At 61.9% G+C, this 115321-nt stretch carries 100 protein-coding genes and 2 pseudogenes; 61 read left to right on the top strand and 41 right to left on the bottom strand.

Annotation, left to right across the window (positions count from 1 at the left end; genetic code table 11):
* From HAV21_RS22170 to HAV21_RS05680, 3 genes and pseudogenes are all read right to left on the bottom strand, one after another.
* Positions 1-935 (bottom strand): annotated as a pseudogene (locus HAV21_RS22170) (HNH endonuclease); the annotation flags it as partial.
* Between the two features lie 128 nt (positions 936-1063).
* Positions 1064-2743 (bottom strand): DapH/DapD/GlmU-related protein, encoded by a 1680-nt coding sequence (locus tag HAV21_RS05685; RefSeq protein ID WP_166840837.1) that lies wholly within the window; start codon positions 2741-2743, stop codon positions 1064-1066.
* A 144-nt stretch (positions 2744-2887) separates the two neighbouring features.
* Complete coding sequence (locus tag HAV21_RS05680) at positions 2888-3778, bottom strand: helix-turn-helix transcriptional regulator (protein WP_166840835.1); 891 nt, start codon at positions 3776-3778, stop codon at positions 2888-2890.
* Positions 3779-3907: 129 nt separating this feature from the next.
* Between HAV21_RS05680 and HAV21_RS05675 the strand changes: the two genes are divergently transcribed.
* Complete coding sequence (locus HAV21_RS05675) at positions 3908-4951, top strand: NAD(P)-dependent alcohol dehydrogenase (RefSeq protein ID WP_166840833.1); 1044 nt, start codon at positions 3908-3910, stop codon at positions 4949-4951.
* Between the two features lie 110 nt (positions 4952-5061).
* The gene (gene hrpB / locus HAV21_RS05670; RefSeq protein WP_347877608.1) at positions 5062-7785 is read left to right on the top strand and encodes an ATP-dependent helicase HrpB; all 2724 of its coding nucleotides are present in this window, start codon (positions 5062-5064) and stop codon (positions 7783-7785) included.
* Positions 7786-7843: 58 nt separating this feature from the next.
* Here hrpB and HAV21_RS05665 read toward each other — a convergent pair whose 3' ends face one another.
* Both HAV21_RS05665 and HAV21_RS05660 read right to left on the bottom strand, forming a co-directional pair.
* Positions 7844-9478, bottom strand: coding sequence for an amidohydrolase (locus HAV21_RS05665; RefSeq protein ID WP_166840831.1), 1635 nt, complete (start codon positions 9476-9478; stop codon positions 7844-7846).
* Positions 9468-10925 carry an APC family permease gene (locus HAV21_RS05660; protein ID WP_166840829.1) on the bottom strand — a complete coding sequence of 486 codons (1458 nt, stop codon included), beginning with the start codon at positions 10923-10925 and terminating at the stop codon, positions 9468-9470. The genes HAV21_RS05665 and HAV21_RS05660 overlap by 11 nt, the downstream gene beginning before the upstream one ends.
* A 159-nt stretch (positions 10926-11084) precedes the next feature.
* Here HAV21_RS05660 and HAV21_RS05655 point away from each other — a divergent pair, with 159 nt between their 5' ends.
* From HAV21_RS05655 to HAV21_RS05645, 3 genes are all read left to right on the top strand, one after another.
* Entirely contained in the window at positions 11085-11702 is a 618-nt protein-coding gene (locus tag HAV21_RS05655) for a TetR/AcrR family transcriptional regulator C-terminal domain-containing protein (RefSeq protein WP_166840827.1), read from the top strand.
* Positions 11703-12437, top strand: a complete 735-nt coding sequence (locus HAV21_RS05650) for a M50 family metallopeptidase (protein ID WP_166840825.1) — start codon at positions 11703-11705, stop codon at positions 12435-12437.
* A 155-nt stretch (positions 12438-12592) separates the two neighbouring features.
* A complete protein-coding gene (locus HAV21_RS05645) occupies positions 12593-14716 on the top strand; it encodes an elongation factor G-like protein EF-G2 (protein WP_166840823.1) in 2124 nt (707 codons plus the stop codon).
* On the opposite strand, the gene HAV21_RS05640 is transcribed toward HAV21_RS05645, so the two are convergent.
* The gene (locus HAV21_RS05640) at positions 14713-15378 is read right to left on the bottom strand and encodes an alpha/beta family hydrolase (protein WP_142939286.1); all 666 of its coding nucleotides are present in this window, start codon (positions 15376-15378) and stop codon (positions 14713-14715) included. The genes HAV21_RS05645 and HAV21_RS05640 overlap by 4 nt on opposite strands.
* A gap of 76 nt (positions 15379-15454) precedes the next feature.
* Between HAV21_RS05640 and ligD the strand changes: the two genes are divergently transcribed.
* Both ligD and HAV21_RS05630 read left to right on the top strand, forming a co-directional pair.
* Positions 15455-16480, top strand: a complete 1026-nt coding sequence (gene ligD / locus HAV21_RS05635; RefSeq protein ID WP_142939285.1) for a non-homologous end-joining DNA ligase — start codon at positions 15455-15457, stop codon at positions 16478-16480.
* A gap of 297 nt (positions 16481-16777) precedes the next feature.
* A complete protein-coding gene (locus HAV21_RS05630) occupies positions 16778-17776 on the top strand; it encodes a serine hydrolase domain-containing protein (RefSeq protein ID WP_347877607.1) in 999 nt (332 codons plus the stop codon).
* 42 nt (positions 17777-17818) lie between these two features.
* Here HAV21_RS05630 and HAV21_RS05625 read toward each other — a convergent pair whose 3' ends face one another.
* The 5 genes and pseudogenes from HAV21_RS05625 to HAV21_RS05605 form a co-directional block, all read right to left on the bottom strand.
* Positions 17819-18439, bottom strand: a complete 621-nt coding sequence (locus HAV21_RS05625) for an L-threonylcarbamoyladenylate synthase (RefSeq protein ID WP_062069781.1) — start codon at positions 18437-18439, stop codon at positions 17819-17821.
* Positions 18440-18459: 20 nt separating this feature from the next.
* Positions 18460-19273 (bottom strand): annotated as a pseudogene (locus HAV21_RS05620) (ABC transporter permease).
* 40 nt (positions 19274-19313) lie between these two features.
* Complete coding sequence (locus HAV21_RS05615) at positions 19314-20330, bottom strand: ABC transporter ATP-binding protein (RefSeq protein WP_166840819.1); 1017 nt, start codon at positions 20328-20330, stop codon at positions 19314-19316.
* Complete coding sequence (locus HAV21_RS05610; protein ID WP_166840817.1) at positions 20327-21460, bottom strand: DUF2092 domain-containing protein; 1134 nt, start codon at positions 21458-21460, stop codon at positions 20327-20329. Before HAV21_RS05610 ends, HAV21_RS05615 begins: the two co-directional genes overlap by 4 nt.
* Positions 21461-21547: 87 nt before the next feature.
* Complete coding sequence (locus HAV21_RS05605) at positions 21548-22456, bottom strand: BadF/BadG/BcrA/BcrD ATPase family protein (RefSeq protein ID WP_142939280.1); 909 nt, start codon at positions 22454-22456, stop codon at positions 21548-21550.
* 257 nt (positions 22457-22713) lie between these two features.
* Between HAV21_RS05605 and HAV21_RS05600 the strand changes: the two genes are divergently transcribed.
* The 6 genes from HAV21_RS05600 to HAV21_RS05575 all read left to right on the top strand — a co-directional run bounded on the left by HAV21_RS05600 (position 22714) and on the right by HAV21_RS05575 (position 28653).
* Positions 22714-23436, top strand: coding sequence for a GntR family transcriptional regulator (locus HAV21_RS05600; RefSeq protein ID WP_166840815.1), 723 nt, complete (start codon positions 22714-22716; stop codon positions 23434-23436).
* A gap of 1 nt (position 23437) precedes the next feature.
* Positions 23438-24232 carry an IclR family transcriptional regulator gene (locus tag HAV21_RS05595; protein WP_166840813.1) on the top strand — a complete coding sequence of 265 codons (795 nt, stop codon included), beginning with the start codon at positions 23438-23440 and terminating at the stop codon, positions 24230-24232.
* A gap of 173 nt (positions 24233-24405) precedes the next feature.
* The gene (locus HAV21_RS05590) at positions 24406-25191 is read left to right on the top strand and encodes an SDR family oxidoreductase (protein ID WP_166840811.1); all 786 of its coding nucleotides are present in this window, start codon (positions 24406-24408) and stop codon (positions 25189-25191) included.
* A 104-nt stretch (positions 25192-25295) separates the two neighbouring features.
* Entirely contained in the window at positions 25296-26981 is a 1686-nt protein-coding gene (locus HAV21_RS05585; protein ID WP_166840809.1) for an FAD-dependent oxidoreductase, read from the top strand.
* The gene (locus tag HAV21_RS05580; protein WP_142939275.1) at positions 26978-27268 is read left to right on the top strand and encodes a Dabb family protein; all 291 of its coding nucleotides are present in this window, start codon (positions 26978-26980) and stop codon (positions 27266-27268) included. The genes HAV21_RS05585 and HAV21_RS05580 overlap by 4 nt, the downstream gene beginning before the upstream one ends.
* Positions 27269-27309: 41 nt before the next feature.
* Positions 27310-28653, top strand: coding sequence for an MFS transporter (locus HAV21_RS05575; protein ID WP_166840807.1), 1344 nt, complete (start codon positions 27310-27312; stop codon positions 28651-28653).
* Positions 28654-28671: 18 nt separating this feature from the next.
* Here the strand turns inward: HAV21_RS05575 and HAV21_RS05570 are convergent, their stop codons facing one another.
* From HAV21_RS05570 to kynA, 3 genes are read right to left on the bottom strand one after another with little or no spacing between them, the layout of a single operon-like run.
* Positions 28672-29535, bottom strand: a complete 864-nt coding sequence (locus HAV21_RS05570) for a PaaX family transcriptional regulator C-terminal domain-containing protein (protein ID WP_208095900.1) — start codon at positions 29533-29535, stop codon at positions 28672-28674.
* 7 nt (positions 29536-29542) lie between these two features.
* Positions 29543-30781, bottom strand: a complete 1239-nt coding sequence (gene kynU, locus HAV21_RS05565) for a kynureninase (protein ID WP_166840803.1) — start codon at positions 30779-30781, stop codon at positions 29543-29545.
* Between the two features lie 45 nt (positions 30782-30826).
* Positions 30827-31696, bottom strand: coding sequence for a tryptophan 2,3-dioxygenase (kynA, locus tag HAV21_RS05560; protein ID WP_166840801.1), 870 nt, complete (start codon positions 31694-31696; stop codon positions 30827-30829).
* A 123-nt stretch (positions 31697-31819) separates the two neighbouring features.
* On the opposite strand from kynA, the gene HAV21_RS05555 reads away from it, so the two are divergent.
* The 5 genes from HAV21_RS05555 to HAV21_RS05535 all read left to right on the top strand — a co-directional run bounded on the left by HAV21_RS05555 (position 31820) and on the right by HAV21_RS05535 (position 35868).
* On the top strand, positions 31820-32338 hold the full coding sequence (locus HAV21_RS05555; RefSeq protein WP_166840799.1) for an HAD domain-containing protein: 519 nt from the start codon (positions 31820-31822) through the stop codon (positions 32336-32338).
* Between the two features lie 181 nt (positions 32339-32519).
* A complete protein-coding gene (locus tag HAV21_RS05550) occupies positions 32520-33725 on the top strand; it encodes an inorganic phosphate transporter (protein WP_142939269.1) in 1206 nt (401 codons plus the stop codon).
* The gene (locus tag HAV21_RS05545; RefSeq protein ID WP_142939268.1) at positions 33722-33943 is read left to right on the top strand and encodes a hypothetical protein; all 222 of its coding nucleotides are present in this window, start codon (positions 33722-33724) and stop codon (positions 33941-33943) included. The genes HAV21_RS05550 and HAV21_RS05545 overlap by 4 nt, the downstream gene beginning before the upstream one ends.
* A 98-nt stretch (positions 33944-34041) precedes the next feature.
* Positions 34042-35139: a hypothetical protein gene (locus HAV21_RS05540; RefSeq protein ID WP_166840797.1), complete on the top strand. Its 1098-nt coding sequence runs from the start codon at positions 34042-34044 to the stop codon at positions 35137-35139.
* 189 nt (positions 35140-35328) lie between these two features.
* Complete coding sequence (locus tag HAV21_RS05535) at positions 35329-35868, top strand: dihydrofolate reductase family protein (RefSeq protein WP_166840795.1); 540 nt, start codon at positions 35329-35331, stop codon at positions 35866-35868.
* Here HAV21_RS05535 and HAV21_RS05530 read toward each other — a convergent pair.
* The gene (locus HAV21_RS05530) at positions 35862-36326 is read right to left on the bottom strand and encodes a hotdog fold thioesterase (protein ID WP_142939265.1); all 465 of its coding nucleotides are present in this window, start codon (positions 36324-36326) and stop codon (positions 35862-35864) included. The genes HAV21_RS05535 and HAV21_RS05530 overlap by 7 nt on opposite strands.
* A 160-nt stretch (positions 36327-36486) precedes the next feature.
* Between HAV21_RS05530 and polA the strand changes: the two genes are divergently transcribed.
* The 4 genes from polA to rpsA all read left to right on the top strand — a co-directional run bounded on the left by polA (position 36487) and on the right by rpsA (position 43253).
* The gene (gene polA, locus HAV21_RS05525) at positions 36487-39129 is read left to right on the top strand and encodes a DNA polymerase I (protein WP_243753142.1); all 2643 of its coding nucleotides are present in this window, start codon (positions 36487-36489) and stop codon (positions 39127-39129) included.
* 105 nt (positions 39130-39234) lie between these two features.
* Positions 39235-40548: a GNAT family N-acetyltransferase gene (locus tag HAV21_RS05520; RefSeq protein WP_166840793.1), complete on the top strand. Its 1314-nt coding sequence runs from the start codon at positions 39235-39237 to the stop codon at positions 40546-40548.
* Between the two features lie 76 nt (positions 40549-40624).
* Positions 40625-41587, top strand: coding sequence for a polysaccharide deacetylase family protein (locus HAV21_RS05515; RefSeq protein WP_142939262.1), 963 nt, complete (start codon positions 40625-40627; stop codon positions 41585-41587).
* A gap of 184 nt (positions 41588-41771) precedes the next feature.
* The gene (rpsA, locus tag HAV21_RS05510) at positions 41772-43253 is read left to right on the top strand and encodes a 30S ribosomal protein S1 (protein ID WP_026540604.1); all 1482 of its coding nucleotides are present in this window, start codon (positions 41772-41774) and stop codon (positions 43251-43253) included.
* A 214-nt stretch (positions 43254-43467) separates the two neighbouring features.
* Here the strand turns inward: rpsA and HAV21_RS05505 are convergent, their stop codons facing one another.
* Positions 43468-44157, bottom strand: a complete 690-nt coding sequence (locus HAV21_RS05505; RefSeq protein WP_166840791.1) for a YigZ family protein — start codon at positions 44155-44157, stop codon at positions 43468-43470.
* A 22-nt stretch (positions 44158-44179) separates the two neighbouring features.
* On the opposite strand from HAV21_RS05505, the gene coaE reads away from it, so the two are divergent.
* From coaE to HAV21_RS05485, 4 genes are all read left to right on the top strand, one after another.
* Entirely contained in the window at positions 44180-45418 is a 1239-nt protein-coding gene (coaE, locus tag HAV21_RS05500) for a dephospho-CoA kinase (RefSeq protein ID WP_166840789.1), read from the top strand.
* Positions 45419-45448: 30 nt separating this feature from the next.
* On the top strand, positions 45449-47545 hold the full coding sequence (uvrB, locus tag HAV21_RS05495; RefSeq protein ID WP_142939259.1) for an excinuclease ABC subunit UvrB: 2097 nt from the start codon (positions 45449-45451) through the stop codon (positions 47543-47545).
* Between the two features lie 168 nt (positions 47546-47713).
* Positions 47714-48742: a TerC family protein gene (locus HAV21_RS05490; protein WP_142939258.1), complete on the top strand. Its 1029-nt coding sequence runs from the start codon at positions 47714-47716 to the stop codon at positions 48740-48742.
* Between the two features lie 29 nt (positions 48743-48771).
* On the top strand, positions 48772-50124 hold the full coding sequence (locus tag HAV21_RS05485; RefSeq protein WP_166840787.1) for an MFS transporter: 1353 nt from the start codon (positions 48772-48774) through the stop codon (positions 50122-50124).
* On the opposite strand, the gene HAV21_RS05480 is transcribed toward HAV21_RS05485, so the two are convergent.
* From HAV21_RS05480 to HAV21_RS05465, 4 genes are read right to left on the bottom strand one after another with little or no spacing between them, the layout of a single operon-like run.
* On the bottom strand, positions 50121-51464 hold the full coding sequence (locus HAV21_RS05480) for an alpha/beta fold hydrolase (protein ID WP_142939256.1): 1344 nt from the start codon (positions 51462-51464) through the stop codon (positions 50121-50123). The genes HAV21_RS05485 and HAV21_RS05480 overlap by 4 nt on opposite strands.
* Positions 51457-51969, bottom strand: coding sequence for a GNAT family N-acetyltransferase (locus HAV21_RS05475; protein WP_142939255.1), 513 nt, complete (start codon positions 51967-51969; stop codon positions 51457-51459). Before HAV21_RS05475 ends, HAV21_RS05480 begins: the two co-directional genes overlap by 8 nt.
* Positions 51970-52001: 32 nt before the next feature.
* Positions 52002-53375: a CoA transferase gene (locus HAV21_RS05470; RefSeq protein WP_223940300.1), complete on the bottom strand. Its 1374-nt coding sequence runs from the start codon at positions 53373-53375 to the stop codon at positions 52002-52004.
* Between the two features lie 26 nt (positions 53376-53401).
* Positions 53402-55936, bottom strand: a complete 2535-nt coding sequence (locus HAV21_RS05465) for a DEAD/DEAH box helicase (RefSeq protein WP_166840783.1) — start codon at positions 55934-55936, stop codon at positions 53402-53404.
* 71 nt (positions 55937-56007) lie between these two features.
* Here HAV21_RS05465 and HAV21_RS05460 point away from each other — a divergent pair, with 71 nt between their 5' ends.
* From HAV21_RS05460 to HAV21_RS05390, 15 genes are all read left to right on the top strand, one after another.
* Positions 56008-56817 (top strand): trans-aconitate 2-methyltransferase, encoded by an 810-nt coding sequence (locus HAV21_RS05460; protein ID WP_166840781.1) that lies wholly within the window; start codon positions 56008-56010, stop codon positions 56815-56817.
* Positions 56818-56971: 154 nt separating this feature from the next.
* Entirely contained in the window at positions 56972-57352 is a 381-nt protein-coding gene (locus HAV21_RS05455) for a GntR family transcriptional regulator (protein WP_142939244.1), read from the top strand.
* Between the two features lie 65 nt (positions 57353-57417).
* Positions 57418-60342, top strand: a complete 2925-nt coding sequence (uvrA, locus tag HAV21_RS05450; RefSeq protein ID WP_166840780.1) for an excinuclease ABC subunit UvrA — start codon at positions 57418-57420, stop codon at positions 60340-60342.
* Between the two features lie 114 nt (positions 60343-60456).
* A complete protein-coding gene (locus HAV21_RS05445; protein WP_166840778.1) occupies positions 60457-61173 on the top strand; it encodes an HAD hydrolase-like protein in 717 nt (238 codons plus the stop codon).
* Positions 61160-61828, top strand: coding sequence for a lysophospholipid acyltransferase family protein (locus tag HAV21_RS05440; RefSeq protein WP_142939241.1), 669 nt, complete (start codon positions 61160-61162; stop codon positions 61826-61828). Before HAV21_RS05445 ends, HAV21_RS05440 begins: the two co-directional genes overlap by 14 nt.
* A gap of 58 nt (positions 61829-61886) precedes the next feature.
* Positions 61887-63902 carry an excinuclease ABC subunit UvrC gene (gene uvrC, locus HAV21_RS05435; protein WP_166840776.1) on the top strand — a complete coding sequence of 672 codons (2016 nt, stop codon included), beginning with the start codon at positions 61887-61889 and terminating at the stop codon, positions 63900-63902.
* Between the two features lie 132 nt (positions 63903-64034).
* Positions 64035-64958, top strand: coding sequence for an RNase adapter RapZ (gene rapZ / locus HAV21_RS05430; RefSeq protein WP_142939239.1), 924 nt, complete (start codon positions 64035-64037; stop codon positions 64956-64958).
* Complete coding sequence (yvcK, locus tag HAV21_RS05425) at positions 64958-65974, top strand: uridine diphosphate-N-acetylglucosamine-binding protein YvcK (RefSeq protein ID WP_142939238.1); 1017 nt, start codon at positions 64958-64960, stop codon at positions 65972-65974. Before rapZ ends, yvcK begins: the two co-directional genes overlap by 1 nt.
* 9 nt (positions 65975-65983) lie before the next feature.
* The gene (gene whiA / locus HAV21_RS05420; protein WP_062069705.1) at positions 65984-66964 is read left to right on the top strand and encodes a DNA-binding protein WhiA; all 981 of its coding nucleotides are present in this window, start codon (positions 65984-65986) and stop codon (positions 66962-66964) included.
* Positions 66965-67137: 173 nt separating this feature from the next.
* Positions 67138-67761, top strand: coding sequence for a superoxide dismutase (locus tag HAV21_RS05415; protein ID WP_091467344.1), 624 nt, complete (start codon positions 67138-67140; stop codon positions 67759-67761).
* Between the two features lie 271 nt (positions 67762-68032).
* Positions 68033-69043: a type I glyceraldehyde-3-phosphate dehydrogenase gene (gene gap, locus HAV21_RS05410; RefSeq protein ID WP_089595055.1), complete on the top strand. Its 1011-nt coding sequence runs from the start codon at positions 68033-68035 to the stop codon at positions 69041-69043.
* A 9-nt stretch (positions 69044-69052) separates the two neighbouring features.
* On the top strand, positions 69053-70279 hold the full coding sequence (locus HAV21_RS05405) for a phosphoglycerate kinase (protein ID WP_166840773.1): 1227 nt from the start codon (positions 69053-69055) through the stop codon (positions 70277-70279).
* A gap of 75 nt (positions 70280-70354) precedes the next feature.
* A complete protein-coding gene (tpiA, locus tag HAV21_RS05400; protein ID WP_166840771.1) occupies positions 70355-71170 on the top strand; it encodes a triose-phosphate isomerase in 816 nt (271 codons plus the stop codon).
* 36 nt (positions 71171-71206) lie between these two features.
* Positions 71207-71464 (top strand): preprotein translocase subunit SecG, encoded by a 258-nt coding sequence (gene secG, locus HAV21_RS05395; protein ID WP_017198454.1) that lies wholly within the window; start codon positions 71207-71209, stop codon positions 71462-71464.
* Between the two features lie 143 nt (positions 71465-71607).
* A complete protein-coding gene (locus HAV21_RS05390; protein WP_142939235.1) occupies positions 71608-72003 on the top strand; it encodes an RNA polymerase-binding protein RbpA in 396 nt (131 codons plus the stop codon).
* On the opposite strand, the gene pgl is transcribed toward HAV21_RS05390, so the two are convergent.
* The 6 genes from pgl to tkt are packed head-to-tail and all read right to left on the bottom strand — an operon-like array spanning position 71956 to position 80178.
* Complete coding sequence (gene pgl, locus HAV21_RS05385) at positions 71956-72774, bottom strand: 6-phosphogluconolactonase (RefSeq protein WP_142939234.1); 819 nt, start codon at positions 72772-72774, stop codon at positions 71956-71958. The two genes, HAV21_RS05390 and pgl, sit on opposite strands and share 48 nt — an antisense overlap.
* Positions 72764-73705, bottom strand: coding sequence for a glucose-6-phosphate dehydrogenase assembly protein OpcA (locus HAV21_RS05380; protein WP_142939233.1), 942 nt, complete (start codon positions 73703-73705; stop codon positions 72764-72766). The genes pgl and HAV21_RS05380 overlap by 11 nt, the downstream gene beginning before the upstream one ends.
* Positions 73702-75246, bottom strand: a complete 1545-nt coding sequence (gene zwf, locus HAV21_RS05375) for a glucose-6-phosphate dehydrogenase (RefSeq protein ID WP_142939232.1) — start codon at positions 75244-75246, stop codon at positions 73702-73704. The genes HAV21_RS05380 and zwf overlap by 4 nt, the downstream gene beginning before the upstream one ends.
* A gap of 15 nt (positions 75247-75261) precedes the next feature.
* Positions 75262-76893, bottom strand: coding sequence for a glucose-6-phosphate isomerase (locus HAV21_RS05370; protein WP_166840769.1), 1632 nt, complete (start codon positions 76891-76893; stop codon positions 75262-75264).
* A 6-nt stretch (positions 76894-76899) separates the two neighbouring features.
* Positions 76900-78018 (bottom strand): transaldolase, encoded by a 1119-nt coding sequence (tal, locus tag HAV21_RS05365; protein ID WP_142939230.1) that lies wholly within the window; start codon positions 78016-78018, stop codon positions 76900-76902.
* A gap of 33 nt (positions 78019-78051) precedes the next feature.
* Positions 78052-80178, bottom strand: coding sequence for a transketolase (gene tkt / locus HAV21_RS05360; RefSeq protein WP_223940309.1), 2127 nt, complete (start codon positions 80176-80178; stop codon positions 78052-78054).
* Positions 80179-80606: 428 nt separating this feature from the next.
* On the opposite strand from tkt, the gene HAV21_RS05355 reads away from it, so the two are divergent.
* Both HAV21_RS05355 and HAV21_RS05350 read left to right on the top strand, forming a co-directional pair.
* The gene (locus tag HAV21_RS05355; RefSeq protein WP_142939229.1) at positions 80607-81569 is read left to right on the top strand and encodes a heme o synthase; all 963 of its coding nucleotides are present in this window, start codon (positions 80607-80609) and stop codon (positions 81567-81569) included.
* A gap of 186 nt (positions 81570-81755) precedes the next feature.
* Positions 81756-82571, top strand: coding sequence for an FtsX-like permease family protein (locus tag HAV21_RS05350; RefSeq protein ID WP_166840768.1), 816 nt, complete (start codon positions 81756-81758; stop codon positions 82569-82571).
* Here HAV21_RS05350 and HAV21_RS05345 read toward each other — a convergent pair.
* Genes HAV21_RS05345 through HAV21_RS05335 form a run of 3 tightly spaced genes read right to left on the bottom strand, consistent with a single transcriptional unit; the run spans position 82568 to position 85287 of the window.
* Entirely contained in the window at positions 82568-83512 is a 945-nt protein-coding gene (locus HAV21_RS05345; protein WP_166840766.1) for a COX15/CtaA family protein, read from the bottom strand. The two genes, HAV21_RS05350 and HAV21_RS05345, sit on opposite strands and share 4 nt — an antisense overlap.
* Before the next feature lie 48 nt (positions 83513-83560).
* Entirely contained in the window at positions 83561-84325 is a 765-nt protein-coding gene (locus HAV21_RS05340; RefSeq protein ID WP_166840764.1) for an ABC transporter permease, read from the bottom strand.
* The gene (locus HAV21_RS05335) at positions 84322-85287 is read right to left on the bottom strand and encodes an ABC transporter ATP-binding protein (protein ID WP_142939225.1); all 966 of its coding nucleotides are present in this window, start codon (positions 85285-85287) and stop codon (positions 84322-84324) included. The genes HAV21_RS05340 and HAV21_RS05335 overlap by 4 nt, the downstream gene beginning before the upstream one ends.
* A 109-nt stretch (positions 85288-85396) precedes the next feature.
* Between HAV21_RS05335 and HAV21_RS05330 the strand changes: the two genes are divergently transcribed.
* From HAV21_RS05330 to HAV21_RS05305, 6 genes are read left to right on the top strand one after another with little or no spacing between them, the layout of a single operon-like run.
* Positions 85397-86218: a helix-turn-helix domain-containing protein gene (locus HAV21_RS05330; protein ID WP_142939224.1), complete on the top strand. Its 822-nt coding sequence runs from the start codon at positions 85397-85399 to the stop codon at positions 86216-86218.
* Positions 86218-87681 (top strand): Fe-S cluster assembly protein SufB, encoded by a 1464-nt coding sequence (sufB, locus tag HAV21_RS05325; protein WP_011774792.1) that lies wholly within the window; start codon positions 86218-86220, stop codon positions 87679-87681. The genes HAV21_RS05330 and sufB overlap by 1 nt, the downstream gene beginning before the upstream one ends.
* A 2-nt stretch (positions 87682-87683) precedes the next feature.
* Positions 87684-88997 carry a Fe-S cluster assembly protein SufD gene (gene sufD, locus HAV21_RS05320; protein ID WP_166840762.1) on the top strand — a complete coding sequence of 438 codons (1314 nt, stop codon included), beginning with the start codon at positions 87684-87686 and terminating at the stop codon, positions 88995-88997.
* 22 nt (positions 88998-89019) lie between these two features.
* Complete coding sequence (locus HAV21_RS05315; RefSeq protein WP_166840760.1) at positions 89020-89376, top strand: non-heme iron oxygenase ferredoxin subunit; 357 nt, start codon at positions 89020-89022, stop codon at positions 89374-89376.
* Positions 89377-89419: 43 nt separating this feature from the next.
* Positions 89420-90205: a Fe-S cluster assembly ATPase SufC gene (gene sufC / locus HAV21_RS05310; RefSeq protein WP_142939221.1), complete on the top strand. Its 786-nt coding sequence runs from the start codon at positions 89420-89422 to the stop codon at positions 90203-90205.
* A gap of 13 nt (positions 90206-90218) precedes the next feature.
* The gene (locus HAV21_RS05305) at positions 90219-90551 is read left to right on the top strand and encodes a metal-sulfur cluster assembly factor (protein ID WP_166840758.1); all 333 of its coding nucleotides are present in this window, start codon (positions 90219-90221) and stop codon (positions 90549-90551) included.
* An 81-nt stretch (positions 90552-90632) separates the two neighbouring features.
* Here the strand turns inward: HAV21_RS05305 and HAV21_RS05300 are convergent, their stop codons facing one another.
* On the bottom strand, positions 90633-91538 hold the full coding sequence (locus HAV21_RS05300) for a neutral zinc metallopeptidase (RefSeq protein WP_142939220.1): 906 nt from the start codon (positions 91536-91538) through the stop codon (positions 90633-90635).
* Positions 91539-91599: 61 nt separating this feature from the next.
* On the opposite strand from HAV21_RS05300, the gene HAV21_RS05295 reads away from it, so the two are divergent.
* Together HAV21_RS05295 and HAV21_RS05290 are read left to right on the top strand one after the other, a co-directional pair.
* Positions 91600-92991, top strand: coding sequence for an AMP-binding protein (locus tag HAV21_RS05295; RefSeq protein WP_166840756.1), 1392 nt, complete (start codon positions 91600-91602; stop codon positions 92989-92991).
* Positions 92963-94186, top strand: coding sequence for a thiolase family protein (locus HAV21_RS05290; RefSeq protein WP_166840754.1), 1224 nt, complete (start codon positions 92963-92965; stop codon positions 94184-94186). Before HAV21_RS05295 ends, HAV21_RS05290 begins: the two co-directional genes overlap by 29 nt.
* 13 nt (positions 94187-94199) lie before the next feature.
* Here HAV21_RS05290 and HAV21_RS05285 read toward each other — a convergent pair whose 3' ends face one another.
* Genes HAV21_RS05285 through HAV21_RS05275 form a run of 3 tightly spaced genes read right to left on the bottom strand, consistent with a single transcriptional unit; the run spans position 94200 to position 96207 of the window.
* On the bottom strand, positions 94200-94826 hold the full coding sequence (locus HAV21_RS05285) for an energy-coupling factor transporter transmembrane component T (protein WP_142939217.1): 627 nt from the start codon (positions 94824-94826) through the stop codon (positions 94200-94202).
* Positions 94823-95560: an ABC transporter ATP-binding protein gene (locus HAV21_RS05280; protein ID WP_142939216.1), complete on the bottom strand. Its 738-nt coding sequence runs from the start codon at positions 95558-95560 to the stop codon at positions 94823-94825. Before HAV21_RS05280 ends, HAV21_RS05285 begins: the two co-directional genes overlap by 4 nt.
* Before the next feature lie 17 nt (positions 95561-95577).
* Entirely contained in the window at positions 95578-96207 is a 630-nt protein-coding gene (locus HAV21_RS05275) for a biotin transporter BioY (RefSeq protein WP_166840752.1), read from the bottom strand.
* A 275-nt stretch (positions 96208-96482) separates the two neighbouring features.
* Here HAV21_RS05275 and HAV21_RS05270 point away from each other — a divergent pair, with 275 nt between their 5' ends.
* Positions 96483-98081: an ABC-F family ATP-binding cassette domain-containing protein gene (locus HAV21_RS05270; RefSeq protein ID WP_062068715.1), complete on the top strand. Its 1599-nt coding sequence runs from the start codon at positions 96483-96485 to the stop codon at positions 98079-98081.
* 177 nt (positions 98082-98258) lie between these two features.
* Here the strand turns inward: HAV21_RS05270 and HAV21_RS05265 are convergent, their stop codons facing one another.
* The 4 genes from HAV21_RS05265 to HAV21_RS05250 are packed head-to-tail and all read right to left on the bottom strand — an operon-like array spanning position 98259 to position 100364.
* Positions 98259-98744 carry a YbaK/EbsC family protein gene (locus tag HAV21_RS05265; protein WP_166840750.1) on the bottom strand — a complete coding sequence of 162 codons (486 nt, stop codon included), beginning with the start codon at positions 98742-98744 and terminating at the stop codon, positions 98259-98261.
* On the bottom strand, positions 98728-99594 hold the full coding sequence (locus HAV21_RS05260; RefSeq protein ID WP_166840748.1) for an SURF1 family protein: 867 nt from the start codon (positions 99592-99594) through the stop codon (positions 98728-98730). Before HAV21_RS05260 ends, HAV21_RS05265 begins: the two co-directional genes overlap by 17 nt.
* Positions 99595-99870, bottom strand: coding sequence for a hypothetical protein (locus HAV21_RS05255; protein WP_142939212.1), 276 nt, complete (start codon positions 99868-99870; stop codon positions 99595-99597).
* Entirely contained in the window at positions 99867-100364 is a 498-nt protein-coding gene (locus tag HAV21_RS05250) for a DUF3099 domain-containing protein (protein ID WP_166840747.1), read from the bottom strand. Before HAV21_RS05250 ends, HAV21_RS05255 begins: the two co-directional genes overlap by 4 nt.
* 154 nt (positions 100365-100518) lie before the next feature.
* On the opposite strand from HAV21_RS05250, the gene HAV21_RS05245 reads away from it, so the two are divergent.
* From HAV21_RS05245 to HAV21_RS05235, 3 genes are all read left to right on the top strand, one after another.
* Positions 100519-101244: a beta-ketoacyl-ACP reductase gene (locus HAV21_RS05245; RefSeq protein ID WP_142939210.1), complete on the top strand. Its 726-nt coding sequence runs from the start codon at positions 100519-100521 to the stop codon at positions 101242-101244.
* Between the two features lie 116 nt (positions 101245-101360).
* Positions 101361-102113 (top strand): SDR family oxidoreductase, encoded by a 753-nt coding sequence (locus HAV21_RS05240; protein WP_142939209.1) that lies wholly within the window; start codon positions 101361-101363, stop codon positions 102111-102113.
* Positions 102114-102438: 325 nt separating this feature from the next.
* Positions 102439-103941, top strand: coding sequence for a sugar ABC transporter ATP-binding protein (locus HAV21_RS05235; RefSeq protein WP_166840745.1), 1503 nt, complete (start codon positions 102439-102441; stop codon positions 103939-103941).
* Positions 103942-104018: 77 nt separating this feature from the next.
* On the opposite strand, the gene HAV21_RS05230 is transcribed toward HAV21_RS05235, so the two are convergent.
* Both HAV21_RS05230 and serB read right to left on the bottom strand, forming a co-directional pair.
* Positions 104019-104489, bottom strand: coding sequence for a hypothetical protein (locus tag HAV21_RS05230; RefSeq protein WP_243753096.1), 471 nt, complete (start codon positions 104487-104489; stop codon positions 104019-104021).
* A 427-nt stretch (positions 104490-104916) separates the two neighbouring features.
* Entirely contained in the window at positions 104917-105810 is an 894-nt protein-coding gene (gene serB / locus HAV21_RS05225; RefSeq protein WP_166840743.1) for a phosphoserine phosphatase SerB, read from the bottom strand.
* 111 nt (positions 105811-105921) lie between these two features.
* Here serB and HAV21_RS05220 point away from each other — a divergent pair, with 111 nt between their 5' ends.
* From HAV21_RS05220 to HAV21_RS05200, 5 genes are all read left to right on the top strand, one after another.
* Positions 105922-106707: an ABC transporter ATP-binding protein gene (locus tag HAV21_RS05220; RefSeq protein ID WP_062068735.1), complete on the top strand. Its 786-nt coding sequence runs from the start codon at positions 105922-105924 to the stop codon at positions 106705-106707.
* Between the two features lie 19 nt (positions 106708-106726).
* Entirely contained in the window at positions 106727-107512 is a 786-nt protein-coding gene (locus tag HAV21_RS05215; RefSeq protein WP_142939206.1) for a sulfite exporter TauE/SafE family protein, read from the top strand.
* 7 nt (positions 107513-107519) lie between these two features.
* Positions 107520-108329: an RNA methyltransferase gene (locus HAV21_RS05210; RefSeq protein WP_166840742.1), complete on the top strand. Its 810-nt coding sequence runs from the start codon at positions 107520-107522 to the stop codon at positions 108327-108329.
* A 141-nt stretch (positions 108330-108470) separates the two neighbouring features.
* Entirely contained in the window at positions 108471-108728 is a 258-nt protein-coding gene (locus tag HAV21_RS05205) for a type B 50S ribosomal protein L31 (RefSeq protein WP_142939204.1), read from the top strand.
* A gap of 85 nt (positions 108729-108813) precedes the next feature.
* Positions 108814-109914 (top strand): biotin/lipoate A/B protein ligase family protein, encoded by a 1101-nt coding sequence (locus HAV21_RS05200; RefSeq protein WP_208095880.1) that lies wholly within the window; start codon positions 108814-108816, stop codon positions 109912-109914.
* Positions 109915-109969: 55 nt separating this feature from the next.
* Here HAV21_RS05200 and pepN read toward each other — a convergent pair whose 3' ends face one another.
* Together pepN and HAV21_RS05190 are read right to left on the bottom strand one after the other, a co-directional pair.
* Entirely contained in the window at positions 109970-112573 is a 2604-nt protein-coding gene (pepN, locus tag HAV21_RS05195) for an aminopeptidase N (protein WP_166840737.1), read from the bottom strand.
* 4 nt (positions 112574-112577) lie between these two features.
* Positions 112578-113627, bottom strand: coding sequence for a putative sulfate exporter family transporter (locus tag HAV21_RS05190; RefSeq protein WP_166840735.1), 1050 nt, complete (start codon positions 113625-113627; stop codon positions 112578-112580).
* A gap of 110 nt (positions 113628-113737) precedes the next feature.
* On the opposite strand from HAV21_RS05190, the gene HAV21_RS05185 reads away from it, so the two are divergent.
* Positions 113738-115294 (top strand): circularly permuted type 2 ATP-grasp protein, encoded by a 1557-nt coding sequence (locus tag HAV21_RS05185; protein ID WP_142939200.1) that lies wholly within the window; start codon positions 113738-113740, stop codon positions 115292-115294.
* Positions 115295-115321: the final 27 nt, after the last annotated feature.

Genomic DNA, 115321 nt, shown 5'->3' with positions numbered 1-115321 from the left:
CGGGTGAGCATTTCTTCATCGGCGAGGTGCCGGACTTTGTCCAGGGCGGTGCTGATGATCGACGCCGAGCGTGAGGGCAGCTCTCCGGAGGCGAGGGCGTCGGCGAGGGCTTCGCGGCGGGCCGGGACGTCCTGGCCGGTCATCCCGGTGTGGGGGAGGACCTCGGTAGCGAGGGCGAGCCTGCGCCGGGCTTCAGCGATACCGATCCGCAACCGTGCCCGAAGGAACTCCGCCGTGTTCCGGTACCCATCATCCACGACGCTGGCAGGAGCTGTGACCTTCGAATCCGGGACGTGTTCGGTCCAGCCGGTCCGCCATTCCGGTGCGGCCGCTGACGCCCCCGGCCGAGCTTGCAGTGCTTGCTTCCGGGACCGTTCCACCGCCTGCGCAGCAACAACTTGCAAGTACTCCACGTTTCGGGAGATCTCCTCGACCCTGCCCGCGAAATCAGCCGCCTCAACAAACCCCAACAACCGCACCTCATCGGCCGCTATTGATCGCAGCGCATCAGTTGCGGCAGCACCCTCAAGGAGCACGGCCTCCAGGACCGCCGCACCGGCCGCCGCGGACTCCGCGGACAACCCGGCCGCTGGTTCTTCTGTCAGGGTGGATTCCCCGCGCCCGGACGAATGCTCGTGCAGCACACCAGGCACCGGTTCTTCTGTCGGGGTGGATTCCCCGCGCCCGGACGGCTGCTTGTGCAACAACCCGGGCACTTCTTCCGGCCCCGGTTCCCCAAGCCCATGCAACGATTCGAATCCAAGAAGCAGCCCAGCGTTCCAAGAGGGATCAGCGGCGGGTCCTGCCGCCGTCGGGGGCTTGCGCACCGATGGGCGGGAAGGCATGTCCGAGGAAACGGGGGAGACAATTCCGGGCACCTCACTGGCGCCGGGGGAACCTTCCCGCCGCGCCACGACCTGCCCAATGCCTTCCATAACCCAACCCTGTCACGAAGGCTTCACCACCATCAGACCCAATCGATGCTATGTGGAAAACCCCACCGCCGCTCACACCAGAGGTCCTCGTTTGGTAGCCGATCGCGGAAAACATGGTGATCAGATGCCTATAGGGTCGGCAGCGAAAGGGCAGGTTCAGGTCGATGGACGCCCCGGGGCCGATATCCGAGCGCTGCAGCGCAGCCAAGAAGGTCGGCCAGGTACCAGATGATTGCCAGCCACATCTCCGTGCCCTGCAGCGTTGGGACGTTTCTGTCACCGGTTGAGGGTTCAGCGCTGAAGGCCATCCCCTCGCCGGGCACCCACCGTTCAAGTGCCTGGCTGAGCTGAGTTCGTGCCCAATTCCTGGCATCCTCCCGGCGGTGCGTGGTCTGCTTGAACGCCAGCCACAGTGGGTGCACCACGTCCAGGACGTTGCAGGCGTTCTGCCGGCCGGGGGAGAAGTATCGTGGGTCCGCGGCGTGCTCCAGAACAGTGTCTACCAGCCGCTCAACGTGAGGAATCGGTACGCCGAATTGGGCGAAGGTGCCGCGCGTCAGTCGGTAGTAACCGTTGACTACCTCCAATCGATTGTCGTCCGTTGGGGTGACCCATGTTCCCGAGGCGGAACTGACCCTCGTCAGCAACCAACCGAAGAGAGCCTCGAGGGAACCCGTGGCATTGGGATGGGATTGCGCGAGGTTCCAATACGCAGCCGTCCCCCATGCGTCCACCCAAGCACCGGATCCCCATGCTTCGTTACGCCACGGGAGAGTATCCAGGGAAGACCTTACCGCTGCCGGATCCATGTCAGCTATGGCGTGGATCGGATGCTCGAAGCGACTTCCGATGAGGTCCAGGGCATAACCGACAGAAAGCACATGGTAGGTGGCAGGACCGGCGCCGAAGGTGATTGTTGAATCCCCGTAGACGTCGGACCCGAACTCTGGAACCAGGCCCGTGACGGGATCTTGGAGCTTCCGGAGCCGCGCCATGTGTTCGTCCCGTGACAGTTGCGGAGGGACAGAACCCAGCAGCAAGTCCGCGATTTCAATCGCGTCGCAATGGGCCCTGACGGTCGGCTCAGCACCTGGCTGGTCGCGGTAAGCGCCGCCTGCTTCAGAGGTCCAACTCCGCCCAAGAAGGGCTGATGCATCGGCGCGTGCAGCGTTGGCGAAGGCAGCCAGCTCAGCCATCAAGGCGTCGTCGGACCGCGCCTCAACAGCCGTAGCCGGGATTGTTGCCTCTCGCCGGTCCCTGATCCGGCGCGCGGGGTTTCCACCCACGATCAACCATTCCGGCACATCCTTGGTTACCACCGCTCCGGCGGCCAGCACTGCGTGCGAGCCCACAGTAACGCCGTCAAGAACCACAACATTCGAACCGATCCAGACATCGTCCCCTATGGTGATGCCCTGACTCGTGAGCGGCTGCTTAAACACAGGCTCGGAAGCATCCATGGAGTGGTTGAAACCGAGGATGGACGTGTGGGCACCGATCCGCACGCCATCGCCCATGGTGACGTTGCCTCTGACTACGCTGAAAGCATTGACGGTGCAATCATCGCCCAGGGTGATGGCGCCTGTGATGTAAGCGTAGGCCGCGATGAAAGAATCAGCACCGATGGAGAACGTGTCGGGATCCACGTTCGCCAAGGGAGACAGGAAGGCCCGCTCGCCAATTTTGACTCCAGCACGTTCAACCAAGATCTTGTGGTGGGCGTCCTGCGCCTGGCGTTCAGCCTCCGAAGCAGAACTCCAGAAGGACCACGGTGAGTAGTCATGGTTGAGGCCGTGCTGAGGATTCACGTTGATGTCTCCATGGTGGGGCGAAGATGGACAGCGCTTCCCCCATTATTCGCGGCTACAGGAGGGCGGTCAATGCGGCGTCGGTAAACGATCAGCCTCGATCCCTCCGGATGTCCACACTTCTTGTCAGTGACCCATTCACTTCTAGTGAATGTCCCGGACAAGCCCCGAGTTGTCAGTGCCAGTGAGAGCCGTCGCTGCCCAGCTTGCCAGCAATTTCAAAGCGTCGTCCGTGCCGGTGCCGGGCTCGGCGTTGTAAACCGTCAAGGTCAAACCAGCATCGGCAGACAGGTCGAGGGCTTCGTAGAGCAAGTGAAGGTCGCCCACTATCCGGTGGCGGAAATGCTTCTTCCCTGTGTAGTGCTGGCGGACATTGTGCGCTGCCCAGCGGACCCGGAACTCCTCGCTGCGGGTGGAAAGCTCGCCCACCAGGTCGCTGAGGCCGCGGTCGTAGGGATCCTTGCCGGCTTCGGTCCGCATAATTGCCACGGTGTCGTTTGCGGCACGTTCCCAATCCGTGTAGAAATCGTGGCTGCGAGGGTCCAGGAACAGGAATCGTGCATGGTTTGGTGGTCCGGAGGGGCTGTCGTAAATGTCGGCATACAAAGCCCGGCCGAGGGCGTTCGTTGCCAAGAGGTCCAAGCGACCGTTGCGGATGAAAGCGGGCGAGCCGCTAATCGCATCCAAGGTGAGTTGTACGCCCGGCCGGATGGCCTGCTTCCGGACCGGTCGACGGCGGGACTTGCCGCCGTCGCTCGCCGCCCGGGCGAGATCGTAGAGGTGGGCTCGTTCGGCGTCGTCGAGTTGGAGTGCGTTCGCCAGGGATTCCAGCACGCTCTCCGAGACCCCCGCGAGGTTTCCCCGCTCAAGTCGGGTGTAGTACTCCACGCTTACGCCGGCCAGCATGGCCACCTCGCCGCGACGTAGGCCCGGTACACGGCGGTTGCCGCCATAGACGGTCAGACCCGCTTGCTCGGGCGCGATCTTCGCCCTCCGGGTGGAGAGGAAGTCGCGCGTCTCGGTCCGATTGTCCATGCTTCAACGGTAAATCCTTTGGCCCGCTGAGGGAGTCCCTGTCATTACCCCTAACAGCAGTGACTCCTTCCTCTCAGGGAATCAGGGTTAGATAGAGATATCCAACAAAGTGAACCACGCAGGAGAAACATGCCTACCGCTAACGCTTACGCTGCCCCCTCGGCCACGGGCGACCTGACCCTGACCACCATTGAACGTCGCGAGGTCGGCCCCAACGACGTCCACATCGACATCAAGTTTGCGGGTATCTGCCACTCTGACATCCACACGGTCCGCGGTGACTGGGGCCCGCAGCAGTACCCTCTGGCCCCTGGTCACGAAATCGCCGGAATTGTCACCGCGGTCGGCTCGGACGTCACCAAGCACAAGGTGGGCGACCGTGTTGGCGTCGGCTGCATGGTGAACTCCTGCAAGGAGTGCAAGAACTGCCTGGCCGGAGAGGAACAGTATTGCCTCAAGGGCAATGTGGGCACCTACGGTGCTGTTGACCGTGACGGCACCATCACCCAGGGCGGCTACTCCAGCAACGTCGTGGTGAATGAAGACTTCGTGGTCACCATTCCGGAAGGTCTGGACCTTGACGTCGCCGCTCCGCTGTTGTGCGCCGGCATCACCACCTACTCGCCCCTGCACCACTGGGGTGCCGGCCCCGGTAAGAAGGTTGCCGTGGTGGGTCTAGGTGGACTCGGCCACATGGCAGTGAAGATTGCCGACGCCATGGGTGCTGAGGTCACCGTGCTGTCGCAGTCGCTGAAGAAGATGGAAGACGGCTTGAAGCTCGGCGCCGACCACTACTACGCCACCAGCGATCCCTCCACGTTCGAGGAACTTGCGGGCACCTTCGACCTCATCATCAACACCGTGAGCGCCTCCATCGACATCAGCGCGTACCTGCAGTTGCTGACTCTCGACGGCACGTTGGTCAACGTTGGCGCACCGGCCGAACCCCTGCCCGTCAACGTTTTCTCGCTGATCACGGGTCGTCGACGCTTTGCCGGTTCCGCAATCGGTGGTATCCGCGAAACTCAGGAAATGTTGAACTTCTGCGCGGAGCACGGCCTCGGCGCAGAGATCGAGGTCATCCCGGCCAGTAAGATCAACGACGCTTACGAGCGCGTCCTTGCCTCGGACGTCCGCTACCGCTTTGTCATTGACGCCTCCACTATCGGCTAGAGTCGCTGCACCATAAAGGTGCCGCACCATAGAGGCGCCGCACCATGAGAAAGGCCATGCCCCTTGACGGGCATGGCCTTTCCGGTTCCCGCAGCAGGGACAATGGTCTGGTGACTTTCAGACTGGACACCATCGGCACGGGGCTGGCTTTTGCTAAGTCCCTCGCTGACCTCACGGCGGCCCTGACAATCCAGGCCGACGCCGGCGCTCTCCGTGGGCGAAAGGCGGCGTTTGGGGGAGCGGTAATGGTTGGAGGCATCGCCGTGGTTCAGGCACCTCCGGGCACAGGTAAAACCACCCTGGTCCCGCCGTTGCTCGCCAATCTCGTGTCCGAACAGAACCCTGGCCAGCCACGCGTTGTCGTGACCCAACCGCGCCGTGTGGCAGCCCGCTCAGCCGCACGCCGCCTGGCCTCGTTGGACGGAAGCCGCCTCGGTGACAGAGTGGGCTATACAGTCCGGGGTGAAAGCAAGGTCAGCAAAGACACCGTGGTGGAATTCGTCACGCCGGGCATTCTCCTGCGGCGGCTTCTGGCTGACCCCGGACTTGAGGACGTGCACGCCGTGGTCCTGGACGAAGTCCACGAACGCGGCCTGGAAACGGACCTCCTGGTAGGTATGCTCGCGGAGGTCCGGGAGCTGCGCGGTGACCTGACCCTGGTGGCGATGTCGGCAACTCTCGACGCACCGCGCTTTGCAGCACTATTGGGAGCGGGCGGGGACCCCGACGGCGGTGTGCCGGCTCCGGTGGTCGACTGCCCTTCAGCGCTGTACCCGATGGAAGTCCAGTGGGTTCCGGCCCGGGAGCATCGTTTGGATACCAGGGGAGTGTCCCGGAGTTTCCTCGATCATGTGGCCAACACAGCAGCGGCTGCCTACTCGGCTGCCCTGAGCCGGAATCCCGCGGCGGACGCCCTGGTTTTCCTTCCGGGAGCCCGGGAAGTTTCCGACGTCGCCACCCGTCTTCGCAGGCAGCTGCCCCACAACGTGGAAGTTCTCGAGTTGCATGGCCAGATCGGTCCGGAAGCCCAGGACCGGGCGGTATCTGGCCGAGGACCCGGCGGATCACCGCGGATCATCGTGTCTACATCCTTGGCGGAATCCTCCCTCACGGTGCCCGGCGTGCGTTTGGTCATTGACTCGGGGCTTTCACGGGAACCGCGCCGGGATGCCGGCCGCGGCATGTCCGGACTCGTGACCGTTTCCTGTTCCCGTGCCTCGGCCGATCAGCGGGCCGGCCGTGCAGCGCGACAGGGCCCAGGAACGGTGGTTCGCTGCTACGACCAACAGGCCTATGGCGCAGCTCCGGCACATCAGACCCCTGAAATCTCTGTTGCAGACCTCACCGGCGCGGCTCTGATTCTTGCGTGCTGGGGTGCGCCGGGCGGTTCGGGGTTGAAGCTCCCGGACGCGGCGCCTGCCGTCGCCATGACCGACGCCGTGGAGGTTCTGCGTGAACTAGGCGCCGTAGGACAGGACGGAACGGTCACCGCCATGGGTAAGACTTTGGCCCGCATCCCTGCGGACCCCCGGCTTGCCCGCGCCTTGTTGGACGGGGCCGCGGTGGTGGGGCGCCGCACGGCCGCTGAGACGGTGGCACTCGTGGCAGGTGACCACAGAGCACCCGCTGCCGACCTAACAAAGCTGCTTACTGCGCTGCGTTCGGGATCAGACCCCGGCTCCCGTCGTTTCGCCGAGGACGTCAGGCGGATGCAGTCGTTGGCAGAGAAGGAAATGCGGTCAGGGGACGGGGCTGCCGGGGTCGGGTCTCCCCAACCGGCCGCCGATGTCACGGCAAGGGAAGCACCCGGCTTTGTGGTGGCGCTGGCTTTCCCGGACCGCATAGCCAGGCGCGTACCCGGTGATGGGTCCACCACGTACTTGCTGTCGTCCGGGACGCGGGCCGGGCTTCCCTCGGGGAGTTCACTGTCCGGGCATGATTGGCTTGCTGTGGCCGAGGTGTCACGCGCCCAGGGGCGTGATGCCGCCGGAACCGGCGCCGTGGTCCGTTTTGCCGCGCCGTTGTCATCCGAACTGGCCGTAGAAGCTGCACCGGGCCTTCTTACGGAGAAAGTGCAGGCAAAGTTCGATCAAGGCCGGGTGATGGCCAGGCTGGAACGCAGTCTGGGTGCCATCGTGTTGTCCTCCACACCCGTTCGCCCCAGCGCGGAATCGGGGCGGCACGCAGTGTCCAGAGCGTTGGAAAAGTCGGGATTGTCCGTGATCGGCTGGTCAACGGCAGCTGATTCCCTACGCCGGCGCCTTGCCATGGTGCACCGTGAAATCGGGAGTCCGTGGCCTGACGTCCGTGAGGCTGCCCTGCTATCCACGCTTGATGAGTGGCTGGGCCCTGAGATGGAATCGATGGCAACCGGGACACCCGTCAGCGCCATAAACCTTGTTGACCCCCTCAGGCGCCTGCTCCCATGGCCGGAGGCCGCTCGGCTCGACGACCTCGTCCCGGAGCGTCTGATGGTGCCAAGTGGTTCGCGTATCCGGATCGACTATCCCGAAGTTCCGGACAGTACGCCTCGCGGCGGAGCGAATCACGTTGGTGCGGATCACGACGGCGGCCGTCCGGTGGTGGCGGTCAAGCTTCAGGAATGTTTCGGTTGGGACAGCACGCCGCGCCTCGTGGACGGCAGAGTTCCAGTCTTGTTTCACCTGCTATCCCCGGCAGGAAGGCCGTTGGCCGTCACGGACGATCTCGCGTCGTTCTGGTCCGGTCCTTACTCCCAGGTTCGGGCCGAGATGCGTGGGCGCTACCCCAGGCATCCCTGGCCCGAAGACCCGTGGACTGCGCCGGCTACGGCTAAGACGAAGAACAGGATGTAGCCCAACGCGTGCTCCGGGAGCCTCCGTCGGGGGCCTCCGGAGCACGCTCCAGGAAACGCTAAGCGAGCCGCTCCAGCATGAACTGAATCTCGCCGTCCACGAACGTTCCCAGAACGCTGCTTGCCGCAAATTCATCCGGGGCAGTGGTCAGTGGATCGAGTTCAAAGGCGGTGAAGTCTGCCCGCTTGCCCACCGTAATGGATCCCGATACGTCCCACAGCCCTGCAGCTTTGGCCGCGTGGGAGGTGTATCCCTCCAACGCCTGAATTGCGGTGAGGGCTTGGGATGGTGCGATGGGTTGCTGGTCCGGTTGTCCCGATCGCCGGCGCAGTTGGGCGTCCGCGATGATCGGGAGCGGCTCGAAGGGTGCGATCGGCCAGTCAGAGCCGATGCCCAGCGTCACCCCGGCATCACGAAGGTCCCTGCAGCGCCAGGCCCTGCCCGCCCGCTCAGTGCCAAGGCGGGTTGACCAGTTGTCGCTGTGATCGGCCATGGAGTAATGGGTGCAATGGGTCGGCTGCATGCTCGCCACTACTCCTGCACCACGGAAACGCTCCACCAGCTCATCCGGCACAGTTTCTATGTGCTCAATCCTGTGAACAGTTCTGCGCAGAACATCACCAGGGACCACATGGCACAGGGATTCGAGGGCCTCCAACACGTGATCAACCCCGGCGTCTCCGATTGCGTGCGTCGCAGTCGGGATGCCCCGGGAGGCAAAATAGCGGACGGCAGCGGAGTATTCTTCGGGACGCGGCCAGAACGGCGCTGTGGACTGTCCTTGAACATCAGGTTCATAGAGCCAGGCCGTCCCGTTGTCCACGGTCCCATCGACGAACAGCTTTATGGCTTCAACGGACCACCGGCGTCCGCCTGTACCGATACTGCGGGCCAGTTCCTTCCAAGTTGCTTCGCCGCTGCCGGGCATGCACCAGGGCGCGGACCGGAGCCGCAAAGGAAGCTCGCCTTCGGCCTCCAAGGCCTGGAAGAGTGCGGCGGATTCCTCGCTGTGGTCCATGATGTGACCGCCGGTCAGTCCCGATCGGGCAAAGTCTCTCAAGAGCTCACCGAGGCGGGCTTTGCGCTGGGCAAACGACTCCTGCGGGATGTGGCGCTGGACCAACTCCATCGCAGCGGCTTCGAGCAATAATCCGGTGGGCACACCGTCTGCGTCGCAGACCACCTCAGAGGCCTGGTCGAAGTCATAGCTGCCATGGATTCCGGCCAGTTCCAGGGCTCGGCTGTTTGCCAGCGCTGAATGTCCGTCGAACAAGCGGATGAACGCGGGCTGCTCGCCTGAAACCCTGTCCAGCACACTTCGGTGCAGCTGAACTGAGCCGAAAGCGTTCGGGTTCAGTCCCCATCCACGCAACCAGCCGCCGTCGTGTCCTGCTTCTGCCCGCAATACGGTGAGGACGTCTTTTAGGGTCGCGGCACCGTTGAGGTCAGCGCCTACCGTCAGGTCCAAGCCGAACACCGGGTGAATATGGCAATCCACCAATCCCGGCGTGAGTGTCGCGTTGCCAAGGTCCACCACTTGGGTGTCCGTTTGCTGCCACTGGCCGGCATCCTGGCGACTACCGACGGCGGCAATCAACCCGTCGCTGATGGCAACGGCCTGGACTGGCTGGCCAGGGTGTAGCTCGTCCATGGTGTGAATGGTGTCGGCAAGGATGATGAGGTCAGGAGTCATGGGTTTCGAAGCTTCCGATCCGGGCGAAGACGTGGGGGCGGGTGGTGCGCAGTCTGCGGGCAATCAGCAGGCCTGCAAGGAAAACAGCGGGGGCGACCATCAGCAGGATGGTGTTGGTCAGGGCGTCGGCGAAGGTGAGGAGCTCGATGTTGATGGCTATCAACGCCACAACACCGAACAGTAGGACGGCCGAGGCCACGCTCAAAGGAATGAGTATGCGGTTGGTGGCTGCGGCCGGGTTGCGCCGAAGGTAGATGATCGCTGCTACAGCGACCAGTCCCTGCAGAGCCACAGTCCCGAAGATACCCGGCGTGTTGACCCAGATCAGCAGTTGCTTGTACGGGTCGGCACCGGCGATGGCGCAGACGATAATGACGACGGCGGCCAGGATGGTCTGCATCTGACCGGCACGGTGCGGGGACTTGTACTTGGGGTGGGTCCTGCCGAGGAACGCGGGGAGCACGCCGTCATTGGCGAGCATGTACACGTAGCGGTTGATGGCGTTGTGGAACGCAAGCTGGGAGGCATAAACGCTGGTCACAATCAGCACATGCATGACTACTTCGGCCCAAGGACCCACGTACTGGTTGATGGTGGCAAAGAACATGCCGTCGGCTAGCTCGCCGGCAGCAACAACCACGTTTCCATCGCCGTAGGCCTGGATAACGGTCCACACAATGAAGGCGTAGAACACGGACATAAAACCCACCGCGATGTAGGTTGCCCTGGGTACGGACTTGTCCGGATTCCGGGCCTCGCGCCGGTACAGCACGGTGGACTCGAAGCCCATGAAGGCAGCAAAGCAGATGGCCAGGATGGCAAGAACACCTGGAGTGAAGGCGTTTTCAGGGGAGAAGGAGGAGAAACTGATGCCTTGGGCGCCGCCGCGTGCCAGGATTCCGAAGCCCATGATGGCCAGGATCGCGGTTTCGGCGATGAGCAGGACGCCGAGTACCTTGGCGCCGACGTCGATCCCGCGGTAGCCGAGGAACCAGACCGCCGCGATGGCCGCCAGTGCAACTACGGGCCAGGGAACATCCAGGCCGAAGAGGGCGCGAAGCATGCCTTGGGTTTGGACGGCGAACAATCCGTACACGCCGATTTGTAGGCAGTTGTAGGAAACGATCGCCAGGATGGCTGAGGCCAGCCCTACCGTCTTGCCCATGGCCAAGGTGATGTAGGTGTAGAAACCACCGGCTGCTTTGACGTGCTTGGTCATGGCCATGAAGGAGATCGCGAAAACCAGCAGGACTGCTCCGGCAATGATGTAGCCCATGGGGGCGCCTATGCCCCCGACGCCAATGGCGAGAGGGGCAACGCCGGCCATCACTGTCAGGGGAGCCGCTGCGGAGATCACCAGGAAGGCAATACCGCCGGTGCCTATGGCATTTCTTTTGAGCCCGTTGCCGGCATCTGCTGCCGGAGGTCGGGTTTCGAGGTCGGACATGGGGATCCTCTGGGTGTTTGGGGAGGGAAGATTCAAAGGTGAGCCAGACATAAAGCGAAAGGCTTTCGTTTATGGTAGGTCTTTGTGACCGGCGGCACAATACTTCGACGCAAAGTTCTGGCTAGAGTCGTAACAACAACCTTGAATGGAGACACACGTATGGCACGCCCGCTGGTCCCGCTGATATCCATCGACGCCCTCGTCACCGCTGCCTTGGAGCTGGTGGATGAGGCAGGGGACTTCAGCCTGCCGAAACTGGCCAAACGGATCGGGGTCAGCCAGTCCTCCATCTACAACCACGTCAGCGGCCGGGAGGAGATCCTTGAGCTCATGCGGGGCCGGATCATCGCGGAAAGCCCGTACGTCCTGGAGGATGAGCAGGATTGGGAGGCTTCGCTTCGCGCCATCGTCCGGAGCTATCGTGATGCCTTCGCCCGCCATCCAAAACTCGCGCCGCTGCTGGTACTCCAGACGGTGCAAGATGCCCAGGTCATGGCCCTCTACGAGAACCTGGCTGTGGCCCTCGAAGCCGCAGGGTTCCGGGGCCGGGACGTGATGTCCGCAATTTCCACCATTGACAGCTTCGCCCTGGGCTTCGCTTTGGACTTGGCGGCACCGGACGTCGTCTGGGCACCACCCGCACAGGGGTACCCCGCCCTCACCAATGCCTTGGCCCAAGCCGGACCTGCGGACGAGCGAGGCGAGGCCGCCTTCGAGTTCGGCCTGGAGATCCTCATCGCCGGACTGCATTCCCGTCTTCAGTCGACGGTGCTGTGAGTGAACCTCCTTCAAACCTGGTGGGACGCCGTGGTCCGCGGCTTCACCGACACCCACACCACAGCGGTGCCCTTGCCAGCCCTGCTGGTCATACTCGCGTGCGCCGTCGTTCTGAGCATCCCGCGCGTCACCTGGCGCTGGTTCGGACTCTACGTCACCTTTGTCCACGAGCTGGGCCATGCCTACGCCGCGCTCATGACGGGCCGCTTTGTCCATGGGCTCCGGATCGGACTGGACCATTCGGGCCGCCTTGTCAGCAGCGGCCGGAGCGCTTTCGGGGCAGCGTGGTCCGGATTCTGGGGCTACCCTGCACCCGCCGTGGTTGGTTTGTGCCTGATTGCCGCCTTCGCCGCCGGCCGCTCCGGAGCCGCCATGTCCATCGGGGCCTTGATCCTGCTGGTCTCGCTGATCTTCCTGAGGAACCTCACCGGGATCCTCGTAGCGGTGTTGAGCGCCGCGATTGCCCAACTCATGATCCTGTTCGCCACACCCACAACCGTCAACTACGTTGTACTGGCTCTCGGCATTGCCCTTTCCGTAGGCGGCGTCAGGGACCTGTTCAAACTTGCCGGTGTGCACACCCGTCGCCGCGACCGACTGGCGGCATCTGACGCCTTCATCCTGGGCCGCAGCACTGGAGTCCCGGCGTTCGTCTGGTTGACCGGGTTCGCGGTGGTGATCACCGGATGCTCCCTCGCGTCCGCCTGGTTGCTGTGGGGGATGCTCACCGTTTAGCCGGTGGTTGACCGTAGTGGGAAGCCGACGGCGGTTGTTCGGCTTTGGTTGCTGGCAGGCCTTGCCCTGTGGGCGCTTAGGGTGTCCAATCCTCTATAAGGTTCGAACTGGAGGTGTTCGGACTCCGTGCCGGGATTCAACACCAGGAGGTGCCCATGTCCGCGAAGGGCACGCGCGAAACAACCAAGGGTCCCGGAGCCGGCACCCCGGATACCAGGCGAGGCGACAACGGCACTGTCTTGGCGGCGAGTGATCCAGCGAAAGTCCGGAACGTGGCCCTTGTGGGGCATTCGGGTGCGGGCAAGACGACACTGGTGGAGGCGTTGCTGGCGGCAACTGGAGCCATCACCAGGATGGGCTCCATCAGCGAAGGAACCACCGTCAGTGACTCCGACCCCTCAGCGATTCATCAGCAACGGTCAGTCACGTTATCCGTAGCCCCGATTATGGTCGACGACATCAAGGTCAATCTGGTCGACACACCCGGCTACACCGACTTCACCGGCGAACTTCGCGCAGGTTTGAGGGCCGCCGACGCGGCCCTTTTTGTTGTTTCGGCTGTTGATGGCATTGACGGTGCCACTGTGGCGTTGTGGGGCGAGTGCGAGAAGATCCGGATGCCGCGTGCGGTGGTAGTCAGCAAACTGGACCATCCGCGCGCCGACTTCAGTGCCGCCGTCGTGCGTTGCCAGGAAGCGTTCGGTGAGTCGGTCCTCCCGCTGTATCTCCCGACTGCGGGCCACGCCGGACTCATCGGAGTCCTCCACGGCACTCTTCACGGCACTGGGGGCCAGGATCTGATGCCCACCGCGAACGTGGAAGCAGCCAGGGGACCTTTGATCGAAGGAATCATCGCTGAGAGCGAAGACGAAACCCTCATGGACCGGTACCTTGGCGGCGAAGAACTGCCGCTCGTGGACCTGATCGCCGACCTTGAAACGGCTGTCGCGCGGGGCAGTTTCTTTCCCGTCATGCCGACGTCGGCCGAAACCGGTCTTGGCCTCCCGGAACTCATGGCCCTGTTGACCGATGCTTTGCCATCGCCCTTGGAGCGCATCACCCCCGCGGTGATGAAACTCGACGGTTCTTCGTTGAAGCCTCTGGAATGCAACCCCGCCGGGCGCCTCGCCGCTGAAGTAGTAAGGACCACTGTAGATCCGTTCCTCGGCCGGGTGTGTTTGGTCAGGGTCTTTTCGGGGACTCTGAGGGAGGATTCGTCAATCCACATCGGCGGACGGGGCCTGGCAGACAGGGGCCATGAGGACCACGACGCCGACGAACGCATCACGCATCTCTACTCGCCTGTGGGTTCGAGCCTCCAAGCGGTTCCACAGTGCATTGCCGGCGACATCTGCGCCATCAGCAAGCTGGCCAGCGCCGAAACAGGGGACACTGTCTCCAGCCGTGAGGCACCGCTGCTAATCGAGACCTGGAACATGCCCGAGCCTTTGATGCCTGTAGCTATTGAAGGGGCCTCACGCAGTGATGAGGACGCGCTTGCCAAAAGCATCGGGAAGGTGGCGGCCGCCGATCCGACGCTGCGATTGGAACGCAACCAGGACACGCACCAGCTGATCCTGTGGTGCATGGGGGAGGCCCACGCAGAGGTGGTCCTGGACAGGCTGCGTGGTCAAGGCGTTAAACTCCAGACCGTGGACGTGATCACTCCACTCAGGGAAACCTTTGCCAGCAAGGCCGCCGGACACGGGCGGCATGTAAAGCAATCAGGTGGCCACGGGCAGTTCGCCATTTGCGACATCGAGGTGGAGCCCCTGGCCCGCGGCGGGGGCTTTGAATTCGCTGACAAAATCGTTGGCGGTGCAATCCCCGCTACGTTTGTCGCGTCAGTGGAAAAGGGCGTCCGCTCGCAAATGCTTAAGGGTGTGTCAGCGGGATTCCCCGTGGTGGACATCAAGGTGACGCTGGTGGGCGGAAAAACGCACAGCGTTGACTCGTCCGACGCAGCTTTCCAGGCTGCCGGTGCGCTGGCGCTACGGGAAGCTGCGGCAGCTGCCAAAATCCAGTTGCTGGAACCCGTATCCTCCGTTGTCATCAGCGTTCCGGATGACTACGTGGGTGCGGTGATGAGTGATCTGTCCGGACGCCGGGGCAGGGTCACCGGCACCACCGCCGCAGACGGAGAGGGAACCGAAATCAGCGCCGAGGTCCCGGACCAGGAGCTCCTGCGATACGCCATTGAACTCCGCGCCCTCACAGCAGGAACGGGGCGTTTCCGCCGGTCCTTCCTTCGCCACGAGCCCCTTCCGAAGCAGGTTTAAGCGTTTGTCCGCAGGAAGGCAGCAACTGCCGGCGCCAAGGACGCCCCCACCTCGGCCGCGCCACGCTTCATACCCTTGACCGCAAACGAATGGTCGCCGCCGTCGACCCACTGAAGTGTCGCCGTCGGGCCGATTTTTTCTACTACCTGCTCCAGTAGTTCCGGCGTCGCGAACGTATCGCGGGTGCCTTGGAGGAAAAGCATCGGCACCGTGACGCCGTAGAGGTGTTCGTCCCTAAGCTTTTCAGGCTTTCCGGGGGCGTGGAGAGGGTAGCCGAGGTACACCAGACCCCCTGCGGGCATCCCGTCAGCCACAGCCATGGATGCCATGCGTCCACCGAACGATTTACCGGCCGCCCAGAGGGGCTGTCCTTGGCCGAGCTCAGCCGCTTTGTCCATCACAGCCCGCCATGTAGCGATGGCTAGAGGAGGGCGATCCGGAAAACGCCGGCCGGCCTCACGGTAGGGAAAGTTGAAGCGCAACGTCGCCACCCCTTCCTCGCCCATCGCCTCAGCGAAACCCTGCAGGAACGGATGTTCCATTCCTGCTCCCGCGCCGTGCGCCACTACCAGGGTGGCGAACGCCTGCGTGGGCCGGATGTGAAGGGCAGAGACTTCGGTTTCTCCCACAGCGACGCTCAAGGATGTTTCAGTATTTGGCATGCAACCATCATGTCCCATCCCGACAAAACGCACTCAGGTGCAGACGCGCAGGGCACAAACGGGGTAGCTTGTGGCCATGGCGAGCGAAGCAACCACCGTTACTGTCCCTGGTCCCGAGGGCCCGCGCGAGGTCAGGATCTCCAGTCCAAGCAGGGTGATGTGGCCTGAGGCCGGTCTGACCAAACTGGACCTTGCCACATACCTCATCGACGTCGGCGAGGCTTTCGTCTTGGCTAACGGGAACCGGCCCATCAGCCTCCAGCGTTACTCGGGCAACATCGAGGGCGATATGTTCTTTTCCAAGAATCCCCCCAAGGGTGCCCCGGAGTATGTCCGTTCCGTGACGGTGACGTACCCCAGCGCGCGTTCGCATCCCCAGTTGGTGATCGACGAGCCGGCGGCTGCAGTGTGGGCCGCGCAAATGAATACTGTGGTGTTCCACCCCTGGGCGTCCCGGGCCAACGATCCTGACAATCCGGATCAGCTCAGGATCGATCTGGATCCCCAACCCGGCACGGACTTCGACGACGCTATCCCGGCGGCTCTGGAACTACGCACCGTTCTGGAAGAAGCCGGACTGACGGCTTTCATCAAGACCTCCGGAAACCGTGGTCTGCACGTGTACGCGCCCATCCATCCGAAGCATGAATTCCTGGATGTCCGCCATGCCGTGATCGCTGCTGGACGTGAGTTGGAGCGCCGCATGCCGGAGAAGGTCACCACTGCCTGGTGGAAAGAGGAGCGCGGTACGAGGATTTTCGTGGACTTCAACCAGGCCAACAGGGATCGCACCATTGCCGGGGCGTACAGCCCACGTGCCGTCCCCACGGCCCAGGTGTCCTGCCCGTTGACCTGGGACGAACTGGAGAATGCCGATCCCGCGAAGTACACCATTAAGACGGTCCCGGACCGCCTGGCGAAGGTGGGCGACCCCTGGGCGTCCATGCACGATCACCCCGGTGACATCGATGTTCTACTGAAGTGGTGGGAGCGCGACGTCAAAAACGGTCAGGGGGAAATGCCCTTCCCGCCGGAATTCCCCAAGATGCCTGGCGAGCCCATGCGCGTACAGCCAAGCCGGGCACGCAAGCCGGAAGAGTAGGCCGGAAAAATTGCACCGGGAGAGCGTGTGCCGAGACGACCAGGCATAAGTATCCCTGCCACTGCCCGAGCGTGCAGCTTGTCCCTCAGTAGCTTGTCCCTCAGTAGCTTGTCCCTGAGCAGTTCGTCCCTGAGCCGTCCATTTCCGAGCGGCTTGCTCTTGAGCTTGTTTGTGGGCTGTATGTTTCTTGGCGGGTGCACCGAAGGCTCTGAGCCACGTCCGCTCCCGCCCTCCACCGCTGCAGCACTCCCGTCAACGCCGACGCCAACAACGCCGAATCCAACAACGCAACCGGCAGTGTCAGGCTCTCCTTCCGTTCCTACCCTCGAGCCTGCGCCGGCGCCCACGAACAGCGTCGCAGTCACCCCGGCGTTCCAAGAGCTTCGCGCCACCCTTGAACTGTTCTCGCGGGAGAAGCTGGATGAAGGGGCGTCAGCTGTCCTCATCAAGGCACGGGTCGGCCAGCAAGAGTGGACTCACGCTGAAGGATTCCTCAGCCGGGAGGGGCGGGCTGCTGTCCAGCCGGGTCACCGTTTCCCTGTGGGCGAGCAGTTCCGGACCCTGGTGGCTTTGTCAGTCATGAAGCTTGTGGAGGAGGGCCGGCTCGGATTAGAGGTCCCCGTTTCGACGTATCTTCCCGGATCCCTCGCTGTGGATGGTCCGGTGACAATCCGGCAGCTCCTCGGAGACACCGGCGACGTTCCGGCTGCGACAGGTCCGGATGCATACGCCGTGCTCGGTCAGGTGGTGGAGCGGCTCAGAGGCGCGCCGCTGAGTGGCGTGCTCCGCACGGATGTCCTGGCGCCCTTGAACCTTCTTTCCACGGAGCTGCTGGATGCTGATGCAGCAATCCCCGGTGACCTCATCCATGGATACGTCCAGTTGGAGGGAGAAACCGTGGACGTTACCGGCATTGGAATCCCAGACGGGATCGCCAACGGCGGCCTGGTGTCCACCGTTGAGGACATGTCCACGTTCTACGCCGCCCTACTGAGGGGCCAGTTACTATCCCCGGCAGGCCTTATCGCCATGAAGGGGACGGTGTTTGACGACTATGGCCTTGGCCTGGATCACTGGGATGACCGTTGCACCAACGGCTCCTACTACGGCCACGCCGGCGACGTTCCGGGGTATGGAAGCATTGCCATGAGCAGCGCGGACGGCAACCGCCAACTGTTCATTTTCGTGGCCTACCCACCCCAGGAGTTGTCCACACAGCCCTCAGCCTTGGCACTGGAAATGACCGGCGTCGCCCAGGTGGCCTTGAATGCGGGATGCCGCTTCCAGTTCCGGTGAACGGCCAACTCCGGTGAACGGCGAACAGGAATCCAGTGACCTCTATTCGAAGCGCGAGGGATCGCCCGTCCCGTAGCGGACAACCTCGGCCACGCCGCTGGAGAAGTCGATCACGGTGGTGGGTTCCGAGCCGGTGTCACCGGCATCAATGACGCCATCCACCTGATTGTCCAGGCGTTCCTTAATCTCCCAGCCCTGCGTCAACGGTTCTTCCTCGTCCGGCAGCAGAAGGGTGCTGGAGAGCAATGGTTCGCCCAGCTCGGCCAAGAGTGCCTGGACCACCCGGTGATCAGGGATGCGCACACCCACGGTCTTCTTCTTGGGGTGCAGGAGGCGTTTGGGAACTTCGCGGGTGGCGGGGAGGATAAACGTATAGCTGCCGGGGGTGACAGCCTTGATGCTCCTGAAGATGTCGTTGTCCAACATCACGAACTGCCCCATCTGTGCAAAGTCCTTGCACACCAGGGTGAAGTGGTGTTTATCATCCAGATGCCTGATGGATCTGATGCGGTCCAGGGCTTCCCTGTTGCCGATCTGTGCGCCAAGCGCATAACAGGAGTCGGTAGGGTAGGCGATCAGGCCGCCACCTTGGAGCATGTTCACCACTTGGCCGATGGCGCGTGGTTGGGGATCTTCCGGGTGCACATCAAAGAATCTGGCCATGTGAAGAGCCTACGACAAAGCTACGACAAGACGTCCTTGTTGGAGAATTTTGCGTAAGCCAGCGCGCCGCACACCGCGATGTACCCGGTTTGGAGGAGGGCGTTCTCACCGAACGATGTCCAGGAGATCGGCTGGCGCAGAAGATCTGCGAAACCAAGCCAGTGGTGGCTGAACAGCCACGGATGCAGCCACTCGAGCTGTGGCAGGTTATCCAGCACCTGGGACACCACGGAGAGCACAATGGTGGCAGCCATGGCCCACTGGCACGTCCGTGAAGGTTGAGATCAATAGGCCTATAGCTGAGAGTCCCAGCAGGGAAACCGTGATGTAGGCGGCGATCAGCAAAGATCTCGACGCCGACTCGCCAACGCTGATGGTATCCCCGGACAGCAAAGTCACCGGACCCACAGGAAAAAGCACGACGCCGGCCAGGGCGCCGGCCGCAGCTACGGTGGCGTTAGCGGCGCAACAGAAAGCGACGGCCCCGGCATACTTCACCAGCAAGAGTCGTATCCGCCCTGCGGGAGCGATCAGCAGGTACCGCAGGGTTCCAAGGTTCGCCTCCCCGGCGATGGTATCCCCGGCTACCACCCCAACCGTGAGCGGCAGGAACAGAGGGACACACACTACCAACGCCGTGACGGCGACGAAGAGGCCGTTCTGGGTGATGCGGTCCAGGAAGAGCGGCCCGCGGCCAGGAGCGGTGGGCTGCGACGATAACTTGACGGCCACGGCGATCAAGATGGGCACGGCAGCGAGGGCGATCAACATGGCCCATGTGCGGAGCCGACGGAAGAGCACGGACAACTCCGAGCCCAGGAGCGCCCATCCCATTCCCGGACGTACGCCACCACCGCGGGACAGGCCAGTGGTTTCAGCCGACAACGTCGAACCCCTCTCCGGTCAGGGACACGAACCGCTCTTCCAAACTCGCGTTCTCCACTGCAAAGCCACGGATGCGGACGCCGTCGGCAACCAACGCTGACACTACCGCCTCGGGTTCACGGCCATTGATCCCGGTCGCATACACCGCAGTGGTTCCCCGGCTACCCACAACTCCCGGGGCTTCGCCGGGAACCAGGCCAAGGCGTGCCAACACCCGGGACGCGACGTCGACGTCGGGCGTCTGCACCACAACGCGGGCCTGTCCGGCGGACCGGAGCTCCTCAATCCGCCCCTGGGCCACAAGGCGACCGGCACTCATCACACCCACATGGGTACACATATGCTCCACCTCGGCGAGCAGGTGGCTGGAAACGAACACGGTGGTCCCGCCAGCAGCGAGGGAGCGAACCAGATTGCGGACTTCACGGGTGCCCTGGGGGTCCAGGCCGTTGGTTGGTTCGTCCAGAACCAGGAGCTCCCGCGGCCTGAGCATCGCGTTGGCCAAACCAAGGCGCTGCTTCATGCCCAGCGAGTAGGCGCGGACCTTTTTTCCCGCCGCATGGCTGAGTCCAACCCGGTCAAGGGCATCCTTGACGCGCCGACTTCTGGTCGATGACGACGCATGGGGGTCGGCGGCATCCAGACGCGTCAGATTCCCCGTACCCGAAAGGAAAGGGTAGAAGCCCGGCCCCTCCACCAAAGCGCCAACGCCCGGGAGTACAGAAGCCAAACCTTGGGGCATCTCCTTGCCAAGAACGCGGATGTCCCCGCTGGTTGCCGAAGCAAGGCCGAGCAGCATCCTGATAGTGGTGGTCTTCCCCGAACCATTGGGCCCAAGAAAGCCGAACACCGATCCACGAGGTACAGCAAGGTCAATTCCGTCGACGGCAGACCGGCGCCCGAAGCGCTTCACTAAGGCGTGCGTTTCGATAACAAGATCAGATGAGCGGACGGGATTCGCATGCCCACTTCCATCAACATTGGCGGCTTCACTGGGTTCGTTCACTGGGCGGCAGCGGCCGTCTGGAGCCGTTCCAAAGGCACCATGCCGGCAAAGACACGGCCGTCGTCGAGAACCAACACGCTCACCAGCGACGTCGTTAACGCCCGGCCACCGTCAACAGGAAGCAGCGCTTGGGACAATTGGGGATTGGACGTGAACTCAGCAGGAGCAGAACCCGCGGGCAAGGCGATCACGGAATCCCAGCCTTGACCCATGACCTGCTCCCGATGAGCCGGTGCCTTCAACGAAAGGTCGTGTAGCGGCTCTGACGGAAGGGTCATGGTGGGCACGGGCCTGGCCGGAAGTACCTTCTCAGTGATTGTCGCTCCCTGCGGCGGGGTGAAGTCAAACAACGCGGCATCCGGCGTGGACAGGTCCAGTTGGGTGTATGCCAGTGAATAGGCAGGTTCGGCCTGGCCCTTGGCCCGCACCTCGACACCCAGGGGCAGGCCGGTTTCGGAGTCGACGTCGATGCTCACCGAATCAACCAGTGTTTCGGAACTGCGCGGGTTGAGGACCAAGGAATATACGCTTCGACCAGCAACCGATGCCGCCTCACCAACGGTGACCTCAGTGCTGGCATCAAGGGAAGCAAGGAAACGTCCGGCCATGGCCTCGGGGGTCGGAATCTCCTGCGCGGGCATCTCCTGCGCGGGCCTGTTTGGAGTGGGCCTAGCGGGCAGAGTGTCCTTCAGTTCAGCAAGGGACGGTGCCGGCACTGTCAGATGTGTGGCGCTGTTGTCCTTCGAGTTGTAGAACCAGAGCTCGCGGCCATTGAGGACAACGTCGCGTTCAGCCATGCGGTCAAGAATCTGCAACCGCGCCTTCAGGGGGCCATCCACGTAGACCCTGGCTGTGTGCGAACCAGTCAGGAATTCCACGGCGGAGGCAGCACCAGGAACACTGCCCGAACCGGACGAGGGCAGCTCGGGAAGTCCCAGTTCGGCGTTCTGCTCCATAGTGCCGGACAGAGCCCGCACCTCAGTGCGCGCGATCATGGCAAGGATTTCTTCAGCGCTCTTGGGCGGAAGGGAAACGCTGGCGCCTGCTTGGACAGAGCCGAACACCACGGCAATCGCCAAGGCAAGGGGAATCAGGAGAGCTGACAGCCACCGCTGCCGGGCCCGCGCCATTATTACCAACCACCGCTCGTGAGAGGCATGAGTCCAGACTACTCCGCTTGGCTGCAGTGATCACCCGCCCGGCATGACGTAACTGGATCAGTTCTGAAGGAGTTGCCTGGCCAGTTCCACCGCACCGTGAACCGGAGGCTGCGCCAGAATCCGGATCGAGGACGGGTCCTCCAGGGAAACCTTGCGCGCCACGGCCCCGGCCAGCTGACTCTGATTCACCAACAGAGCACCAGCCATGACCAACGGCAGATCCAATCCCAACTCACCCAGAACCTGGCGGGCATGCGTTGCCAGCGAATGCGCGGCCTCAGCCTGGATCCGCAACGCCGCCGGGTCACCCTCGGCTGCCAAATCCAAAACAAGCGGCGCCAAACCCGCCCAATGGTCAGGTTCGGGTTTGGCGTAGAACGAGTCCATGAGCTGCAATGCGTCCGCGCTCGCCGTTGCCGCCATCACGGCTCTGACCAATGTGCCTGGTTCCAGACCTGCGTAGTACTCCCGCAAAGCCTCGCGGACGGCGTCGCGCACCACGGAGTAGCCGCCACCCTCATCACCCAGCAGATACCCATAGCCTCCGCTGCGGGCTTCCCGCCCGTCACGGTTCCGACCCCATGCAACGGAGCCGGTGCCCGCAACCACTACAGCTCCGACGTCGAGCCCTGCTGCTGCAAGGACTATGCGGGTGTCGTGCACAACCTCGATCCTGGCGCCCGGGAAATGCTCCGTGAGCAGGGCGGACAGGACAGCACGGCTAGCCGGGGTATCTGCTCCGGCGGCTCCGGCACAGACGGCCTCGATCCCGCCGCCCACCTTTGCAGCAATGCGGCGCAGCACCGCGTCAGCCCCCTGGTGGCCCACCGAGGACAGGTTGGCGCTGGCCTCGGTGATTTCGACGCCGGTGCCGCTGCGGGCGTCGATGTCGCCTTGCGCTGCGTCGGAGCGAACAGCGTGCGTCTTGGAGCCGCCGATGTGAAGGCCCAGCACAGCCGGAGTCACAGGGTTCCCGCCGATTCACTGCTCTTTCGCTGAAAATCCTTCAACTGACGGCCCTTCGTTTCGAGTGCTGACTACTGGACAAACATAAACCCGGGGATTGCCAGTTCACCGGATCTGGTGGGTTCAGACCGACAGCTCAACAATGGCGACGGGGTCAACGGTGGCGACGCGGTCTCCATTGGCAATCGGGTCTACATTGACAATTAGGTCTACATTGGCATAGACCAATGGCGTTGTCCATAAGTAGGATCTCCACTATGTCCAGCAATGTCTCACCGTCAACTCCCAAGTACTACCTCCTGAAGACCGAGGTATTAGGGCTTATAGCGGGTCAACGTCCGGGCACACTCATTCCCACCGAGCGCGCCTTGGCGGAAAAGTACGCAACTTCCCGGACCACGGTCAGGCAGGCGATCAGCGAACTGGTGGCCGAGGGAAAGCTGGGCCGCATCCAAGGGCACGGCACGTTCGTGGCGCCTCCAAAAGTGACCCATGTCCGGCAGCTGACTTCCTTCTCCGACGACGCCCGCACCCAAGGTCTGCGGCCTGACTCCAAGTTGCTCGCCCTGGACGTTCTGGGCTCTGATGCGGAGGTCGCAGCACATTTGGGGATTGACCAAGGCAAGCCCGTCACCCGGCTCGAGCGTATCCGCCTGATTGAGGGGGAACCGCTGGCGCATGAGGTTGCTTGGCTTCCAGCAAAGCTGCCCCGGTTCAAGTCCCAGCTGGCCAAGGCGGGATCGCTGTATGCTGCCCTGGCCGACGTTTACGGGATTCGGATAGCCGACGTCGAGGACACAGTGGAGACAGCACTCGCCGGCCCTGCTGAGGTCAGGCTGCTGGGAATAGAGATGGGGGCACCTTTGCTGCTGGTACACCGCCTTGCCCGGGATGCAGTCGGCGCGCCGGTGGAATGGACCCGGAGCGCATTCCGCGGCGACAGGTTCCGGTTCGTTTCCCGCGTTAGGTCAGGTAACTAAGGTGGCCAACTCGTCCTCGGGTGAGTCCGTCATCCGCCGTGTGGTCCGCTTGGTCGGAGCATTCGACGACGCCCATCGCACCATGAGCGTCGCTGCGTTGGCCCGGCGCTCCGGCTTACCCGTGACAACCACGTATCGCCTGGTGGACGAGCTCTTGAATGAGGGCCTGCTGGAACGGGAAGCCAATGCCGAGGTTCGGCTCGGCACCCGCTTGTGGGAGCTGGTGTCCAGGAGCTCCCGCATGGTCGGCCTCCGCGAAGCTGCCCTGCCGTTCATGGAGGACGTCCAATCGGTGGTTCAGCACTCCACTACGTTGGGGATCCTGGATTCCGATGAGGTCCTCTACATTGAGCGCATCGGCTCCCGTGATTCCATGGTGGACATCACCAAGGTTGCCGGCCGCCTGCCGGTCCATGGAACGTCCTCGGGGCTGGTGTTGCTGGCCTATTCTCCACCTGCCTACCAGGACTTGTTTCTGGCCCGGACGCTGGAGAAGTTCACTGACGTGACGCTCACCGATCCCGCTGAACTACGGCGACACCTCGCCGGCATCCGTCAACGCGGGTTCGCTTCCATGCCCGGCATTATTGTCCCTGAGTCCAGTGGAATCGCGGTCCCGGTGGTTGGTCGGGCAAATACCGTGGTGGCTGCACTGAGTGTTGTGGTTCCCAGGAACGAGGAAAACACGGCAGCCCGCGTGCCTGTTCTGATGACGGCAGCACGCGGAATCTCCCGAGCGCTGGGATGGCGCGGAGAACTCAAAGGTGCCCTCCGCCAAAGCAATGGAAGTCTCTGATTCCCGTTCATCGGTAACCCTGTGGCTTCACTCACAGGGCCGCTGGCACTGTGGAACCAAGCAGGGCATCTCGCCCGGGCACCACACTTAAAGGCCCTTGTGGGTTCATTCCGTGCTGCCCTGCGTCCAACTGAGGTTTCAGCAGCCGCAATGCAGCGGCAGGAGGAGTTGTGGTGGAATCAGCAACACAGGCAGGTAATCCGCCCAAGGACGGGCGGGTGGCCGGCAAGATTGTCGTAGTCACGGGCGGTAGGGGAGACCTAGGCGGCGCAACGGCCAGGTTGCTTGCCGATCACGGAGCCACGGTGGCCAGCTTGGACCGTGCAGGAACTGCAGTTGCAGGCGTACATGCCGGCATCACCGAGTACGACGTCGATGTCACAGATGAAACCAGCGTGGTCGAAGCAATCCACCGCGTCTCTGCGGATCACGGCAGTCCCGACGTCTTGGTCAATGCTGCAGGAATCATCGGTCCGGCCGGAGCCAGCCACACAGCAACACTGGACGATTTCGACCTCATCTTCGATGTCAACGTCAAGGGCGTGTGGCTCATGACCAAGCACATCGTTCCGGGGATGATCCTCAAACAGTCAGGCAGCATCATCAATTTTTCCTCAATCCATGGACTGACCGGTGGGCGCAACGTGCCTCTTTACCACGCCACCAAGGGTGCTGTGCGGCTCCTCAGCAAGTCTGATGCGGCGGCTTACGGCGCACACGGCATTAGGGTCAACTCGGTCCACCCCGGGTCAATGAATACCCGGATGAGCCGCCGCTCGGCAGAGCAATCGGACATCGGCGCGGAGGCTTACTACAAGCAGCTGGTGGGCGGAAACCCGCTTCCCCGGCAGGGCGAACCGGACGAGATCGCGTACGGGGTCCTTTACCTGGCTTCCGATGAGTCCCGGTTCACCACTGGTTCAGAGCTCGTCATCGACGGCGGATACACGGCGGTTTGAGCAGTATCGCTGACAAACACCGCGGGCATAACACCGCGTCATCAACGTCACCGTAGTACTGCAGGTTCTTTGTGTGACCACATTCAACGGAGAGAGACACCACCATGAAATTCATTAACGGGACTAAAGCAGATACCTACGATGTCGTAGTTGTCGGATCCGGCGCAGGTGCTTTGACGGCGGCGGCGACGGCCGCGCGGGCCGGCAAATCCGTCGTCGTGCTTGAAAAGACCGAACTGCTGGGCGGCACGTCTGCTGTTTCGGGCGGCATGCTGTGGGTGGCTGACAACCACCATGCACGCGAGGCGGGGCTGAGCGATTCCAAGGAGGCGGCCGCGGAGTATGTCCGCGCGGTGGCACGGGGTCGGAGCCGTAAAGAGTTGCTGGACGCCGCTCTGAACTACGGCGACACCATGCTCCGCTTCACTGAAGACGAATGCGGCGTGCGGTTCATCTTCCTGGACAATTTTCCGGATTACCGGCAGGACCTCCCGGGCTCGGTTGAGGGTGGCAGAACGGTGGAACCTGAGCTGTACAACGTCCGTGAAGCACTCGGCGATCTCGCTGTCCATGTCCGCTCTGATGGGCGGGCCCCCTTCACCATGCAGGAATATGAAAACTGGGGAGCTTTTACCAAATTTCCCTGGCAGGAACTGTACGAGCGCCAAGAGCAGGGCCTGGTGGCAAAGGGCCAGGCGCTGGTTTCGATGCTCTTGGCCAGTCTGGTCCGTGATGGCGCCGCGTTGGTAGTTGGCGCCCGCGGACATCGGCTGCTCAGTGATGGCAGCAGGGTAGTGGGCGTCGAGCTCGAATCGGGGGAGGCCTTCCACGCCAACGACGGTGTGGTCCTCGCAACCGGCGGTTTCGAGTGGGACACGGCCTTGGCGGACTCGTTGCTGGCTTCGCGGCTGTACATCATGTGCTCGCCTCCTTCGAACACGGGCGACGGCCTGAAGATGGCCCAACGAATCGGTGCCCAAACCCGCGGTACCCGGGAAGCCTGGTGGGCGCCCATGTCCATCACAGGAGACACCCGGGATGGCCAACCTATTGGAACCCTGCTCCGTTTTGAGAGGCAAGGGCCGGGTTCGCTGATGGTTAATCGCCACGGCCGCCGCTTCGCCAACGAATCCCAAAACTATAACGACCTCGCACGGTGCCTGCAGTCATGGGATTCGCCCAATAACCAGCCCCTGAATACCCCGGCCCACGTGGTCTTCGATCACAGTTACTTGGAACGCTACGGCGTCCTCGCCCACCGGGCGGGCCAGCCGACTCCGGACTATCTGGTGGAAGCTCCGTCCCTCGCCGAACTCGCAGCGAAGATCGGTGTCCCCGCGGAAAACCTCCAGGCCACGGTAACGCGCTTCAACGAGTACGCAGTGAGGGGGGAGGATCCTGACTTTGGGCGCGGCGAAAGCGCCTACGACAAATACTGGGGCGACGACGATTGCCCTTGGCCCAACCCCTCCCTCGGACCACTACACAGTGGACCGTTTTACGCCATGGAGGTAGTCAACGGCGCCTTTGGAAGTAACGGGGGAGTTGCCACGGATGGTTCGGCAAGGGTCCTGGACGTTGACGGGCAAGCAGTTCCCGGACTGTTCGCCGCGGGAAACACCACGGAAAATGCCTACGCTGCAGGCTATCCGGGGGCCGGGGCCACGCTGGGACCCATCATGACCATGGGGTACCTCGCAGGCCGTGCCATTGCCGGGCAGCCGGCGGAATACGTCGCTGCAGAATTCGCGGGGGCCGGATCCGGTGCTGACTCCGGAGCCGGCGCATGATCCGCCATGCGGTCCTCTTCAAATTCACACCGGATTTTCCCGTCGCGGACCGGGCCGCATGGATTGAAGGCTTGAACCGGATGGAGGGCAACATTCCGGGGCTCTTGAGCCTCACCCACGGGCCGGATGTGCTTCAGCATGATCGATCGTTCGATTACGCGATCGTGGCCGACTTCGGTGCTCTGGAAGACGTTGATGTTTACAACACGCATCCGCTGCATGAGCCGCTCAAGAAGTACTCGTTCCCTAACAGCGAGCAGATCATCGCCGTTGATTTTCGGCTTTAGCTCCGACGTTCCCGAACCTGCGCCATTCGAAGGAGAATCGCATGTCCAGCACAACCCAGCAGTCTACTGCGCTGCGCAAGACACCCGGAAAAGCGGCCTTGGCCTCTTTCCTGGGTAGCACACTTGAGTATTACGACTTCTTTATTTACGGCTCAGCCGCGGCATTGGTGTTCGGTCCTTTGTTCTTCCCTTCGGATGACCCCGCAGTCGGCTTGATCGGTGCATTCGCCACCTTTGGCGTGGCTTATGTGGCACGTCCGGTGGGCGGGCTGGTGATGGGCCATTTCGGTGACAAACTGGGCCGGAAGAAGGTCCTGCTCATCACGTTGAGCGTCATGGGACTTGCTTCCCTGGGCATCGGATTCCTACCCAGCTACAGCCAGATCGGGGTATGGGCACCCATCCTCCTGGTGGCAGGGCGCCTTGCTCAGGGTTTTTCCGCCGGCGCCGAATCTGCGGGTGCTTCAACCTTGACCCTGGAACACTCTCCCGAGGGACGGCGTGGATTTTTCACCAGCTTTGTCATGACCGGATACGCCTCAGGGATGGTGCTTGCCACGCTTGTTTTCATTCCCGTGGCCGCACTTCCCACTGAAGCCCTCATGAGCTGGGGATGGCGTGTACCGTTCTGGCTCTCCATTGTGGTTCTGGCCATCGCCTACTGGGTGCGGACGCACTTGGACGAAACCCCGGTGTTCGAAGAAGCAAAGGACCGCAAGTCAGTTGCGCCCATGCCGCTCCGGGAAGTCCTGCGCTTTCAATCGGCAGATGTGGTCCGGGTGGTTGGCATGTCCATCATGTCGGTCATGCAAACCATCTTCACTGTCTTCGGCCTGTCCTACGCCACAGGTGCGGCGGGATTCGATAAAGCATCCATTCTCACCGTCAATGCCGTGGCAATCGGCCTGTCCATGTTTGTGATGCCCTTGACCGCCAGGATCTCTGACCGGGTGGGCCGGCGGCCGCTGCTCCTGACGGCGGCCATCGGCTGCTCGGTGACCATCTTCGCCTATTTCGCGGCGTTATCCACCGGCAACATCTTCTTGGTCTTCGCCGCGGCGTTCGTCAACATGACACTGCTCTACTCCTGTTTCAACGGGATCTGGCCCGCTTACTTCGCTGAACTCTTTGCCGCCCCCGTCCGCTACTCCGGGATGGCTTTGGGCAACCAGCTGGGCTTGGTGGTTGCCGGATTCGCGCCGTTGATCGCAGGTTTGCTCCTCGGCAAAGGTAGCGACGGCTGGCTACCCGTAGCCTGCTTCGGGGTCCTGTGCATGGTTATCGCAGGGGTAGCTGCGTTCTCTTCCCGGGAGACCGCCAAGACACCCCTTGAGGACCTCGGGGAGCCGTACTGGCAGGGCGTCGCGTCCCGGAACGGGAAGTAGGCTTCGGGAGCAACTGCATCAGGAAGCACGCAGCATGCTGCGCACAAACTCCCCGCTCGGTTCCGCGTAGGCATCAACTATCCGGCTGAACAGGGCAGTACCTTCGGCCCCGGGCCAGTCCTCAGGCAGGAACGCCGACGGCAGTCCGGGGTCGAGGTACGGGATGATCCGCCACATGTCGATGCACTGCACATACGTAGCAAAGGCCTCAGGTGAAGGCTCCACGGGTTGGCCGGACTGCCCTTGGGCATCGGCGCCGTTTCCGCTGCCTGATCCGTGCTCGTGGATGAAGTCCCTGTGCAGTGCAGCTACCGCATCCAGGTCCCACCATTTGGACGCGGCGTCCTGAAGGGTGCCGCCCACCAGCGGAGTTTCCGTCACGAAGATGGTGGACATGGTCCGTAGCTCCAGATCTGTGAGGATTTCCTCCACCTCCGGACGCAGCGAATCGGGGCAGATCCACAGTCCGGCAGCCACCGTACCGCAACCGATCCAGTGCAGCCTGCGGCGTAATTGATGCCGTTTTTCGCGTTCGGTCTCCGGTATGGAGAAGGAAATCAAGCACCAGGGATCTGATTCCGACATACTCCGCGGGTTGTAGATCCTCCGGTCGCCGCGGGCCAGCATGGTTGCGGCGCCCTCGGTCAACGTAAACCCGGGCACACCATTGCGGGATTCCTGCAACACCACAACTTTCTTGCGAAGCCGGCCCAGGGCAGTCCGGGTTACTGTTCCGGAAGTCCCCAACGCTTCCATGAGGGTCACAATGTCCTTGGTGGACATCCAGCCTCCGGCGTCCCGCAGATACAGGCCAACGACTGTGCGCAGCAACGAGGTTGTACTCCCGGGGCGGGAGTCCATGTCGTCAAGGACGGCACTCATCACCGGCTCACAGCAGTTCGGAGAGGGCATCGCGGATGGCTGCGACTCCCAACTCAACCTCGGCGTAGCTCGTGCTCAGGGGCGACAGGCCAATGCGGAGGCCGTGCGGGGGGCGGAAGTCCGGGATGACGCCCTTTTCCCAGAGCTTGGCCGTGACATCGGCGAACAGCGGGTGGTCCACGGTAATGTGCGAGCCTCGCTCTGCAGGATTCCGGGGGCTTACGATTTCCGCACCAAGTGGCACCAAGTGCTTTTCGGAGAGCGCGATTGCGTACTCGGTCAGTTTGACCGATTTTTCACGCACGGCGTCCATGCCTACCGAGGCGATCAGTTCCAGCATGTCCTTCATCGGCTGCATGGCCAGCACCGGCGGTGTTCCGGTGATAAACCTGCGCATGCCCTGCGCGGGCTTGTATGACTCCGTCATTCCGAAGGGATTATCGGCACCCATCCAACCCCATATGGGTTGCTGCAAACGATCCTGCTGAGAGGCGTTGACGTAGGCAAAGGCGGGTGAGCCTGGTCCGCCGTTGAGGTATTTGTACGTGCAACCGACCGCGAGGTCCACGCCCCATGCGTCAAGTTCCATGGGCACCGAAGCAACCGAGTGGCAAAGGTCCCAAAGCATCAGTGCTCCGGCTTGGTGCACCTTTTCCGTGATCCCCCTGGCGTCGGCCAGGAACCCCGAGCGGTAGGCTACATGGCTGAGGACCACCACTGCCGTCCGCTCACCCAGCAGTCCGTCCAGGTCTTCGGCACGAACACCGCTGGCAGGGTTCGCAGCGATCCATTTGATGCTGGCCCCGCGCTCCTTGGCGATGCCCTCAATGATGAATCGGTCGGTAGGGAAGTTGTCGCGGTCGATGATGATCTCATCGCGGCCCGGCTGGGCGTCCACGGCTGCGCGGATCATTTTATAGAGCATCACCGAGGTGGAGTCACCCACAGTGGTCTGTCCCGGAGCGGCACCCAGGGTCACTTCACCAATGAGGTCGCCTACCGCGGTGGGCTCGTCCATCCACTGCTCGTCCCATCCGCGGATCAGGCGGCTGCCCCAGGCGTCGTGGACAAAGGATGCCAGATTCGCGGAGGTGACCTTCAGTGGGCGGCCCAGTGAGTTGCCGTCCAAATACGAGACGAGCTGATCGGCGTCGGGCGCGTAGAAGGCCTCGCGCTGGGCGGCGAGGGGATCAGCGGCATCCAGTTCGGCCGACGTCGGTTTTTGGGTTTGTTGTGCTGTTGTCATGGTTCCTCCTGCGGAAGTGTTGGGCGGCAGAGGCCGGGCGTCTGGTTAGTTGCCGATCTCGGTGCGGACGGCGTAAAGCTCAGGGAAGAACGTGAGATCCAGGGCGCGCTTCAGGAAGTCCACTCCCGACGATCCGCCTGTGCCTACCTTGAAGCCGATGGTGCGCTGGACTGTCCTCAGGTGGCGGAACCGCCAGGCCTGGAAGTTGTCCTCAATATCCACAAGATCCTCGCAGGCTTCGTAAAGGCCCCAGGGAGTGTCGTCCGCTTCGTAGATCTTCTGGAAGATGGGTACGAGGTCTTGACGGAAGGTCCACGGCTCGCTGGTATCCCGGGCCAGGATGTCGGCGGGGATGTCGTAACCTGCGCGGGCCAGGACGTTCAGGAAAGCGTCATACAACGTGGGCTCCTCCAGGAGCGTGCTGAGTAACGCATGAGCCTCGGGTTCGCTTTCAAAGACGCGCAGCATCCCGCGGTTCTTGTTGCCCAACAGGAATTCCACGCCGCGGTATTGATACGACTGGAACCCTGACGAACTGCCCAGGAAGCCGCGGAACTGGGCGTATTCGCGGGGCGTGAGGGTGCCAAGGACGGACCATTGCTCAGTCATGGTTCGCTGGATGGCCTTGACCCGGGCGATGCACTTGAGCGCCTTGCCCAAATTGTCGGCGTCGAAAAGCCTCCGGGCTTCCAGCAATTCATGCAAAACCAGCTTCAACCAGAGCTCGCTGGTCTGGTGCTGGATGATGAACAGCAACTCGTCGTGGTGCTCTGGCTCGCTGAGGGGGTGCTGGGAGCTCAGCAGGCGGTCGAGGTCCAGATACCCGCCATAAGACATTGCATGCCGGAAATCAGTGCGGACACTGTCCTCGATATCGCGGACGCTTTGGGCGGAATGGACTGTGGGCTTTTCCATGCTGAGACAATATCACTTGCATGACGCACGTCAAGGTATTGATTTACGCAAAGTATCCAGCTCCGGTTTGTAGCTAAGTTCTCGCGTAGGCTGAATCTCAACCGTTGGGGAAGGGGAGTGGCCATGGATGCCCGTCAAGACACTCATGCACCTGTGTCCGTATATCTGGACGTCGACGGCGTGGTGAACCCCTTCAGTCCCCTCGGAACCACGGACTGGGGAAGCGAATGGACCTTCGCCGACGCCGGAATCCTGGATGTCGCTTTTGCGCAGGAGGTTGTCGCTGAACTCAATGACCTTGCACTTCACCCCGATGCTCGATTTGTGTGGCTGACCACCTGGGAGGGCCTCGCGCCGGAGTTTCTATGCCCCGCCATCGGCCTGAACGGACAGGACTGGCCGGTGCTTTCCAGCCTGGGCTGGGATGAGGGCAATGAGTGGTGGAAATTGGTGGCCCTTCAAAAGGATCTGGCCGGCGCCGGAAGTGAGCGGATCATATGGATTGACGACCAACTCAGCCAGGAGTCCGAGGCCCGATCCTGGGCCGAATACCAGCAAGATCGTGTGCTTTGCATCTCACCGGATCCGCGCAAAGGTCTATCGCGTCGCGACCTCGAGGCTGTCAGGGCTTACCTGGGGTGAACCGGAGCCCCGGCACGTTTGTCCGCTCACCGGAAGGCACGTAGGATTCTTAAGGTTTCAAGCCCGCCGGAGTGAACACCGCAAGCCGAGTCAGTTGAACACTTGCTGAACTATGCTGTGGATGGCAGGTATGGGGAAGTGAAACTGCTGAACGTCGTCGACTCTGCAGATTGGGCAACAGGTGGATATCACCTTCATGGTCGCGCTGGTAATAGCGTTGGCCCTATTCTTTGACTTCACCAACGGGTTTCACGACACTGCCAACGCGATGGCTACGCCTATCGCCACGGGGGCGATCAAGCCCAAGACGGCTGTCGCCCTGGCTGCCGTGCTCAACCTCGTCGGCGCATTCCTCTCTACGGAAGTGGCCAAGACCATCTCCGGTGGACTGATCCGGGAAGGGTCAGAGGGAATCCACATCACCCCTGACATCATTTTTGCCGGCCTCATGGGGGCTGTTCTCTGGAACATGATCACCTGGCTCAAGGGCCTGCCATCGAGTTCGTCACATGCACTGTTCGGCGGCCTCATCGGCGCAGCAGTAGTGGGCATCGGCTTCCACTCCATCAACTTTGAGACAGTACTGCAGAAGGTGATCCTGCCTGCCATCTTCGCGCCGCTCATAGCAGGGCTCGTCGCGTACATCTGCACCCGCCTCGCTTATGCCCTCACCTCCCGGCATGATCCCGAAACAGGCGACAAGCTCACACAGAAACGTGGCGGCTTCCGCACTGGACAGATTTTCACCTCAAGCCTGGTGGCCCTGGCACACGGAACCAACGACGCCCAGAAGACCATGGGCATCATCACCCTGGTGCTTATCGCAGGAGGCACTCAGGCTCCGGGCAGCGGTCCGCAGTTCTGGGTTATTGCAGCCTGTGCTTTCGCCATCGCGATCGGTACCTACGCAGGTGGTTGGCGCATCATCCGCACCATGGGCTCGGGCCTCACCGAGGTAAAGCCGGCACAGGGTTTCTCCGCGGAAACCAGCACCGCCTCTGCCATCCTGGCCTCATCCCACCTGGGCTTTGCCCTTTCCACCACTCAGGTAGCATCAGGCTCGGTCATTGGCTCAGGCCTTGGCCGAAAGGGGACATCTGTCCGCTGGGGCACTGCGGGCAAGATTGCCTTGGGCTGGTTGTTCACGCTACCGGCCTCTGCCATCGTCGGCGCGCTGACGGCTCTCCTGGTGAGCATCGGCGTCGTTGGCGTCATCATCGCCGCAGTGGTGGGTACTGCCGCGGTGCTGTTCATGTTCGTCGTTTCCCGCAAGTCGCACGTCGGCCACCACAACGCCGTCGAAGTTGAAGAAGCCGGCCATGCCGTGCGGTTCCGCAAGAAGAAGAAATCCCGAAAGACAACCCCCAGCGAGGATGTGCAGCGATGAAATGGTTGGAATTGCTGCAGGTGGCGGGAGTAACCCTCGTGGCCGCCGTTACCTTGGTGGTGCTTTACTCATTGGGCGTTCGCCTAACGGCCATCGCCGGTGACGCCCAGCAAAAGTCGCCTGTTTTGGTGCGCTCATTGGCCTACGTATGCTTCGCGTTCTGCGCAGCCGCGGTACTTTTCGGCATCTACCTGATTGTGCCCTATTTCGGAAAGTAGCCGCTGTTTTCTGGCTGTGAGGTCCTCCAGGGAGAATAATCAGCAGTGCAGTTATGCACATAGCTGCGTGATTCTGAACCGGCAGATGTGGGGCCGTCATGACGTTCCTTACCCGGGACCAGCTCATTGGACTGGTGCTGGTTCCCGTCGTCGTCTTGGGACTTTCTGCCTGCCTTCCTTCCGGAAACGACGGCCTCCCCTCCATCTCCACGCCCAACTCGACGTCCGTCTCACCCCCGGCGACGTCCACGGCTCAGGCCGCCTCACCAGAGGCCACATCACCGCAGGAAGCTTCAGCTGAAGCCACCGCCACGCAGGCCGCCTCAACACCGGACGCTGTCCAGACCAGCCCACCGCCGGCCGCAACGCCGCAAAGTGAATCGGCGCCGCAACAGCCCACCGGCGTCGGACCAACCGGCAGTCCCCGCAGCGGCAGTCAACCCGAGCGGGCGCCGAAGTCCGAGGAAACCGCAGAGGCGCCCCCGCAGGAGCCCACCGTGGTGAGTTGGCTGCCAACCGGGCCCATTGGGTCAGATGATCCCGCCCCTGGCCAGCGGTACCTCATGCTGCAGCAGTTCCAATGCGATGCGCTGGTCCAGAGCGTTGAGGGCGCAGCAGATGCTGCCGTCTGGCAGGCGGGCGCGGCGGTGTGCAGGGCCCTGCAAACCGGAAGGCAGGACGACTGGCAGCAAGCGTCCGTGGCCGTGGCCAGGACCCCGCGAATCCCGCAAAAGCAGTGCCTTGAGTTCCGGGTGGCGGCCACATCGGCATTTCTGGTTGCTCAGTACCGCAGTAACCCCGGATCTGTTTTCGAGGCGGAACCCGGTCCCGGCGAAGCGTGCCCCCGGCAATTGCTGAGGTTGACCGTAGTGGACGAGGACTTGCGGCCAGTGATTGGCATGCCCCGCGCATCGGGACCCACCTCAGGGGGCACTATTGTTCGCTTGGACGGCTACTACGTGCGGGTAGGAGAAGTCCTGTTTGATGGCGTCCCCACAGTTCCGGACATTGTGGCCGGGGGAGGGGACTACCAAGCGTTATACCTGCGGATGCCGCCCGCTGAAGGCAGGGAATCCATCCGGATCTCCATCAAAGACACGGTGGAGGTTGCCGGAACGGTGACGTTCTTCTACGTGGATCCTGCCGTGCCTGGCAGCACCCTTCCACCTGCTGCTGAACCGGCCAAGGAGCCCTAGACGCCCAGTTCATCGCCGCGTACGACTCCGAAAAAAGTCGTCCCGGGTAAGCCAGCCAATCCCGCAGCCCGCTGATGAGTCAGGGTCGCTGCCCAGTCCGGTCGCTGCCCAGTCCGGTCGCTGCCCAGTCCGGTCACCGTAATGGCCGGTCACTGTCCTGGCCGGCTCGGATTGCCCTAGTCTGAGGCTATGGCGATTTTCCAGTATTACGTAGCGTCAACCATTGATGGCTTCATCGCCTCGCCTGAGGACGATCTTGGCTGGCTCCTCCAGTTCGACCAAGCTGAGGGAGTCAATGAGAGCATCGAATCTTTCATGGCGGGCGTTGGATGCATCGCCATGGGCGGCGACACCTACCGCTGGCTCATGGAACATGAACCCGGCAAATGGCCGTACCCGGATACCCCATGCTGGGTCTTCACCCACCATGAGTACTCAGCACCGGCCGGAGCGGATATCACCTTTGTCCGTGGCGACGTCCGCGAGTTCGCACCGGACTTACTCAAGGATGCAGGCGACAAGAACGTCTGGCTGTTGGGCGGAGGCCACCTCGTGGCTCAGTTCGCCAACGCCGGATTGCTCCACGAGATGATCGTCACCATCATTCCCGTGGTGCTGGGCGCGGGAAAACGGCTGCTGCCGCTCAACGGCCCGACGGCGCCGCTTGAGTTGGTCTCTTCCAAGATCCTTGGTGGGGCGGCGGCTGAACTTCACTACCGGCTTCAGTGACGGTTGTCCCGGATCATATTAGTGATCCGGGCAGTTGAGAGCCGGCGGCCCTTGTCATCGGTGATAACAATCTCGTGCGTTGCCAGTGTGCCACCCAGATGGATGGCGGTGCAGGTGCCCGTCACGATACCGCTGGCAACGGAACGGTGGTGGGTTGCGCCCACCTCTATGCCTACGGCGTGTCGTCCCCGGCCGGCGTGAAGCGATGCAGCGAACGACCCCAAGGTCTCTGCAAGGACAACGTGGGCTCCGCCGTGCAGGATACCTGCCACCTGCGTGTTTCCTTCCACCGGCATAGTGGCCACCGTGCGCTCCGCACCCATTTCCGTGAATCGGATACCCAGTTTCACCACGAGGGCGCCAACGCCATGCGCTGAGAGCCAATCGTGGAACTCTTCGGGGACACCTGCTTCATTGAGCTCGTCGACAAACCGGTTCGGCGTGAAATTGTCCATCATGCCAACTAGGCTGGCACCTGTGAGTGAAACAACCAAACCGGACCAGGTTCCAACGGCCCAAGCTGCTGCCATCGCTACAGCACCCACCCCCTCTGCATCAACCACCACCAGCACTACGGGGGAGGGCCGGCCCAGGCTGCTGGTCCTGGACGGCCACTCCATGGCATTCCGGGCTTTCTATGCCCTTCCTGCGGAGAATTTCTCTACGGCCAGGGGGCAATACACCAACGCTGTCCATGGGTTTACTTCCATGCTGATCAACCTGATCAAGGACCAGAAGCCCACCCACGTTGCCGTGGCATTCGACGTTTCTGACGACACCACGTTCCGTAAGGCTGAGTACAGCGAATACAAGGGCGGCCGCAACGCCACCCCCGCCGAGTTCGCCGGCCAGATCGGCCTCATCGCCAAGGTCATGGAAGCCTGGGGCATCAGGACCATTGCCATGCCCGGATATGAAGCCGATGACGTCCTGGCCACGCTGGCCGCCCAGGGCGACGCCGCAGGCTTTGAGGTGCTGCTTGTTTCCGGTGATAGGGATGCGTTCCAGCTCATCAATGACAACGTCTTTGTCCTGTACCCCAAGCAGGGTGTCAGCAATATCCCCCGGATGGATGCTGCGGCCATTGAGGAAAAGTACTTCGTCAAGCCCGGTTTGTACTCTGACCTCGCTGCCCTCGTGGGTGAAACCGCGGACAACCTTCCCGGCGTTCCGGGCGTCGGCCCCAAGACCGCGGCCAAATGGATCAATCTCTACGGTGGCCTTGAGGGCATCCTGGAAAACCTAGACTCCATCGGCGGCAAAGTGGGCGGCGCCCTGAAGGAGAACCTTGAGAACGTCAAGCGCAACCGCAGGCTTAACCAGCTGCTGACCGACCTCGACCTACCCCTCACCTTGGCTGACTTGCACGAGCCACGTCCGGACCGCCAGGCGATCGAGGAGCTTTTTGAGGAACTCGAATTCCGGACTCTCCGGACGCGGCTGTTCGATCTCTACGGTGACGACACCGCCGGAGCGGCCCCGGACACCATTGAAACCCCGGAATACACCGTCCTCAAGGACGCCCCGGGACTCGAGGCCTTCTTTGCCGCTGGATCCGGCGTGCGTTCGGCACTCGCGGTCCAACTGGTACCCGGACGCGTCGGTGATGACGCAAGTGCCCTGGCTGTCGTCAGGAGCAACGGTGCGGCCTACATCGACCTAACGGGCCTGGACGCCGCAGCTGAGTCGGTTTTGTCCCGGTGGCTCCAGGACCCCGAGGAAGCCAAGGTGCTGCACGAGTTCAAGTCTGCACTCAAGGCCCTCCACAACCGTGGCCTCGGCTTGGAAGGCGTGGTGGATGACACCTCCATCTCCGGCTACCTGATCCAGCCGGACCGCCGCAGCTACGACCTCGCTGAGCTGGCCCAAGTGCACCTGAAGATCTCCTTGGCCGCTGCTGCGGCCCAATCCGGACAGTTGGAATTGGACCTTTCCGGTGACACCGACGAAGCTGCCGCAGCAGCGCTCGTCCAGCATGCCGCCGTCGTGCATGCACTCAGCAAACACTTCGAAACCGAACTTGCCGACATCAAGGCCGACGCCCTGTTGACCACGCTGGAACTCCCCGTGGCGCGCGTGCTGGCCCAGATGGAACTCACCGGCATCTACGTATCCACCGACCGGATGGACGAACAGCTCGCCGACCTCACCAAGGTCATCGAGAACGCTCAGGAGCAGGCTTTTGCCGCGATCGGACACGAGGTCAATCTCGGTTCGCCCAAGCAGTTGCAGACCGTCCTGTTTGAGGAACTCGGCCTGCCCAAGACCAAGAAGATCAAGTCCGGCTACACCACCGACGCCGCGTCCCTGAAGGGGCTGCTGGAGAAGACCGGCCACGAATTCCTGGTCCAGCTCATGGCACACAGGGAATCTTCCAAGCTCGCCCAGATGGTGGAGACCCTCAAGAAGTCCGTTGCCGATGATGGTCGTATCCACACCACGTATGCGCAGAACATTGCAGCAACAGGCCGCATCTCCTCCAACAACCCCAATTTGCAGAACATCCCGGTCCGCAGTGAAGAAGGGCGTCGCGTTCGCGGCATCTTCGTCGTCAGCGACGGCTATGAGTGCTTGCTGTCGGCCGACTACTCCCAGATCGAGATGCGCATCATGGCGCACCTCTCCGGGGACGAGGCCCTCATCCAGGCCTACCGTGATGGCGAGGACCTCCACCGCTTCGTGGGATCGCGGATCTTCAACGTTGCGCCGGCCGAAGTCACCAGTGCCATGCGTTCCAAGGTCAAGGCAATGTCTTACGGCCTGGCGTACGGCCTGACGTCCTTCGGATTATCCAAGCAGTTGGAAATCTCCGTGGATGAAGCCCGGACTCTCATGAAGGACTACTTCGACCGCTTCGGCGGAGTCCGCGACTACCTGCGCGGCGTAGTGGACCAGGCCCGGACAGACGGTTACACAGCCACCATCGAGGGCCGCCGCCGCTACCTCCCGGACTTGACCAGCACCAACCGGCAAGCCCGCGAAGCAGCCGAGCGCATCGCCTTGAACTCACCCATCCAAGGCTCAGCGGCAGACCTCATCAAGCGCGCCATGCTGGGCGTCTCGGCCGAACTCGCCAGCCAAGGACTCAAGTCCCGCATGCTGCTCCAGGTCCACGACGAACTGGTGCTGGAAGTTGCGCCGGGAGAACGCGAAGCCGTGGAGAAGCTGGTCATCGAACAGATGGGCTCGGCTGCTGAATTGTCAGTGCCGCTGGATGTCCAGATTGGCGTCGGTTCCAGCTGGTACGAGGCCGGACACTAAGCCAGGCACGTATTTGTTGAGTCCAGCCAAGGATTCAAGCGAACGCCTGAGGGCGCGCCGCCGAGATGGTGGCGCGCCCTCCGGCGTCTGGCTAGGCTCAATGGCGTGGCCGATCCCAATGAAAACAAGTCCGGAAAGTACACCGTTCAACGATTCCCTGCCGTAGCTGATCCAGATGACGCCGGCTACAGCCGCTGCACCACCTGGGTGCAGGCCGTATCCCACGGGTTCCACCAACAACGGCGCGACGATGAATACCTCGCCAGAACCTTGGCGGCCTATCAAACAGATCAGCGCGAGCTGACGGGCGTCTACGTCAACGGCAACGTGCCGGAGCATTCTCTTGGCTCAGAGGTTCCCGTGGCAACGTACGCCACCATGCGCAAGGCCTTGAACATTGGTTTTGGCCGCCAACTTGAGTCCAACCTCGTTACCGCCGTGACGGTCCGCGGCACGCACCGGCGGAACGGAATCCTGCGCGGCATGATGACCGCCGATCTGGAAGCTGCCAAGGATGACGGCCTTGCCATGGCCGCCCTCACGGCGTCTGAAGCGTCCATCTACGGCCGTTTTGGCTTTGGCGTGGCCACTTTTGAGCGAAGCATCAAGGTTGATACCGGCCCTCGGTTCAGGCTCCGGGGGCTGCCGCAAGGCACCATGGAAGTCGCCGATCCGTCCGTGCTCCTGGACGTGGCACCGCAGGTCTTTGAACGTGTCCAGCGGCTCTCGCCGGGTTCCATTGACCGGCAGGAATACTACCGGCTTCTCGCTTCCGGTTCCATCGGCCACGACGGCAAGCCCGACACCTCCGTTCGTTGCGCCCTGCACTATGACCTTTCCGGATCATTGGATGGCTACGTTTCCTACCGCTTCAAGGGCTGGGACCACAAGCCGTTCACCATGGAGATCGTGGACCTCGTGGCCGCAAGCAATGCGGCCTACATGGACCTGTGGAGGTTTCTGGGCAGCATTGACCTCATCGACGAAGTGACGTGGGTTGAAGCGCCGGTGGATGACCCTCTTGCGTGGGCGCTGGAAGATCCGAGGTGCATTGAGGCCTCGGAGATCCGCGACATGCTGTGGCTCAGGATCCTGGATACACCAGCTGCCTTGCAGGCCCGCAGCTTCCCCGTTGCCGGCAGGCTGGTGCTGGAGGTGACGGACTCCCTGGATTTGGCGGGTGGCACCTGGGTTCTGGAGTCCGACGGCGGTGCTGCCGCCGTCGTGACGGAAGCGTCAGGCGAGGCGCCCGACCTCAGCCTGGACGTCGCCGACCTCGCCTCCATTTATCTTGGGGCTGTGTCGCCCGTTACCTTGGCGGCCGCTGGTCGCATTAGCGAGCACACGCCGGGAGCTGCGTTCCTAGCACAGCAACTGTTTGCTGTGGAACGATCCGCGCACTGCCTGACGCACTTCTAGAGGCCGTCAAGCAAGCGCGACCACCACCACAACCACCTAGTTACAACCACATAGTTACAACCAGAGAAGGACATCCATGGGGGATTCCACGCGGCGGCCGTTGGCCGGCCGGCGATCAGTGCTGCTTGGAATGGCAGGCCTTGCCTCGGCTGCCCTGACGGCGTGTGCGAGTGGCCCTACGCATACCGCCGGCTCGAGCGGAGACCTTGCTGCCCCAACGTCCCCTCGTTCGGGCCCGGCCACACCGCCGCCTTCCATAGCCGCCAAGTCCCGCGAGCAAGCCGTTGCGGCCCTCGCTCCAACGTCTCCCGCTTCGCCAGGGCCCGCATCCACTGTGCCGTCGAAGCAACACATCATGGCGGAGTTCCACGGAAGGCACCCCAAGGAATGGGGACTGCACGTGACGGGAGTGGTGAACCGCACAGCGTCCGCCAAGGTGGTCTTGACATTTGATGCGTGTGGCGGTCACGGCGGCACAGGATGCGACCACGCACTCCTGCAAACTCTCCGGAGACACAACGTCCCTGCAACGCTGTTCATCAACAGCCGATGGATCCATGCCAACCCCGCGCTCTCGGCAGAGTTGGCCGCCGACCCCCTGTTCGAACTCGCCAATCACGGCACTGCCCACCTGCCGTTGTCAGTGAGTGGCAAGTCCGCCTACGGCATTCAGGGTACCGCTTCAGTGGCAGCCGCTTACGATGAGTTGATGGGTAACCAGCAAATCCTGCAGGAGCTGTGCGGAACGGCCCCGAAGTTTTTCCGCCCAGGCACTGCGTTCTACGACGAAGTTGCGGTGGAAATGACGCGAAGGCTCGGTATGTTGCCGGTCAACTTCACAGTCAACGGCGACGGTGGAGCCACATATTCTGCTGCCACAGTGGCCGGTGAAGTGGGGCGTGTGGTGGCCGGGGACATCGTCATTTCGCATTTCAACAGACCTGCGGCAGGCACCGCCGGCGGCTACGCGCGGGCTTTGCCCCAGCTGCTGGACCACGGAGTCTCCTTTGCCCGCCTCGGGGACGTCCTGACGGTGTAACGCTCCTTTTGACCCTGCTTTGCCAATGCGACTAGAATAAACGGGCGTGTACTACGTGCATGCATCCATTTTGTACTAATCCACAAATCAGGATGACCCGGTAATTTGCCGTGTTCTGCCGTCCGGACCCGGGCGGCAGCGGTTTGCCTGACCGACTAACTATCCACAACGGAGCCCCTACTACATGACCATCACCTCCACCGAGAAGCCCGGTACCCCCGTAGTCGCCATTAACGACATCGGTACCGCTGAGGACTTCCTCGCAGCTGTCGACGCCACCATCAAGTACTTCAACGACGGAGACCTCGTCGAAGGTACCGTCGTCAAGGTCGACCGCGACGAAGTTCTGCTCGACATCGGTTACAAGACCGAAGGTGTCATCCCTTCCCGCGAGCTTTCCATCAAGCACGATGTTGATCCCGGCGACGTTGTCGCCGTTGGCGATCAGGTCGAAGCTTTGGTTCTCACCAAGGAAGACAAAGAAGGCCGTCTGATCCTCTCCAAGAAGCGTGCTCAGTACGAGCGCGCCTGGGGCGACATCGAGAAGGTCAAGGAAGAAGACGGCGTCGTTACCGGTACCGTCATCGAGGTTGTCAAGGGTGGCCTCATCCTGGACATCGGCCTGCGTGGCTTCCTCCCCGCATCGCTCGTGGAGATGCGTCGTGTCCGCGACCTCGCTCCGTACATCGGTCAGCAGATCGAAGCCAAGATCATCGAGCTGGACAAGAACCGCAACAACGTTGTGCTGTCCCGCCGTGCATGGCTCGAGCAGACCCAGTCCGAGGTTCGCTCCACGTTCCTCAACAAGCTGGAAAAGGGCCAGGTTCGTCCGGGCGTTGTTTCCTCCATCGTCAACTTCGGTGCATTCGTGGACCTGGGCGGCGTAGACGGCCTCGTTCACGTTTCCGAGCTGTCCTGGAAGCACATCGACCACCCGTCCGAGGTTGTCGAGGTTGGCCAGGAAGTCACTGTCGAGGTCCTCGAAGTGGATCTGGACCGCGAGCGTGTCTCCCTGTCGCTCAAGGCTACGCAGGAAGATCCGTGGCAGACCTTCGCCCGCACCCACGCCCTCGGCCAGGTTGTTCCGGGTAAGGTCACCAAGCTGGTTCCGTTCGGTGCGTTCGTTCGCGTCGAAGACGGCATCGAAGGCCTCGTGCACATCTCCGAGCTGGCTGTCCGCCACGTGGAGCTTGCAGAGCAGGTTGTCTCCGTTGGCGACGAACTGTTCGTCAAGGTCATCGACATCGACCTCGAGCGTCGCCGCATCTCCCTCTCCCTCAAGCAGGCTAACGAGGGCGTTGACGCTGACAGCACCGAGTTCGATCCCGCTCTGTACGGCATGGCCGCTGAGTACGACGAAGAGGGCAACTACAAGTACCCCGAGGGCTTCGACCCCGAGTCGAACGAATGGCTCGAGGGCTACGAGACCCAGCGCGCCGCTTGGGAGCAGCAGTACGCTGACGCCCAGACCCGCTGGGAAGCTCACAAGAAGCAGGTTGCCCAGCACGCTGCTGACGACGCTGCTGCTGCAACGTCCGGTGAGTCCGATTCCGGCACCACCAGCTACTCCTCGGAGCCGGCTGCTGCTGAGTCCAACACCGGCGGCGGTACCCTGGCGTCCGACGAAGCACTCGCTGCACTGCGTGAGAAGCTGACCGGCAACTAATTCCGCTTCCCTCACGGGATGAGCTGGATAGCCAACGAAGGACCCCTGCCTCCGGGCAGGGGTCCTTCTGCTTTCGGCCCCTACATCGCATCTGTTTCCTCCCGACGCACCCTTAACCACTGGTGCAATAGGCGGCAACGGGCGCGCTGCCGGGATGAGCATAGGTGCAAACGGCGTTAGGGGGTGTAAACGGCGTTAGGGGTGCGAACGCAGTTCAGTAGGGGACGTCCACCCATTCGGTGCCCTGTGGCAGCAGCTCAAGAGTTCCTGCGGTGAGGGACGCCAGCCGGGCGTGGGCCTCGGAGATGGCACCTGCATCGTCAGGCAAAGCCACTCGAAGAACCGTGTGCCGGGCTTCATATCCGGTTTTCGCCATGACATACCCGGCGCCGCGAAGTTCGTTTTCCAAACGACCAGCCTCCGCGTGGGGGACGTCAATGGAGCACAGGCGCAGTCTTCGCCGCTGAACCAACGGTGCCAGGTCCAAGGCGGCGGACACCGACTCGGAGTACGCGCGGACCAGGCCGCCTGCGCCCAGGAGGATCCCGCCGAAATAGCGCACGACGACGACACTGACGTCGCTAAGGTTCGTCACCTTGGGTGAGGTCTCCCTTTTGACGAGTGCCTCCAGCATGGGGACACCTGCCGTACCCGAGGGTTCGCCGTCATCGCTGGAGCGTTGGATCATGCGATCGGGCCCTATGACGAAAGCTGAGCAATGGTGGCGGGCGTCGTAGAATTCACGGCGAAGGTCACTGACCAATGAGCGTGCTGTTTCCTCATCGGGTGCGCGCCGGAGGACTGTGATGAAGCGGGATCTGCGGATCTCCAGTTCGTTGCGGAAATCCGCACCGGCCGCGATGGTCGTATACGTCGTAGCGCGGCTGCCATCCTCATTTTCCACCGCTTCAGTCTAGTGTTGGAGGGTGTTGAAGATTGGGTTGACTGGCGGCATCGCCTCGGGAAAATCGTCGGTGGCGTCCAGGTTGCGGGAACTTGGTGCAATCCTGGTGGACGCAGATCTTATTGCGCGTGAGGTGGTGGAGCCCGGAACTCCTGGCCTGGAGCGGGTTGTTGGGGCCTTCGGTCCCGGCATCCTCGACGCCAATGGCAGGCTTGACCGGCCGAAGCTCGGTTCCATGGTGTTTCAGGACCCTTCCCAACGCGAAGTTCTCAACAGCATCATCCATCCGCTGGTCCGGGAGGTTGCTGCGGCAATCGTGGCCAGTGCGGGACCTGGTGACATCGTGGTCCAGGACATTCCACTTCTTGTCGAAACCGGGCAGGGCAGCAACTTCCATTTGGTAGTGGTGGTGGATGCCCCGGATGACGTCCGCGTTCAACGCATGGTGGAGTTTCGGCAGATGACCACGGAGGACGCGTTGGCTCGTATGGCCTCACAGGCTACGCGAGCAGAACGCAACGCCGCTGCCGACGTCGTCCTGGACAACTCCGGAACCCGGGAGCAGTTGCTCGCCGCGGTGGATGCTTTATGGACGCACCGCCTGGCGCCCTTCGCGGAGAACCTCCAACGGAGCACCAGGGCCCCGCGCGAAACCGGGCCGGTCATGAACGCTTCCAAGGCGGAGTGGATTGCGCAGGCGCAGCGGTTGGCTGAACGCATCACCGCTGCAGCTCCCCACGAGATCCTTGCAGTGGATCACGTCGGCTCTACCTCGGTGCCAGGGATGGCGGCAAAGGACGTGATCGACCTTCAACTCGCCGTGGCTGACCTTGAGACAGCAGACCGCATTGCTCCTGCCCTCGCCGCGGCCGGTTTCCCCGCCGTGCCCGATTCCCATCAGGACACCCCGAAGCCACCGGAACTGGATCCCGCGCTATGGCAGAAACGGTTCCACGCCAACGCTGATCCGGGCCGTGCGGTGAACCTGCACGTCCGGGTGGCCGGCTCACCCGGATGGCGGTACGCACTGCTGTTCCGCGACTGGTTACGGGCAGAACAGTCTGCGGCGGAACTGTATCAAGCACACAAACATGAAGTGGCGGCCACGCACGCCGGGGACCAGGGCACTGCTGCCTACGCCGACGCAAAGGAGCCGTGGTTCACAGAGGTCGCTTGGCCACTCATGGATGCGTGGGCCACCCGCACAGGGTGGATGCCGCCGTCGTATATCTCTTCTGCTGAAGGCAAACGCGGACAGTAGCTGTCCTAGGGCAGGAGTAGATTGGTTTATATGAGTCTTGCCCAGGAGATCAACCGTGTGGTCGCGCCCTTCGAAGTAATCAGTGAATTCAAACCTGCCGGCGATCAGCCCACCGCTATCGCGGAACTGACCGAGCGAATCAACAACGGCGAAAAAGACGTTGTCCTCCTTGGCGCCACAGGTACAGGTAAGAGTGCAACGACGGCGTGGCTCATCGAACAGGTCCAGCGACCCACCCTGGTGATGGTCCAAAACAAGACACTCGCCGCGCAGCTGGCCAATGAGTTCAGGGAACTGCTGCCCAACAACGCGGTGGAATACTTCGTGTCCTACTATGACTACTACCAACCTGAGGCCTACGTAGCGCAGACGGATACTTTCATTGAGAAGGATTCCTCCATCAATGAGGAAGTGGAAAGACTCCGTCACTCCGCCACCAATGCGTTGCTGACCCGACGCGACGTCATCGTGGTGGCCACGGTTTCCTGCATTTATGGCCTGGGCACGCCCGAGGAATACATCGCCGGCATGGTCACGCTCCGCAAGGGCGCAGAGATGAACCGCGACCACCTTCTCCGGAAGTTTGTCTCCATGCAGTACGCGCGGAATGACATGGATTTCCACCGGGGTACCTTCCGGGTCCGCGGCGACACCGTGGAGATCATTCCCATGTATGAAGAACTCGCCATCAGGATTGAGTTCTTCGGCGATGAGATCGAGAACATTCAAACGCTCCATCCCCTCACCGGCGAAGTGCTGCGGGACGAAGAAGAAATGTATGTTTTCCCGGCCTCACACTACGTGGCTGGTCCGGAGCGGATGGCCCGCGCCATCAAGCGGATTGAGGACGAACTTGCTGACCGTTTGAAGGTCCTCGAAGGCCAAAACAAGCTTGTCGAAGCCCAACGGCTGCGGATGCGCACAACATACGACCTCGAAATGATGCAGCAGATGGGTTTCTGCAACGGCATCGAGAACTATTCCGTCCATATCGATGGCCGCGAACCCGGAACGGCGCCACACTGCCTGATCGACTACTTCCCTGATGATTTCCTTCTGGTAGTGGATGAATCACACGTCACCATTCCGCAGATCGGTGCCATGTACGAGGGCGACATGTCCCGCAAGCGGAACCTCGTGGACTTCGGCTTCCGCCTTCCCTCGGCCATGGACAACCGGCCCCTGAAGTGGGACGAATTCCTGGAGCGCATCGGCCAGACCGTCTATCTGTCCGCAACGCCGGGTAAGTACGAGCTCGGCAAAGCCGACGGCTACGTCCAGCAGATCATCCGCCCCACCGGCCTTATCGATCCCGAGGTCGTGGTCAAGCCCACCAAGGGTCAAATCGACGACCTCCTCGGTGAAATCAGGACCCGGACGGAGAAGAATGAACGCGTTCTTGTCACCACGCTCACCAAGCGCATGGCGGAGGACCTGACGGACTACCTCGTGGGCCACGGAGTGAAGGTTGAGTATTTGCACTCCGACGTCGACACCCTGCGGCGTGTGGAACTGCTCCGCGAACTCCGGATGGGCGTGTTCGATGTCCTGGTTGGCATCAACCTCCTCCGTGAAGGCCTCGACCTGCCTGAAGTTTCCCTCGTGAGTATCCTCGACGCTGACAAAGAAGGGTTCCTGCGATCCTCAACCTCCTTGATCCAGACCATCGGCCGCGCAGCGCGTAACGTGTCCGGCCAAGTCCATATGTACGCGGACAGGATCACCGACTCCATGGCCCACGCCATCGAGGAGACCAACCGACGCCGCGCCATCCAGGTTCAGTACAACACGGACCATGGCATTGATCCTCAGCCATTGCGCAAAAAGATTGCCGACATAACCGATCAGCTGGCTAAGGAAGACGCAGACACCCAGGAACTGCTCAATAACAACCGGCTCGCCAAGGGGGGCAAGCGCAAGACGTCCGCAAAGGGTGCCGCCACCGTACGCCAGGACGGTCTTGCCGCAGCTCCAGCCGAAGACCTTGTGGGCCTCATTGAGCAACTAACAGAACAGATGCACGGGGCGGCTGCAGAACTCCAGTTCGAAGTCGCCGCCCGCATCCGTGACGAAGTCAAGGAGTTGAAGCGCGAATTACGCCAGATGCAGTCCGCCGGGCACGCCTAAGGTAAGGTTTAGGTCACGTAGGGGAGTATCCCAAGCGCTACATCCGTCAGCACGCAAGGCACAGATGCCTCGCCGGATCTAGCGGGCCGCCAATTTTTGCATTCACCGCACCCTGGCAGGCCGGAGAGACTTACACCGCTTTCCCGTACCCTGCGAAAGGCACCTTTAATGCAGCTTCCCGTCTGGTTTGAGATCGGCTCCTTTGTCGTTCTCGGAATCATCCTGCTCATCGACCTCCTGTTGGTCGTCAAGCGTCCCCACGAACCTTCCATGAAGGAAGCCGGCCTCTGGGTCGGCTTCTATGTAGGACTGGCGCTGCTGTTCGCAGTAGCCATGTTCGCATTCGCCGGTCCCGAATATGGGGGCCAGTTCGTCGCAGGGTGGGTCACTGAGTACAGCCTCAGCATCGACAACCTCTTTGTGTTCATCATCATCATGGCCCGCTTCTCGGTGCCCCGTAAGTACCAGCAGGAAGTGCTGATGGTGGGCATCATCATCGCGCTGATCCTTCGCGGAATCTTCATCGCCCTGGGTGCAGTAGTGATCGAGCAGTTCAGCTGGGTCTTCTACATCTTCGGCGCGTTCCTCCTCTGGACTGCGTGGAAGCAAGCCAAGGATTCCGGTGAAGACGAAGAAGAGGGCGCCGAGAACCCGCTGATCGGTCGCCTCCGCAAGGTCTTGCCGATGTCCGAGAAGTTCGACGGCAACAAAATCCGCACGGTGGTGGACGGCAAGAAGGTCTTCACCCCCATGCTGATCGTCTTCGTGACCATTGGCTTGACCGACCTCCTGTTCGCCGTTGACTCCATCCCCGCTATCTTCGGCCTGACCCAGAGCGCCTTCATCGTCTTTACGGCGAACATCTTCGCGTTGATGGGCCTGCGTCAGCTGTACTTCCTCCTCGGCGGGCTCATGACACGTCTGGTGTACCTCAAGCACGCCCTATCCGTGATCCTGGCCTTCATCGGCGTCAAGCTTGTCCTGCACGCCATGCACGTCAATGAGCTCCCGTTCATCAACGGCGGCCAGCACATTGAGTGGGCTCCTGAGATCCCCACTTACGTATCGTTGGCCGTCATTGTCGGTACCATCATCATTGCTGTCGTAGCCAGCCTGATGAGCCCCGCAGCACGCCAGGCGAAGCTGGATGCGCGTTTGGAAGAGGACGCACGCAAGAGCATGAGCGAGGCAGAGTAACTGTCCTCCAAAAGTTGTAGTCTCGTGAAGTGACTACCACTTCAACTACGGCGCTGGACCCACAACGGGTTCAGCGCCGTACTGTTTTCCTGCTCAGTTCCGCGCAGTTGCTCAGCGGCGTCGGCAATGGCGCCACACTCTCCATTGGGTCCTTGCTGGCCGTGGATTTGTCCGGATCCGAAGCCTGGGCGGGATCCATCACCACCGTCCTGACACTGGCTGCCGCAATCGCAGCACTGCCGCTGGCTCGCTTGGCTGAGGCCCGCGGACGGCGCGTGGGCCTTGTCACCGGGTTGGTAGCTGCGATGGTCGGTGCACTGCTCATCATCGCCTCAGTCATGAGCCAGTCTTTCGTTCTACTTTTGCTGGGCGCAGCCTTCCTCGGCCTGGGCACTGCCGCCAACCTGCAGGCCCGGTTCGCCGCCGTCGACCTCGCTGAACCGGAGCGCCGGGGCCGATCATTGTCCACCGTGGTCTGGGCCATCACCATCGGAGCCGTGGCTGGGCCCAACCTGATCCAGCCCGGAGCCGCAGTGGGGGAGGCACTTGGCCTGCCGCCCATCGCAGGCCCCTTCGTGTTCTCCGCTGTGGGACTTTTCCTGGCAGCCGGACTGTTGTTCGCAGGCTTGAGGCCGGATCCACTACTGCTGTCCCGTCGGCTGGCTGCTCACGTTGGGGCTGGTGACGATCCAGGGGCGCAACCCGTCCGGGGAACCATCCGGTCCGGTCTTCGCGCCGTTCGTGCATCACCCCAGGCGGTGTTGGCGCTGGCGGCAGTCGTCGCCGCCCATGGCGTCATGGTGGCCGTTATGTCCATGACACCGCTGCATCTCCAACAGCTTGTGGGTGGAAGCCATGATGGACACCATGGTGGGACCACGGACAGCACGGATGCCCTGGTGGTTATTGGGCTAACGATCTCCCTCCACATTGCCGGCATGTTCGCCCTGTCGCCCCTCTGGGGGTGGCTGACGGACAAGGCCGGCCGCTTCCAGACCATTGCCATGGGGCACGGGCTCCTGTTGGTGGCGGTGTTCATCGCCGGATTCGGCCAACGTGAACCTGTGTTGGTCACTGTGGGGTTGATATTCCTCGGCCTGGGATGGTCCGCGGCAACCATTGCCGGGTCAACGCTCTTGGCCGAAAGCGTCGAACCCGAACAACGGGTCACTGTGCAAGGCGTCTCGGACACCCTGATGGGTGCCGCAGGAGCACTCGGCGGCGCAACGTCCGGCCTGCTCTTAGCCTGGATCGGCTATCAGGGGCTCAACATCGCTTCAAGCCTTCTGGCGGCAGCAGTGTTGGCCTTGACGGCCGTCATTGCTGTCCGCCAGCGTATGTCGGCCGCGGGGAGCGGACCACTGGAGAACACATCCACCTAGCGCTGGGCGCGCACCATGCCCAAGAGCTTCCTGAAGATCCCCTCACCGTCTTCACCGATGCCATCATGGTGGAAGTCCGATGTGACCCAGGCCTGAAGACCTCGCACGGCTGCAGCGGTCTCCAGCGAGAGATCGTGGTCCACGTAGATATCGTCTTTGTACACGGCTGCCGCTACGGGCACGCTGTTGGATGCCAACCGGGCGGGGTCATACAACGGTTTCCAGTCTTTCCGGGCCGCGAGGTGTTCGGCGACTTCCCGCAGGGGAACAAGCGCCGGATCCTGTTCGAAGTACCAGGGGTAAACCATTTCTCCCGTGAGCAGCGGCTCGACTGCTTCAGGCTTGAACTCCGGGTAGTCCTCAAGAACACGCCAAGCAGCCCAATTGGTTGCCTCGCCTTGGCCGTAGATGGATTCGTGCAGGACGGCATAGAGCGGATTGGCCGCACGGCTCACGAGTGCCCGTACCTGTTCCAGGAAAGATTCGGACAACCGCTCACCGGTGAGCGTGCTGATGAACGCGTCTTCCAGAAGGTAGTGGAGCCCATCCACCCTGGTGTTTCCGCCCAGGAAGGATCCCACCATCTGGAAACGCTCAGGAGTCAGCCGTTCACCGCTGGCCAGGAGTTCAGGGTGCTGCTCCAGATGACGGGCGATTCGCGTGACCTTTTCCCGGTCCTCCGGGTACCACGAGAAATACTCGGCGTTCCTTGCGGCAACCCGACGGAACGTTGCCTGGTAAACGCGGTCTGCTGAACCGTGGAGCGGGGCCAGGCCACCGGTGATCAGCACCTCACGCAAACCCTCCGGCGCAAAGGACAGATACGTCAGCGCACAGAATCCACCGAAGCTCTGTCCCAGCACCGACCACGGCCCGGAGCCCAGAACGCCCCGGATGTACTCGGCATCGGCCACGATGGAATCAGCGCGGAAATGGGTCAGGTAGTCCGCTTGCGCTGCGGCGTCGCCACGGAGCTCCAATGACTGCCGCTCAATCGGAGTGGATAAACCCGTGCCGCGTTGATCAAGCATCAGGATGCGGAAGTCCTTGGCGGCCGCCTTCATCCAGCCGGACAGTGACGTGACGCGGTTACCCCGGCCGCCTGGCCCACCCTGGAGGTACAGCAGCCACGGCAGCTTGGCGGCCTCTTGCGGCGAATGGCTGGTGGAAGAGTATTCCCGCGCAAAGATGGTGATCGTCTCTTCGGGGACCAGCTCCTGGTGCACCAAGGGAACCGTAAAATAATGCTCCGCCGTCCGGAGTCCACGAAATTCGTGGCGGGCTTGGATGCGGTGCCCGCCGGCGGAGGGCCGCTGGTCAGCCACTGACGATTCAGCCATGGGTGAGAGCCTCTTTCGCCTCACCGATGCTCGTCCCGTACGCCTGGAGTGCGTCGCCCGTCAGCCTGAACGTTGACCATTCCTCCATTGGGAATGCACCGAGGTTCTTGTAGAAGTTGATGGAGGGTTCGTTCCAGTTCAGGACGCTCCACTCCACCCGGGCGTAACCGCGTTCGACGGCGGTGGTGGCCAGATACTGCAAGAGCGCCTTCCCGTGGCCCTCGCCACGGGCATCCGGAACCACGTAGAGGTCCTCAAGATAGATGCCGTGGACGCCCTCCCAGGTGGAGTAGTTCAGGAACCAGAGCGCGAAACCCTGAACTGTGCCCGCACTGTTTTCCGCAATGGTGGCGTAGACACGTGGATTCTCGCCAAAGAGTACTTCGGTGAGCATGGCCGGGGTGTTCTTCACGGCGTCCGGTTCCTTTTCGTAGATCGCAAGGTCGTGGATCATCCGAAGGATGGCAGGGACGTCTTCAATGGTGGCGGGGCGGATTACACTCATGCATTCGAGCTTACTAGGGGCCCGCGGGCTTCCTACCGCCAGGCAAGCTTTGACGTTCCGTAACGAACAGGCGGCTGCCGATACCTGAGTGGGGCGCCCTCAACCAGAAGAGGCGGCCCTACAAACGTGAGCTGGCCGTAGGGGCTCTCTGCTCCCAGGAGGTTCGGCTCCCGCAGTGAGCTTACAGGGATGCCCTGATACCCGGAAGGCAAGGCGAACAGCTCCTCTGCCGTCCGTGCCAAAGAGAGACTCGCAGATCCACCGGCTCCAGTCCTTGATCGCTCCGCCAGCAAAGCCAACACCGCCGCCGCGAGTCCGTAACCTGTGGCGTGGTCCAGGGCCTGTACCGGGAGCGCCCCGGGTTTCCACCCGTCGTCGTGCTTCTGTCCATACCGCTCCGCTATTCCGCAAGCCGCCTGTACCAGGCTGTCAAAGCCCCGCCTTTCCCGCCAATGGCCGCTAGTGCCCCAAGCTGTCAGGGTGCCCACCACGAGCTCTGGCCTCGCAGCGAGCAGGGCAGCGGGAGATAAACCGAATCTGTCCAAGCCGCCGGCCCGGTACCCGGTGATCACCACATCCGCGGAGGCAACAAGACCGTGGACAGCTGCCAGGTGGTCCGACTTCCTGAGATCCGATTCGGCGCTGCGCTTGTCGAACCCGGCGTCGATGAAGGCTTCGCTCAGCTCCGGAAGGAGGGGCGGGTCGATACGCAAAACGTCCGCACCCAGCGCACCTAAAAGGCGCGTTGACGTGGGCCCGGCGATGACGCGCGTCAGGTCGAGCACTTTCAGCCCGTCCAAGGGCCGGAGCGGGTCCGCAGACGGCGCCCATGACGAGGCCTTCGAACCCAAGGACGCAATATCAGAGAGGGACAGGCTGACCCAAGGGCCGGAGCTTGCCGCAGAGTGCATGGGGGATGAGACCCATGCATCGCGGCGCCGGACAGCGGAAGCCGCACCCTTGTGTGCCACGATTGCAGTCTCCGCCTCCAAGGAGGTCATGGACAACAACGCGTTGTCCACGTCCTGCGGAACGGTCGCCGAGAGCGCTTCCATCAACCGGGCTGCATGATGGGGATAGTTGGCGTGAAGGCGGATCCAGCCGTCCGCAGTGCGCCGGAACCCGGATGCGGGCGCGAAGCCCTGGGGCTTGCGGCCCCCAATCCGGAGGTGCCCCAGCGAATCGAAGGATGCTGCCGTCAGCCCTGAGTCAACCGAGTATCTCCCCGGGGAACCTGTCAGTGCGTTGAGCGCTGTGGCGGCGCTTTGAACCGAACCGAGCGCCAAACCCTCGACGTCCAAGCTGCCACCCCACCACCGACGTGAACCACTGCAGGCCGCCGGCTGTTCCTTGCGCAGGGCTTCCACCCCGCGCAGGCCGGAGGTCAGATCGGGGACGGATTCCATGGCGCCGGGTTCCATTGCACGTGTACCTAGAGCCTGTTGACGTCTGTCACCCGGACCACGGCGGTGCCGGTCTCATCGGACGCCGCCAAGTCGATGTCGGCAGAGATTCCCCAGTCGTGGTTGCCCGCGGGATCGTCGAAAATTTGCCGGACCTTCCACGTGCCCGTTTCCTCATTGATGATGAGCAAACCAGGACCCCGCGCGTCAGGACCGGTGCCAATGTCGTCATGTTCGTCGAAGTAGTCGTCCAAGACCTCTTCCCACCGCTCCGCATCCCAGCCGGCATCGGCGTCGAGTTCGCCCAACGCGGCGGAGTCCTCGTCGGCAAAAAGTTCAACCCTGCGGAACATCTCATTGCGAACCATCACCCGGAAGGCCCGGATGTTGGCGGTCAACAGCGGCGGCGGGGGCGGGGGAGCGTCATGGGGCGTGGGGGCGAGCCCGGACGTCAGCTCTTCCCACTCATCCAGCAGGCTGGAATCCACTTGGCGCACCAGCTCGCCCAACCAAGCGATGAGATCTTCAAGATCCTCACGAAGGGAATCCTGAGGAACTGTTTGCCTCAGCGCACGGAAGCCATCGGCAAGATACCGCAGGACAATGCCTTCGGATCGGGCCAGGCCAAAGAACTGAACGAACTCGCCAAAGTTCATGGCGCGCTCGTACATATCCCGGATGATCGATTTCGGAGCAAGTTCAAAGTCGCCCACCCAAGGCGCTGCCTTGCGGTATACCTCAAAGGCCTCGCCAAGAATCTCCGCCAACGGCATGGGATAGGTCACTTCGTCCAGCATGGCCATGCGCTGGTCATACTCGATACCGTCAGCCTTCATGGCCGCCACCGCCTCGCCCCGCGCCTTCTTTTGCTGGGCGGAGAGGATCTGTCGAGGTTTCTCCAGTGTTGACTCAATGACAGAGACAACATCCAGGGCGTAGGAGGGAGACTCCGGATCAAGCAGCTCCAAGGCAGCAAGTGCAAAGGGGGAGAGCGGCTGGTTGAGGGCAAAGTTTGCCTGCAGGTGGACAGTCAGCCGGACTGAGCGTCCCTCGGCCTCCTGCTCCTCCTCCGGAATGCGTTCCACTACACCCGCCGCCAGAAGTTCCCGGTAGATCCCCAAGGCTTTTTTCATCAGTTTGAGCTGGGCAGGCCGGCTTTCATGGTTCTCACTGAGCAGGCGCCGGGTTGCCTGGAAGGGGTCGCCCGGACGTTCCATGAGGTTCAGCAGCATCGCATGGGTAATGGTGAAGCTTGACGTCAAGGGCTCGGGTACAGACTCGACGAGCCGTTTGAACGTGGGCTCGCCCCAGGACACAAATCCTTCCGGAGGCTTTTTCTTAACTACTTGGCGCAGTTTCTTCTGGTCATCGCCGAACTTGGCAGTGGCCTTGGCCATGGCTTTCGTATTTTCCACCACGTGGTCCGGAGCCTGTACCACCACGGTGCCTGCGGTGTCGTAGCCTGCCCGTCCTGCACGGCCGGCAATCTGGTGGAACTCACGGGAGTTGAGAGGCCTGGTGCGTACGCCGTCGTACTTGCTCAAAGCCGTCAACAGCACTGTCCGGATGGGCACGTTGATGCCCACCCCCAAAGTGTCGGTTCCGCAGATCACTTTGAGGAGGCCGGCTTGGGCGAGCTGTTCCACTAGCCGGCGGTACTTCGGCAGCATGCCTGCGTGGTGGACGCCAATGCCGTGGCGGACCAGCCGGTTGAGGGTCTTTCCGAAACCAGCGGCAAACCTGAATCCCGCGATCAGCTCGGCGATGCGGTCCTTCTCTGCCCGGCTGCACATGTTGATACTCATGAGGTTCTGGGCGCGCTCAATGGCTTCAGCCTGGCTGAAGTGGACCACGTACACGGGAACCTGCTTGGTTGAGAGGAGTTCTTCCAGCGTCTCGTGTACAGGCGTCAGGTGGTAGTAGTGGTGCAGCGGAATGGGACGCTCTGCCGAACTCACTGTCGTGGTGGTCCGGCCCGTCAGCTCAGTCAGGCCCGTCTCGAACCGTGAAACGTCACCCAAGGTTGCGGACATCAGGAGGAACTGCGCCTGGGGGAGTTCCAAGAGCGGTACCTGCCACGCCCAACCGCGTTGCGGGTCGGAGTAGAAGTGGAATTCGTCCATGATCACCGAGCCCAGCTCTGCCGCCGATCCTTCGCGGAGCGCGATATTGGCCAGGATTTCCGCTGTGCAGCAGATGATGGGGGCATCCTGGTTTACGCCGGAATCACCGGTGATCATGCCAACGTTTTCGGCGCCGAAGATCTCGCAGAGTGCAAAGAACTTTTCGGAGACCAGGGCCTTGATGGGAGCTGTGTAGTAGCTCCGCTGGCCCCGTGCCATGGCTTCGAAGTGCGCTGCGATTGCTACCAAGGATTTGCCGGAGCCCGTGGGGGTGGCAAGGATGACGTTCGCGCCGGAGGCGAGTTCCATGATGGCCTCGTCCTGGGCCGGGTAGAGCTGCAACCCGCGGCTCTCGGTCCACTCGACAAACCGTGTGTAGATTTCGTCCGGGTCCAAACGGCCGGTGGAGGTGGTACCGGGGAGCTGCTCAAGAAGTTTCATTGGTTTCCAGCTTAGTGCCCGGACGGTTTAGGCTCAGCCCAGCAAGGGTGGCAGAGGCGAGGAGGCTTTCAGTGAAGTGGGATCCGTCCAAATACGTGGAGTTCGGCAACCATAGGGACAGGCCATTCCATGACCTCGTTGCCAGGGTGCGGTCCGTCCAACCGGGCAGGGTGGTTGACCTCGGCTGCGGCCCGGGAAACCTGACGGCAACCCTTGCCGAGCGTTGGCCGGAAGCCCACGTTGTGGGCATCGATTCGTCGGAGGAAATGCTGCTCCGGGCAGAATCCCTGAATGAGGAGTACCTCCCGCAGCGGTCCCACCACCAGACGCCGGCCAGGCTAACTTTCGAGCAAGGTGACATCGCGGACTGGGAACCGGATGCGGAGACGGACGTGGTGGTCACCAATGCTGCCCTCCAATGGGTTCCCGGGCACCTGGACTTGATGCCCGGCTGGCTTCGCGCTCTTAAACCCGGGGCTTGGTTTGCCATGCAAGTGCCGGGCAACTTTACGTCCCCGTCCCACACACTTATGCGGGAATTGGCCGAATCCCCAAAGTGGTCCGGGCGGCTTGGCGGCGTGCTCCGGCACGATGGCGCAGTGGGCAGTCCTGCGGACTACTTGGGAATCATGCTCGACGCCGGATGTGCGGCTGACGCTTGGGAGACCACATACCTCCAGGTTCTGCAGGGGGAGGACCCGGTACTGGAGTGGGTCCGCGGCACGGGACTGCGTCCTGTGTTGGCAGCTTTGTCGGCGGAAGAGGCTGCTGATTTCGAAGGCCAGTATGCCGCCCTTCTGCGTCAGGCCTACCCTTCAACGAACCACGGAACGGTCTACCCATTTCGTCGCATATTTGCCGTAGCGCACAAGCCGGAATGAACTTGCAGAACTCTTCGCCGCAGGTAGTATTCACCTTCCCGCACCGTGACGGCTTGTCCGTTGCCCGCGTCGCTGGTCTAATTCTCGGCATGGACCAAGGACGCTTCGAACACCAGATTCCCCGGATGGACCCGGCACCAGGCCGGAGTTCACTGTGACTCCCACCGGAGATTTTCCAGGCAACTGGCGACCCAACACCGGCAGTGCTGTTGCGCTCTTTGAACAGTTGAGACTCCGGATCATCGAACTCATTGATGCAGGAGTCCTGGCTGTCGGCGCCAAGCTTCCTCCTGTTCGCAATCTGGCGGGGGCCTTGGACGTCGCACCCCACACCGTGGCCCGTGCATACAAAGAATTGGAAGCAGCAGGCGTCGTGGCTACCCGCGGGCGCAACGGCACCGTGGTTTGCGCGCGGGATGACCGTTGGGGCGCGCTGGCAGGTGTCGCCGCTGAATACGCCGCCGCCTCGAAGGCCCAGGGAGCTTCATTCGCCGAGGCAGTGCAGCTTCTTGCTGCCGCATACGACGCCGACTGATACCGATCAGTAGCATGTGAGGCACGACATGGAAATTCGAAGAAGTTTTCGATTAGCATTGGTAGGTGCCCAAAGCCTTAGCTGAAGATACCGCCATGGACGCCTTGAACGGCGTCCCCGCTCTTTCCGATACCAAACCCGCCAAGCCGGACCTTTCCCGCTTGGTGGTTAAGGGTGCCCGGGAACACAATTTGCGCAACGTGGACCTCGACCTACCGCGCGACGCCATGATCGTGTTCACAGGACTCTCCGGTTCCGGCAAGTCCTCCCTGGCTTTCGATACCATCTTCGCCGAAGGCCAGCGTCGCTACGTGGAGTCATTGTCCGCATATGCACGTCAGTTCCTTGGCCAGGTAGACAAACCTGATGTCGACTTCATCGAGGGTCTGTCTCCGGCGGTATCCATCGACCAGAAGTCCACCAGCAAGAATCCACGGTCCACGGTGGGCACCATCACCGAGATTTACGACTACATGCGTTTGCTGTGGGCGCGCGTCGGTCGTCCGCACTGCCCTGTCTGTGGCGAGCCTATCGCCCGGCAGACACCTCAACAGATTGTGGATCAGCTCCTGGAACTGGATCCGGGTACCCGATTCCAGGTCCTTGCCCCCGTTGTGCGAGGACGCAAGGGTGAGTTCGTCGATCTTTTCAAGGAATTGACGGCGAAGGGCTATTCCCGCGCCCGCGTAGACGGCGAGCTGGTTCAGCTGAGCGATCCGCCCAAACTCGGCAAGCAGTTCAAGCACACCATTGAAGTTGTAGTGGACCGCCTGGTGGTCAAGGAAGAGATCAGCCAACGCCTCACTGATTCCGTCGAGACCGCCCTCGGCCTCGCTGAAGGCCGTGTGCTGGTGGAGTTCGTGGACCTCGAGGCCGAGGACCCCAACCGTATCCGCGCCTTCTCAGAGAACCTGGCGTGTCCCAACGAACACCCCCTGGCCATCGATGAGATCGAACCCCGTTCGTTCTCCTTCAACAACCCCTTTGGCGCCTGCTCTGCCTGCAGCGGCATCGGCACCAGGCTGGAAGTGGATGAAGAACTGATTGTTCCCAATCCCGAGTTGTCCCTTGGCGAGGGTGCCATTGCCCCTTGGGCCCTTGGCACAGCCACCACGGAGTACTGGAACCGTCTCCTTGAGGGGCTGGCGCACGAGCTGGGCTTCTCCATGAAGACCTCCTGGGAGAAACTGCCCAAGGACATCCGGAATACGGTCCTGCACGGCAAGGACCACAAGGTGGTTGTCCAGTACAAGAACCGCTTTGGCCGCGAGCGTAAGTACAGCACCGGCTTCGAGGGTGCCATACAGTACGTTCACCGCAAGCACGGAGAAACAGACTCCGACTGGGCCCGCGACCGGTACGAAGAGTACATGCGTCAGATTCCGTGCCCCGAGTGCAACGGTGCCCGTCTCAACCCTGCCTCGCTGTCCGTGCTCATCAACGGTAAGTCGATCGCCGAGGTTGCAGCCCTGCCCATGCGTGAGTGCGCGGAGTTCCTGGGCAGCCTTACCCTGACCAACAGGGAAGCCCAGATTGCCAACCAGGTCCTGAAGGAGATCCAGGCCCGCCTGACCTTCCTCCTGGACGTTGGACTGGAGTACCTGAACCTTGAACGCCCTTCGGGAACCCTGTCGGGCGGTGAGGCTCAGCGCATCCGTCTTGCCACCCAAATTGGCTCTGGCCTGGTGGGTGTCCTCTATGTTTTGGATGAGCCATCCATTGGTTTGCACCAGCGGGACAACCGGCGGCTCATCGAGACGCTCACGCGACTCCGGGACCTCGGTAACACCCTGATCGTCGTGGAGCACGACGAAGACACCATCCACGAAGCCGACTGGGTGGTGGACATCGGACCGGGTGCCGGCGAGCACGGCGGCCAGGTAGTGCACTCCGGTACCTACAAGGAGCTGCTGAAAAACACGGAGTCACTGACCGGTGACTACCTGTCCGGTCGTCGCAAGATCGATGTCCCCACCAAACGCCGTAAGTACGACAAAAAGCGTGAACTCAAGGTTGTAGGTGCCCGGGAGAACAACCTCAACAATGTTGACGCCACGTTCCCCCTGGGACTTTTCACGGCGGTCACTGGTGTCAGTGGATCCGGCAAGTCCACGTTGGTGAACGAAATCCTCTACAAGGTCCTCGCCAACAAGCTCAACGGAGCCAAGCAGGTTGCAGGCCGCCACCGCACAGTTGCTGGACTCGAGCACCTGGACAAGGTGGTCCACGTTGATCAAAGCCCCATCGGCCGTACACCCCGGTCCAACCCAGCTACGTACACCGGTGTCTTTGACAACATCCGGAAACTCTTTGCTGAGACCACCGAAGCCAAGGTGCGGGGCTACCAGCCGGGGCGCTTCTCCTTCAATGTCAAGGGCGGGCGCTGCGAGGCTTGTTCGGGCGACGGCACACTGAAGATCGAAATGAACTTCCTGCCGGATGTCTATGTTCCTTGCGAAGTGTGCCACGGCGCCAGGTACAACCGGGAAACCCTTGAGGTTCACTACAAAGGCAAGACCATTGCGGACGTCCTCAACATGCCCATTGAAGAAGGTGCCGAGTTCTTCGCTGCCTTCACCCCCATCGCACGGCATTTGAAGACCTTGGTGGATGTGGGCTTGGGCTACGTCAGGCTTGGCCAACCTGCAACCACACTCTCAGGCGGCGAGGCGCAGCGCGTGAAGCTGGCAGCCGAGCTTCAGAAGCGGTCGAACGGACGCACCATCTACGTCCTCGATGAGCCCACCACGGGCCTGCACTTTGAGGACATACGTAAGCTGCTCCTGGTTCTTCAGGGCTTGGTGGATAAGGGCAACACCGTGATCACCATCGAACACAACCTGGATGTCATCAAATCCGCGGACTGGATTGTGGACCTTGGTCCCAATGGTGGTTCGGGCGGCGGGAAGATCGTGGCCACAGGAACGCCGGAACAGGTGGCCAAATCCGCGGACAGCCACACGGCGACCTTCCTGGCCGAGATTCTCTGATAGCTACTCAAGGGCGGCCGGAAGGCCGTCAGGGAATATCTCTGCGACCTTGGAAGTATTCCTGTAGCGGCATGCGAGTTTCAGGCATGCCGCTACTCGTGAGAAACTAACCCGGTGACTCAAACAATGGTGCCCGTAATATTCGATCTGGACGGCACCCTTGTCGATCCTGCCGGAGGTATCACGGGAGGCATTTCTGCAGCCCTCCGGGAAATGGAGCTCCCTGTTCCGGAGCAAGCCGTCTTAAATTCAATGGTGGGGCCTAAACTCAGCGACTCCCTTCTGCATTTGGCCAACGTCCCCGGCGAATTGGTGGATGAAACCATTGAGCGATACCGGCGTCACTATAGGGAAACCGGTATTGGCCAGAGCAAGCTGTACCCGGGCATCTTCGATCTCCTTGAGTATTTCGCGGAGACCGGCCGGGCCGTTGCGGTAGCCACCCAGAAGCCACAGTCAATTGCGCGGCTGGTGCTTGAGCACCACAGAATCGCAGACTTTTTCGTCTCCATTCGGGGTGCTGCGGACGACGAATCCCTCAAGGCCAACACGGCGCCCGGCAAAGTCGAGATCGTGGGCGCGGCCTTGAAGGATCTTCACTCCCAGCCGGCCGTCATGGTGGGGGACAGGCATCAGGACGTCGCGGGTGCTTTGGCCAATGGACTGGACTGCATCGGGGTCAGTTGGGGTTTCGCCCCGGACGGTGAACTTGAGGAAGCCGGAGCAGTCGCAGTAGTAAGCACCGCCGTGGAGCTTCGCAGCACAATTGAAGAACTTGACGCTGTCCGCGCGGCAGCCCTGAGCGAGGTACAAAACGATGGCAGTCTTTGATGCGATCCGCTGGACAACCCGTGGCCTGATCTCCTCCACGTGCCGTCCAACGGTCATTGGACTGGAGAACGTTCCCAAGGATGGGCCATTCATCGTGGCACCCAATCATCTGTCCTTCCTGGACAGCGTCATCGTCCAGGCGCTCATGCCCCGGCCTGTTGCTTTTTTTGCCAAGGCGGAATACTTCACCACCAAAGGCGTCAAGGGCGCGGTGATGAAGTCGTTCTTTGAAGCAGTGGGTTCCATTCCCGTTGAGCGCGGCGAGCAGGCGGCCAGCGTGCAGGCGCTCAAGACGCTGCTGGACATCCTGGAATCCGGTAAGGGCATCGGCATCTATCCTGAAGGCACCCGGTCCCGGGACGGCATCCTATACCGGGGCAGGACGGGTGTGGGCTGGCTGGCCCTCACTACTGGCGCTCCGGTGATCCCGGTGGGGTTGATCGGCACCGAGAAACTGCAGCCTGCGGACAAGAACGCAGTCCGTCCCCAGCACTTCACCATGAAAGTGGGCGAGCCCCTTTACTTCGACAAGACAGGCCCGGACCATTCGTTGCCGGCCAGGCGCGAAGTCACTGACAAGATCATGGATGCCATTGCGGTGCTCAGCGGGCAGGAACGGTCCACAAGCTACAACCAGAGCAAGTCTGTTGACTAAGGCCTGGTAAACCGGCTCCGTGGCAAAGAGTGTCGTTACGGTTCACTAGACTGGAATCGTGGCAGATCCAGCAAGTTACCGGCCCCAAACGGGTGAAATTCCCACCACCCCCGGCGTCTATCGTTTCCGTGACCCCCATGGTCGGGTCATTTATGTGGGCAAGGCAAAGAACCTCCGTTCCAGGCTGAACTCGTATTTCGCCAACCCTGCAGGTCTTCTTCCCAAGACCCATGCAATGGTCCACGCGGCCAGTAGCGTGGAATGGACCATGGTAGGCAGCGAGCTGGAATCGTTGCAGTTGGAATACACGTGGATCAAGGAGTTCAAGCCACGGTTCAATGTGGTCTTCCGGGATGACAAAACTTATCCCTACCTAGCGGTCACCATGGGGGAGAAATATCCCAGGGTCCAGGTCATGCGTGGCGAGAGAAGGAAAGGGACCCGGTATTTCGGTCCCTACACTGCCGGTGCCATCAGGGAGACCATGGACACTCTTCTGCGGGTCTTCCCCGTGCGGAGTTGCAGCGCCGGTGTCTTCAAGCGGGCTGAGTCCAGCGGCCGGCCCTGCCTTCTGGGGTATATCGACAAATGCTCGGCACCCTGTGTCGGACGGGTTACCCCTGAGGAGCACCGTGGACTGGCTGAGGACTTCTGTTCCTTCATGGGCGGCGAAGCCAAGCGTTTTATAGGCCGGCTGGAAAAGGACATGGCTGCCGCCGTTGCTGAACTGGACTACGAGCGCGCGGCGGGCCTGCGGGACGACATCATCGCCCTCCGTAAGGTCTTTGAACGGAACGCAGTGGTCCTTGCCGAGGACACTGACGCAGACGTCTTCGCCCTCCATGAGGATGAACTTGAAGCGTCCGTTCAGGTGTTCCACGTGCGCGGCGGCCGGGTCCGGGGCCAGCGCGGTTGGGTGGTGGAAAAGGTGGAAGATGCCACCTCCCCGGAACTGATCGAACATCTGCTGCAGCAGGTTTATGGAGAAGACAGTGAAGTTCAGGGCCGCATCCCACGGGAAGTCCTGGTTCCCGAGAACCCCAGCAACCATGCGGAACTGACTGAATGGCTGGGGGGATTACGCGGGGCAAGGGTGGACATCCGGGTCCCGCAGCGCGGTGACAAGGCTGCCTTGATGTCCACGGTGCGCGAGAATGCGGAGCAAGCACTGAAGCTGCACAAGACGCGGCGCGCTGGAGACATTACCGTTAGGTCCGTTGCACTTCAGGAACTGCAGGAGGCGTTGGAGATTCCGGTTCCCCTGCTGAGGATTGAATGCTTCGATATTTCCCACGTCCAGGGCACCAACGTGGTCGCGTCCATGGTGGTAGTGGAAGACGGGCTGCCCAAAAAATCGGATTACCGGAAGTTTTCCATCACGGGTGCTGCGGCCACGGACGATACCGCAGCCATGCACGACGTCCTCACGCGCCGGTTCAGGCACTACCTGACGGACAAAGCTGCCCAGGTCCCCATTGTTTCCGGGGAGATCGTCAACCCCACGCGAACCGGCGCCAAAAGCAGTGCCAAGCTTCCGACGTCGGACCCTGAAGTTCAGGCCCCGAAGGCCAAATTCGCGTATCCGCCCAATCTTGTGGTGGTGGACGGCGGGCAACCGCAGGTCAACGCCGCGGCCCGCGCCCTAGCGGAGTTGGGCATTGATGACGTTTACGTGGTGGGGCTGGCAAAGCGACTTGAGGAAGTCTGGCTCCCGGACAGCGACTTCCCCGTCATCCTTCCCCGAACATCTCAAGGCCTGTACCTGCTGCAGCGCATTCGCGACGAAGCCCACCGATTCGCCATCACGTTCCACCGGCAGAAGCGCGGCAAGGCGATGACGGTCTCGGCCCTGGATGGCGTTCCTGGGCTGGGTGAGGCAAAGCGAAAGGCACTGGTGGCGCATTTTGGCTCACTCAAGAAGATCAAAGCCGCGTCAGTGGAGGAGCTGACATCGGCCAAGGGCATCGGACCGGCGCTTGCAGCCGCGGTGGTCCAGCACCTTGGTGCTACTGAGGATTCAGGTGAAACGGCACCGGCGGTGAACATGACCACCGGCGAAATCCTTGAATCTTAGCTAGGGTAAGAACTTGTCCGGTCGGCGCGATCGAGCTGCCGGACGCCTGTAACCGGCTGCTTGCACCACGGCGCCCCGGGCGGCAACCACGATCATTTTCACTGACCACTTCCTACGAAACGGGGACAACTGATGGATGAGGCTACGGCAGGGTCCGGCACGGAGCAGGACGGCCTGACGCCCGTGAAGCCGCCGGAGGCTGAGCTGTTGGTGGTAACCGGCATGTCGGGTGCCGGCCGCAGCACCGCCTCGGACGCCTTGGAGGATCACGGCTGGTATGTGGTGGACAACCTTCCTCCGCAGATGCTGGGTACCCTGGCCGAAATTGTCTCGCATGCGCCCAAGTCCATTCCCAAGCTGGCAGTAGTGGTGGACGTTCGCAGCAAGGATCTCTTCACGGACATCCAGACCGCTCTGGGGGCATTGAGCGCAAGCGGCATCACGTTCCGGGTCCTCTTCCTGGATGCCAATGACGACGTCCTGGTCCGCCGTTTCGAGCAGGGTCGCCGCCCGCATCCGTTGCAGGGCGGCGGGAGGATCCTGGACGGCATCGGGATTGAGCGTGAGGTCCTGCGCGAACTGCGTGAACACGCCGATGTGGTACTGGACACCTCCGACTTCAACGTCCATGGGCTGGCCACCGCCATCACTGAATTATTCAGCGATACCGGCCCTGTGACACTTCGGCTCAATGTCATGAGCTTTGGTTTCAAGTACGGGCTCCCCGTGGATGCGAACTTCGTGGCGGACGCCCGCTTCATTCCCAACCCGCACTGGGTTCCCCAACTTCGGCCCCATACGGGCCTGGATGAGGACGTCAGCGAGTATGTCCTGGGCGCGGCGGGTGTCCAGGAGTTCGTGGATCGTTACGTTCGGGCGTTGGAGCCTGTCCTGGACGGCTACCGGCAGGAGAACAAGCATTACGCCACGCTGGCTGTTGGTTGTACAGGAGGCAAGCATCGCTCAGTGGCGGTGGCCATGGAACTGTCCAAGCGCCTGGCCCAATACCCCCGCGTCACTGTGACCACCACTCACCGCGACCTGGGGCGCGAATAGTGGGGGTCCTGACGGGACCGCTGCCACTCATTCCGCCCAAGGGCGTTCCCGGCAGCCAACAGAAGAAAAGCCCCTCCGTGGTCGCCCTGGGTGGCGGTCACGGACTGGCCGCTTCGTTGTCCGCCCTGCGGCTGCTCACCTCTGAGCTGACGGCAATCGTCACAGTCGCGGACGACGGCGGCAGTTCCGGTCGTCTGCGTGAGGAGTACGGTGTCCTTCCGCCCGGAGACCTTCGGATGGCGCTCAGCGCCCTTTGCGACGATACGGACTGGGGGCGGACGTGGCGGGACGTCATGCAACACCGCTTCGAAGCCGGTTCGGCTAAAGGCGGTTCGCTGGATAACCACGCCATGGGCAACCTCCTGATCGTCACGTTATGGGAGCTGCTGGGGGACACTGTTGCCGGCCTCAAGTGGGCGGGAGCGCTGCTTGGCGCCCGCGGCCAGGTCCTGCCCATGTCCAGCGTTCCCCTCACCATTGAGGGCAAGGCCCGCGTGGAGTTGCCCGATGGCGGCAATGAACTAAGGACGGTTCGGGGACAGGCGAAATGTGCCGTGGCAGGAAAGCTGGAAGAAGTCAGGCTCCTTCCCGATGCCGCCCCGGCCTGCGTGGAGGCTCTCACTGCTATCGAGCTTGCTGATTGGGTCATCCTCGGCCCCGGCTCCTGGTACACCTCGGTTCTGCCGCACTTGCTGCTGCCTGAGCTGCGGCGGGCCCTCGGTGACACCGCCGCCAAACGCTGCCTCACCATGAACCTGGATGTGGAAACCAAGGAAACTTCCGGCATGACCGCAGCGGACCACTTGGACGTTCTACGCCGCTATGCGCCTGAGTTCACAGTGGACGTGGTCCTGGCCGATCCCGCAGCCGTGCAGGATCTCAAGGCTTTTGAGAAGGCCGCTGCAATGATCGGTGCCGAAGTGGTGTTGGGTAGAGTAGGTGCGTCGAGGCGCCGCCCCGTCCATGATCCACTGCTGTTGGCAGCGGCGTACCACGATATTTTCGGGAACAGTTAGGAACACGCGATGGCACTTACTGCGTCGGTCAAGGACGAACTGTCCCGGCTGGACATCAAGAAATCTTCGGTCCGCAAGGCGGAGGTTTCGGCAATGCTGCGTTTTGCGGGCGGCTTGCACATCATTTCGGGACGTATCGTCATCGAGGCTGAGGTGGATCTTGCCTCCACCGCACGCCGTCTCCGGGCAGCGATCGCCGAAGTTTACGGACATCAGAGTGAAATAATCGTTGTTTCCGGCGGAGGCTTGCGCCGGGGGAGCCGCTACGTCGTCCGCGTTGTCCGTGACGGCGAGGCGCTGGCCCGCCAAACCGGTTTGCTGGACGGCCGTGGGCGCCCTGTCCGCGGTCTCCCTTCAGCGGTCGTGAACGGCTCCGCTGCAGATGCTGAGGCTGTGTGGAGGGGTGCATTCCTTGCTCATGGCTCACTGACCGAACCGGGTCGCTCCTCCTCCCTTGAAGTGACCTGCCCCGGCCCTGAATCGGCGCTGGCACTGGTCGGCGCAGCCCGACGCTTGGGGATTCAGGCCAAGGCGCGTGAAGTTCGCGGTGTGGACCGCGTGGTCATCCGCGACGGCGACACCATCGCTGCTCTCTTGACCCGCATGGGCGCGCATGACGCCCTGATGGTTTGGGAAGAACGCCGGATGCGAAAAGAAGTACGGGCCACCGCCAACAGGCTGGCCAACTTTGATGACGCCAATCTTCGGCGCTCGGCGCAAGCCGCTGTGGCAGCGGGCGCCAGGGTGGACCGCGCGTTGGAGATCCTGGGAGACGACGTCCCTGACCACCTCAAGTACGCAGGGGAGCTTCGTGTTGCCCACAAGCAGGCGAGCCTGGATGAGCTCGGCCGCCTCGCCGATCCGCCCATGACCAAGGACGCCATCGCGGGCCGTATCCGACGGCTCCTTGCCATGGCGGATAAACGTGCGGTGGATTTGGGCATTCCCGGGACTGAGGCAAATGTGACTCCCGAAATGATGGACGAGTAGGGCGCACCCATAGAATCGAGAAAGTGCGGAGGAAATACTGCAAGGCCACCGCGGGTTGTTCCCGATGGAGGCAAGAGCAGTTTGCTTCGCCAAGGATTTCCGGCCGGCCCGCTGGCCGGATGACATAACGAGAGTTACCAACCGGACGTGAGTCCACTACATTGGAGGATTTCGTGACAGAGTACGTTCTGCCCGAGCTCGGCTACGACTACGCAGCACTCGAGCCGCACATTTCTGCAAAGATCATGGAGCTGCACCACAGCAAGCACCATGCGGCATACGTTGCAGGCGCCAACAACGCCCTCTCCCAACTGGCCGATGCGCGCGAGAAGAATGATTTCGCCAACATCAACCGCCTCTCCAAGGACCTCGCGTTCCACACCGGCGGCCACATCAACCACTCCGTGTTCTGGAACAACATCTCCCCGGACGGCGGCGACAAGCCCGAAGGCGAACTCGCAGCCGCTATCGACGACGCCTTCGGCTCGTTTGATGCTTTCCGTGCTCAGTTCAGCGCAGCTGCCCTGGGCCTGCAGGGTTCCGGCTGGGCTTTCCTGGCCTATGAGCCCATCGGTGGAAACCTGCTCATCGAGCAGCTCTACGATCAGCAGGGCAACGTAGCCGTGGGCACCACCCCGCTGCTGATGCTGGACATGTGGGAGCACGCCTTCTACCTGGACTACGTCAACGTCAAGGCTGACTACGTCAAGGCATTCTGGAACATCGTCAACTGGGCAGACGTCGCCAAGCGCTTCGAAGCCGCCCGCGCCAACGCCACGGGCCTCATCGTCCTCTAGTTGGTGAGTTCCGGTTCACGCAGATGTAATAAAAGTCACCTTTAGCGTGAAATCGGGCGAAATGCTCAAAAGCCTGCCTCCGCAGTTGCGGGGGCAGGCTTAGTTAAACGTAAGATGGATCACGGAAGGCGGTTAGCCTTCAGCAACGTGGCTGGTCGCCCTCCGATCTGATAATCACCTCTGCCCAAAGACGTGCGGGGTCTGTTAGTTGGAAATATTTGATCCGACTCACTAGGCGTGCTTGCAAGAGCACCAAGGAGATTGACACATAGTGACCACCCGTATTGGTATCAACGGCTTCGGCCGCATCGGCCGTAACTACTTCCGCGCAGCACTGGCCCAGGGCGCAGATCTTGAGATCGTGGCAGTCAACGACCTCACCAGCCCCGAAACGCTCGCGCACCTCCTGAAGTACGACTCCGTCGGCGGCCGTCTCGCCCAGACCGTGGAAGTTGTCGATGGAAACCTGGTAGTTGACGGTAAGTCCATCAAGGTCCTTGCTGAGCGTGATCCCGCCAACCTGCCTTGGGGCGAGCTTGGCGTCGACATCGTCATCGAGTCCACCGGCTTCTTCACCAAAGCTGCAGCCGCACAGAAGCACATTGATGCCGGCGCCAAGAAGGTCCTCATCTCTGCACCTGCCAGCGACGAAGACATCACCATCGTCATGGGCGTCAACCACGAGTTGTATGACCCCGCAGCCCACAACATCATCTCCAACGCATCCTGCACCACCAACTGCCTCGGCCCGCTGGCCAAGGTTGTCAATGACGCTTTCGGCATTGAGCGCGGCCTGATGACCACGGTCCACGCCTACACCGCAGACCAGAACCTGCAGGATGGCCCGCACGGAGATCTCCGCCGTGCCCGCGCTGCTGCGATCAACATGGTCCCCACGTCCACCGGTGCTGCCAAGGCAATCGGCCTGGTCCTCCCGGAACTCAAGGGCAAGCTGGATGGTTACGCCATTCGCGTCCCCGTCCCCACCGGCTCCGCTACGGACCTCACGGTCACTGTTTCCCGCGAAGTCACGGTTGAGGAAGTCAACGCTGCCGTCAAGGCTGCCGCAGAGTCCGAGCAGTTCGCTGGAATCCTCAGCTACACGGACGCCCCCATTGTGTCCTCGGACATCGTCGGAGACCCCGCCTCTTCCATCTTCGATTCCGGCCTCACCAAGGTCATTGGCAACCAGGTCAAGGTTGTTTCCTGGTATGACAACGAGTGGGGTTACTCCAACCGCCTCGTAGACCTCACGGAGCTCGTCGCATCCAAGCTGGGCTAGGGTAGACACATGACATCTCACACCCTCAACGAACTCATCGCTGAAGGTGTCCGCGGGCGGTACATTCTGGTCAGAAGTGACCTGAATGTGCCGCTCGACGGCTCTGCAGTGACCGACGACGGCCGTATCAAGGCCTCCCTTCCGGTCCTCAAGAAGCTGTCGGACGCCGGTGCCCGTGTGCTCGTAACCGCCCACCTCGGCCGCCCCAAAGGCACACCTGAGGAAAAGTACTCCCTGAAGCCCGCTGCAGCCCGTCTGGCGGAACTCGCGGACTTCACGGTCCAGCTGGCCGAAGACACGGTGGGAGATTCCGCCAGGGCGCTTGCAGCCAATCTCCAGGACGGCGAAGTTCTCGTCTTGGAAAACGTTCGGTTCGATGCCCGCGAAACCAGCAAGGACGACGCCGAGCGTGGCGCGTTTGCTGACGAACTGGTTGCCCTCACCGGAACAAACGGTGCCTTCGTCGATGACGCTTTTGGCGCCGTCCACCGGAAACACGCCAGCGTCTTCGATGTCGCTACTCGCCTGCCGTCGTACCTGGGCGACCTCGTTCACACGGAGGTAGAGGTTCTTCGGAAGCTCACCACGGACACCCAGCGTCCCTACGTTGTGGTTCTTGGTGGCTCCAAGGTTTCGGACAAGCTGGCAGTCATCGACAACCTCCTGGGCAAGGCTGACACCATCCTGGTTGGCGGGGGAATGCTCTTCACCTTCCTGGCCGCAGCCGGACACAAGGTCGCGGGCAGCCTCCTTGAAGAGGAACAGATTCCTGTCGTCCAGGATTACCTCAAGCGCGCGTCCGATGCCGGAACGTCGTTCGTGATCCCCACAGACGTGGTGGTCGCAAGCCGTTTCGCTGCAGACGCTGAGCACGAGGTCGTCAAGGCAGACGCCATTGAGGACAGCCGTTTTGGTGCTTCCGGAATTGGGCTTGATATTGGCCCGGAATCCGCATCGGCATTCGCTGCCCAGATCGAGGGTGCCAAAACCGTGTTCTGGAACGGCCCCATGGGCGTCTTCGAATTCGAGGCCTTCTCCAGCGGCACGCGCGCCATTGCGCAGGCCCTGACGGATACCGTTGCGTTCACCGTAGTTGGTGGCGGCGATTCTGCTGCAGCAGTCCGCACCCTCGGCTTCGAGGATTCGCAGTTCGGCCACATTTCCACCGGTGGCGGCGCCAGCCTGGAATACCTTGAAGGCAAGGAACTTCCCGGTCTGAGCGTCCTGGACCGCTAAGCATCAACCGACCGGCAGGGCGCAACCGCGTCCTGCCGGTCGTTCCATATCTCAACGCATTTTTTTGGAGTTCATGTGACTACCTCTGCTAACGGCAACTTCATCCGCAAACCCTTCATCGCCGGCAACTGGAAGATGAACATGGACCACGTCCAGGGAATCACCTTGCTGCAGAAGCTGGCCTGGACACTGTCCGACGCCAAGCACGACTACAGCCGTACCGAGGTGGCAGTGTTTCCTCCGTTCACGGACCTCCGCGGTGTCCAGACGCTGGTTCAGGGTGACGAGCTGGAAGTCGTCTACGGCGGCCAGGACCTGTCCCAGTTTGACTCCGGCGCTTACACGGGCGATATCTCCGGTCAGTTCCTGAGCAAGCTTGGCTGTGCCTACGTCCTGGTGGGCCACAGTGAACGCCGCACTATCCACAACGAGTCTGACGATGTTCTTAACGCCAAGGTCAAGGCCGGCTTCCGTCACGGAGTTACTCCCGTACTGTGCGTAGGAGAGGGCCTTGAGATCCGTCAGGCGGGCACGCACGTGGAGCACACCCTGGCTCAGCTTCGCGCAGGTGTGGAAGGCCTCACGGCTGAGCAAGCTGCTGAACTCGTTGTGGCTTACGAACCCGTCTGGGCCATTGGCACCGGCGAAGTCGCGGGCCCGGAAGACGCACAGGAAATGTGCGCAGCCATCCGTGCTGAGCTCGCCGAACTCTTCGACGAAACCGTCGCAGCGAAGACACGACTGCTCTACGGCGGCTCTGTCAAGGCCAACAATGCTGCAGCCATCATGGCAGAAAGCGACGTTGACGGATTGCTTGTGGGTGGCGCCAGCCTGGACCCCGCTGAGTTTGCTAACATTGTCAGGTTCGAGAGCCACCTCGTCACGGACTAGTCCGGCTCCCGATTTCCGCTTCTTCGAAAGGCCGTCGTGGACGTTCTTCAAGTCATTCTGCAGATCCTGCTGGGCATCACCAGCCTTCTGCTGACTCTGCTCATCCTCCTGCACAAGGGACGTGGCGGCGGTTTGTCCGACATGTTCGGTGGTGGTATGAGCTCCGGATTGAGTTCGTCCGGTGTCGCCGAGCGTAACCTGAACCGCTTCACCATTATCCTTGGCATCACGTGGGGCGTCGTGATCATCGGCTTGGGCCTGATCATGCGATTCACCTCCGGTGGCGATTCCTAGTCATACCAGGAAAGGGAGGCTCCTGACGGGAGCCTCCCTTTTTTGTCCCGGGCACCCAACGCTACTGCCGCCGTCGGGCCCCTCGCACTAGACTTGCCCTGTTGGCCGTGACGGCCCACCACCGAGTCGCGAGGGGTTCGAAAATGGTTCATGGCACGTCCGGATATCGGGGCACACGCGTAGGCGTTACCCAGGGTTCCAGTCCGCGACATCAGAGCGACCACGGCCCCGGACAACAAGTGCCGCGTATTCGCGTTCCCTACTGGTGCGCCAAGGGACACGAAACGCGGCTTGTTTTCCTTAAACTGCCGGACGAGCAGATTCCCAAGACGTGGGACTGTCCCAAATGTGGTTCGCCCGCCACGCGCGACCCCGGGAATCCGGCCCCGGAAAGACCTGACGATGAGATTTTCAAATCGCACCTGGACTACGTTAAAGAACGACGCTCCAGCCAGGATGCCGAAGTGGCCCTGGCCGGAGCGCTGGATCGGTTACGCGCCCGCGGGGTCCTTCCGGACCAACTGCTGGGGGACACGTGACGCCGCATTCTCGTCGATAAGCCATAGAGTCCTCGCACGCCCCACCGGACCCGCTGCAGGGACCTGGACAGGGTTGGCGCCCGCAAGGGCCAGGCCCACGGCTCCTGCCTTATCCTCGCCGGCAACAACCATCCAGATTTCCTGTGCGGTATTGATCGCTGGAAGCGTCAGCGAGATGCGCGACGGCGGCGGCTTAGGTGAGTTCTCCACGCCCACCACAGTGCGGGTCTTTTCGCGAATTCCGGCTTGCTCAGGAAAGAGCGATGCTACGTGTGCATCTGGTCCAACGCCCAGGAGCAGGATGTCAAAGCGCGGCAGGATTCCCGGTTGCTCAGGCCTGTTGTCTGATGTGTCTGCTGCGTGCTCAGCCTCAGCAGCTGCCTTGAGCTCCTGGGCGTAAGCTGCTGCTGCTTCGTCAGCTGTGGCATATGCATCGGTGGAGCCGGGTTCGTGAACCCTGGCCGGGTCGACCGCCAAGTGGGCTAGCAGTGCTTGGTGGGCCTGGCGCGTGTTCCTGTCATCGCTGTCGGCAGCGACGAACCGTTCATCGCCCCACCAGAAGTTCACCCTCGACCAATCCACGGCAGGTGCGGCAGCGGAGTCAGCCACAGCCTTCAGGGTCCCGATACCAACGGTTCCGCCGGTGAGGACCACCGTGGCCTCGCCATGCTTGTCCTGGACATCCACAAGCTTGGTGATCAGACGTGCCGCTATGGCGGCCATCAACACCTTCGAGTCGGGGTGGATACTTACTCTGGGCTCAGCGTGCACTGGTCTGGACTCTCCTCTGACTGGTAAGTGGAAGTCCCATCGTAATCACTTCTCCGAACACTTCGTCCGGATCAAGCCGCCGCAGTTCTTCAGCGAGGCAGTCCTTGAGGCTTCGGCGGGGGAGCGTGATGCGTTGTGCCGGCTGCCCGGGTTGGGTCAGCTCGGCAACAGAGAGGCCGGGACGGAAGAGCTGGACGTCGCCACTGGCACGCGTCAGGCGGACACGGCGGATACCGGTACCTGCAGGGTCCGCCACAATTGTGACCGGGGCCTCCAGCGCCAGACTGAGCCACGCCGCCAGCAACAGGGTGCTGGGGGAATCGGAAGCGCCTTCAACGGCAACGGCGGAGACAGGGTCGCTATCGACCTGGTCAAAGACAGCCGCGAGTTGCATGCGCCAGTTGGTCAGTCGGGTCCATGCCAGATCGGTATCGCCGGCCTTGTAGGTGGCACGGATGTTTTCCAGGGCCAGGCGCGGGTCCGGCTCGTTGGCGGAGTCGGTGATGCGTCGGTGCGCGATGCGGCCGATGGAGGTCTCGCAGGCGCTTTCCGGCGCGCCGTGAGGCCACCACGCCACGATCGGTGCGTCCGGCAGCAGGAGAGCGGCCACAAGGGATTCGCTTTCGTGGGCCATGTGACCGTGACCTCGCAGGACGATGACTTCAGACGCACCGGCGTCGCCACCGACGCGGATCTGCGCGTCGAGGCGGTCAGGGCCTTCAACGCCTGCGTCGGCGAGGACAATGATCCGGCAGGGGTGTTCCCTGCTGGCTTCGTTGGCCGCTTCGATGGCTTCTTCTTCATACCCGGACTTCGTCACCACTACCAGGGTCAGTACACGGCCCAAGGCAATCACGCCGCCTTGCTCGCGCAGGGACATGATCTTCTTGGAGATCTTGGAGGTGGTTGTGTCGGGAAGATCTACGATCATGGCCTTCTCCAGGTTCGTCCGTCACGGGCCAGCAAGGCATCGGCCGAGGCCGGACCCCAACTGCCCGGTGCGTAGGGTTGCGGTTGTTCATCGAGCCCGGCCCAGTATTCCTCGAACGGGTCAAGGATCTTCCAGGACAGCTCCACTTCCTGGTGGCGCGGGAACAGCGGCGGCTCACCCAGAAGTACGTCCAGGATGAGGCGTTCATAGGCTTCGGGGCTGGACTCTGTGAAGGAGTGGCCGTAGCCGAAGTCCATGGTGACATCGCGGACTTCCATCTGCGTGCCCGGAACCTTGGAGCCCAACCGGATGGTTGCGCCCTCGTCGGGCTGCACGCGGATGACCACGGCGTTCTGTCCAAAGTCGTCCTCGCCGTGATCACGGAACAGCAGGTTGGGTGCGCGTTTGAAGACCACAGCGATCTCCGTCACGCGACGGCCCAAACGCTTGCCGGCCCGCAGGTAGAACGGCACACCGTTCCACCGACGCGTGTTGATGTCCACCCGGATCGCGGCGAACGTCTCGGTCTTGGAATCGGCCGGGATTCCGTCTTCGTCCAGGTAGCCCAGGACTTCCTCGCCGCCCTGCCAGCCTCCGGTGAACTGACCACGTGCGGAGTGTGTGGAGAGGTCCTCGGGCAGCTTGACCGCTGCGAGGACCTTTTCCTTCTCCGCCCGCAAGTCATCGGCGTTGAAGGAGATGGGCTCCTCCATCGCTGTCAACGCGAGCAACTGGAGCAGGTGGTTCTGGATAACATCGCGGGCAGCACCCACGCCGTCGTAATACCCCGCACGCCCACCGGTGCCGATGTCCTCGGCCATGGTGATCTGGACATGGTCCACGTAGTTGGCGTTCCAGAGCGGTTCGAACAGCTGGTTCGCGAAGCGCAACGCCAGGATGTTCTGCACCGTCTCCTTACCCAGGTAGTGGTCGATCCTGAACACGGCGTCAGCCGGGAATACCGACTCCACAATGTCATTGAGCTGCCGGGCCGACTCAAGGTCGTGCCCGAACGGCTTCTCGATGACCACACGACGCCACTGACCCGGCTTGGCCTGCGCCAGGCCGTGCTTGGACAGCTGCCGGCAGACCTGTTCAAACGCTTTGGGCGGGATGGACAGGTAGAACCCGTGGTTCCCACGGGTTCCCCGGGTCTCATCCAGCTCATCCAGGACATCGCCCAGACGTTCGAAAGCGTCGTCGTCGTCGAACTCTCCCTGAACAAAACGGATACCGGAGGCAAGCTGCTCCCACACCGCTTCATCAAATTTGGTCCGCGCGTGCGCCTTGACGTTTTCCTTGACTTCGGCCGCGAACTCGGCGTTGTCCCAGTCACGGCGGCCGAAGCCCACCAACGCGAAGCTGGGAGGCAAGAGACCGCGGTTGGCGAGATCATAGACCGCCGGCATGAGCTTCTTACGAGCCAGGTCCCCGGTGACTCCGAAGAACACCAACGACGACGGCCCGGCAATCCGATTCAGGCGACGGTCCCGCGGATCCCGCAAAGGATTCCGGGTACTGCCGTTCTTAGTTTCTGGCATGTTTGGTTCTGTGCCTTAGCTTTCGAGTGCGCTGGCTTGGTTAGCCAACGCAGAGACGATTTCCTGGAGCTGGGCTACGCCGGCTGCACGGTCGGTGAGGTGCAGGCGCAGTACCGGGCGGCCGTGACCTTCCAGGACCTGGGCATCACCCGAGGCCTGCGCAGCAATGAGCTGGCCGAACGTGAAGGGACGCTCCGGGATCTCGAGATCCGTAGCTGATGCTGCGGTGATCTGCAGGAACACTCCGATTGCCGGTCCGCCCTTATGGAACTGTCCCGTGGAGTGCAGGAAACGCGGGCCCCAACCGAACGTCACCGGACGGCCACTGACGGCAGCCAGTTCGTCACGGATGCCTTCGAGCGGTGCATGGGAAATGCGGTCCAGGTAGGCCTGAACGCTCAAATAACCATCTGCACCGAGCTGGCCAAGGAGCGCCTGCACAGCTTCGCTCGCCGTCGAGGCGTCCCCGAGCCAGTCACCGCCGCGAACCTCCACAGCACCATCGGTGAACGCTGCGGGGGTCGGTTCAGGGCGGGCGTCCAACAGGCCGCGCGCGGCAACCTTAGCTGCCTCGACGTCGGGCTGGTCAAACGGGTTGATGCCCAGCAGACGGCCCGCTACCGCGGTGGCGAATTCCCAGGCAAACATCTGCGAGGGAAGCCCACCGGCAATGGCAACCTCGTTCTCACGAAGTTCGACGTCGGCATCAGCACTCACCAGGCGGACCACCAGGACATCCCCGGCACCGCCAAGGGCCTCCGGGGAATCCGGACCGGCAACGACCGGCAGAACACCGGTGCCCAGCTTCCCGGTGGATTCCGCGATCAGCTGTTCGGCCCAGTCAGCGAAGCCGACAATGCCCGAACCGTCTTCGGCGATCACGATCTTGTTGCGCAGCGGGTCGGTACCACCCAGGGCGACGCCGAGGGCAAGGCCGATGTTGTCCGCTGAATCCTCATTGAGAATCTCAGCAGCTTCTTCAGCTTCATCCAGGAATGCTTGGATGTCGACACCGGCCAGCCCACACGGGACCAAGCCAAAAGCTGTCAGTGCAGAGAAACGTCCACCCACATTCGGATCGGCGTTGAACACTGCGCGGTAGCCCGCTTCGCGGGAAGCGTTATCCAGCGGCGAACCGGGATCGGTGACGATGATGATGCGGCTCTTGGCGTCGATGCCGGCGTCGTTGAACGCCTTCTCGAACACTCGTCGCTGGGAGTCGGTTTCAACGGTGGAGCCCGACTTGGAGGAAACAACGATAGCCGTCTCCGCCAGCCGGTCCGCCAATGCAGCACTGACCTGTTCGGGGTCGGTGCTGTCCAGCACCGTCAGCTCGACGCCGGCGGTGCCGGCGATAACCTCAGGCGCCAAGGAAGACCCACCCATGCCACAAAGGACAATGCGGGTGACCCCTTCACCGCGAAGGGCATCGCGAAGTTCCAGGATGTCACCGACCAAAGCCTGAGACACTGTGGCGGCTTCTACCCAGCCGAGGCGTATCGCCGATTCGGACTCCGCGTCAGGGCCCCACAAAGTGTGGTCCTTGGCGAAAATCCGCGTGGCGATCTTTTCCTCGACCAAGCCGTCAATGTGCTGGGCAATAGCCTGCTGGGCGGCACCGCTGGCGTCGTAGCTGATTGTGCTCATGGTGTGTTAGGAAGCCTTCCGTGCGGTGACGAGTGCGCCTTCAACGTCGGCGAGGAGTTCCTTCCAGGAGCCCACGAACTTCTCGAGGCCTTCGGTCTCAAGGAGGGTGACGACGTCGTTGTAGGAGACACCGAGGGCTTCGAGGGCGTTGAGGGTCTCGTTCGCTTCGTCGTAGGTGCCGGTGATGGTGTCGCCGGTGACTACTCCGTGGTCGAACGTGGCGTCGAGGGTCTTCTCGGGCATGGTGTTGACCACGCCCGCAGCGACGAGTTCGGTGACGTAGAGGGTGTCCGGGTAGGCCGGGTCCTTCACGCCGGTGGAAGCCCACAGGGGGCGCTGGGGGAGAGCGCCTGCTTCAGCCAGCACTGCCCAACGCTCGGTGGAGAAGAGCTCTTCGTAGACCTGGTAGGCCAGGCGTGCGTTCGCCACGCCGGCCTTGCCCTTGAGTGCCTTGGCTTCATCGGTGCCGATGGCGTCAAGGCGCTTGTCGATTTCCGAATCCACGCGGGACACGAAGAACGATGCCACCGAGTGGATCTTGGAAAGGTCGTGGCCGTTTTCCTTGGCCTGCTCAAGACCGGACTGGAAGGCGTTGATGACTGCGCGGTAGCGCTCCAAGGAGAAGATCAGCGTGACGTTGACGCTGATGCCCTCGGCGAGGGTGGCCGTGATGGCCTCCAGGCCTTCCAGGGTTGCCGGGATCTTGATGTGGACGTTGTCCTTGTTGACCTTGGCGTGCAGGTGCTTGGCCTCGGCAATGGTACCGGCGGTGTCCCAGGCAAGGCGGGGGTCAACCTCGATGGAGACTCGGCCATCCACACCATTGGTGGCGGCGGCGATCGGGGCGAAGAGATCGCAGGCGTCAGCGACGTCCGTGGTGGTGATCTCGAAAATCGTCTCTTCGACACTGGCGCCGGCGGCAGCCTGGGCGGCAATGGTGGCGTCGTAGTCCGTGCCGGCGGTGATGGCGGCGTGGAAGATGGACGGGTTGGTGGTCACACCAACAACGTTCTTCTCGTCGATGAGCTTCTGCAGCGTGCCGGTATCCAGGCGGGTGCGGGAGAGGTCATCGAGCCAGATCGAAACGCCGGCGTCAGAGAGCTGCTGCGTGGGAGTTGTAGACATGTGTGTTTCTCCTTGTGAGAGGGAAGCAGACTGTTATGCGTTGGAGTCTGCGAGGGAGTCTTTGGCTGCGGCGGCAACGGCTTCGGCGGTGATGCCGAACTCGTTGAAGAGCCGCTTGTAGTCGGCCGAGGCGCCGAAGTGTTCCAGGGAGATGGAGCGGCCGGCGTCGCCGACGAATTCGCGCCAGCCCAGTGCCAGACCGGCTTCGACCGAAACGCGGGCCTTGACAGCAGCGGGGAGCACGGACTCGCGGTAAGCCTCGTCCTGCTTGTTGAACCACTCAACGCACGGCATGGAGACAACGCGGGCTGCGATGCCTTCGGCCTGCAGGGCTTCGCGGGCCTGGACTGCGAGCTGAACCTCGGAGCCGGTGCCGATCAGGATGACCTGCGCGTCAACGGATTCGCCGTCCTTGGAGGCTTCGGCAAGGACGTACCCGCCCTTGGCTACACCTGCGGTGGAACCGAAGGTGTCACCAGCAGCTTCGCCTTCGCCGCGGGCGTAGGTGGGGATGTTCTGGCGGGTCAGGACAATGCCTGCCGGGTTCTCGTGGTTCTCCAGCATGGCCTTCCATGCAGCCGAGACCTCGTTGGCGTCGCCGGGACGGACGACATCCAGGCCCGGGATGGCGCGCAGCGACGCGAGCTGCTCCACCGGCTGGTGGGTAGGTCCGTCTTCGCCCAGGCCGATGGAGTCGTGCGTCCACACGTACAGGGATGGGACACCCATCAGAGCGCCAAGGCGGATCGCCGGGCGCTGGTAGTCGGAGAAGATCAGGAACGTACCGGAGAAGGCCCGGGTGCGTCCGTGCAAGGAGATGCCGTTCACGATCGAAGCAGCAGCGTGCTCACGGATACCGAAGTGCAGGACACGTCCGTACGGGTTGCCCTTCCAGGCATCCGTGGAGCGCGAGGTCGGGATAAACGACGGCGAGCCTTCAATGGTGGTGTTGTTGGACTCGGCGAGGTCGGCCGAACCGCCCCAGAGCTCGGGCAGGACCGGGCCGATAGCGTTCAGGACCTTGCCGGAGGCAGCGCGGGTGGAAACGTCCTTGCCTGCCTCAAAGACGGGCAGTGCAGCGTCGATGCCCACGGGCAGCTTCTTGGCTTCCACACGCTCCAGCAGGGCAGCAGCATCCGGGTTGGCGGACTGCCATGCCTCGAACGACTTCTGCCACGCGGCACGGGATTCGGCGCCGCGGTCCAGGACCTTGCGGGCGTGGGCCAGAACTTCTTCGTCAACGTCGAAGGACTTGGCCGGATCGAAACCGAGCACGGTCTTCAGTGCCGCGACTTCCTCGGCACCCAAAGCGGAACCGTGGATCTTGCCGGTGTTCTGCTTCTTTGGTGCCGGGTAGCCGATGATGGTGCGCAGCGAGATGATGGACGGCTTGTTCGTCTCTGCCTTGGCTGCCTGCAGTGCGGAGTAGAGCTCCTGGACGTCTTCGACGTAGTCACCGGTCTTGGTCCAGTCAACGCGCTGGGTGTGCCAGCCGTACGCCTCGTAGCGTTTAAGGACGTCTTCGGTGAAGGCGATGTCGGTGTCGTCTTCGATGGAGATGTGGTTCTCGTCGTAGATCACCACGAGGTTGCCCAGTTCCTGGTGCCCGGCAAGCGAGGACGCCTCGGACGTCACGCCTTCCTGGAGGTCGCCGTCGGAAGCGATGACCCAGATGGTGTGGTCGAACGGCGATTCGCCGGCGGGAGCATCGGCGTCGAACAATCCACGCTGGCGACGCTGGGAGTACGCGAAACCAACAGCGGAGGCCAGCCCCTGGCCCAGCGGGCCGGTGGTGATTTCCACACCGGCGGTGTGCTTGTACTCAGGGTGACCCGGGGTCAGCGAACCCCAGGTGCGGAGCGCCTCGAGGTCCTTCAGTTCCAGGCCGTAACCGGAGAGGAACAACTGGATGTACAGGGTCAATGACGTGTGACCGGGGGACAACACAAAGCGGTCGCGGCCAATCCAGTCCGGGTTCTTCGGGTCATGACGCATCAGCTTCTGGAACAGCAGGTACGCTGCCGGAGCCAAGCTCATTGCCGTACCAGGGTGACCGTTTCCGACCTTCTCCACGGCGTCGGCGGCCAACACGCGAACGGTGTCAACTGCCTTTTTGTCCAGATCGGTCCATGACAGTTCTTGCTCTTCCAAATGTGGCACGAAAACCGAGCCCCTCTCTGTGCTGACGGCAGGCGTACGGACACGGCACGCAGGAAGCACAGGATGGCGCCCGCTGCAATGTGTCTACCAGCCGTTCACCATTGAAACGTTGATCTCTCATCCAGACGCACGGATATCCGAGAATACGGTTTCCCGGATGGTCAACGTGTGCTGATCTGCTCAACAGCTTAGCCCTAAACGTGTCAGGTAACTGAGGGAATCCCACTAACTGGACAGAAATTCGCTTATATGAATCACCATGGCACCACGGGGGAGTGAAGTTTCGGAAACATTGACGTATTTTGCGGACATCGGCCCTCTTTCCGCCACGGTATGATATTTGAAGGCCAGCAGCGGTTCATGCGCCCGAGTTTGCTTTCGACAACAGGGACGGCAGCCGCTGCGAGAACCCCAGAGCATAGAACAGAGTGACTGCCGCCGTGAGCACAACTGATACGCCCCTTAACGCGTCCCCGGCACGGGGAAGCATCGGAATGTCCCGTAAATTCAAGGCGTATCTGGCTCTGACCAAACCCAGGGTCATCGAACTGCTCCTGGTCAGCACACTGCCCACCATGATTTTTGCGCAACGCGGTTTCCCGTCCATCGGGCTGATTCTTGCGACCCTCGTTGGTGGTGCATTCGCTGCCGGCAGTGCCGGCGTCTTCAACTGCTACATCGACCGCGACATTGACAAACTCATGCACCGCACGGAAAAGCGGCCCTTGGTCACTGGTGAAGTATCGCCGCGCGAGGCCCTGGTGTTTGCCTGGGTGCTGGGTGCCGCCTCGATCGCGATCCTGTGGTTCGGTGCCAACCCGCTTTCTGCGTGGCTGGGTCTCGGCGCGATCGTTTTCTACGTGGTCATTTACACCATGATCCTGAAGCGTCGCACGGCCCAGAACATCGTCTGGGGTGGTGCTGCCGGATGCTTCCCGGTTCTCATCGCCTGGGCGGCCGTTACCAACACGGTCGAGTGGCCCGCCATTGTCCTGTTCATGGTGATTTTCCTCTGGACGCCTCCCCATTACTGGCCGCTTTCCATGCGATACGGCGAGGACTACCGCAACGCCAACGTACCCATGCTCGGCGCCATCGCCGGCGCGAAGGTGGTCTCTGTACAGGTAGTCCTCTACGCGTGGGCCATGGTTGCCTGCTCGTTGCTGATGGTGCCCGTTGGTGGGGCCGGCTGGGTCTACACCATCGTCGCCGTTGCCGCCGGCGCCTGGTTCCTCTACGAAAGCCACGCCTTGTACAAGCGCGCCCAGGGTGGCGACGTCTCCAACAAGGGCGCAATGAAGGTCTTCCATGGCTCCATCAGCTACCTGACGCTGCTCTTCATTGCCTTGGCCGTTGATCCGTTCGTCGGCTCCGCGATCGTCGGGGCTTAGCTCCGCACACGCTCTGCAAGCCGCAGTCGCTCGACGCCGGTACTCGCCAGAGTGCCGGCGTCGCCGTTTTGCGGCGCTCTTCTCTGACCCTCTCTCACATCCCGCGGGCTTGAGCGGATCCCTCTCTCACATCCCCCGGAGCCTAACCGCTCCAGGGGTCCCGTAACGCCCCCTATCGTTCGTGATGTGACGCGGACAGTCCAGCGACACACAGCCTTCGACATTCCGGCTGGCTCTATCCCCGAGGCGCCCCCATGCAGAGGTGCTGTCCGCATCGCAGACGCCGCATTTGTCCGTCTGCAAAGTGCCACCGATTCCTTTGGTGATGTCGCCCTGCTTGATCATTCATTCGGGGCTCCGGTCGCCGTCCTCGGCGGGGACGCCGCACGGCAGCTGGGCCTCGCGAAGCCGGGACCCGGCGTCGTGATGTGGCTCTATGGCCAGCCAGTACCAGTGGTGGGAATCATCAATAAACCGGGGCGTGATCCCATCCTCGATGGCGCCGTTGTGGTTGGCGTTCGGTCCTACCCCATAAGGTCAACCAATGTGGCCGCGAATTTGGTCCTCAGGACGCAAACCGGCGCGCCGGCTGCCATAGCGGAAGTACTCCCCAAAGCGCTGAGTCCAGCGTCAACGGAGGCAATCGAGGTTCAGACCGTCGCTGACCTCAGGGATCTCAAACACGCAATCAACACTGACCTCGGCCGTATGGTTGCGATAGTTTCGGTTGTTCTGCTGGCCCTCGGAATGCGGCGGACCGCTCTGGCGTCCATGTTCCTTGTGGAAGGGGCAGTAGTGGGTGCACTTGGTGGCATTGCCGGCGCCGCCGTGGGCATGGGCGCCGCTCTTGCCTACGCCGCAAACGAGGGCTGGGTCCCGGTGATTCCAGCAGATGCGGCCCTGTGGGGTATCGCGGCCGGCCTGCTCAGTGGCACCCTCTCAGCGGTTTATCCGGCAGTGGTGGCGTCGCGGGCGAATCCGGCGCAGCTCATCCGCAGCTAACGCTTCGGGCTGTACTTCGCCACATCAGCGGCGTTGGTGGCCGCACTCATCAACACGGCAGCACCGAACATATGAGCGCCCACGAGCAGTGCGGGAATGCCGTTGTAATACTGAGTGAAGCCGATGACGGCCTGCAGCAGGGTTACACCCAGAAGGAGATACGTCGCCGTCCGGAATGGCCCGGAAATCTTGTGCCTGAAAACCAAGTACACCGCGAATAGTGTTCCTGCAGTGATCAGGTAGGCCGGTACGGCGTGGATATGTGAGAAGAGGTCCCAGTCAAGGTCATTGCGCGGAGCATCTGCATCGCCTGCGTGGGGCCCGGCGCCAGTGACCACGACACCCAGCATCACCGAAAGTGCCGAGAAAACAGCAACGGCCGTCATCAACGGACGGGTTACAGCGGGCAGGACAGGCAGCGTGCGGTTCATGAACCGGCCGGTCCGCCCGTAAGCGCGGTTGACCAGGAGTGTGGCGAAGACCACCAGAGCCATGGAGACAAGGAAGTGAAGGCCCACAACCCAAGGGTTAAGGCCGGACAGAACCGTGATTCCACCGATCACAGCCTGCGCCGGAATGCTGGCCAGAAGGCCCAGAGCAAGGACGAACAGGTCGCGGCGCTCTTTGCGGAGATTCCACAAGTACACCAGCATGAGCGCAGCAACGGCTGCCAGAGCGAAGGTCAGGAGCCGGTTGCCGAATTCGATGAAACCGTGGATGCCCATCTCCGGCGTATTCACCAACGAATCGCTGGTGCAGCGCGGCCACGTAGGGCACCCAAGGCCGGAAGCGGTAAGTCGCACGGCACCACCGGTCACCACAAGCACTGTCTGTCCAATGAGGGACAACAGTGCCAGGCGGCGCACGGCGTTGTTGACCTCGGTGGGCAGCTTGGACGTCAATCGCTGGACGGTATTGGGTAGGCGCGATGCCGTGCTCACAGTTGTCTCACTTCTCAGTTCTGCGTTGGTGGTTAATGCCTGAATGGGTTAGTTCCATTTGAACCATCGGATGGCCGCAGCACCGGCCAGTACGGTCCACAGCAGGAGGACTAAAACGGCGGGGAAAGGAACACTGCCCGAGAGGAAAGCATCACGGAGCGCTTGGCCCAGCGCCCCTGAGGGCAGGAAGTGCACGATGCCCTGAAGCAGGGAAGGTAGTCGTTCCGCCGGCACCACAATCCCGCCCAGGGCCCCCAGGAGAATCCACAGCAGGTTGGTGATTGCCAGGGTAGCTTCAGGGCGCACCGTACCGGCGACCAGCAGCCCCAGCGCCGTGAAGGCTGCAGCACCGAGCACCAGAAGTCCGAGCCCTGGAAGCCAGGCGTCCAGGCGTGGTTGCCATCCCAGCATGCCGGCAACGGCTGCCACGACCAGGACCTGAAGAAAAAGGACCACCAGCACGGCGAGGATCTTGCCTGCGATGAGTCCGCCCCGACCAAGGGGAGTTGTGGACAGGAAACGGAGCACTCCGTACCGGCGGTCAAAGCCGGTAGCGATGCCCTGGCCGGTGAAGGCAGTGGACATCGCACAAAGTGCCAGGATTCCCGGCGTTGCAACGTCTACGCGTGATCCGCCCATGTCATCGAGGAGGGGCGTCACTACCAGTCCCACCAAGGCCATCAAGGGTAGGACAATAGCGAGGATGAGTTGCTCACCGTTGCGCAGCATGGTGATGGTCTCGTAGCGGCCCTGCTGCATGATCCGGCGCGGGAGGGATGCCGGTCCGGCGTTGGGCGAGAGAAGTGGGCTCATCGGAGGTCCCTTCCGGAAATGTCCAGGAACACGTCTTCCAGGCTACGGGCTTCCAACCGCAGCGAGGCGGGCATGATGTTCCGTTCAGCCCACCAAGCAGTCAGGGATGCAAGGTCTTTCGGGGTGATGGCGCCGGTGATGGCGTAACTCCCGGAGCGCGTCTCTGTTATCTGCAGGCCGGCATCCACAGCACCGTTCAAGCTTAGACCGCCGGGTGCGTCGAAGTAGAGCGTCCGGTCCGTGATGGCGGAGTCCGCTGCGTGATCGTGCCGAAGCAATTCGGCGACCGTTCCCTCAACCACGTTGTGACCGCCGTCGATGATGTAGACGTAGTCCGCCAGGCGTTCCGCGTCGTCCATCAGGTGGGTGGTCAGGACAATGCCCATTCCGGCATCCCTGAGCTCGGCAATGAGCTCAAAAACCATCTGCCGGGACTGTGGATCCAAGCCGGCACTGGGCTCGTCGAGGAAAAGGATTTCAGGGTTACCCACCAGCGCCGCCGCGAGTGCCAGCCGCTGCTTTTGGCCGCCGGAAAGGCGGCGCACGCTGGTCCGGCTGAACTGGTGTATTCCCAGGCGTTCCACCAGCGCGTCAACGTTCATGGGCTTTTGGTACATGCCGGCGACATGCCGCAACAAGGGTATGGGACGGGCCGACGGCGGGAGGCCGCCGTCCTGGAGCATCACACCTACGCGGGATCTCAAGACGGCACCTGCAGTATCAGGGTCCGCGCCAAGGAGGGAGATATTTCCGCCCGTTCGCTTCTGCAAACCTTGGGCGCACTCCAGCGTGGTGGTCTTGCCCGCGCCGTTAGCCCCCAATAGGGCGGTTACCTGGCCGCGTTCGGCCACCAGCGACAGTCCGCTGACCACCCTGAGCATTTTGCCGTCAAGGGAGGTCAGGGGGCCTACGTCCTTTATGAGTCCATCTATAGTGAGGACGGGGGATTTGGGGGATCGCACCAGAGTATTCTACGGGAAGTAGTACGGTCGCACTTGGCGGCTTCCGCAGGTCAGCCTTGCCTTACTGGATGCATGAAACAAATTACGACATGATTATGTTGTGTATTCCATGAGCAGTCCAACTTCCATGCCTTCAACACGGCATGCTGCAGCGGCGGAGGCATTCGTTGCCCCGCCCGCGATGCCGGACGCGGATGATCGCACACGGGACCGGGTCCTGAGCGCCGTCCTGGAAAACGGTCCAGTGAGCGCCGCGGAGCTCGGCGACCTCCTCGGCTTCACACCGGCCGCAGTCCGCCGCCACCTTGACCACTTGGAGCGCAACGGCGTAATCGAAGTCAAGCGTGTGACCAAGGCCGGTTCCGGCGCGGGACGCCCCGCGCGCCGCTACGTCTTGAGCTCGCAGGGACAGTCCACTCTCGGCGATGACTACCTGAACATTGCCAGCTCGGCGCTCCACCGTCTCCAGGAACTCGCCGGCGAAGACGCGGTTCGCGCATACGCGGAGGAACGCTTCTCCGATATGGAACGGCGCTACGCTCCCGAGGTCGAGGCCGCCGGAGATGACATCACCGCCAGGGCCATGGCACTTTCCAGGGCCCTGAGCCGCGATCGCTTCGTTGCATCAGCCCATTCAATTGAGGCCAAGGCCCCGTTGCCCGCCGCACTGTCCAGCGTCCAGCTGTGCCAGGGTCACTGCCCTATCCAGCGCCTGGCTGCGGAGTTTCCGGTTTTCTGCGACACCGAGACCGAGGTTTTCTCGCGCTTGGTGGGCGTCGATGTCCGGCGTCTCTCCACGCTCGCGCAGGGCGGACATGTGTGCACCACCCATATACCTACCGGGCGCCCGGCTGCCACGGCATCTCCGGATGTCGCAGTGCAGTCCGGGAACCCGTACCAGGAATCAAACAACCAGCAAGAAAGGCCGTGATGACGGACCAAATAGCAGAGAAAGCGGTAGCTGACGGCACTGTGATCTCGGAGATTCTGGAGAAGAATCCCGAACTGCACGGTATCGGAAACTACGAGTACGGCTGGGCCGACAAGAACGACGTTGGTGCCAACGCCCGTCGTGGCCTCAACGAGGAGGTCGTCCGCGACATCTCCTCGAAGAAGAACGAGCCTGAATGGATGCTCGATCTGCGGCTCAAGGGCCTTAAGTACTTCGACCGCAAGCCTATGCCTACCTGGGGTGCAGACCTCTCCGGCATCGACTTCGACAACATCAAATACTTCGTGCGCTCCACCGAGAAGCAGGCGGCAACGTGGGAAGACCTTCCGGAAGACATCCGGAATACCTACGAGAAGCTGGGTATCCCCGAAGCTGAGCGCAGCCGTCTCGTCTCGGGCGTCGCAGCCCAGTACGAGTCCGAGGTTGTCTACCACCAGATCCGCGAGGACCTGGAAGCCCAGGGCGTGATCTTCCTGGACACGGACACCGCACTTCGCGAGCACCCGGAGATCTTCCAGGAGTACTTCGGCACCATCATCCCGGTGGGCGACAACAAGTTCGCTTCGTTGAACACGGCCGTATGGTCCGGCGGATCATTCGTGTACGTGCCCAAGGGCGTTCATGTGGACATCCCGCTGCAGGCCTACTTCCGCATCAACACGGAGAACATGGGCCAGTTCGAGCGCACGCTGATCATCGCTGATGAAGACTCCTACGTTCACTACATCGAAGGCTGCACGGCTCCGATCTACACCTCGGACTCACTGCACTCGGCCGTGGTGGAGATCATCGTGAAGAAGGGCGCCCGCGTCCGCTACACGACCATCCAGAACTGGTCCACCAACGTGTACAACCTGGTGACCAAGCGCGCTATCTGCGAAGAGGGCGCCACCATGGAGTGGATCGATGGCAACATCGGTTCCAAGGTGACCATGAAGTACCCGGCCGTCTACCTCGTTGGCGAGCATGCCAAGGGCGAGACGCTGTCCATCGCCTTCGCCGGCGAGGGCCAGCACCAGGACACCGGGTCCAAGATGGTGCACATTGCACCGAACACCAAGAGTTCCATCATTTCCAAGTCGGTCGCCCGCGGCGGCGGACGTGCAGCGTACCGCGGCCTGGTCCAGGTCCGTGAGGGTGCCAAGCACTCGGCCAACACGGTCCGCTGTGATGCCCTGCTGGTGGACACCATTTCCCGTTCGGACACGTACCCGTACATCGACATCCGCGAGGATGACGTTGTCATGGGCCACGAGGCCACCGTTTCACGCGTCAGCGAAGAGCAGCTCTTCTATCTGATGTCCCGCGGCATGCCTGAAGACGAGGCCATGGCCATGATCGTGCGCGGCTTCATCGAGCCGATCGCCCGTGAACTGCCCATGGAATACGCTCTTGAGCTGAACCGCCTGATTGAACTGCAGATGGAAGGGTCCGTCGGTTAACAATGACTGATATCACTACTGAAAAAGCGCGCATCGGCGCGCCCTCGGCCCAGCCGTTCATCAACGGCTTCACCGAGGAAGGCGAGAACCTTTCGCCCGCCAACACCGGAACGAACACCAGCACGACGTCGGAGCAGCCCTCCGCTGGTCCGCTCGCCGGCGCTTCGGCCAAGAGCCACTCGCACGGTGGCGGGGTCGGCATCCCGGATAGCTCCCGCGCCGGCCGCCTCACCTCGTACAAGCTTGCAGACTTCAAGCCGCTGAACGGCCTTGAGGAAGACTGGCGATTCACTCCGTTGAAGCGCCTCCGCGGCCTCCACACCGATGTCCTCAACGGCGCAGCTCCTGTTGTCAGCGTCACCGCACCGGCCGGCGTCGTTGTTGAAACTGTTGGCCGCGATGACAAGCGCATCGGCCAGGCGGGCATCCCCGAGGACCTCGTGTCCGCCAATGCCTGGGAGAACTTTGCCGAGGCCACCGTGATCACCGTGCCCGCCGATCTGCAGGCCGAGAGTGAAGTTTCCGTCCTGGTCACCGGCGCTGGTGAGGCGCCGTCGGCACAGCACATCGTGATTGTGGCCGAACGCTTCTCCAAGGCTGTTGTGGTTCTGGATCACCAGGGCTCCGCGGTTGTCTCCGAGAACGTGGAGATCATTGTGGAGGACGGTGCTGAACTGACTGTCGTCTCCTTGCAGGAATGGGCAGACGACGCGGTCCACGCGTCTTCGCAGCAGGCAAAGATCGGCCGCGATGCCAAGTTCAAGCACATCGTGGTCAGCCTGGGCGGCGACCTCGTTCGCGTCACGCCGTCCACGCGTTTCACGGCTCCCGGTGCCGACGTCGAAATGTTCGGCCTGTACTTCGCCGACGCCGGCCAGCACCTTGAGCAGCGCCTCTTTGTTGACCACGCAGTGGCCAACTGCAAGTCCCGCGTCCTCTACAAGGGTGCTCTTCAGGGACGCAATGCCCACAGCGTATGGGTGGGCGACGTCCTGATCCGTAAGGAAGCAGAAGGTACCGATACCTACGAGGCCAACCGCAACCTTGTCCTCACGGACGGTGCACGCGCCGACTCGGTTCCCAACCTCGAAATCGAAACCGGTTTGATCGAGGGTGCAGGCCACGCCAGCGCCACCGGCCGTTTCGATGACGAGCACCTCTTCTACCTCATGGCCCGCGGTATTCCTGAGAAGGTTGCCCGCCGCCTGGTGGTCCGGGGCTTCCTCAACGAGATCATCCAGCAGATCAAGGTCCCGGCAATCGAAGATCGCCTGACCGCAGCTGTTGAGCGCGAACTCGCCGCGACCGACAACTAAGACAGGCCAGGCAGAGTAAACAATGAGTGAAGAAACCAAGGGCGAACTGGTATGCAACGCCAATGACATCCAGGTCAAGCAAGCGCTGCGTGTCCTGATCGATGACTATCCTGTAGCCATCGTCAGGGACTCGATGGGCGAGATCCACGCGATCGCCGATACCTGCTCGCACGCGGACATCTCGTTGTCCGAGGGTGAGGTTGAAGGCTGCGCGATCGAGTGCTGGGGACACGGTTCCCAGTTCGACCTCCGCAGCGGACAACCGCTCCAGCTGCCTGCTTATGACCCCGTCCCCGTTTTTGCCGTCACCATCGATGGAGACGACGTTTACGTGGACGTGACCAACGTTGTGAACGGTGCCTCGGTAGATCACTACTGAGCGCCCAGTACCGCCAGACTTACGAACGGAAAGAAAGAAGAGCATGTCAACTCTTGAAATCAAGGACCTGCACGTCAGCATCGAGACGGAGCAGGGCACCAAGGAGATCCTGAAGGGCGTCAGCCTCACCATTAAGACCGGTGAAACGCACGCCATCATGGGCCCCAACGGCTCGGGCAAGTCCACCCTCGCCTCCACGATCGCCGGTCACCCGCGCTACAACGTCACCAGCGGCACCATTACGCTGGACGGCGAAGACGTCCTGGAAATGAGCGTCGACGAGCGCGCCCGTGCAGGCATGTTCCTGGCCATGCAGTACCCGGTAGAGGTTCCCGGTGTGACCATGACCAACTTCCTGCGCACCGCCAAGACCGCGATCGACGGCGAAGCACCGGCACTGCGCACCTGGACCAAGGACGTCAAGGCTGCCATGCAGCAGCTGCGCATCGACGCCGACTTTGCACAGCGCAACGTCAACGAGGGCTTCTCCGGTGGTGAGAAGAAGCGTGTTGAGATCCTGCAGCTCGAACTCTTCAAGCCGAAGTTCGCCATCCTTGACGAAACCGACTCCGGCTTGGACGTCGACGCCTTGAAGGTTGTCTCCGAGGGCGTCAACCGCGCCCACGAAGAGGGCAACATGGGCACGCTGCTCATCACCCACTACACCCGCATCCTGCGCTACATCAAGCCGGACTTCGTTCACGTGTTCGTTGACGGCAGGGTTGTTGAAGAGGGCGGCCCCGAGCTCGCAGACCGTCTTGAAGAAGAAGGCTACGACCGCTACGCTCCAGGCGCCGGCGTTGCCGTTGCTCCTGCTGTGCAGGCCTAGTTAGGATCGTTCCATGACCGAAATCAACGCGGCGCGAACCAGCCTCGAGGACGTCGAGGAAGCGCTCAAGGACGTCATTGACCCAGAGCTCGGGGTCAACATCGTGGACTTGGGCCTTCTTTACGGACTCAAGTACTCCGACGATGACGGCGCGCTCCTGATCGACATGACACTGACCACGGCGGCTTGCCCGCTGACGGATGTGCTTGAAGAGCAGGTGGGCAAGTCCCTCGACGGAGTGGTTGACGACTGGCGCCTGAACTGGGTATGGATGCCGCCATGGGGTCCGGAACGGATCACCGACGACGGCAAGGACCAGATGAGGGCCCTCGGCTTCAACATCTAACCAGCATTCACCCGTGCAACGGGCAAAGGAAGGGTTCCGGGTATATCACCCGGAACCCTTCCTTTTTGGTGTTGTCATGCCTTAGGGCGCAGCCACACCGAAGGTGTCGCACTTGTTGATGTCGCCCGTGGTGTACCCCTGATAGAACCATTTTTGCCGCTGCTCGCTGGAGCCGTGGGTCCATGACTCAGGTGAGACGCGGCCGGTTGCGGCTTCCTGGATGCGGTCATCGCCGACGGCGGAAGCGGCCGAGAGCGCATCCTGCAGGTCCTGCTGGGTGAGGGGGTCAAGGAAAGGCTTCCCGCTCGCATCCGTCTGCGTCGTGGCATGGCGGACCCACAGTCCCGCATAGCAGTCTGCCTGGAGCTCCACCCGCACCGCCCCCGACTGCGGTCCCTGTGGATCCTGCTGGGCCTTGTCCAGGCTTCCGAGGATGTTCTGGACGTGGTGCCCGAACTCGTGGGCTACTACGTACTCTTGTGCCAGCGGGCCTCCAGAAGAGCCAAAACGGGTCACCAGCTCATCGAAGAAGCCGGGATCGAAATAGGCGGTGGTGTCTGCAGGGCAGTAGAAGGGGCCAACAGCGCTGGTAGCCGCGCCACAGCCGGTGTTTGTGGCCTCGCTGAAGATGACAGTCTTGGGCCGCGGGTACTGGACGTTGTAATCCGCCAGATAGTCAGGCCAGAAAGCATTCAAGCTATTCACCGTACCGGTGATCCGGCAGTCCAGGCGTTTGTCGGCATCGGCGCCGGTCTGGCATTCCTGGACGCCGCCGGCTCCGGCACTGCCACCTTCGACGGCGGGCGGCTGGCTTCCGCCCCCGGTCAGGTCCCCAAGGATGTTGGGATTGATGCCGAAGAGTGCCAGGAGCAGCACCACAATACCGCCACCAATTCCACCACCGATCTTGGTACCGCGGCCCATGCCACTGCCACGTCGGTCCTCCACTTGGGAGGGGTCAAGCTGCGCGCCGTCATTGAAACTCATACAGTCAGAATAGACGTCACTTTTGGTGCCTGGTGCCAGACACTGCCGTAAAATTGTTTGGATGCCTTTCCTGGATAAACTTCAGCTCTGGGCCGAGGAGCGCCCCCACGACACCGCCGTCGTTGTGGGCAGCGGCCGGCTCACCTGGGCGGGACTCCGCGACGCCGCAGCTGGCTTGGTGGCGGACGCCCCTGCCACCACCGTTCTGGCCGAGCCCAACTCTGTGCGCTTCGTGGAGCGCTATGCTGCCGCTGTAGCGGGGAATCGGCGGTGCGCCGTTCTGGACCCCGAATGGCCGGCCCCGATGATCGAAGAAGTATCCTCACGCGTCCTCGCAACCACCACACCGGTTGGCGCCGAACTGGTGGACGGGGACGCGTCCAGTACCTTCCTCATCGGCCTCACGTCCGGTACCACGTCCGTGCCCAAGGCCTTCACCAGGTCCCGCCGGTCCTGGCAGGTGTCTTTCGATGCCTCCATCGAGTTCTTTGGCTTGTCCCAGGAGGACCGGACCCTTGCGCCCGGTCCTTTGTCAGCAAGCCTGAATCTTTTCGCCCTTTCAGAGTGCCTGTACGCGGGTTCGGCTTTCCATACGCTTGAGTCGTTCGATGTCGCCGACGCCCATGCCGCCATCAGCCATGACGGCATCACCCGCCTTGTTTTGGCGCCCACTGCCCTGAGGTTGCTCAGCGAGCGGGGACTGGCCGGCGACGTTGATGCTTCCGGTATCCGCAGCATCATCTGTGCCGGTTCCAAGCTGGACGCCCGGACCTTGGAAGCGGCACGGCGGTGGGCGCCCCGTGCGGCCATCTTCGAGTACTACGGCGCCTCGGAGTTGAGCTTTGTGTCCGGGACCCGGCTGGCTGCCGGCGAACCGTTGGACGCCGGTGGCACCGGCATCGGCGTCCCGTTTCCAGGCGTTGAACTGAACATCCTCGATGACACCGGCAGGCCCCTGCCCGACGGGGAACATGGGAACATCAGTGTACGCAGTGGAATGGTCAGCAACGGCTACCTGTGGGGCGACGACGGACATGCCCTCCGGTGTCTTGATGGCTGGTACACGGTGGGGGACCAGGGCTTTCTGGAGGACGGCACCCTGCATATCCTTGGCCGTCGCTCGGACATGATCATTACCTCCGGCAAGAACGTCTACCCGCACGAGGTTGAGCTTGCCATCGCTTCGGTGCCCGGGGTGGATGGTGCGGTGGCTGCCGGGGCGCCAGACGACATCCGCGGTCAAAAGGTGATCGCCGGCGTCGTGCCTGCCTGTGGTGCGGTCACCGCCACCCAGCTCCGCACGGGCCTGGATGGTCTCTTGGCCAGGGACAAGTGGCCGGTGCAGTATTACGTGTTGGCGGAGCTACCCATGACCGACCGGGGCAAGGTCAGCAGGAAAGTTCTCCTGGACTGGATCAAGAACCATGACCCGCGCGCGCAAGTCCTTGGTTAGCGGCAGCGGATCGGCCAGTGGGGCCGATGAATCCCGACAGCCCATCATTGTCTCTGCACTACGGTCCCCGATATGTCGTGCCAATGGCCGGCTGAAGCACCTCCGCGCTCCCGATCTTTTGGCACCCGTGCTGGCTTCCTTGGTGGAGAAAGCCTGCGTGGATCCGGGGGACGTGGACGACGTCATCATCGGCAACGCCGTGGGGGGCGGCGGGAATGTGGCCAGATTCGCCGCCCTCCAAGCCGGTTTACCCATCACCGTCCCTGGCCTCACCGTGGACCGCCAATGCGGCTCAGGTTTGGACGCTATTGCACTGGCATCCCGCTTGGTGGCAGCCGGCGGGGATCCGCTGTATTTGGCAGGGGGCGTTGAAAGCATCAGTAACGCCCCGGCCCGGGCCAATAGAAACGACGACGGCGAACTCGACTTCTACTCCAGGGCCAGCTTTGTGCCGCCGCAGTTCGGCGACCCGGACATGGGTGTTGCGGCGGAGACCGTAGCCCGCGAATTCGGCGTAACACGTCAGAGGCAGGACGAGTACGCTCTGCGAAGCCATCATCGAGCTGTGGAAGCTGGCAGGACCGGCGTTTTTGCGGATGAAATCGTTCCGCTCAAAGGCAACGGAAACACGGTGGATTCGGACGATGGCCCCCGAGCTTCACTGCGGGCCCCGCTGATGGCGAGGTTCCCAGCAGCATTCGTGGCGGGCGGATCGGTCACGGCAGCAAACTCATGCTTTGACGCGGACGCAGCGTCCGCCGTCGTCATGACGTCCCTTAAACGAGCCCGCACCCTGGGCGCGACGCACGGGATGCTGGTGCTGGGGTGCGAGACCGTCGGCGTTGATCCGGAATTTCTTGGCATAGGGGCAGCCCACGCGGCCAAGCGGCTCCTGGACCGCCATGGAGTGGACGCAGATGACATTGATCTGGTGGAGTTCAATGAGGCATTCGCCTCCCAAACCATCGCATGCCTGGAGTATCTGGGCGTTGATCCTCAGAAAGCCAACCTTGATGGCGGCGCGCTTGCCTTGGGTCATGGCTACGGAGCTTCGGGAGCGGTCCTGGTGACGAGGTTGATGGCTCAAGCACGCCGCAGTTACGCAGTGCGGGGCGAGAGTTCGCTGGCATTGGCCATGATCAGTATCGCCGGAGGCATGGGAACCGCAGCTCTCTTTCAGTACGCCAAGCTGTAGCCCCTGCGCCGGTCTAGTCCCTCTCCGGTTCGCCCAACCCGCGGGCCGCCAAAGCATCACCGGTTTGGCGCGCATACGCAACAGTGGTGATGAAGACAGGGAGCACCAGTGCGCGGGGATTGCGTTCAAGCCCGCGTGCCCGCGCTGAGTCCCTTACGTCAGTGAAGGCGCCGGCTATGAAGGGAATGCTCCTGAGCATCACTGCGATGGTCAAAGCGAATCGTTCAGGATCGGCACCGAAACGCCGGAACGGTTTTGCCAACGCCACCACGCCGTCCAGAAGATCCTGCACGGGAGTAGTCGCGGTGAGGACCGAAGCTGCCACTACGCAGACCAGCACATTGAACACGATGCGTGCCGCGGTGGGCCCGCCCAGTTGCCACCATTGGAAGAGACCGATGACCAGCAGGATAGGAGCCACCAACCAAATGGCCTTCAGAAGGCGGCGGAAGCCTGCCCCCGTCAGCATGAATAAGCCACACATGACGGCGAAGACCACCAGCGACACGGCCCAGTCCACAATAAGGAAGGACGCCGCTCCGCAGGCCGCTACAACCAGAAATTTCAGCCACAGGGGAGTGCGGTGGATGATCGAGTTCCCTCGCACGTAGTTGGCTATAAGGAAGCCATGCCCCCTCATCTCGGCACATCACCCACGCCGGCACCGGGCAGGGCAGCCGCGCAAAGTTCGCGGTACCGGGCGACGCCGTCTGCAGCACCGCCGTCGAACACGATACGCCCGGCCTCAACTACCAGCACCCTGTCCATGTCCAAGGCCAGGTCGAGATCATGCGTGGACATGATGACTTGTTGATCCAGGCCAGCGACTGTGCGGCGCAGCAGTTCGCGGTTTCGAAGATCCAGGAGGGTGGATGGTTCGTCGAGAACCAGGACGGTGGGATCCACCGCAAGGACTGCGGCCAAGGCCAGTAGCTGCCTTTCACCACCGGACAGTTCATAGATGCTTTGATCGGCCAGATGCAGCAGGCCGAAGCGATCCAGCACTGCTTCTGCCCGCGCCGCCCGCTCCTTAGAGTTCTTGACGGAGCGGCGCAACGAGAGCTCAACATCTTCCCGCCCGGTAGGCATCACCAACTGTGACAGGGGATCGGTAAAGACGAAACCCACATTGCCCCGGACACGGCGGACATCGGCAAGAGTGTCATCTCCGTGGACTACCACTGTGCCTTCGCTCGGTTCAACCAAGCCATTCACGAGCCGCAGCAGCGTGGACTTTCCGGAGCCGTTGGCGCCGATGACTCCAATCCTGCGTTCTGCGAGGTCCAGGGAAAAATTTTGCAGCAGGGTTTTGGGGGTGTCGCTGCCATCGACTGCGACACGCACCGAAACCCTGCTGAAACTGATGGAATTCATGGAGTGATTGTTCCCGCTTACTTGACCCGGCGTACCAAGACATCCGGGAAGGCTTTGTGGATTGCCACGGCGATGATCACGGCCAGGACGTTCTTAATGATATCGCCGGGGACGAAAGGGAGGTCTGCGAGGAAGGCCTTGGTGAAATCCAACTTGGCATTGACCATCATGCCCAGGACGCCGAGGGCGTGAATAACCACGATGCTGCTCACCATGGTCGCTGCGAAGAGCCACAGTGCACGGAACTTGACTGTCCTGCGGATGACCACCGATGTTAGGTAACCGGTCGCGGCTGCCGCCAGCGGGAACGCGATGATGTAACCGGCGGAGGGCGTGGCGAGGATACCCAAACCGCTGCGCCCGCCGCTGAAGATCGGCAGACCGGCGAAGCCGAGCAACACGTAAAGCCCGACGGCGGCGAAACCGCGCCCGGCTCCGAGCACCAGTCCACTGAGCATCACCGTCAACGTCACCAAAGTGATGGGAACCCCAAGGGCTCCTACCGGAATGCCCGGGACAATTGCCGATGCCGCTACGAGGGCAGCGAAAACTGCGATGAGGCCCAGGTCTGTGGCGGTCCAGCGTTTTCGGGAGGACGCGGTTCGCTGCAGTGTGGCAGCGGAAGTGGAAGAGTTGGTCTGGCTCATGACGGTCCTATCGGGTGTAATGCGATGCGATGGATGTTTTTGTTTCCCCTGTTGTCGAGAGTACGGAGGGAACGGAATCGGGATTTTGGAGTCTTTCCACAACACTGACCCGGAATTCTTTGGCCGTCAGCACAGTTTCCTCCTGGGAGGACCGATGTCAGGCAGCGGCCTAGGTACCGGTAGACTTGAACAGGCTGTTCTCACGGCCGCCCCCGCCGCACTTATCGGACCCACCGGTCCCCGCGAGCGTTCCCCATTGAAAGGCATCACCCGAATTGATTACCGTCCAGGACCTCGAACTCCGCGCCGGCGCACGCCTGCTCATGGACCAGGTCAACTTCAGGGTGGACAAAGGGGACAAGATTGGACTCGTCGGACGTAACGGTGCCGGCAAGACCACACTCACCCGGGTCCTCGCCGGCGAAGGGCTCCCCGCCGGGGGTAAAGTCACCCGCAGCGGTGAGATCGGCTACCTTCCACAGGATCCGCGGACTCCGGACATGGAACAGCTCGCCCGTGACCGCATCCTTTCGGCCCGCGGCCTGGATGTGGTGGTGGGCAAGCTGAAGAAGGCCCACGAGGATATGGCAAGCGATGACGCGGCGGTCCAGCGTAAAGCCATGAATCGCTATGACCGCCTGGAGGCTGAGTTTCTCTCGGGCGGTGGCTACGCAGCGGAAGCTGAAGCTGCTGCGATCTCCTCCAACCTTGCGTTGCCGGATCGCCTCCTCAACCAGCCACTCAAGACCCTTTCCGGTGGCCAGCGCCGCCGTGTGGAGTTGGCGCGCATCCTGTACTCCGATGCGGAGACCCTGCTCCTCGACGAACCCACCAACCACCTTGACGCCGACTCCATCACCTGGCTGCGTGACTTCCTGAAGAACCACCAGGGTGGCTTGATCGTGATCAGTCACGACACCGACCTGCTCGAGGCGACGGTGAACAAGGTCTTCCTCCTGGACGCCAACCGCGCCCAGATCGATTACTACAACATGGACTGGAAGCGCTACTTGCTCCAGCGCGAAACGGATGAACGCGCCCGGAAGCGTGAACGCGCCAACGCCGAAAAGAAGGCGCAGGTCCTGATCGACCAGGCCAACAAGATGCGCGCCAAGGCAACCAAGGCCGTCGCTGCCCAAAACATGGCCAAGCGAGCAGAGCGGCTCCTGAGCGGCTTGGAGGCAGTGCGCGAAAACGACCGCGTGGCAGCTCTGCGGTTCCCGGATCCGTCTCCTTGCGGCAAGACCCCCTTGACTGCGGAGGGATTGAGCAAGTCCTACGGTTCGCTGGAGATTTTCACGGACGTGGACCTGGCAATCGATCGCGGTTCCAAGGTGGTCATCCTTGGACTCAACGGTGCGGGCAAGACCACTCTTCTGCGCATGCTGGCCGGCGTCGATAAGCCTGACACCGGCGACATCATCCCCGGACACGGCCTCAAGGTGGGCTACTACGCCCAGGAGCATGAGACCCTCGACGTCGACCGAACGGTCCTGGAAAACATGCGGTCTTCAGCTCCGGACATGAAGGATGCCGAAGTCCGAGGCATCCTGGGCTCGTTCCTGTTCTCCGGCGACGACGTGGACAAGCCCGCCGGCGTCCTCTCCGGCGGTGAGAAGACACGCCTGGCCCTGGCGACCATTGTTGCCTCCAGCGCCAACGTGCTGCTCCTCGATGAGCCCACCAACAACCTGGACCCGGCCAGCCGCGCAGAGATCCTGGGTGCGCTCAAGAACTACAGTGGCGCCGTCGTCATGGTCAGCCACGACGAAGGTGCCGTGTCGGCGCTGAACCCGGAGCGCGTTGTGCTGCTCCCGGACGGTGTTGAAGACCACTGGAACGAGGACTACCTGGACTTGATCACGCTGGCGTAAGCCCTGGTTGCGTTCGGCTGCGCGCGTGTTGCGTCCGCTGCGTCGCGTCTGGTTGCGTTCCGCTGCGCGGCGTGCTCGATCTGCCGCGTGCTCGCTCGTTCCTCGCTTAGACGCACGCTACGCAGATCAACCTCGTCGCTTCGCTCGCGGTGGGGTCACCCCCGCAGGCTGATGCAGCTAGCGGACCCGGAGTTCTTCAGCGTCGGTGATGCGCGCTAGTTCTTCGTAGCTGATGGAGAACATGGAGTTGTGGTCTCCGGCTCCTGCCCAGAGAAGTGGGTGTTCTTGGAGCGAGGTGTCCAGGATGGTGCGGAGTTTCCTGGGGTGGCCTACGGGCGCTACTCCGCCTACTTCCTGGCCTGTGTGTTCCAGCACGAAGTCGGGTTTTGCGCGGCGGATTTTGCCGGCCCCCAGCTTCTCCGCCACAAGCCCCGTGTCCACCTTCGCCGCACCGCTTGCGAGGATGAGCAGCGGCTCGCCATCAAGTTCGAAGACCAGGCTGTTGGTGATTGCCGCGACTTCACATTCCAACACAGCAGCAGCGGCGGCAGCTGTAGGGACCTTTTCCTCGAATGTCCGGACGGTGTCCTCGGCGCCGGCGGCAGTCAAAGCGGACCGGACATTGAGCACCGGATCGTGAACCGGATCAGTAGCCCTGAGCATCAAGGATGGCGTCTTCCTCTTCTTCGGACGTGGGTCGCTTGTTTTTCCGGGGAGCGGGGGCACGCTTCCTGGGCGTGCCACCCGCGGCCATGATCTGCTCGTCCTCTTCGTCTTCGGCATCAATGGCGGCGTTCCGGGCCTGTTGCCGTGCAGCGTATCCAAAGCCGATGAACATCAGGACGCCGAAGGCGAACCATTGCAGTGAGTAGGAGAGGTGCGTCCCTTCCTCAGTGGCCGGCTTGGGGAAAGGCGTGGGCATCGGCCGCACTGCAGGAGATTCACTGGCCAACTGCCCGTAAGCACCTGTTGCGATTGGATAAGGGAGTTCCTCGGCAAAGCTTGCGAGGTCAATCGAAGCCAGCTGACCGTCAACCGCGCCACGATCCAGCTTGGGTTCGGCAGGCTTGAGACGGGCCACCACAGTTACTTCACCAGTGGGTGGAGCAGGGATCACGTCAGGCCGGCCTGGTGTGTTGTTGCCGATGGGTAGCCAGCCGCGGTCGATCACGACTGCTTCGCCTGTAGTCAGCCGGAATGGAACCACGACGTCGTAGCCTGGCTGGCCGTTAAGCGGCCGGTTGCGCACAACCCGCTGCCCGTCGAGGTCATAACTGCCCCGTAGCTCAACCTGCGTCCATTCCCGTTCAGGGTCCAGGGAGTCGAACTCGTCCTTGATCTCGGCGTAGGGGATGGGGGTGGCCGAGTAGTTACTCACCACCCGATTGATTTCTGCCAACGTCTCAGCCCGGCGGTCCATCTGCCATCGCCCCAGGAAGACACAGGCTGTGGCGAAAATAACAGCCAGCACGAAGTACCCCAGCCACTTGCTGGAGAAGAGAAAACGGTACATTCAGCCAGCCTCATTCGCTGTTGCTTCACTGGCCTTGAACGGCAGTGTTTCCTTCCAGAGGCCACGCGTCTGCAGGTAATCCTCCAGCCAGTCCCGGTGTTCGCCGCACGAAAGCCACACCTTACGGCGATCCGGCGTGTGAATGCGCGGGTTGTTCCACAGGAGCTGCCACTCTGCGCCGGCGCGGCAACCTTTGCGGGAGCACGTTGCCGTAGCCGTGGCGCGTCCGGACTCCCCGCTGGCCGCACCCGGGCCGCCGAGGTTGAAGATATTCATAAAGCCGCCCGTTCGTCGCCGGACTGTCCGGCATCGCTTGAATGGCCCGTGGCCGGGCCTCCTGATGTGCCAGGTGTTTCGTCATCCACCAGTTCACCTTGGAGCACGGTTGGGGCGTCCACGGGAGCTTCTTCAGGCTCGGGGGAACGTTCCAATTCAGGGACGGCGACGTAGTCCAACAAGGACTCGCTATGGTCCTCGGCCTTGTCATTGCCATTGGCTATGACTACCGCAATCCACGGCAGGAAGACGGCGCCCACAATGGCAATGATCTTGAACCAGCCATCGACCACAAAAATGAGGATGATACAGACCATGCGAATACCCATGGCTACCGCGTACTTGACCATGCGATCACGCATGTCTTCGGAGTGGGCAGCAGCGGCGTCTGTGATGCTGTGGACTTCGGGGGCACCGGAAAAAGCGTCCGGTTCCCCGGGCACTTGCTGCAGGGGACTATTTTCTCGTGTCACAACTGAATCATCACGCTCCAAAGGCCTTCATCAATTCTCTCACCAAGGACGTACTCGCCCAAACCACACTGATGACCGGTTACCCGCCGGTTGCAGCGCCCGCCAGATAGGATCAACTCAGAAAATCCCTCTCTCATAGCGGCCTGGCAAATGCCGCGGAACCTGGAGCAAACCCATGTCTGAAGCAGTAACCACCGGCCGCAGCGTCCTGATCACCGGCGGCAACCGGGGCATCGGCCTCGCCATTGCCAAATCTTTCCTTGCCAATGGAGACAAGGTGGCTGTCACCTACCGCAGTGAATCAGAATTGCCTGAGGGCATCCTGGGGGTGAAGGCCGACGTCACGGACGAGGCGTCGATTGACGCTGCGTTCAAGATTGTCGAAGAGGCGCATGGCCCTGTGGAGGTACTGGTTGCCAACGCGGGCATTACCAAGGACACGCTGCTGCTGCGCATGAGCGAGGACGACTTTACGTCAGTCCTGGACACCAATCTCACCGGCGCCTTCCGTGTCATCAAGCGGGCCTCCAAAGGCATGATCCGGTTGCGGAAAGGCCGCGTTGTCCTCATCTCGTCGGTTTCCGGTCTCTATGGCGCCCCCGGCCAGATCAACTACTCCGCTTCCAAGGCAGGCATGGTGGGCATTGCACGCTCGCTGACGCGCGAACTCGGCAGCCGCGGCATTACGGCCAACGTTGTTGCACCCGGGTTCATCAACACAGATATGACTGCTGAATTGCCGGAGGAAACGCAGAAGTCCTATTTGGCCAACGTTCCCGCCGGACGCTTCGCTGAAGCTTCCGAGGTAGCAAACGTGGTGCGCTGGGTTGCCAGTGACGAGGCCGCGTACATCTCCGGAGCCGTGATTCCTGTGGATGGCGGCCTGGGGATGGGCCACTAGGCAACTAGCCCGCACATAAGTTTTTGTTCGAGGGCAACAACGGATTTCTCCCGTGCCGCTGGCATGATGGAACCCGAGCCCACCGAATTTGGATGAAGTGAACAAAAGGAGCACGAATGGGAATGCTGGATAACAAGACCGCGATCGTCACAGGGTCCTCCCGCGGAATTGGCGCCGAAGTTGCCAAGATCCTCGCAGGTGAGGGCGCCGCCGTCGTGGTCAACTACCGCCAGAAGGCGCCTCGCGCCAACAAGGTAGTGGCCGGGATCCAGGCTGCAGGTGGACGTGCAGCCGCCGTCGGCGCAGACCTCACTACCGATGAAGGAGTTCACGCACTGGCCAGCACCGCGATGGAAGAGTTCGGCTCCCTCGATATCCTGGTCCTCAATGCCTCCGGCGGTATGGAATCCGGCATGGAGGAGGGGTACGCACTCAAGCTGAACCGCGATGCCCAGGTCAACATGCTCAATGCGGCTGTTCCCCTCATGCCCGAGGGATCTCGCGTGGTATTCGTCACCAGCCACCAGGCGCACTTTGTGGAGACCGTGCCCACTATGCCCGAGTATGAGCCTGTGGCAAAGAGCAAGCGCGCCGGTGAGGATGCCCTGCGCGCCCTCCTGCCCAACCTTGCGGACAAGGGCATCTCACTGGTGGTTGTGTCCGGCGATATGATCGAGGGCACCGTGACTGCCACGTTGCTTGATCGCTCCAACCCGGGCGCTATCGAAGCGCGCCGCGCGGAAGCCGGCAAGCTCTACTCCGTGGAGGAGTTCGCAGCCGAGGTGGCAAAGATGGTGACCGCCGACGTCGAATCCGGCCACACTGAATATGTGGGCGGCGCCGACTACTTCGACAAAACGTCAGAGTAGCCTTCGCACACCACTCCAGCAGAGGCCCGGGACATGTGTCCCGGGCCTCTGCTGCTTAAACACGCCTTGGCGTGTGAACAATAACGATTCCAACAATTATTTTGATTTTCGCGTCACGAAATGCGCTTTATTGTTTTACGGCAATCGCTTTGCAATATGGGATTTGATCTGATTGACTCTCAAAGGCGCCCTCGCCCTTGGTTATCAACGGGCCGCACAACCCCGGGTTGGGAGTTTAGATACACTCAGCAACCTCATGCAGCATGTGGAAGCTACTCGGTTGACTCACAGGGCGATTATTGTCCCCTTGCATTAGGAGCTTTCGTTGGACCTGTTATTGCACGCCGATAATATTCATGCATCATACGATCAGCGGCGAATCCTCAAAGGCGTTGCACTTTCGGTACGACGAGGCGAGATCCTGGGTTTGATCGGAACCAACGGTGCGGGAAAAACCACGCTGATGGGTGTACTGGCCGGCTTGCATCAACACGACGCCGGGCTGATGACGCTGGCGGGAGAAAAGTATGGGCCGGAATCCCTTGATGAAGCGCAAGCCTGCGGAGTCGGCCTCATCCCGCAGAACTTCAGGATCGACCCCCAGCTAACCATCGCACAAGCCATCTTTCGCGGTACGTTCCAGGCAGACAGGCCCCACGAGGAACTCCGTGAGCAAGCAAGCCAGCTGATCGGTGACATCGGCGTCAGCCTGGATCCGGACACCAAAGCTGGATCCCTCATCCGTGCTGAGCAAGCCCTGGTGGAAGTCCTGAGGATGGTCGCCGAAGAAGCCCAGCTCGTCATCATGGACGAGGTTGCTGCATCGCTTCCGGACCATGACGTCGCCGTGCTCCATCAGGTTCTGCGCATGCTCGTCCGGCAAGGACGGGCCATCATTTACATCACCCATCGCCTGGACGAGGTCCGATCCATTGCCCACCGCATAGCCATACTCAGGGAAGGCCGGGTGCACAAAATCCTGGAGGCCAGCCATACCGACGTCGACGAACTGGCCTTCCTGTTGCTTCAGCACGAACTGGAAGGCAGCGCCAGGCCCAGCGACCCCGCCGAGGTTGATGAGGTCCTGCGGGTAGTGTCCCTCAGCGTGGGGGACAGGGTTCGGGACATTACCTTCAGTGTGGGCAGGGGCGAGATTCTTGGCTTGGCAGGAACGCATCGTTCCGGCGTCTACGAGTTGGTCGAAGCGCTGGCGGGCGTCCGCCCCGGCACCTCAGGCCACCTGCTCATGCATGGACAAGCAGTGCAGATACGGTCGGTCGAGGATGCCATGCGGTTGAAGATCGGATACTTGTCCGATGCCCTCGACGCTGACCAGGCCACGGGAACCATAGTGGCAGGCCTTCAGCGAGGCGTGGAAGGGGGAGAAACGAGCCTTCGGGATGAGATCACGCAGCTTCGTGGGGTTGCGGAAGTCATTCAACGCATGCGCATCAGCACCACCAACATCCACGGAAACATCAGTACGCTTTCGGGCGGCGACCGCCAGAAAGTGCAGCTTGCCAAGTGGATGACCACAGGCTGCGACCTCTTGATCCTTAGCCATCCGAGCCGCGGAATCGACATCGGCGCCAAGGAAGCGGTCTACCAGATGCTCAACGAGCTCAGCCAAACAGGCGTGGCCATTATTCTCCTGTCCTCGGACCTGTCCGAACTGATCAGCTGGTGCCACCGGGTGGGTGTCATGCGAGACGGCGAACTCGTGACCATCGAGGCCAATGCCAACACCAACGAAGATGTGCTGGTGCACCATATGTTGGGCGTGAAATTTGAATCAGGCAGCAGCGAGGCCCGGCGCGCGAGAATTTGACGCGTTGGATCCCTGCCACGGCAATAGGGGCGGTGACGCATGATGCGCCACCGCCCCTAGTGACTTTCCTCGAAAGATCAGATGGTGATGTCCTTGGCGAGGTTTTTGAGCTTGTGCCGGGCAAGCGCCAGGTTCGCATAGGTCCTGTCAAGCACAAGGTAGACGAACAGCCCCTTGGAGCCGCTCGAGTTCAGTACGTTGATGAGGTGGTACTGCGTTCCCAAGGTAATAAGAATGTCTTCGATGTCGCTGTCAAGGCTTAGGTCGGCCATGGTACGCAACTTGGCGCTCACCACGTTGGAGTTGCCGGCTGCAGCAACTCCGAGGTCAAAGCCGGGGCTTCCGCCCTGGGCCAAGGCCATGCCGCTGGAGTAGTCCACCACGGCAGCACCAGTTGATCCTTCGATGGCCAGCAGTTGCTTTATGGCTTCGTCCAGTGTGCTCATATCCGGTAGTTCCTGTTCTGTTGAGTAATCGGGAGTTTCTGTGAAGTCGGCAAACCGGCTTGCGTCGTCGTCATCAAGATCCAAGTGGAGGATCTCAAGCAAGGGTGACAAGGGACCTTCCGCGCCATCTTGTTCATGGGCGTTGGATTGGTAGCCTTCGCCGCGTTTCCACCATTTCCATGTGCGCTCTGAACGGCCCACTTCCTACCCTCGAATTTCGTCATTCCGGTCAACCGCTGATAATGCGGAGATATTGATAAGAATCTCCACTTTACACAATTAAGGGGCATCGGAGACTGAAATACGCCCTCGGCTACCATCGAGGGTATTCCGTCACCAGAAAGAATGACAATTGTATAAATTGTTTCTGTTTCTGCGTCACGAAATTGGTTTTACTGTTTCAGATCGGGTCTTTACGTTTTGAGCGTCGATAACGGGCACGCAGATACGTCAAAGCACCGGCGGGATAACCGCGCCGGTGCTTTGCGAGGGGACTGGAGAGGGGCTCGGGGAAAATGCGCCCCTGCAATCACACGTTGGCTATGTGCCGCACGGCGTCCAAATACGGCATGGTGATCACGGCGTCTGCCACCGCGCGAACAGCAGGTTTGGCATTGAAAGCAACTCCAATGCCGGCAGCACTGAGCATGTCAAGGTCATTGGCACCGTCGCCCACTGCGATGGTGTGCTCAAGGCTGATGCCCTCAGCAGCCGCCCACTCGCGCAAGTACTTTTCCTTGGCGGCCCGATCGATCACCGCGCCCAGCACCTTACCGGTCAACGCGCCGTCGACGATTTCAAGCTCGTTGGCGATCCAATGGTCCAAGCCGAGTTCATCAGCGATCGGACCCAGGATCTGATTGAATCCTCCGGACACCACCGCCACCACGTGGCCCGCCTTCTTGAAAGCCGCCACAAGTTCTGCCGCACCAAGGCTGAGGCGCACCTCTTGGCGAACAGAATCGACGACGGCGGCAGGCAGGCCTGCGAGGACGGCAACGCGGGCGTGGAGGCTCTGGGCAAAGTCCAACTCGCCGCGCATTGCGGCTTCGGTGACGGCAGCGACTTCCTCGCGTTTGCCAGCGTGCGCTGCCAGCAGTTCAATGACCTCTTGCTGGATCAGCGTGGAATCAACATCCATGATCAAAAGCTTGCGGGTGGCTTGGCGCAACGATTCAGGCACGATGGCTGTATCCACCCCTGCTTCTGCGGACTCTGCCACCAGCCGACGCATGGTCCGCAGTTCCACATCCGTGTCACCGCCCACCAGGAGAGCGGCCGTGTGCACTCCAAAGCGCTCGTCTCCACCCTGTGATTCCGATGACACTGCCGCGCCGGCATCGGCCAGCGTCTTCCGCACATTGTCGAGGGATTCGGGGGACAAGTTCACGCCATAGCTGACTGCAGCCAAGTTCGAAGTCATGGCCCCAATCCTACTGAGGGCGTTGCACGCGCCCGAATTCATTTCGCCACACAGAGCCTGCTTCACTGCCGGTTATCAGTCATATGGATTTTTGTCCTAGTGTCTACTGCTATGAGTGATGTTCTGGAATTGGCTTCCGTCAGCGTTGTCCGAGGCAAGAAGACCCTGCTGGACAAGGTTGACTGGCAGGTCAACGAAGGCGAACGCTGGGTCATCCTGGGACCCAATGGAGCCGGCAAGACCACCCTCCTCCAGATTGCTGCCGCCCGCCTGCACCCAAGCAGCGGCAAGGCCGGAATCCTTGACGAAACCCTGGGCCGCGTAGACGTCTTTGAACTGCGACCCCGGATCGGACTTTCCTCCGCCGCTCTTGCCACCCAGATTCCCGAACACGAGAACGTTCTCAACGTTGTGGTGACCGCTGCCTACGGAGTTACCGGCCGCTGGCGCGAGGGCTATGAGCGCGACGACGAACGCCGCGCCTTTGCCCTGCTCAACGACTGGGGGATGGGTCCTCTCCTGAACCGGACGTTCGCCACCCTGTCCGAGGGTGAGCGCAAACGTGTCCAGATTGCCCGCGCACTGATGACAGACCCCGAACTGCTTCTGCTGGACGAGCCCGCAGCCGGCCTTGATCTCGGGGGACGCGAAGAACTGGTCCACAAGTTGGGCGAACTCGCCAGTGACGAAGCAGCTCCGGCCATGGTCCTTGTCACCCACCACCTTGAGGAAGTGCCGCCAGGGTTCACTCACGCCATGCTGCTGCGCGAAGGCGGAGTGGTCGCGGCTGGGCCCATCAAGGAAGTACTCACCGACGAGCACCTCAGCAACACCTTCGGCCTGGCCTTGGATGTTTCGGAGAACGCCGGCCGCTACACGGCTACTGCCCGGCGCTAGAGGAGTTCTGTAACTTACTGTGGAGATTCTTAGCAGCATCCTGGTCTTTTTCGCGGGCTTGTGGGCCGGCACCATCAATGCCGTCGTCGGCTCCGGCACCCTTGTTACATTCCCCGTTCTCATCGCCATTGGCACAGCGCCAGTGGTTGCCTCCATGAGCAACGCCATGGGCCTGGTGGCGGGGAACGCCGCCGGCGCTTGGGGCTACCGGCGCGAACTCGCCGGCCGCGGTCGGCAATTGATGAAACTCTTGCCGGCCTCGTTGCTGGGCGGCATTACCGGTGCCTGGCTGCTGCTCCACCTTCCGGAGAAGGTGTTCCACTACGTAGCCCCAGTGCTGCTGATACTGGCTTTGCTGATGGTGGTCTTCCAGCCCAAGCTGCAGTCCTGGGTGAAGAACAGGGAACAAAACCCCGAGCATGCCATCCGCGATCGAAATCACGACGTCCTTTTAGTGGTCCTCGTGTACCTGGCGGGCGTATACGGAGGTTACTTCGTGGCAGCACAGGGAATCTTGCTGGTGGGGATTCTGGGGGTCTTCCTCTCAGGCACCATGCAAAACGCGAATGCCATGAAGAACATCCTGGTGCTGGGCGTCAACATGGTTGCCGCCGTTTCCTACCTGATTTTTGCGTTCGACCGTATTGAGTGGTTGTTCGTCCTCATCATCGCCGTAAGCTCCACCATTGGCGGCTTGATCGGTTCAAAGGTAGGCCGAAAGCTGTCCCCGAAGGTCCTGCGGGCCGTGATCTTCGTCCTCGGCATCGTGGCACTGGGCTTCATGATCGCCAACCTGCTGAAGTGACCGCACCTTGACGTTCCACTACCTTGAGTCGGCCGAGGATCCCCGCGTCAGCGACTACACAACGCTGACCGATGTTCATCTTCGGAAGCTCCGGGAGCCCCAGGAAGGCATGTACATCGCCGAATCCTCCAAGGTCCTCCGCAGGGCACTGGCCGCAGGCCATCAGCCACGCTCCTTTTTCCTGGCGGAGAAGTGGCTTGAGGACCTGGACGATGTTTTCCAGGCGTATCCCGACGTTCCGGTTTTCATTGGCAAAGCTGCACTGCTGGAAGAGATCACCGGCTTCCACCTGCACCGCGGAGCGATGGCTGCAATGCACCGGCCAGCCCCCGTTCCGCTGGCGCAGCTCCTTAGCAACGCGCAACGCGTGGCTGTGCTGGAGGACATCGTGGACCACACCAACGTTGGCGCCATCTTCCGCTCAGCTGCGGCGCTGGGTGTGGACGCCGTGCTGGTATCGCCCAGGTGCGGGGACCCCTTATACAGGCGCAGCGTTCGGGTCAGCATGGGAACGGTCTTCCAAATACCGTGGGCGCGCTTGGAAAGCTGGCCTGAGAGCTTGGCAGGCCTGCAGGAGCAAGGCTTCACGGTGGCCGCCATGGAGCTGACCGATGATGCGTTGACCCTGGACGAACTCGCCGCCAGAAACTACCCGAAACTCGCCTTGGTGCTGGGGACCGAAGGTGCCGGCATGAGTGAGGAGACGCTGGCCGCCGTCGACCTCACCGTGAAGATTCCCATGCGCGCAGGTGTGGACTCACTCAATGTCGCAGCTGCCTCGGCAGTGGCGTTCTGGGAGCTTCGTCCGCAGCACTGAGTCCGGTTCGTCTGGCATGGGCGTTTCCGCTATGATTGGTTGTTGGCCCGCCCGCTGGAATGTTCGCATTGCAGCCACGGACCACCTCCATTCATACCTGGCAGCTGGCAAAATCCAGTTGCGTGAACAAAAGGTCCCATTATGAAGTCTGATATCCACCCGAAGTACGAAGCTGTTGTCTTTAACGACCTGGCCTCCGGTACTCAGTTCCTGACCAAGTCCACCGTGTCTTCCTCGAAGACCATCGAGTGGGAAGACGGAAACACCTACCCGGTTATCGACGTCGAAATCTCTTCGGAGTCCCACCCGTTCTACACGGGCAAGCAGCGCATCATGGACTCCGCTGGCCGCGTCGAGCGCTTCAACGCTCGTTTCAAGGGCTTCGGCGGCTCGAAGTAACCCACTTCACCCCAAGGCTTTCAAGGCCCGCATTGCTGGACTTCCGGCAATGCGGGCTTTTGCGTTTTCCGGCAAGATGGAAACCATGACTTCCCACCCTGCCCACGAACAGCCCACCCATGACGACGGCACGCGCCTCCACGGCGAATACAAAGTACCGGGCGGCAAACTCGTAGTAGTTGACCTGGTGGTGGTTGATGGACGGTTTACCAATGTTTCGCTGAGCGGCGATTTTTTCCTGGAGCCCGATGAAGCCCTTGAGGACATCAACCGCGCGCTGACCGGACTTCCTGAAGACTCAACAGCGGCGGACATCGCCGCTGCCGTCACGGGCGGCCTCCCCGAAAACACCGTCATGTTCGGCTTCTCCGCCGAAGCGGTGGCGGTAGCAGTCCGTCGCGCACTGTCCAAGGCCACAGGCTGGGCGGACCACCAGTGGGAAGTCATCCCACCGTCAGTCCTGCCCACGCAGGTGAACGTCGCGCTGGATGAGGTGCTCACGGCAGAAGTGGGAGCCGGTCGACGCAATCCCACGTTGCGGTTCTGGGACTGGGAAGAACCATCCGTGGTGATCGGCAGCTTCCAGTCGGTGCGGAACGAGGTGGATCCGGACGGGGTCATGCGGCATGGTATCTCCGTGGTGCGTCGCATCAGTGGTGGCGGTGCCATGTTCATGGAGGCCGGAAACTGCATCACCTATTCCCTGTACCTGCCGCAGACGCTGGTGGACGGCATCAGCTTTGCTGACTCCTACGCATTCCTCGATGCCTGGGTCATGGCAGCCTTGGAGAAACTGGGCATTACTGCCTTCTACGTGCCCTTGAATGACATCGCCACCGATCAAGGCAAGATCGGTGGTGCCGCACAGAAAAGGCTCGCTAACGGCGGCATGCTCCATCACGTCACCATGAGCTACGACATCGACGCCGACAAGATGGTGGAGGTCTTGCGCATCGGCAAGGAAAAGCTCTCGGACAAAGGAACCCGGAGCGCCAAGAAGCGCGTGGACCCCCTGCGTCGCCAGACAGGTCTTGCACGGTCGGCAATCATTGAGGCCATGAAGGATGTCTTCATCGAACGCTACGGTGCCGTTGAATCACGGCTCACCGATAGTGAGCTCGACGAAGCCAGGCAGCGTGTGAATGAGAAGTTTGGCACTGAGGAATGGCTGAACCGGGTTCCCTAGGCGTTCCCCGGGTCATTTCCGGTGTACCTATCCTGCTGTCAACCTTTCCCGTCGTTCAGCCTGCCGCTTGGGAGGTCAGCGCCCGCAACAGGTGGCTCCGTTGTTCGATGAGGATGCGGCGCAGGGCACGGGGCGCCTCAGGGTGGTCATGCAACCACTGGTCCGCCCGGATGAGGACAGGGTGCTCAGTGGGCCGCATGCCTTCGGAGAGATTTTGGGCTCCGGGAAAGAGTCCACGGACTATTCGGCCCGCGATTTCAATACTCCGTTCGGACCACACTCGTTCAAGGCACTCGAAGTAGGGCTCGATGTAGCGTTCAAGAAGCTCTCCGGGAGCAGTGACGAACCCCGCTATGGTGGCGCTGAGGATCTCGTTGGAAAGACCGGCGCTGTTGACGATGGAATCCCAGGCTGCGGCCTTAACTGAGGCCTCCGGACGGGCGGCCGAGGCCAGAGCATAGCCCTCCTTGCCCGATGCTGTGGTATCAGCGTCAAGCTCCCGGTCCAGCTCAGCGAGGGTCGCCTGCCCATGGGCTGCCAACGCCTGCCACAGGCTCCAGCGCAGTTCAGCGTCCACGGCCAGGCCTTCCACCACGGTGGTGCCTTCCAGTATTCCCCGCACCAGGGGGAGCTGGCTGGCACCGTGCCTGGAAACCTCAGCCACGGTCCTGGCCCAGGCAAGTTGCTGGTCAGAGCCGGGAACAGCAGCCATCAACTGCTCAGCGGCTACTCCCAGAAAATCCTTCCGCACGCCCTCGCGCGTGGCCGCGGAGACATAACGCTCGATGGCACTGGCAGCGTTGCCCAGCACGTTGAGCAGGACACCTATACCCGTTTCCGAAGGCGCGAACTGCTCGACGGCGGTCACGTAACGGGCCGCCGGTGTGACGCCATCCCTGGCCGAATCCCAAAGCGCAGTCCAGCAGAGAGCACGTGCCATAGGATCCGAAATCCTGTTCAGTGATGTCCTTACCGTGTGTTCGGATCGGCTGTCCAGCCGGACCTTGACGTAACTGAGGTCGTCATCGTTGACCAGGAGCAGCGCTGGCCGGCGCCTTCCCTGCAATTCCGTCACCAGTGAGCTGGGTCCTGCAACGTCTACGTCGATGCTTTCGGTCCTTACCAAGGCACCCGTTGAGTCGGCGTCATACAGGCCCAGCCGCATACGGTGCGGACGGAGTTCCTGGTGACCGGTGAGGGGATCGATGGCGTCCTGCCGGAGCGTCACCGCACCGAGTATCCCGTCGTCTTCCACAATCTCGGCCGAAATAGTGGAGATGCCGGATGTCTGCAGCCACTGCCGGGCCCATCCGGCCAGATCCCGTCCCGAGGCCGCGCTGAGGGCCGCCAGGAGATCCTGGAGGGAAGTGTTCCCGAAGGCGTGATCCCTGAAGTACTGACGGGATCCTGCAATGAAGGCATCAAAGCCAACATAGGCAACCAGCTGCTTCAACACCGACGCACCCTTGGCATAGGTGATCCCGTCAAAGTTCTGTTTGGCGGCTTCAAGGTCCGGAATATCCGCCACGATCGGGTGCGTGGTGGGCAATTGGTCCTGCACATAGGCCCAGGCTTTGCGCTTGCTGGCGAAGTTCACCCATGCCGTGTCCCAATCCGTGGCACGGTCCACCCCCAGTGTCCCCATGTAGTCGGCGAACGACTCTTTGAGCCAGAGGTCATCCCACCAACTCATAGTCACCAGGTCTCCGAACCACATGTGGGCCATCTCATGCATGAGGGTATTGGCGCGGGCCTGGTACTGGGCGTCGGTGGCCCGTGAGGCGTACACGTATTTTTCAGTGAATGTCACGAGCCCGGGGTTTTCCATGGCGCCGAGGTTGTATTCGGGCACGAACGCTTGATCGTACTTGCCCCAAGGGTAGGGGTAGGCGAAAAGGTCGTTGAAGAAGGCCAGACCGTTCTTGGTCAACCCGAACAGGTGATCGGCATCGAAGGAGTCGGCCAACGAAGCCCGGCAGTAAAGTGCCAGTGGCACGTCCAGGCGAGTGCCGTCGTCGAGCGTTGTTCCCCAGTGGTCCGTGGCCTTGAAGTAGGGGCCGGCAAGGACCGTGGTGATGTAGGTGGACATTCGCTTGGTAGCGGCAAAATCCCACCGCGCGGCAGTCGGCTGGCCCTGAACCGGCGTGCGGGCCACCTCAACTCCGTTGGAAGCGACTTCCCAGCCGATTGGAGCGATCACGTGGAAGGTGAACTCGGCTTTGAGGTCCGGTTGTTCGAAATTGGCGAACACGCGGCGACTGTCCGCCGGTTCGTACTGCGTGTAGAGGTAGCACTGGCCATCCGCAGGATCCACGAAGCGGTGCATTCCCTCGCCTGAGCGGCTGTACAGCGCCGTCCCTGTCACCGTCACGGTATTCTCGGCAGCGAGGCCTTCCAGGATGATCCTGTGACGGTCCACCACTGACCGCAGGTCAAGCGTCAGGCCGTTCAGCACTACGGACTCGATGCCGCCGCTGATGAAATCCATGAAGGTGGCGGAGCCGGGTTCGGCTGAGAAAGTGACCGTGCTGATGCTCGGGTAACCGGCGACGGCGGGATCTGCCGCGTCGCGGACATCGAGGGTGACGTCGTAGCTGTGGGTGGTGATCAGGGCTGAACGGGTTGCGGCTTCATCGCGCGAGAGATTGTGATTCGACACACAGCTATCTAATCATGATCCACGCGGCCCCCAGGCCCAGCGATGCGATGAGCAGCCAAGAGCCCAGCGCCACCAGAACGGCGCGCCCTCCCGTATGAATCAGGGTGCGTACACGCACCGCCGAACCCAGCCCGAACAGGGCAGTCGCCAGGAGGATGTCCTGGACAGCGGCCGCCATTTCCAGACCGGTCTGCGGCACCCAGCCCAGTGAGCGCAGTGCCACCGTGGCGAGGAACCCGACCACAAACAGAGGAACAATCGGCGGGAACCGCCCGTCGATACCACCAGCCCCATCGCTTGTGCTGCTGGCACGCTTCCTTACATGGATGATTCGTTGGTGCACCCCGGCGGCAGCCGCAACCGGGGCCAGTAGGACCACACGCGTCAATTTGACGACGACGGCGATCGCCAGCGCCGATGTACCTGCAGTTTGCGCAGTGGCAACTACTTGGCCGACGTCATGCACCGAGGCGCCTGTCCACGCTCCGAACTGTTCAGGGTTCAGGCCCAAGGGGTGCATGAGCAGCGGCAAAACACCGATGGCGAGGGTACCGCAGAGGGTTACCAGTGCCACGGGGAGCACCGTGTCTTGATGTTTGATGCGTCGCACAGCTGCCATGGCGCCGATCGCGGATGCGCCGCAGATGGAGAAGCCGGTGGCAATGAGCAGGGCAGCTTCCCCGGGCAGACGCAGCAGACGCGCCAGCCCATAGGTTCCCGCAAAGCTCACCAGGACAACCCCGGCGATCAGCAGCAACGACAGCCACCCCAGGCCGATGACGTCGCCGATGCTGACCTTGAAGCCCAAGAGCACAATTCCGGCACGCATAAGGTGCTTTCCCGCGAAGTCCAGGCCTGGCCGGGCGCGCCCCGCGGCCAGGATAGCCGTGCCCGGTATATTTGCTGAAAGCAGTCCCAAGGCAACGGCTAGCGTCATCGCCGGGACAGCCGGAAAGACGCTGTGGATCGCGAAGGCAAGACCCGTGGCGGCGATGCTCAGGACCAAGCCTGGCCCCAGCCGGGACAAGCGGGGCGCGGGACTGTTGAAGGGCATGCCTCAACCCTGCCGGATGGGGGCACGGAAGGCGAACCGGGAGCACCCGGAAACGGCGACACAACCAGCGCGAAATGCGCTCGACTCAAAAAGGTGATTACCTGAATCCCATGTCTGACCTATTCCAGGATTACTCCGAGGCTGCTTCCCGCACTGGCGCCTATGACGAGATGTTTGCCCAAGGCCACGTTGCCAGAAGATCCTACGGTCAGGTTTCCGGGGCTCTCCGCGAGCTTTCCCTGGCCGATGTCACCGCCCGTGCCGACTCCATGGCGCGCACCTTCCTGGACCGTGGCGTGACATTCGACTACGCGGGGGAGGAGCGGCCGTTTCCCCTGGATATTGTCCCGCGCGTCATTCCCGCCGATGAGTGGGATGTGCTGGAGAGAGGCGTAGCCCAACGCGTCAAGGCACTTGAGGCCTTCCTCAATGACGTTTACGGACGAATGGCCGTTGTCACCGACGGCGTGATTCCCCGGCAGCTGGTGACCACCAGCGCGCACTTTCACCGCGCGGTGCACGGCTTCGAACCGTCAGGTGGCGTCCGGGTCCATGTCTCAGGGATCGACGTCGTGAGGGATGCTGCCGGAACTTTCCGCGTCCTTGAAGACAACGTCCGCGTACCTTCGGGCGTCAGCTATGTCTTGGAGAACCGGCGCGCCATGGCCAAGGGTTTGCCCGAGGCTTTCGGCCAACAGCACATCAGGCCTGTGGAGGAGTACCCCAGGCGGCTCCTCTCCGCACTGCGCAAGACCGCTCCCGCAGGCGTGGACGACCCCACCGTGGTTGTCCTGACACCGGGCGTCTTCAACAGCGCCTACTTCGAGCACACCCTCCTTGCAGGGCTCATGGGCGTCGAGCTCGTTGAAGGCAGGGACCTCATTTGCCGCGGCAACCGTGTCTACATGCGCACCACAGCCGGTGAGCAGCGCGTGGACGTGATTTATAAGCGCATCGATGACGACTTCCTGGACCCGTTGCAGTTCCGCTCGGATTCCATGCTCGGTTGCCCGGGCCTGGTCAACGCCGCACGGGCCGGAGGGGTGACTATTGCCAACGCTGTAGGCAACGGGGTGGCGGACGATAAGCTCGTGTACAGTTACGTCCCTGACTTGATCCGGTACTACCTTCACGAAGAGCCGATCATCGCCAACGTTGACACTTTCCGGCTTGAGGAAAAGGAAGCCAGGGAGCATGTTCTGGACCGCCTCGACGAACTGGTGGTCAAACCTGTGGACGGTTCCGGTGGTAAAGGCCTGGTCATCGGACCGGATGCCACGAAGGACGAGCTTGACGCTTTGCGCAAGCGCGTCATTGCCGATCCCCGCGGTTGGATCGCCCAGCCTGTCCTGCAGCTCTCCACAGTACCGACGCTCTCCGGCGACAAGTTCGGGCCGCGGCATGTGGACCTGCGTCCTTTCGCAGTCAACGACGGCGACGACGTCTGGGTCCTGCCCGGAGGCCTCACCCGGGTGGCGCTCAAAGAAGGCTCTTTGATAGTGAACTCCAGCCAGGGTGGCGGTTCCAAAGACACTTGGGTTTTGGCTGACTCGCCGCAGTTGCCGGCCGAGATTATTCCCCGCCAATCCGTCACCATACGTGAGCAGGTATCCGTGTGGCCGGTGGAAAGCAATTGGCGGGACCGCCAAACGGAGCAGCAGCAGTGAACGCGCTCCACCAACACTTGAACTTCG

Source organism: Paenarthrobacter sp. MSM-2-10-13, assembly GCF_011605365.1.
Taxonomy (GTDB): Bacteria; Actinomycetota; Actinomycetes; order Actinomycetales; family Micrococcaceae; genus Arthrobacter.
Note: the sequence above shows the minus strand (reverse complement) of the source record. Positions and strands in the feature narration are given on the sequence as shown.

Coding starts and splice junctions, on each gene's coding strand:
- HAV21_RS05600 (WP_166840815.1), top strand. CDS start 22,714: ATGTCCAGCAATGTCTCACCGTCAACTCCCAAGTACTACCTCCTGAAG.
- HAV21_RS05340 (WP_166840764.1), bottom strand. CDS start 84,325: ATGAGCCCACTTCTCTCGCCCAACGCCGGACCGGCATCCCTCCCGCGC.
- HAV21_RS05660 (WP_166840829.1), bottom strand. CDS start 10,925: ATGTCCGACCTCGAAACCCGACCTCCGGCAGCAGATGCCGGCAACGGG.
- kynA (WP_166840801.1), bottom strand. CDS start 31,696: ATGGAAAAGCCCACAGTCCATTCCGCCCAAAGCGTCCGCGATATCGAG.
- kynU (WP_166840803.1), bottom strand. CDS start 30,781: ATGACAACAGCACAACAAACCCAAAAACCGACGTCGGCCGAACTGGAT.
- HAV21_RS05675 (WP_166840833.1), top strand. CDS start 3,908: ATGCCTACCGCTAACGCTTACGCTGCCCCCTCGGCCACGGGCGACCTG.
- HAV21_RS05645 (WP_166840823.1), top strand. CDS start 12,593: ATGTCCGCGAAGGGCACGCGCGAAACAACCAAGGGTCCCGGAGCCGGC.
- HAV21_RS05555 (WP_166840799.1), top strand. CDS start 31,820: ATGGATGCCCGTCAAGACACTCATGCACCTGTGTCCGTATATCTGGAC.
- HAV21_RS05370 (WP_166840769.1), bottom strand. CDS start 76,893: ATGAGCACAATCAGCTACGACGCCAGCGGTGCCGCCCAGCAGGCTATT.
- HAV21_RS05610 (WP_166840817.1), bottom strand. CDS start 21,460: ATGGCGCGGGCCCGGCAGCGGTGGCTGTCAGCTCTCCTGATTCCCCTT.
- HAV21_RS05580 (WP_142939275.1), top strand. CDS start 26,978: ATGATCCGCCATGCGGTCCTCTTCAAATTCACACCGGATTTTCCCGTC.
- HAV21_RS05205 (WP_142939204.1), top strand. CDS start 108,471: ATGAAGTCTGATATCCACCCGAAGTACGAAGCTGTTGTCTTTAACGAC.
- serB (WP_166840743.1), bottom strand. CDS start 105,810: ATGACTTCGAACTTGGCTGCAGTCAGCTATGGCGTGAACTTGTCCCCC.
- HAV21_RS05265 (WP_166840750.1), bottom strand. CDS start 98,744: ATGCTCAGGGCTACTGATCCGGTTCACGATCCGGTGCTCAATGTCCGG.
- HAV21_RS05545 (WP_142939268.1), top strand. CDS start 33,722: ATGAAATGGTTGGAATTGCTGCAGGTGGCGGGAGTAACCCTCGTGGCC.
- HAV21_RS05490 (WP_142939258.1), top strand. CDS start 47,714: ATGCAGCTTCCCGTCTGGTTTGAGATCGGCTCCTTTGTCGTTCTCGGA.
- HAV21_RS05640 (WP_142939286.1), bottom strand. CDS start 15,378: ATGCCAAATACTGAAACATCCTTGAGCGTCGCTGTGGGAGAAACCGAA.
- HAV21_RS05470 (WP_223940300.1), bottom strand. CDS start 53,375: ATGGAATCCGTCCCCGATCTGACCTCCGGCCTGCGCGGGGTGGAAGCC.
- ligD (WP_142939285.1), top strand. CDS start 15,455: ATGGCGAGCGAAGCAACCACCGTTACTGTCCCTGGTCCCGAGGGCCCG.
- HAV21_RS05185 (WP_142939200.1), top strand. CDS start 113,738: ATGTCTGACCTATTCCAGGATTACTCCGAGGCTGCTTCCCGCACTGGC.
- rpsA (WP_026540604.1), top strand. CDS start 41,772: ATGACCATCACCTCCACCGAGAAGCCCGGTACCCCCGTAGTCGCCATT.
- HAV21_RS05240 (WP_142939209.1), top strand. CDS start 101,361: ATGGGAATGCTGGATAACAAGACCGCGATCGTCACAGGGTCCTCCCGC.
- sufC (WP_142939221.1), top strand. CDS start 89,420: ATGTCAACTCTTGAAATCAAGGACCTGCACGTCAGCATCGAGACGGAG.
- HAV21_RS05480 (WP_142939256.1), bottom strand. CDS start 51,464: ATGGCTGAATCGTCAGTGGCTGACCAGCGGCCCTCCGCCGGCGGGCAC.
- HAV21_RS05530 (WP_142939265.1), bottom strand. CDS start 36,326: ATGATGGACAATTTCACGCCGAACCGGTTTGTCGACGAGCTCAATGAA.
- HAV21_RS05680 (WP_166840835.1), bottom strand. CDS start 3,778: ATGGACAATCGGACCGAGACGCGCGACTTCCTCTCCACCCGGAGGGCG.
- HAV21_RS05280 (WP_142939216.1), bottom strand. CDS start 95,560: ATGAATTCCATCAGTTTCAGCAGGGTTTCGGTGCGTGTCGCAGTCGAT.
- sufD (WP_166840762.1), top strand. CDS start 87,684: ATGACTGATATCACTACTGAAAAAGCGCGCATCGGCGCGCCCTCGGCC.
- HAV21_RS05300 (WP_142939220.1), bottom strand. CDS start 91,538: ATGAGTTTCAATGACGGCGCGCAGCTTGACCCCTCCCAAGTGGAGGAC.
- uvrB (WP_142939259.1), top strand. CDS start 45,449: ATGAGTCTTGCCCAGGAGATCAACCGTGTGGTCGCGCCCTTCGAAGTA.
- HAV21_RS05315 (WP_166840760.1), top strand. CDS start 89,020: ATGAGTGAAGAAACCAAGGGCGAACTGGTATGCAACGCCAATGACATC.
- HAV21_RS05625 (WP_062069781.1), bottom strand. CDS start 18,439: ATGGCCAGATTCTTTGATGTGCACCCGGAAGATCCCCAACCACGCGCC.
- HAV21_RS05465 (WP_166840783.1), bottom strand. CDS start 55,936: ATGAAACTTCTTGAGCAGCTCCCCGGTACCACCTCCACCGGCCGTTTG.
- HAV21_RS05540 (WP_166840797.1), top strand. CDS start 34,042: ATGACGTTCCTTACCCGGGACCAGCTCATTGGACTGGTGCTGGTTCCC.
- HAV21_RS05585 (WP_166840809.1), top strand. CDS start 25,296: ATGAAATTCATTAACGGGACTAAAGCAGATACCTACGATGTCGTAGTT.
- HAV21_RS05305 (WP_166840758.1), top strand. CDS start 90,219: ATGACCGAAATCAACGCGGCGCGAACCAGCCTCGAGGACGTCGAGGAA.
- rapZ (WP_142939239.1), top strand. CDS start 64,035: ATGGATGAGGCTACGGCAGGGTCCGGCACGGAGCAGGACGGCCTGACG.
- HAV21_RS05515 (WP_142939262.1), top strand. CDS start 40,625: ATGGGGGATTCCACGCGGCGGCCGTTGGCCGGCCGGCGATCAGTGCTG.
- HAV21_RS05275 (WP_166840752.1), bottom strand. CDS start 96,207: ATGAGCCAGACCAACTCTTCCACTTCCGCTGCCACACTGCAGCGAACC.
- HAV21_RS05535 (WP_166840795.1), top strand. CDS start 35,329: ATGGCGATTTTCCAGTATTACGTAGCGTCAACCATTGATGGCTTCATC.
- HAV21_RS05575 (WP_166840807.1), top strand. CDS start 27,310: ATGTCCAGCACAACCCAGCAGTCTACTGCGCTGCGCAAGACACCCGGA.
- HAV21_RS05380 (WP_142939233.1), bottom strand. CDS start 73,705: ATGATCGTAGATCTTCCCGACACAACCACCTCCAAGATCTCCAAGAAG.
- HAV21_RS05665 (WP_166840831.1), bottom strand. CDS start 9,478: ATGACTCCTGACCTCATCATCCTTGCCGACACCATTCACACCATGGAC.
- polA (WP_243753142.1), top strand. CDS start 36,487: ATGGCATTCCGGGCTTTCTATGCCCTTCCTGCGGAGAATTTCTCTACG.
- HAV21_RS05405 (WP_166840773.1), top strand. CDS start 69,053: ATGACATCTCACACCCTCAACGAACTCATCGCTGAAGGTGTCCGCGGG.
- HAV21_RS05475 (WP_142939255.1), bottom strand. CDS start 51,969: ATGAGTGTAATCCGCCCCGCCACCATTGAAGACGTCCCTGCCATCCTT.
- HAV21_RS05655 (WP_166840827.1), top strand. CDS start 11,085: ATGGCACGCCCGCTGGTCCCGCTGATATCCATCGACGCCCTCGTCACC.
- HAV21_RS05390 (WP_142939235.1), top strand. CDS start 71,608: ATGGTTCATGGCACGTCCGGATATCGGGGCACACGCGTAGGCGTTACC.
- HAV21_RS05260 (WP_166840748.1), bottom strand. CDS start 99,594: ATGTACCGTTTTCTCTTCTCCAGCAAGTGGCTGGGGTACTTCGTGCTG.
- HAV21_RS05245 (WP_142939210.1), top strand. CDS start 100,519: ATGTCTGAAGCAGTAACCACCGGCCGCAGCGTCCTGATCACCGGCGGC.
- sufB (WP_011774792.1), top strand. CDS start 86,218: ATGACGGACCAAATAGCAGAGAAAGCGGTAGCTGACGGCACTGTGATC.
- whiA (WP_062069705.1), top strand. CDS start 65,984: ATGGCACTTACTGCGTCGGTCAAGGACGAACTGTCCCGGCTGGACATC.
- HAV21_RS05285 (WP_142939217.1), bottom strand. CDS start 94,826: ATGAGGGGGCATGGCTTCCTTATAGCCAACTACGTGCGAGGGAACTCG.
- HAV21_RS05440 (WP_142939241.1), top strand. CDS start 61,160: ATGGCAGTCTTTGATGCGATCCGCTGGACAACCCGTGGCCTGATCTCC.
- zwf (WP_142939232.1), bottom strand. CDS start 75,246: ATGCCAGAAACTAAGAACGGCAGTACCCGGAATCCTTTGCGGGATCCG.
- HAV21_RS05570 (WP_208095900.1), bottom strand. CDS start 29,535: ATGAGTGCCGTCCTTGACGACATGGACTCCCGCCCCGGGAGTACAACC.
- HAV21_RS05220 (WP_062068735.1), top strand. CDS start 105,922: ATGAGTGATGTTCTGGAATTGGCTTCCGTCAGCGTTGTCCGAGGCAAG.
- HAV21_RS05200 (WP_208095880.1), top strand. CDS start 108,814: ATGACTTCCCACCCTGCCCACGAACAGCCCACCCATGACGACGGCACG.
- HAV21_RS05190 (WP_166840735.1), bottom strand. CDS start 113,627: ATGCCCTTCAACAGTCCCGCGCCCCGCTTGTCCCGGCTGGGGCCAGGC.
- HAV21_RS05330 (WP_142939224.1), top strand. CDS start 85,397: ATGAGCAGTCCAACTTCCATGCCTTCAACACGGCATGCTGCAGCGGCG.
- tal (WP_142939230.1), bottom strand. CDS start 78,018: ATGTCTACAACTCCCACGCAGCAGCTCTCTGACGCCGGCGTTTCGATC.
- HAV21_RS05255 (WP_142939212.1), bottom strand. CDS start 99,870: ATGAATATCTTCAACCTCGGCGGCCCGGGTGCGGCCAGCGGGGAGTCC.
- HAV21_RS05295 (WP_166840756.1), top strand. CDS start 91,600: ATGCCTTTCCTGGATAAACTTCAGCTCTGGGCCGAGGAGCGCCCCCAC.
- HAV21_RS05290 (WP_166840754.1), top strand. CDS start 92,963: ATGACCCGCGCGCGCAAGTCCTTGGTTAGCGGCAGCGGATCGGCCAGT.